General features: G+C 38.8%; 99 protein-coding genes and 1 riboswitch (2 of these 100 cut by a window edge). Of the genes, 78 read left to right on the top strand and 21 right to left on the bottom strand.

What is annotated here, in order from left to right; translation table 11 throughout:
- The 3 genes from PQ456_RS09355 to PQ456_RS09365 form a co-directional block, all read left to right on the top strand.
- Positions 1 to 270 carry the final stretch of a carbohydrate ABC transporter permease gene (locus PQ456_RS09355; RefSeq protein ID WP_273615864.1) on the top strand. It extends 636 nt beyond the left edge of the window, so the window shows 270 of its 906 coding nt (coding positions 637-906); its start codon lies off the left edge, out of view; it ends in the stop codon at positions 268 to 270.
- 51 nt (positions 271 to 321) lie between these two features.
- Positions 322 to 1,146 carry a carbohydrate ABC transporter permease gene (locus tag PQ456_RS09360; protein WP_273615865.1) on the top strand — a complete coding sequence of 275 codons (825 nt, stop codon included), beginning with the start codon at positions 322 to 324 and terminating at the stop codon, positions 1,144 to 1,146.
- Between the two features lie 108 nt (positions 1,147 to 1,254).
- A complete protein-coding gene (locus tag PQ456_RS09365) occupies positions 1,255 to 3,663 on the top strand; it encodes a glycoside hydrolase family 94 protein (RefSeq protein ID WP_273615866.1) in 2,409 nt (802 codons plus the stop codon).
- 170 nt (positions 3,664 to 3,833) lie between these two features.
- Here the strand turns inward: PQ456_RS09365 and PQ456_RS09370 are convergent, their stop codons facing one another.
- A complete protein-coding gene (locus tag PQ456_RS09370) occupies positions 3,834 to 4,781 on the bottom strand; it encodes a metallopeptidase domain-containing protein (RefSeq protein WP_273615867.1) in 948 nt (315 codons plus the stop codon).
- Positions 4,782 to 4,957: 176 nt separating this feature from the next.
- Here PQ456_RS09370 and PQ456_RS09375 point away from each other — a divergent pair, with 176 nt between their 5' ends.
- The 6 genes from PQ456_RS09375 to PQ456_RS09400 all read left to right on the top strand — a co-directional run bounded on the left by PQ456_RS09375 (position 4,958) and on the right by PQ456_RS09400 (position 12,983).
- Positions 4,958 to 5,407: a GNAT family N-acetyltransferase gene (locus PQ456_RS09375; protein ID WP_273615868.1), complete on the top strand. Its 450-nt coding sequence runs from the start codon at positions 4,958 to 4,960 to the stop codon at positions 5,405 to 5,407.
- Positions 5,408 to 5,902: 495 nt separating this feature from the next.
- Entirely contained in the window at positions 5,903 to 8,800 is a 2,898-nt protein-coding gene (locus PQ456_RS09380; RefSeq protein ID WP_273615869.1) for a 2-oxoglutarate dehydrogenase E1 component, read from the top strand.
- Positions 8,797 to 10,092 carry a 2-oxoglutarate dehydrogenase complex dihydrolipoyllysine-residue succinyltransferase gene (odhB, locus tag PQ456_RS09385; RefSeq protein ID WP_273615870.1) on the top strand — a complete coding sequence of 432 codons (1,296 nt, stop codon included), beginning with the start codon at positions 8,797 to 8,799 and terminating at the stop codon, positions 10,090 to 10,092. The genes PQ456_RS09380 and odhB overlap by 4 nt, the downstream gene beginning before the upstream one ends.
- 139 nt (positions 10,093 to 10,231) lie before the next feature.
- Positions 10,232 to 10,561: a low molecular weight protein tyrosine phosphatase family protein gene (locus PQ456_RS09390; protein WP_273615871.1), complete on the top strand. Its 330-nt coding sequence runs from the start codon at positions 10,232 to 10,234 to the stop codon at positions 10,559 to 10,561.
- A 278-nt stretch (positions 10,562 to 10,839) separates the two neighbouring features.
- Entirely contained in the window at positions 10,840 to 12,258 is a 1,419-nt protein-coding gene (locus tag PQ456_RS09395) for a sugar porter family MFS transporter (protein WP_273615872.1), read from the top strand.
- A gap of 320 nt (positions 12,259 to 12,578) precedes the next feature.
- Positions 12,579 to 12,983: a hypothetical protein gene (locus PQ456_RS09400; protein WP_273615873.1), complete on the top strand. Its 405-nt coding sequence runs from the start codon at positions 12,579 to 12,581 to the stop codon at positions 12,981 to 12,983.
- 112 nt (positions 12,984 to 13,095) lie between these two features.
- Here PQ456_RS09400 and PQ456_RS09405 read toward each other — a convergent pair whose 3' ends face one another.
- The gene (locus PQ456_RS09405) at positions 13,096 to 13,581 is read right to left on the bottom strand and encodes a CYTH domain-containing protein (RefSeq protein WP_273615874.1); all 486 of its coding nucleotides are present in this window, start codon (positions 13,579 to 13,581) and stop codon (positions 13,096 to 13,098) included.
- 134 nt (positions 13,582 to 13,715) lie between these two features.
- Between PQ456_RS09405 and PQ456_RS09410 the strand changes: the two genes are divergently transcribed.
- The 3 genes from PQ456_RS09410 (at position 13,716) to PQ456_RS09420 (ending at position 15,476) form a co-directional block, all read left to right on the top strand.
- On the top strand, positions 13,716 to 14,174 hold the full coding sequence (locus tag PQ456_RS09410; RefSeq protein WP_273615875.1) for a DIP1984 family protein: 459 nt from the start codon (positions 13,716 to 13,718) through the stop codon (positions 14,172 to 14,174).
- A gap of 426 nt (positions 14,175 to 14,600) precedes the next feature.
- The gene (locus PQ456_RS09415) at positions 14,601 to 15,155 is read left to right on the top strand and encodes a nitroreductase family protein (protein ID WP_273615876.1); all 555 of its coding nucleotides are present in this window, start codon (positions 14,601 to 14,603) and stop codon (positions 15,153 to 15,155) included.
- Between the two features lie 15 nt (positions 15,156 to 15,170).
- The gene (locus PQ456_RS09420) at positions 15,171 to 15,476 is read left to right on the top strand and encodes an NIPSNAP family protein (protein ID WP_273615877.1); all 306 of its coding nucleotides are present in this window, start codon (positions 15,171 to 15,173) and stop codon (positions 15,474 to 15,476) included.
- Between the two features lie 85 nt (positions 15,477 to 15,561).
- Here PQ456_RS09420 and metE read toward each other — a convergent pair whose 3' ends face one another.
- Entirely contained in the window at positions 15,562 to 17,862 is a 2,301-nt protein-coding gene (gene metE / locus PQ456_RS09425) for a 5-methyltetrahydropteroyltriglutamate--homocysteine S-methyltransferase (protein ID WP_273615878.1), read from the bottom strand.
- A gap of 205 nt (positions 17,863 to 18,067) precedes the next feature.
- Here metE and PQ456_RS09430 point away from each other — a divergent pair, with 205 nt between their 5' ends.
- Genes PQ456_RS09430 through PQ456_RS09440 form a run of 3 tightly spaced genes read left to right on the top strand, consistent with a single transcriptional unit; the run spans position 18,068 to position 19,971 of the window.
- Positions 18,068 to 18,664: a hypothetical protein gene (locus PQ456_RS09430; RefSeq protein ID WP_273615879.1), complete on the top strand. Its 597-nt coding sequence runs from the start codon at positions 18,068 to 18,070 to the stop codon at positions 18,662 to 18,664.
- Between the two features lie 12 nt (positions 18,665 to 18,676).
- Positions 18,677 to 19,561 (top strand): NAD-dependent epimerase/dehydratase family protein, encoded by an 885-nt coding sequence (locus PQ456_RS09435; protein WP_273615880.1) that lies wholly within the window; start codon positions 18,677 to 18,679, stop codon positions 19,559 to 19,561.
- Positions 19,562 to 19,602: 41 nt separating this feature from the next.
- Complete coding sequence (locus PQ456_RS09440; protein ID WP_273615881.1) at positions 19,603 to 19,971, top strand: hypothetical protein; 369 nt, start codon at positions 19,603 to 19,605, stop codon at positions 19,969 to 19,971.
- 2 nt (positions 19,972 to 19,973) lie between these two features.
- Here PQ456_RS09440 and PQ456_RS09445 read toward each other — a convergent pair whose 3' ends face one another.
- The gene (locus PQ456_RS09445; RefSeq protein WP_273615882.1) at positions 19,974 to 21,197 is read right to left on the bottom strand and encodes an MDR family MFS transporter; all 1,224 of its coding nucleotides are present in this window, start codon (positions 21,195 to 21,197) and stop codon (positions 19,974 to 19,976) included.
- A 149-nt stretch (positions 21,198 to 21,346) separates the two neighbouring features.
- Between PQ456_RS09445 and PQ456_RS09450 the strand changes: the two genes are divergently transcribed.
- The 3 genes from PQ456_RS09450 (at position 21,347) to PQ456_RS09460 (ending at position 24,408) form a co-directional block, all read left to right on the top strand.
- Positions 21,347 to 22,159 (top strand): class I SAM-dependent methyltransferase, encoded by an 813-nt coding sequence (locus PQ456_RS09450; protein ID WP_273615883.1) that lies wholly within the window; start codon positions 21,347 to 21,349, stop codon positions 22,157 to 22,159.
- Between the two features lie 354 nt (positions 22,160 to 22,513).
- The gene (locus PQ456_RS09455) at positions 22,514 to 23,986 is read left to right on the top strand and encodes an aldehyde dehydrogenase family protein (RefSeq protein ID WP_273615884.1); all 1,473 of its coding nucleotides are present in this window, start codon (positions 22,514 to 22,516) and stop codon (positions 23,984 to 23,986) included.
- 278 nt (positions 23,987 to 24,264) lie between these two features.
- On the top strand, positions 24,265 to 24,408 hold the full coding sequence (locus PQ456_RS09460) for a hypothetical protein (RefSeq protein ID WP_273615885.1): 144 nt from the start codon (positions 24,265 to 24,267) through the stop codon (positions 24,406 to 24,408).
- Between the two features lie 169 nt (positions 24,409 to 24,577).
- On the opposite strand, the gene PQ456_RS09465 is transcribed toward PQ456_RS09460, so the two are convergent.
- A complete protein-coding gene (locus tag PQ456_RS09465; RefSeq protein ID WP_204824452.1) occupies positions 24,578 to 24,931 on the bottom strand; it encodes a winged helix-turn-helix transcriptional regulator in 354 nt (117 codons plus the stop codon).
- Positions 24,932 to 25,289: 358 nt separating this feature from the next.
- A complete protein-coding gene (locus PQ456_RS09470) occupies positions 25,290 to 25,529 on the bottom strand; it encodes a hypothetical protein (RefSeq protein WP_204824451.1) in 240 nt (79 codons plus the stop codon).
- A 388-nt stretch (positions 25,530 to 25,917) separates the two neighbouring features.
- Here PQ456_RS09470 and PQ456_RS09475 point away from each other — a divergent pair, with 388 nt between their 5' ends.
- The 20 genes from PQ456_RS09475 to PQ456_RS09570 all read left to right on the top strand — a co-directional run bounded on the left by PQ456_RS09475 (position 25,918) and on the right by PQ456_RS09570 (position 50,206).
- Positions 25,918 to 26,751 (top strand): hypothetical protein, encoded by an 834-nt coding sequence (locus PQ456_RS09475; protein WP_273615886.1) that lies wholly within the window; start codon positions 25,918 to 25,920, stop codon positions 26,749 to 26,751.
- A gap of 176 nt (positions 26,752 to 26,927) precedes the next feature.
- Positions 26,928 to 27,734, top strand: a complete 807-nt coding sequence (locus PQ456_RS09480) for an SDR family oxidoreductase (RefSeq protein ID WP_273616290.1) — start codon at positions 26,928 to 26,930, stop codon at positions 27,732 to 27,734.
- Positions 27,735 to 27,905: 171 nt separating this feature from the next.
- Entirely contained in the window at positions 27,906 to 28,271 is a 366-nt protein-coding gene (locus PQ456_RS09485) for a DnaJ family domain-containing protein (protein WP_273615887.1), read from the top strand.
- Positions 28,272 to 28,453: 182 nt separating this feature from the next.
- Positions 28,454 to 31,000: an ATP-dependent helicase HrpB gene (gene hrpB / locus PQ456_RS09490; RefSeq protein WP_273615888.1), complete on the top strand. Its 2,547-nt coding sequence runs from the start codon at positions 28,454 to 28,456 to the stop codon at positions 30,998 to 31,000.
- A 146-nt stretch (positions 31,001 to 31,146) separates the two neighbouring features.
- Positions 31,147 to 31,809 (top strand): general stress protein, encoded by a 663-nt coding sequence (locus tag PQ456_RS09495; RefSeq protein WP_273615889.1) that lies wholly within the window; start codon positions 31,147 to 31,149, stop codon positions 31,807 to 31,809.
- 231 nt (positions 31,810 to 32,040) lie between these two features.
- A complete protein-coding gene (locus tag PQ456_RS09500) occupies positions 32,041 to 32,250 on the top strand; it encodes a hypothetical protein (RefSeq protein WP_204824447.1) in 210 nt (69 codons plus the stop codon).
- A gap of 45 nt (positions 32,251 to 32,295) precedes the next feature.
- Positions 32,296 to 33,456: an acyltransferase gene (locus PQ456_RS09505; protein ID WP_273615890.1), complete on the top strand. Its 1,161-nt coding sequence runs from the start codon at positions 32,296 to 32,298 to the stop codon at positions 33,454 to 33,456.
- A 270-nt stretch (positions 33,457 to 33,726) separates the two neighbouring features.
- Positions 33,727 to 34,305: a TetR/AcrR family transcriptional regulator gene (locus tag PQ456_RS09510; RefSeq protein WP_273615891.1), complete on the top strand. Its 579-nt coding sequence runs from the start codon at positions 33,727 to 33,729 to the stop codon at positions 34,303 to 34,305.
- 13 nt (positions 34,306 to 34,318) lie between these two features.
- Positions 34,319 to 37,495: a bifunctional cytochrome P450/NADPH--P450 reductase gene (locus PQ456_RS09515; protein ID WP_273615892.1), complete on the top strand. Its 3,177-nt coding sequence runs from the start codon at positions 34,319 to 34,321 to the stop codon at positions 37,493 to 37,495.
- 654 nt (positions 37,496 to 38,149) lie between these two features.
- Positions 38,150 to 38,512, top strand: a complete 363-nt coding sequence (locus PQ456_RS09520) for a replication termination protein (protein ID WP_069325894.1) — start codon at positions 38,150 to 38,152, stop codon at positions 38,510 to 38,512.
- 93 nt (positions 38,513 to 38,605) lie between these two features.
- Complete coding sequence (locus tag PQ456_RS09525) at positions 38,606 to 39,613, top strand: Gfo/Idh/MocA family protein (protein WP_204824443.1); 1,008 nt, start codon at positions 38,606 to 38,608, stop codon at positions 39,611 to 39,613.
- Positions 39,614 to 39,709: 96 nt separating this feature from the next.
- Entirely contained in the window at positions 39,710 to 40,711 is a 1,002-nt protein-coding gene (locus tag PQ456_RS09530; RefSeq protein ID WP_273615893.1) for an aldose 1-epimerase, read from the top strand.
- A 213-nt stretch (positions 40,712 to 40,924) separates the two neighbouring features.
- Positions 40,925 to 42,283 carry an alkaline phosphatase gene (locus PQ456_RS09535; RefSeq protein ID WP_273615894.1) on the top strand — a complete coding sequence of 453 codons (1,359 nt, stop codon included), beginning with the start codon at positions 40,925 to 40,927 and terminating at the stop codon, positions 42,281 to 42,283.
- Positions 42,284 to 42,554: 271 nt separating this feature from the next.
- The gene (locus tag PQ456_RS09540; protein ID WP_273615895.1) at positions 42,555 to 43,259 is read left to right on the top strand and encodes a metal ABC transporter ATP-binding protein; all 705 of its coding nucleotides are present in this window, start codon (positions 42,555 to 42,557) and stop codon (positions 43,257 to 43,259) included.
- Complete coding sequence (locus PQ456_RS09545) at positions 43,205 to 44,125, top strand: metal ABC transporter permease (RefSeq protein WP_273615896.1); 921 nt, start codon at positions 43,205 to 43,207, stop codon at positions 44,123 to 44,125. Before PQ456_RS09540 ends, PQ456_RS09545 begins: the two co-directional genes overlap by 55 nt.
- A 60-nt stretch (positions 44,126 to 44,185) precedes the next feature.
- On the top strand, positions 44,186 to 45,199 hold the full coding sequence (locus tag PQ456_RS09550) for a metal ABC transporter substrate-binding protein (protein WP_273615897.1): 1,014 nt from the start codon (positions 44,186 to 44,188) through the stop codon (positions 45,197 to 45,199).
- Between the two features lie 325 nt (positions 45,200 to 45,524).
- A complete protein-coding gene (locus tag PQ456_RS09555) occupies positions 45,525 to 46,451 on the top strand; it encodes a TetR/AcrR family transcriptional regulator (protein WP_273615898.1) in 927 nt (308 codons plus the stop codon).
- Entirely contained in the window at positions 46,426 to 47,904 is a 1,479-nt protein-coding gene (locus PQ456_RS09560) for an MDR family MFS transporter (protein WP_273615899.1), read from the top strand. Before PQ456_RS09555 ends, PQ456_RS09560 begins: the two co-directional genes overlap by 26 nt.
- Before the next feature lie 182 nt (positions 47,905 to 48,086).
- Positions 48,087 to 49,247, top strand: a complete 1,161-nt coding sequence (locus PQ456_RS09565; RefSeq protein WP_273615900.1) for an NADH-dependent flavin oxidoreductase — start codon at positions 48,087 to 48,089, stop codon at positions 49,245 to 49,247.
- A gap of 149 nt (positions 49,248 to 49,396) precedes the next feature.
- Positions 49,397 to 50,206, top strand: coding sequence for a histidinol-phosphatase HisJ family protein (locus tag PQ456_RS09570; protein WP_273615901.1), 810 nt, complete (start codon positions 49,397 to 49,399; stop codon positions 50,204 to 50,206).
- Positions 50,207 to 50,445: 239 nt separating this feature from the next.
- On the opposite strand, the gene PQ456_RS09575 is transcribed toward PQ456_RS09570, so the two are convergent.
- Positions 50,446 to 52,092 carry an esterase/lipase family protein gene (locus PQ456_RS09575; RefSeq protein WP_273615902.1) on the bottom strand — a complete coding sequence of 549 codons (1,647 nt, stop codon included), beginning with the start codon at positions 52,090 to 52,092 and terminating at the stop codon, positions 50,446 to 50,448.
- Between the two features lie 445 nt (positions 52,093 to 52,537).
- Here PQ456_RS09575 and PQ456_RS09580 point away from each other — a divergent pair, with 445 nt between their 5' ends.
- Both PQ456_RS09580 and PQ456_RS09585 read left to right on the top strand, forming a co-directional pair.
- A complete protein-coding gene (locus PQ456_RS09580; RefSeq protein WP_273615903.1) occupies positions 52,538 to 53,752 on the top strand; it encodes an MFS transporter in 1,215 nt (404 codons plus the stop codon).
- 18 nt (positions 53,753 to 53,770) lie between these two features.
- A complete protein-coding gene (locus PQ456_RS09585) occupies positions 53,771 to 54,217 on the top strand; it encodes a nuclear transport factor 2 family protein (RefSeq protein WP_273615904.1) in 447 nt (148 codons plus the stop codon).
- A gap of 230 nt (positions 54,218 to 54,447) precedes the next feature.
- Here the strand turns inward: PQ456_RS09585 and PQ456_RS09590 are convergent, their stop codons facing one another.
- Entirely contained in the window at positions 54,448 to 55,185 is a 738-nt protein-coding gene (locus PQ456_RS09590) for an AAA family ATPase (RefSeq protein WP_273615905.1), read from the bottom strand.
- A gap of 770 nt (positions 55,186 to 55,955) precedes the next feature.
- On the opposite strand from PQ456_RS09590, the gene PQ456_RS09595 reads away from it, so the two are divergent.
- The 4 genes from PQ456_RS09595 to PQ456_RS09610 all read left to right on the top strand — a co-directional run bounded on the left by PQ456_RS09595 (position 55,956) and on the right by PQ456_RS09610 (position 62,156).
- A complete protein-coding gene (locus PQ456_RS09595; RefSeq protein WP_273615906.1) occupies positions 55,956 to 57,554 on the top strand; it encodes a catalase in 1,599 nt (532 codons plus the stop codon).
- A 224-nt stretch (positions 57,555 to 57,778) separates the two neighbouring features.
- Positions 57,779 to 57,934 (top strand): hypothetical protein, encoded by a 156-nt coding sequence (locus PQ456_RS09600; RefSeq protein WP_273615907.1) that lies wholly within the window; start codon positions 57,779 to 57,781, stop codon positions 57,932 to 57,934.
- Positions 57,935 to 58,188: 254 nt separating this feature from the next.
- Complete coding sequence (locus PQ456_RS09605; RefSeq protein ID WP_273615908.1) at positions 58,189 to 59,238, top strand: pectinesterase family protein; 1,050 nt, start codon at positions 58,189 to 58,191, stop codon at positions 59,236 to 59,238.
- A 254-nt stretch (positions 59,239 to 59,492) separates the two neighbouring features.
- Positions 59,493 to 62,156: a cation-translocating P-type ATPase gene (locus PQ456_RS09610; RefSeq protein ID WP_273615909.1), complete on the top strand. Its 2,664-nt coding sequence runs from the start codon at positions 59,493 to 59,495 to the stop codon at positions 62,154 to 62,156.
- A gap of 193 nt (positions 62,157 to 62,349) precedes the next feature.
- On the opposite strand, the gene PQ456_RS09615 is transcribed toward PQ456_RS09610, so the two are convergent.
- A complete protein-coding gene (locus PQ456_RS09615; RefSeq protein WP_204824426.1) occupies positions 62,350 to 62,511 on the bottom strand; it encodes a hypothetical protein in 162 nt (53 codons plus the stop codon).
- Between the two features lie 182 nt (positions 62,512 to 62,693).
- Between PQ456_RS09615 and PQ456_RS09620 the strand changes: the two genes are divergently transcribed.
- The 11 genes from PQ456_RS09620 (at position 62,694) to PQ456_RS09670 (ending at position 76,637) form a co-directional block, all read left to right on the top strand.
- Entirely contained in the window at positions 62,694 to 63,854 is a 1,161-nt protein-coding gene (locus PQ456_RS09620; RefSeq protein WP_273615910.1) for a Gfo/Idh/MocA family protein, read from the top strand.
- Positions 63,855 to 63,905: 51 nt separating this feature from the next.
- A complete protein-coding gene (locus PQ456_RS09625; RefSeq protein WP_273615911.1) occupies positions 63,906 to 64,850 on the top strand; it encodes an oxidoreductase in 945 nt (314 codons plus the stop codon).
- Positions 64,851 to 64,889: 39 nt separating this feature from the next.
- On the top strand, positions 64,890 to 65,612 hold the full coding sequence (locus PQ456_RS09630) for a ThuA domain-containing protein (protein WP_273615912.1): 723 nt from the start codon (positions 64,890 to 64,892) through the stop codon (positions 65,610 to 65,612).
- Positions 65,613 to 65,972: 360 nt separating this feature from the next.
- Positions 65,973 to 68,042, top strand: a complete 2,070-nt coding sequence (locus PQ456_RS09635) for a bifunctional aldolase/short-chain dehydrogenase (RefSeq protein WP_273615913.1) — start codon at positions 65,973 to 65,975, stop codon at positions 68,040 to 68,042.
- Between the two features lie 653 nt (positions 68,043 to 68,695).
- Positions 68,696 to 69,910, top strand: a complete 1,215-nt coding sequence (gene rhaI, locus PQ456_RS09640; protein WP_420540650.1) for an L-rhamnose isomerase — start codon at positions 68,696 to 68,698, stop codon at positions 69,908 to 69,910.
- The gene (rhaB, locus tag PQ456_RS09645; RefSeq protein ID WP_273615915.1) at positions 69,907 to 71,382 is read left to right on the top strand and encodes a rhamnulokinase; all 1,476 of its coding nucleotides are present in this window, start codon (positions 69,907 to 69,909) and stop codon (positions 71,380 to 71,382) included. Before rhaI ends, rhaB begins: the two co-directional genes overlap by 4 nt.
- Positions 71,383 to 71,402: 20 nt before the next feature.
- Positions 71,403 to 72,161 carry a DeoR/GlpR family DNA-binding transcription regulator gene (locus tag PQ456_RS09650; protein WP_273615916.1) on the top strand — a complete coding sequence of 253 codons (759 nt, stop codon included), beginning with the start codon at positions 71,403 to 71,405 and terminating at the stop codon, positions 72,159 to 72,161.
- Between the two features lie 239 nt (positions 72,162 to 72,400).
- A complete protein-coding gene (locus tag PQ456_RS09655) occupies positions 72,401 to 73,129 on the top strand; it encodes a (Fe-S)-binding protein (protein ID WP_273615917.1) in 729 nt (242 codons plus the stop codon).
- On the top strand, positions 73,126 to 74,664 hold the full coding sequence (locus PQ456_RS09660; protein ID WP_273615918.1) for a LutB/LldF family L-lactate oxidation iron-sulfur protein: 1,539 nt from the start codon (positions 73,126 to 73,128) through the stop codon (positions 74,662 to 74,664). The genes PQ456_RS09655 and PQ456_RS09660 overlap by 4 nt, the downstream gene beginning before the upstream one ends.
- A complete protein-coding gene (locus PQ456_RS09665; RefSeq protein ID WP_273615919.1) occupies positions 74,654 to 75,487 on the top strand; it encodes a LutC/YkgG family protein in 834 nt (277 codons plus the stop codon). The genes PQ456_RS09660 and PQ456_RS09665 overlap by 11 nt, the downstream gene beginning before the upstream one ends.
- A 391-nt stretch (positions 75,488 to 75,878) precedes the next feature.
- Positions 75,879 to 76,637: an SDR family oxidoreductase gene (locus PQ456_RS09670; RefSeq protein ID WP_273615920.1), complete on the top strand. Its 759-nt coding sequence runs from the start codon at positions 75,879 to 75,881 to the stop codon at positions 76,635 to 76,637.
- 81 nt (positions 76,638 to 76,718) lie between these two features.
- On the opposite strand, the gene PQ456_RS09675 is transcribed toward PQ456_RS09670, so the two are convergent.
- Entirely contained in the window at positions 76,719 to 77,921 is a 1,203-nt protein-coding gene (locus PQ456_RS09675; RefSeq protein ID WP_273615921.1) for an MFS transporter, read from the bottom strand.
- A gap of 182 nt (positions 77,922 to 78,103) precedes the next feature.
- Here PQ456_RS09675 and PQ456_RS09680 point away from each other — a divergent pair, with 182 nt between their 5' ends.
- A complete protein-coding gene (locus tag PQ456_RS09680) occupies positions 78,104 to 78,688 on the top strand; it encodes a TetR/AcrR family transcriptional regulator (RefSeq protein WP_273615922.1) in 585 nt (194 codons plus the stop codon).
- Between the two features lie 128 nt (positions 78,689 to 78,816).
- On the opposite strand, the gene PQ456_RS09685 is transcribed toward PQ456_RS09680, so the two are convergent.
- From PQ456_RS09685 to nikA, 6 genes are all read right to left on the bottom strand, one after another.
- A complete protein-coding gene (locus PQ456_RS09685; protein WP_420540651.1) occupies positions 78,817 to 79,830 on the bottom strand; it encodes an LCP family protein in 1,014 nt (337 codons plus the stop codon).
- Between the two features lie 310 nt (positions 79,831 to 80,140).
- A complete protein-coding gene (locus tag PQ456_RS09690; protein ID WP_273615924.1) occupies positions 80,141 to 80,929 on the bottom strand; it encodes an ABC transporter ATP-binding protein in 789 nt (262 codons plus the stop codon).
- Entirely contained in the window at positions 80,929 to 81,732 is an 804-nt protein-coding gene (locus tag PQ456_RS09695) for an ABC transporter ATP-binding protein (RefSeq protein ID WP_273615925.1), read from the bottom strand. Before PQ456_RS09695 ends, PQ456_RS09690 begins: the two co-directional genes overlap by 1 nt.
- Positions 81,733 to 81,735: 3 nt before the next feature.
- Positions 81,736 to 82,587, bottom strand: coding sequence for a nickel transporter permease (nikC, locus tag PQ456_RS09700; protein WP_273615926.1), 852 nt, complete (start codon positions 82,585 to 82,587; stop codon positions 81,736 to 81,738).
- Positions 82,587 to 83,537 carry a nickel ABC transporter permease gene (gene nikB / locus PQ456_RS09705; RefSeq protein ID WP_273615927.1) on the bottom strand — a complete coding sequence of 317 codons (951 nt, stop codon included), beginning with the start codon at positions 83,535 to 83,537 and terminating at the stop codon, positions 82,587 to 82,589. Before nikB ends, nikC begins: the two co-directional genes overlap by 1 nt.
- 2 nt (positions 83,538 to 83,539) lie before the next feature.
- Positions 83,540 to 85,075 (bottom strand): nickel ABC transporter substrate-binding protein, encoded by a 1,536-nt coding sequence (gene nikA, locus PQ456_RS09710; protein WP_273615928.1) that lies wholly within the window; start codon positions 85,073 to 85,075, stop codon positions 83,540 to 83,542.
- 279 nt (positions 85,076 to 85,354) lie between these two features.
- Here nikA and PQ456_RS09715 point away from each other — a divergent pair, with 279 nt between their 5' ends.
- On the top strand, positions 85,355 to 86,560 hold the full coding sequence (locus PQ456_RS09715) for a GTP-binding protein (protein ID WP_420540667.1): 1,206 nt from the start codon (positions 85,355 to 85,357) through the stop codon (positions 86,558 to 86,560).
- Between the two features lie 174 nt (positions 86,561 to 86,734).
- Entirely contained in the window at positions 86,735 to 87,004 is a 270-nt protein-coding gene (rpsN, locus tag PQ456_RS09720) for a 30S ribosomal protein S14 (protein ID WP_273615930.1), read from the top strand.
- A 926-nt stretch (positions 87,005 to 87,930) separates the two neighbouring features.
- On the opposite strand, the gene PQ456_RS09725 is transcribed toward rpsN, so the two are convergent.
- Entirely contained in the window at positions 87,931 to 89,025 is a 1,095-nt protein-coding gene (locus PQ456_RS09725) for a HEPN domain-containing protein (protein ID WP_273615931.1), read from the bottom strand.
- 333 nt (positions 89,026 to 89,358) lie between these two features.
- On the opposite strand from PQ456_RS09725, the gene PQ456_RS09730 reads away from it, so the two are divergent.
- From PQ456_RS09730 to PQ456_RS09745, 4 genes are read left to right on the top strand one after another with little or no spacing between them, the layout of a single operon-like run.
- The gene (locus PQ456_RS09730; protein ID WP_273615932.1) at positions 89,359 to 89,586 is read left to right on the top strand and encodes a hypothetical protein; all 228 of its coding nucleotides are present in this window, start codon (positions 89,359 to 89,361) and stop codon (positions 89,584 to 89,586) included.
- A gap of 47 nt (positions 89,587 to 89,633) precedes the next feature.
- A complete protein-coding gene (locus tag PQ456_RS09735) occupies positions 89,634 to 89,948 on the top strand; it encodes a hypothetical protein (RefSeq protein WP_273615933.1) in 315 nt (104 codons plus the stop codon).
- 54 nt (positions 89,949 to 90,002) lie between these two features.
- A complete protein-coding gene (locus tag PQ456_RS09740; protein ID WP_273615934.1) occupies positions 90,003 to 90,500 on the top strand; it encodes a hypothetical protein in 498 nt (165 codons plus the stop codon).
- Between the two features lie 57 nt (positions 90,501 to 90,557).
- Positions 90,558 to 90,899, top strand: coding sequence for an Imm41 family immunity protein (locus PQ456_RS09745; protein WP_273615935.1), 342 nt, complete (start codon positions 90,558 to 90,560; stop codon positions 90,897 to 90,899).
- Positions 90,900 to 90,940: 41 nt separating this feature from the next.
- Here PQ456_RS09745 and PQ456_RS09750 read toward each other — a convergent pair whose 3' ends face one another.
- The gene (locus PQ456_RS09750; RefSeq protein WP_273615936.1) at positions 90,941 to 91,546 is read right to left on the bottom strand and encodes a hypothetical protein; all 606 of its coding nucleotides are present in this window, start codon (positions 91,544 to 91,546) and stop codon (positions 90,941 to 90,943) included.
- Positions 91,547 to 91,578: 32 nt separating this feature from the next.
- Positions 91,579 to 91,938, bottom strand: a complete 360-nt coding sequence (locus PQ456_RS09755; RefSeq protein WP_273615937.1) for a hypothetical protein — start codon at positions 91,936 to 91,938, stop codon at positions 91,579 to 91,581.
- Positions 91,939 to 92,113: 175 nt separating this feature from the next.
- On the opposite strand from PQ456_RS09755, the gene PQ456_RS09760 reads away from it, so the two are divergent.
- The 3 genes from PQ456_RS09760 to PQ456_RS09770 all read left to right on the top strand — a co-directional run bounded on the left by PQ456_RS09760 (position 92,114) and on the right by PQ456_RS09770 (position 94,880).
- Entirely contained in the window at positions 92,114 to 92,875 is a 762-nt protein-coding gene (locus PQ456_RS09760) for a class I SAM-dependent methyltransferase (protein WP_273615938.1), read from the top strand.
- A 123-nt stretch (positions 92,876 to 92,998) separates the two neighbouring features.
- Positions 92,999 to 93,862 carry a CHAD domain-containing protein gene (locus PQ456_RS09765; RefSeq protein WP_273615939.1) on the top strand — a complete coding sequence of 288 codons (864 nt, stop codon included), beginning with the start codon at positions 92,999 to 93,001 and terminating at the stop codon, positions 93,860 to 93,862.
- 166 nt (positions 93,863 to 94,028) lie between these two features.
- Positions 94,029 to 94,880 (top strand): PPK2 family polyphosphate kinase, encoded by an 852-nt coding sequence (locus PQ456_RS09770; protein WP_273615940.1) that lies wholly within the window; start codon positions 94,029 to 94,031, stop codon positions 94,878 to 94,880.
- A 178-nt stretch (positions 94,881 to 95,058) separates the two neighbouring features.
- Here PQ456_RS09770 and PQ456_RS09775 read toward each other — a convergent pair whose 3' ends face one another.
- Complete coding sequence (locus PQ456_RS09775) at positions 95,059 to 96,552, bottom strand: glycoside hydrolase family 30 protein (protein ID WP_273615941.1); 1,494 nt, start codon at positions 96,550 to 96,552, stop codon at positions 95,059 to 95,061.
- Positions 96,553 to 96,868: 316 nt separating this feature from the next.
- The gene (gene ymzB, locus PQ456_RS09780; RefSeq protein WP_204824395.1) at positions 96,869 to 97,210 is read right to left on the bottom strand and encodes a protein YmzB; all 342 of its coding nucleotides are present in this window, start codon (positions 97,208 to 97,210) and stop codon (positions 96,869 to 96,871) included.
- A 326-nt stretch (positions 97,211 to 97,536) separates the two neighbouring features.
- Between ymzB and PQ456_RS09785 the strand changes: the two genes are divergently transcribed.
- The 13 genes from PQ456_RS09785 to yqeK form a co-directional block, all read left to right on the top strand.
- Positions 97,537 to 97,893: a hypothetical protein gene (locus PQ456_RS09785; RefSeq protein ID WP_273615942.1), complete on the top strand. Its 357-nt coding sequence runs from the start codon at positions 97,537 to 97,539 to the stop codon at positions 97,891 to 97,893.
- A 127-nt stretch (positions 97,894 to 98,020) separates the two neighbouring features.
- Positions 98,021 to 98,608, top strand: coding sequence for an MSMEG_1061 family FMN-dependent PPOX-type flavoprotein (locus tag PQ456_RS09790; RefSeq protein WP_273616291.1), 588 nt, complete (start codon positions 98,021 to 98,023; stop codon positions 98,606 to 98,608).
- A gap of 400 nt (positions 98,609 to 99,008) precedes the next feature.
- The gene (locus PQ456_RS09795) at positions 99,009 to 100,220 is read left to right on the top strand and encodes an S-layer homology domain-containing protein (protein ID WP_273615943.1); all 1,212 of its coding nucleotides are present in this window, start codon (positions 99,009 to 99,011) and stop codon (positions 100,218 to 100,220) included.
- Between the two features lie 15 nt (positions 100,221 to 100,235).
- A complete protein-coding gene (locus PQ456_RS09800) occupies positions 100,236 to 103,739 on the top strand; it encodes a DUF5704 domain-containing protein (protein WP_273615944.1) in 3,504 nt (1,167 codons plus the stop codon).
- 357 nt (positions 103,740 to 104,096) lie between these two features.
- A riboswitch (purine riboswitch) is annotated at positions 104,097 to 104,196 on the top strand.
- Positions 104,197 to 104,259: 63 nt separating this feature from the next.
- A complete protein-coding gene (locus tag PQ456_RS09805; protein WP_273615945.1) occupies positions 104,260 to 105,723 on the top strand; it encodes an NAD(P)/FAD-dependent oxidoreductase in 1,464 nt (487 codons plus the stop codon).
- A 422-nt stretch (positions 105,724 to 106,145) separates the two neighbouring features.
- Entirely contained in the window at positions 106,146 to 106,964 is an 819-nt protein-coding gene (pxpB, locus tag PQ456_RS09810) for a 5-oxoprolinase subunit PxpB (RefSeq protein ID WP_273615946.1), read from the top strand.
- Positions 106,964 to 107,968, top strand: a complete 1,005-nt coding sequence (locus tag PQ456_RS09815; RefSeq protein ID WP_273615947.1) for a 5-oxoprolinase subunit C family protein — start codon at positions 106,964 to 106,966, stop codon at positions 107,966 to 107,968. Before pxpB ends, PQ456_RS09815 begins: the two co-directional genes overlap by 1 nt.
- Positions 107,969 to 108,047: 79 nt before the next feature.
- Entirely contained in the window at positions 108,048 to 108,818 is a 771-nt protein-coding gene (locus PQ456_RS09820) for a LamB/YcsF family protein (RefSeq protein ID WP_273615948.1), read from the top strand.
- Positions 108,819 to 108,885: 67 nt separating this feature from the next.
- Positions 108,886 to 109,887: a TRM11 family SAM-dependent methyltransferase gene (locus tag PQ456_RS09825; protein WP_273615949.1), complete on the top strand. Its 1,002-nt coding sequence runs from the start codon at positions 108,886 to 108,888 to the stop codon at positions 109,885 to 109,887.
- Between the two features lie 121 nt (positions 109,888 to 110,008).
- On the top strand, positions 110,009 to 111,703 hold the full coding sequence (locus tag PQ456_RS09830; protein WP_273615950.1) for a M3 family oligoendopeptidase: 1,695 nt from the start codon (positions 110,009 to 110,011) through the stop codon (positions 111,701 to 111,703).
- Positions 111,704 to 111,883: 180 nt separating this feature from the next.
- A complete protein-coding gene (locus tag PQ456_RS09835; protein WP_273615951.1) occupies positions 111,884 to 112,738 on the top strand; it encodes an HAD family hydrolase in 855 nt (284 codons plus the stop codon).
- A gap of 128 nt (positions 112,739 to 112,866) precedes the next feature.
- Positions 112,867 to 114,633, top strand: coding sequence for a glycoside hydrolase family 2 protein (locus PQ456_RS09840; protein ID WP_273615952.1), 1,767 nt, complete (start codon positions 112,867 to 112,869; stop codon positions 114,631 to 114,633).
- Positions 114,634 to 114,641: 8 nt separating this feature from the next.
- Positions 114,642 to 115,343, top strand: the 5' portion of a protein-coding gene (gene yqeK, locus PQ456_RS09845; RefSeq protein ID WP_273615953.1) for a bis(5'-nucleosyl)-tetraphosphatase (symmetrical) YqeK. The gene runs 459 nt beyond the window's last position; the window shows 702 of its 1,161 coding nt (coding positions 1-702); the start codon lies at positions 114,642 to 114,644; its stop codon lies beyond the right edge, outside the window.

Here is a 115,343-nt window from a genome sequence, read left to right on the forward strand (position 1 = left end):
ACGGTTCCTTTACTAAGCTTTGCTACTTTTTTCGTATCGATTACAACACTAATCGGCTGGATTCAATTTTTTGAAGAGCCGCTTGTTATGACCAAAGGTGGTCCAATCAACAGTACGATGTCTATGGCATTGTTTATCTACAATACAGGGTTCCAACGCAATAACTTTGGTTATGCAGCAGCAGGCTCTATTGTTCTATTTGCCATCATTATTCTTGTAACTATGATCCAGTTTAAAGTACGTAAAAAAGACAGCGATGTAGAATACTAAGTTCTGTAGATCAATGTAAACACAGAACAAAGTATGAAGGGAGGTTCCAAAATGGATATTCAAGTCAAACCGATGTATAAAACAGTCATTATTGCGCTTCTACTTATTGGTAGTATAGCGATGTGTATCCCTTTTGTATGGATGATTCTTGCATCCTTCAAACCAGAAAGTGAAGTAGTTGCATTAACGCCGAAGTTCTGGCCTCAACAAGCTACGATTGAGAACTATGTACGTCTATTTACAGAAATGAGATTTGCGACCTATTTGTGGAACACATTAGTTATCGTATTTTTCTCTTTTATCGGTCTATTTTTAAATGCGGCAGCAGGATATGCGTTTGCCAAATTTGAATTCCCGGGTCGTAATGTTCTGTACTATCTTGTACTAGGAACAATGATGATTCCTTCTCAAGTAACAATGATTCCAGTGTATCTATTGCTGAATCAAATGAATTTGACCAATACAATGGCAGGTATTGTTTTACCAGGTATGGTTAATGCGTTTGGTATTTTCTTATTCCGTCAATTTATGACGACCATTCCTGCTGACTTGATCGAAGCAGCACGATTAGATGGAGCAAGTGAGTTACGTACCTTTTTCCAATTGGTTATTCCAATTGCGAAGCCAATCTTTGCGGTACAAGGGATTTTGACTTTTATCGGCGGTTGGAACAGTTTCCTATGGCCGTTGATTATTGCCAATGATGAAAATCTATACACATTGTCTGTTGGATTATCATTGTTGAAAGGGCAATACGGTGGTGACTTTGCAATTCAGATGGCAGGTGCTTCATTCATGGTAGTACCAATCGTTATTCTGTTTATCTTTATGCAGCGTCATATTATCGAAGGATACACTATTTCAGGTATGAAGTAATTTCATACCTGAGTGCACAACACAGTCATGCAGTAGCACTAGAGACAAGTCGTTCTACGAGAACGTATTTTGGATAGAATATAAGTTTACTTTTTGGAGGGATATTGAATGTCAACGATACAAAATCAAACACAGCAAACAGGACTTTTCCAAAATGAATATGGTTATTTTACAGAAAATGGTCGTGAATATGTAATTACAAATCCACGTACACCACGTCCATGGAGTAATATTATCAGTAATGGCGATTACTCCTTTATGGTATCGCAAGCAGGTGGCGGTTGTTCATGGCGTGGAAATGCAGGTCAGAACCGGATCACTCGTCTTTTCCAAGATGTAATCAAAGATTCATGGGGTAAATTTATTTATCTACGTGATCGCAATTCAGGCAAATTCTGGTCAGCAGGCTGGAAACCGGTTATGGCTGAATATGAATTTTATGAAGTGCGTCATGGTATCGGTTATAGTGTATTTACGCAACAAGTGGATGGAATTCGCAGTGAATTGACTGTATTTGTGGCTCCAGATGCACCGCTTGAAATTATGCAATTGAAAGTAACCAATAACAGCACAACAGCACGCGAACTGGATGCAACGACTTATTTTGAATGGGCTCCAGGTTTTGCACCGGATGAACATCGTGAATTCCACAAAATCTTTATGAATTCTGAATATAAACAAGATCTGAACGCGATTCAGCTTGAAAAATACTTATGGAGCTTCCCGGATGAGAAAGGACGCAGTAACAATGTAAGCTGGCCTTACACAGCGTTCCATGCGGCAAGTGAAACACCATCTTCATTTGATGCAGACAAAGAATCATTTGTAGGTATGTATGGTGAAGAATCTCGTCCACAAGCGATGATTGACAAAGAACTAGCAGGAAATAGTGGACGCTTTGGAGATGCTACTGCTTCTCTACGTGTCGCTATTAATCTAGAAGCAGGAGCTTCACATACAGTTGTATTCACTATTGGTGCAGCAGAGCAAGAAAAAGAAGATGCAGATGCATTGATCCAGAAATACACTACTGTTGAAGCAGCAGAACGTACTCTTCAAGATGTACATGCATTCTGGAGTGAATTGATCGATGTGGAAGAAATTCATACACCTGATCCAGCAATGAATATTATGACGAACGTATGGTTGAAATACCAATCGATCTCTTGTCGTCTATGGGGTAAAACAGCATACTATCAAACAAGCGCAGGTTATGGATATCGTGACCAATTGCAAGATTCTCAAATCTTCTTAACAAGCAAACCAGAATTGATGCGCAAACAAATTCTTATGCATGCTTCCCAACAATTCCAAGAAGGCGATGTACTTCACTGGTGGTTCACGATTCGTGGTGGCGGTCCTCGTACTCGTTGTTCTGATGACTTGCTATGGCTTCCGTTCATCATGGACGCCTATCTGAAAGAAACACAAGATTACGATATCCTGGATGAAGTCACTCCATTCTTAGATGGTGGCGAAGCTACAGTGTATGAACATTGTAAATTAGCGATCGAGAAAACATTCTTGCGCTTTAGCCCGCGCGGTGTTCCATTGATGGGTGAGCATGACTGGAATGATGGTCTAAGTGCGATCGGTTACGAGTGGAGAGGTGAAAGCTTCTGGGTAGGTGAGTTCTTGTACCTTATTCTAGGTAACTTTGCACCAGTAGCTGCCAAACGTGGCGATCAAGTTTTTGCAGATAAAATGATTGAAGTACAAGGTAGCTTAAAAGCAGCACTGAACAAATATGGTTGGGATGGCGAATGGTATCTACAAGCAACCAACGATGATGGATTAAAAGTCGGTTCAAAAGAAAACGAAGAAGGTCAAATCTTCTTGAATCCACAAATGTGGGCTGTTATTTCTGGAGTAGCTGATCAAGAACGTGGACAACAAGCAATGGATAGCGTAAGTAAGCATCTATTACGTGACCATGGTGCGTTGCTTCTATATCCTGCTTATACCAAAGTCCGTCGTGATATTGGTTATATTACACGCTATGCTCCAGGTCTACGTGAAAATGGTGGTGTCTACACGCATGCTGCTACATGGGCAGTATGGGCATATACATTGATCGGTCAACCAGAAAAAGCATACGAAGCATACAGCAAAATCTGTCCTCCTAACCGTTCTGACGATCCAAATGGTTATGTAGGCGAGCCGTATGTAACACCTGGTAACTCTGATGGCCCAATCTCACCTAACTATGGTCGTGGTGGTTGGACTTGGTATACAGGTTCTTCTCAATGGTTACAACGCATGGCAACCAACTGGATTCTAGGTGTACGTGCTGAAAATGAAGGATTGTTGGTAGATCCAAGTATTCCGAAAGATTGGAAAGAGTTCACTTATCGTCGTGCATTCCGCGGAGCTACGTATAATCTACATGTAGATAATGCAGCAGGTGTGGCTCGTGGTATTAAAGAAATCAAAGTTGATGGTAAAGTGATTGAAGGCAATATCTTACCAGACTTCCGTGATGGCAAAGAGCACGAAGTGAAAGTGATTATGGGTTAATCTATTCATTACATCTGATCTGAATAGATCGCTGTAACAGTATTCGATATAACCTACTAATGAAATACTAAGCAAACTATAAATAGCTCTATCTATTCATCATGCTAACTTAGAACAAGTGGCAGTATTGGATAGATTAGAGCTATTTTATATTATTTGTTCACACTAGATCATTGAGATGAAGTGATTGGAAAGCGAGTGGTATCTTTGCGAAGCTGACTCCATGTATATCGTAATAACCATGCATCCCAGTTAGTAATTGTTATCGAACTGCCTACCCACATCAATGTTTTATCTGGGAATCCGCCGGGTGGACGATCTTGTGGTTCATAAAAGTCAGGGAAACCAAAGCCATGACCAAGTTCATGTTCCATAATCTCATCTTGATCTGCTTTTAAAATGTTTAAAATATAATCATCAGCCATCCGTTGTCCCCAGTCTCCACCAGCACCTCCACCAAAGCTGGTTGTTGCCCATAGATACATATCGAATCGTTTATCTAAACCACCTGGATACATATATTGTGGTTCTTCAAAATGTTCAAAACGAGATAAGCTTGTAGGAGCAATTGGTAATTTAGCTGGAATAGTAGGTACTGTTTTATTTAATTCGTCTATAATATAATCGGTATAAACTATTTCATTAGCTTGTTTATTTAAAATGAGTGCAGGATTTGTGCAAGCCCAGCCGACCACTTTGACTTTAATCGAAGAATAAGGCCAATTTTCATAACCTACCAATAAATCGTTCCAATGATTAACCTGTCGACTTAACATACTTTCGATTTGTTGGCGTTGTTTTAAAGTTACACTTTTGTCAGATTGCCAGCGTACTACATAATTTAAAGTTCCTTTACCTGCAAAGATCTGATCAAAAATAAGATTTTTACGAAGCGTGGATCCTTCTTTAACCATCCGATTTTTCCAGACCCATTCAATCGAAGATTTGTAACGGTCAGGCATATTTTTTAATGTAGTCTTAACGATAGAGGCTGAATGAGTAACAGTCGGTTTCTTTTTGACTGGAGTAGCGTAAAGAGAATGGGGTGAACATGCAAATAGTGAAGCACAAACTGTAATAGAAGTAGATAAAAGTAAAGCTTTACTCCATACACTCATTTTATTGCCTCCTGCTAGAAAGATATAATTAAAAATGTTTATTGTACAAATAAAACATTCTACTTTATTATTATCGAAATTATTGTTTTAAATTTTAATCAAATATAAAATCTTGATATCGATTACTAAAGAGTATTTCGCAAAAATTCAAAGGATGATACAAAAGGAGAACAATAATGACCTGGTATATCAAAAGATTTGACGAATTAACATCGTTAGAAATGTATCGTATTTTACAAGAACGAACGGCTATCTTCGTTGTAGAGCAGAACTGTCCTTATCAAGAAGTCGATGGCAAAGATCTAGCTAGCTATCATTTATATAAAGAGGAAAATGGAGAGATTGTAGCCTACTCCAGACTTCTTCCAGCAGGTATCGCTTATACAGAAGCTTCGATCGGCAGAGTGATTGTTAAGCGTGAATATCGTGGCAAAGGATTAGCACAAGAGTTATTTCGCAAAAGTGTCGAATTTATTCAGAACGAATTAAAAGAAGATAAAATCAAAATTCAAGCACAACATTATCTGGAGAAATTCTATAATAGTTATGGATTTGAACCGATCTCAGACGTATATTTGGAAGATGATATTCCTCATATTGATATGATGCGTATCACAACAACATAACTACCAATCACTCAAAAAGTGAACAAAAAAAGAAGGATATGTGAAGCAGTGGTGACACTTTTTCATCTATCCTTTTTGGCTTGAAATCAATCTTAGGAAGATTTGGGTAAAAATAGTAAGCATTTAAATTGGAAATTCATACCTATGTATTGTAGAATGGGAAGAGTAAAGAGTAATTTAGTACGAATGAGGGGGCATGCACTGCTCAGTATTCAACTAGAATATGCAGAATGATATATACAAAATGCGATATATCTATTCTCAAAATCTCTGTTTTCCTGTATTTGGATTAAAAATGGCCGTAAAAGGGCTAAAAAACCTGAATAACTCTTTATGTGCAGCGAGAGAAAACGTTTTCTTGAAAAAAAGACGTTTTACTCGTTCATAGTCTAATTTTAGGCTATTTTGTGATCTATCATATAGAGGTATAATTAAATATGTTGCAATTCCGTCACAAATATATTCACAAAAAATTCAAGACGGAGGGAATCCTCGATGACTATCGACGAATCAAACCAACCATGGCTGTGGGAATCGTATTACGGACCCAATTTGGGGTATGTACAAGAACAATATGAACTGTACAAACAAGATCCGAATTCTGTAGATGAAGGATACCGTGAACTTTTTGAACGTTATGGAGAGCCTGTTGCTCCTGTTACCGTATCATCTGGTCAATCAGTGGTAAGTAGTACAGAAACACCAGCTAAAGTAGACACTAATCTGTTGAAGAAAGCGGTTGCAGCCGAACGTTTAGTATGGAATATCCGTACATACGGGCATCTGGCAGCGGATATTGATCCGCTTGGACTAAGTACAGCGACTGATGTTCGCTTACTCGATCCAGAGCAATACGGACTGGGACAACGTGACCTCGCACAACTACCAGCATCTTTGATCTGGGAAAATGCACCTCCAGAAGCAAAAGACGGATGGGAAGCTATCCAAATTTTGCGTAAGAAGTATACAGGTTCACTGGCTTATGAATTTGCACATGTACATGATGAAAAAGAACGGAACTGGCTTAACCGTCAGGTAGAAACAGGTTCATCTACACTTTCATTAGATGATGAAGAACGTATTGAGTTATTCAAGCGTCTGGTAGAAGTAGAACAATTTGAAGAATTTTTGCATCGTACATTTATTGGACAAAAACGCTTTTCTATTGAAGGTAACGATGTCCTTGTACCGATGCTAGATTCGATTGTACGTATTGCTGCACGCAGTGGAGCAAGACACGTACTTATGGGAATGGCGCATCGTGGTCGTCTGAATGTACTGGCTCATGTTCTTGGTAAGCCTTACAGTAAGATCTTCTCCGAGTTCCATCATTCACCGAACAAAGATACAATGCCTTCTGAAGGCTCGATGGGTGTTACTTTTGGTTGGACAGGTGATGTGAAGTACCATTTAGGTGCACACCGTTCTGTAACTCCAGAAGGACAAAGCTTTGAAACCCGTCTGACACTGGCAAATAATCCAAGTCACTTGGAATATGTTAATCCGGTGGTTGAAGGATTTACACGTGCTGCACAGGATGATCGTACAGATAAAGGTTATCCACGCCAGGACCCTGACAAAGCAGCAGCAATCATCATGCATGGTGATGCCGCATTTGCAGGTGAAGGTATTGTTGCAGAGACGCTTAATTTTAATCAGCTAACAGGTTACCAAAATGGCGGTACAATTCATATTATTGTTAATAACCGTCTAGGCTTCACTACAGACAGCGGAGATTCACGTTCTACTCATTATGCAAGTGACCTTGCTAAAGGATATGAAATTCCTATTATCCATGTGAACGCAGATGATCCAGAAGCTTGTCTACGTGCTGTAGCAATGGCGACTGAATATCGTAATCTATTTAAAAAAGATTTCTTGATTGATCTTATTGGATATCGTCGTTATGGTCATAATGAAACGGACGATCCTGAGACAACTCAACCTATCATGTATAGCAAAGTGAAAAATCACCTTCGTGTGGCTTCACTTTACGGTAACAAACTGGCACAACAAGGCGTAGTTGATGACAAACGTTATGAACAGTTCAAAACAGAAATCCAAGATCATCTCAAATCGATCTACGAAGAAGTGAAAACAGATCATACGGAAGATTCAAATGCACCGGTAAATCGTCTCGATACAGATAGCAAAGCACCTGAAGCTTCTACAGGAGTCTCTGCAAGCCTGCTACAGACAATTAACGAAGGATTGCTGAAATGGCCGGAGAACTTTAATGTGTATCCTAAATTACAGCGTATTCTAGAACGCCGCGCGACTGCACTAAACGCTGAAGGCAAAGTGGATTGGGGACATGCTGAAACACTGGCATTTGCTTCGATCTTAGCAGATGGCAAGCCTATTCGTATTACCGGACAAGATGTAGAACGTGCTACATTTGCTCATCGTAATTTGGTATTACATGATGCTCAGACAGGTGAACCTTTCTGCCCGTTACATCGTTTACCAGAAGCGAAAGCATCATTTGCTATTCATAATAGTCCATTGTCTGAAGCTTCAGTACTTGGATTTGAATATGGATACAATGTATATGCACCGGAGACATTAGTGATCTGGGAAGCGCAATATGGCGATTTCACCAATGCAGCGCAAGTTATTATTGACCAGTTTATCTCGGCTGGACGTAGTAAATGGACACAAAAATCCAGTCTTGTGATGTTGTTGCCACATGGTCATGAAGGTATGGGTCCTGAGCATTCCAGTGCTCGTCCAGAACGCTTCTTGCAATTGGCAGCAGAAGATAACTTTACAGTGGCTAACCTGACTTCTGCATCACAATACTTCCACCTACTTCGCCGTCAGGCACGTAGCACTCAGGAAGAATCTGTGCGTCCATTAGTCGTTATGGCACCGAAAAGCTTGATTCGTAATCCACGTGTGGCTTCCTCACCTGAGGAATTCAACGAAGGAACATTCCAACCGATACTGCAACAAAAAGGGTTGGGCGATAAAAAGAATGCTGTAGAACGCGTGATTCTTTGTACGGGTAAAGTAGCGATCGATCTAGAAGAAGCTTTGGATAAAAACAAAGAAGAAGACTACTCTTGGTTACATGTGATTCGTGTAGAACAACTGTATCCATTCCCGAAAGAAGAGATCAATGCAGTCCTTGCAGAATTCACTAACTTACAAGAAATTATCTGGCTACAAGAAGAACCGCAAAACATGGGATACTGGAGATATACCGATGCACGCTTGCGCGATCTAGCACAAGAAGGTGTAGCTGTAAGTTATATCGGTCGTCCAGAACGTTCTAGCCCTGCTAGTGGTTATCAACATATTCACGCCATCGAACAACAACGTATACTAGGATTAGCACTCAAACAAAATTCTTTACAGAACAACATATCCCTGGGAGGTAGTCGGCTGTGAGTGAAATTAAAGTACCCGAAATGGGCGAGTCTATAACCGAAGGAACGGTATCAAAATGGGTTGTGAAAGAAGGAGACACTGTCAGTCAAGGTGATGTACTACTTGAACTTGAGACAGATAAAGTCAACTTGGAGATCAGCGCTGAAGAAGACGGAGTTGTAGAGTCAATCACCAAGCAAGAAGGTGAAACGGTACAAGTCGGTGAATCTGTAGGTGTGATCGGTGCTGGAAGTGGAAGTAGCAAACCTGCTGCTTCTGAATCCAAGCCAGCTCCAGAATCCAAGCCTGAAAGCAAATCAGATGATGTAGTCACAATCAACTATCCAGCTAAAGGTTCTGAACCGGTTGCTGAAAAAACAACAGATAAATCCACTAATGCTGTAACGAGCAAACCAGATAATGGAGATGCTATCGGTACACCGGCTGCTCGCAAGTTAGCTCGTGAGCGTGGAATCGATCTAGGATCTGTACAAAGCAATGATCCGATCGGCAGAGTGAATCCAGACGATGTACGCAAACATGGTGACAAACCAGCACCAGCGAAGTCTGAAAGTACTCCTGCTAAAAAACCTGTTGAAAATAACCCTGCTAAGCCAGCAGATCGTCAACCGATGTCACGTCGTCGTCGTACGATTGCTAATCGTTTGGTAGAAGCTCAACACAATGCTGCAATGTTAACAACATTTAATGAAGTGGATATGACAGCGATCTTAGACGTTCGTAAACGTCGTAAAGATGCTTTTAAAGAAAAATATGATGTAGGTTTAGGATTTATGTCTTTCTTCACCAAAGCAGTTGTAGGGGCTCTTAAAAAATTCCCTATGGTCAACGCTGAGATCGATGGCGATGATGTAATTGTGAAGAAATTCTATGATATCGGTATTGCGGTATCCGCTAAAGAAGGTCTTGTGGTTCCTGTTGTTCGTGATGCAGACCGTCTAGGTTTTGCACAAATCGAAAAAGAGATCGCCACATTAGCTTCCAAAGCACGTTCTAACACATTAGGATTGTCTGAGCTGCAAGGCGGTACATTTACAATCACTAATGGTGGTGTATTTGGTTCCTTGCTATCCACGCCTATCTTGAACGCACCGCAAGTAGCGATTCTGGGTATGCACAAAATCCAGCTTCGTCCGGTAGCGATTGATGCAGAACGTATGGAAAATCGTCCGATGATGTATATTGCATTGTCTTACGATCACCGTATTATTGATGGTAGCGAAGCAGTAAGCTTCCTTGTAAAAGTAAAAGAATTGCTTGAAGATCCAGAAACATTGTTGATCGAAGGCTAATTTATAAGTAAATCAAAGGAGCTTCCAGAAGGTTGGAAGCTCCTTTTTGATGTTTTATTTATCATCTGTTCAGTATAATAAGGTGAGCTGTGAGAAAGAACAGGATATCTAACTGTTCAAATAGGAGGAAAAAAAGCAAATGAACAAATTGTTATTTATTTGTAGTCGTAATCAATGGCGTAGCTTAACGGCTGAAAAAATATTTGAACATCTGGAAGGATATCAAGTACGCTCAGCAGGCACAGAAGAAAATGCACGCATCAAAGTAACCGCAGGTCATATCGGTTGGGCAGATATTATTTTTGTAATGGAAAAAAAGCATAAACGTAAAATCCAATCTAAATTCAATGAAGAACTAATAGGTAAAACGATCATTTGTTTGAATATTTCAGACGACTATAGATTTATGGATGAAGAATTGATCGGATTACTAGAATCCAGTGTTAGCGAATATATTGAGATTACATAATCTATAACGGAGTACATATAAAAATAAATTCACTCTCTATATGTCATTGCTTTCATTCAATCTTGTTATTCAATATGTATGCTTTTGGGTATATTGATTACAGGTTGAAAGTAAATGCGTTTTTTCTGAAACTAAAGTACGTTTAGTCATTGCTAGAATCAATCGAGTACACATCTTGATTTTTCGAAAAGTGTGTCAAACGATAGACTCAATATTTGCAAGTACATAGACAGAACAAGTTGCAATGACGCTTTAGGAATCAATAGGGAGAGATGATGATGGAAAAGGGAGCAAGTCAAAAAGCTTTTTTACGCAAAATAATTTTAATATCTACATTAGGTGGATTGCTATTTGGTTATGATACAGGGGTAATCAATGGAGCTTTACCATTTATGTCAGCTGCACTAGGATTAAATTCGTTTACAGAAGGATTAGTGGCTAGTATTCTTTTATTTGGTGCAGCATTCGGAGCTATTGCAGGAGGACGACTTTCAGATTATTTAGGACGTAAGCAAAATATTATTTATTTAGCTGTTTTGTTTTTCGTTGCTACAGTGGGGTCGACACTCGCTCCTAACGTAACTGTTATGGTGATTTGCCGCTTCTTACTAGGGCTTGCTGTAGGTGGTGCTTCAGTAACAGTACCCTCTTATCTAGCAGAAATGTCTCCTGCTAACAAACGTGGCGGTATCGTTACACGTAATGAGCTAATGATTGTCAGCGGACAATTGCTTGCATTTATCTTTAATGCGATTCTAGGTATAACAATGGGCGATAATACCCATGTATGGCGTTACATGTTAGCAATTGCTTCGATTCCAGCGATTTTCTTATTTTTTGGAATGCTACGTGTTCCTGAAAGTCCACGCTGGTTAGTTGCAAAAGGTAAAAATGAGCGTGCATTAAAAGCACTTCGCAAAATTCGTACAGAAGAACAAGCAAAAATTGAAGTAGAAGAAATCAAAGCTTCATTTGATGCAGAAGAAAGTACAGAAAAAGCAGGATTTAAAGATCTTGCTGTACCGTGGATACGTCGTCTGATGTTTATTGGATTGGGTATCGCAGTCGTTCAACAGATTACCGGTGTCAATTCAATTATTTACTACGGAACTGAAATTTTAAAAGATGCTGGTTTTGAAACAAAAGCAGCATTGATTAGTAATATTGCTAATGGTGTCATCTCTGTAGCAGCAACATTTTTGGGAATGTGGTTGCTAGGTAAAATTGGTCGTCGACCTATGCTTAGAACAGGTTTGATCGGTACAACATGTGTATTATTGTTGATCGCGATTTTCTCAACAGTACTGGAAGGTTCACCTGCTTTGCCTTATGTGATCTTATCCTTAACTGTTACATTCCTTGCTTTCCAACAAGGAGCGATCTCTCCGGTAACGTGGTTGATGTTATCTGAGATATTCCCTTTACAATTACGTGGATTTGGAATGGGTGTTACCGTATTCTGCTTATGGATTGTTAACTTCTTAGTCGGATTAACATTCCCTGTATTGATGGCAGGTATTGGACTATCGGCGACGTTCTACTTATTCGCTGCTTTGGGATTACTGGCGATCACATTTGTACAAAAGTATTTACCAGAAACCAAAGGCTTTACATTAGAAGAATTGGAAGAAAAATTCCGCAATTATGGTAAAAAGAAACCTAAAAAAGCTAAAGTTAAACCAGCTCCTGCTAAATAATATAATTATTATCTAACGTTACAGAGAAGCGACTTCGTGAGGATAGAATGATCCTGGGAAGTCGCTTTTTAGTATAAAAATCACTTTTTATACAGAAGTCTTATTTACATATATGCAAGTAGATATTGGTTTAAAAGTAGCTTTTTGCTTTGTATATCGCTTATCGTTACAATTGAGATAGAGTATAACTTCTATACATAACTTATCGTCAAAGATTTATTTTAACAGGAATGGTGGACTGATCTGGTTGGGTATACGTTAGGTAGTGGGAAAGTATCATTTGCAGATAGTATGATTTTGAAGTTCAGGAGGAGAAAAGGATGGATCACAAGAGGGTAACAGAGCAACTTTTGCATGAGTTAGAAGGAGAGAAAGGTAGTTTTATTTTGCGGTTACGTGTAGACTTGGAATGGGATCATGCACATATAGCGCAAGTATTACGAACGATGGTTACATACATAACTGCTTTGGAATCGAATATTTCTTTGGAGCGTCATATCGCACGTGGATTTTGGTTTTTTACGAATTTTGTAAAAGATTGGTCTTCTCATGAATCATTTCGCGCTAAAAATCCTTATCCTGAAACCTATTATCAATCAGTCTATGAATTGATCTTTTTATTAACCGATTGGTATTTTTCAGGCGAATGTCCATTTGTCGAACAAGAAGCATTTGAGCAAGAGATAGCTCGCTTGGATACTTTATTACAAGCAGAGGAATCATAAGCAAATAGCGCATCATCTACAGTCCACGTTCACTGACACAATGCGCTATTTTGAATGATTGATTATTAATAGACGCTACATATTGTAGACGATATCAATGATACATTGTATATTACTTGGATGCTGATTGAATATCTTCCCATAGTACACTGTTCACATACTGGCTTTGTCCGGTAACATCTTCACCAAACCAATCAGGCTTTTGAAAATGTTCTACATCCGTTTCTTCTGCAAATTCAATCTCAATTGTGATTAGATCAGGTTGGACAGTGTTATGATAAATATCAAGATCAAATTGATCATCATTCCATTTTACTTTTTTACGTGTTTTTATCAATGGAATCACATCTAACTTGCTGATCAATTGCTCATAAATACCAGCACCGATATCAAATTCTGTTTCTTCTCGAACCAGACCTTTACCAGCTTTGTGCGTCATTGTGAATTGTTCTTGACCATCAATCACTAATTTACGTACACGTAGTGTCTCTGATTCACTGGTAGCCAGATAAGTCTGATGAATCTCTTGGGTCTGTATAATATCCAAATCTGCTGGATAGGTATGTAATACGTATTTTTTTTCGATTTCTTTGCCCATGATAAGCCCTCCTGAATAACTATTTTCTTTATTTTAGCATATTGCACAAGGTTTATTGATACAGTGTTTGGTTATACCTATAATGATAGGGACATTTACGGAATAATGAAAAATAGGTAATGGAGGTGAAAGGAATGAAATTAGCAGAAGCATTAATATTACGTTCTGATGTGCAAAAAAGAATCGAACAGATGAAAGTACGTCTGAGCCGAAGTGCCAAAGTCCAAGAAGGTGAAAAACCTCCTGAACGTCCTAATGAATTGTTGAAAGAAATGGGACATTTATTGACCGAATTGAATGTACTGATCAAACGTATTAATCGCACCAATTCACAAGTGATTTTTGAAAATGAAATGACATTAGCAGATGCTCTAGCCGATCGAGATACATTAGGCTTACGCCGAAATATATTGAATGATCTTATGCATACTGCGAGTATCAAGCAAGATCGTTATACAAAGTCTGAAGTTCGATTTCTGGCGACAGTCAATATTGGAACACTGCAAGAAGAGATGGATAATCTTGCTAAAACCTATCGCCAACTGGATACACGTATCCAAGAGTTGAACTGGAAAACAGAATTAGTCGATTAACCATTAAAAAATATAAACTTACAAGTTGGTAGTCTATTATCTATTGAGGCGAGCATACAAACCGCCAACTGGTTTAAGTTGGACGCTGGGTAGGAATTAGGGGCAATTTCTGAAGGTTCGAGTCCTTTAATAATAAATTAGCCTTGTATTGTTACATGAGTACAACTCACATATTATTGTTACTACCACATGCTGATCATAGATATAGGCGAGGGCGGGTTCGGGGATTTGTAAGATGAACTTCATTTTTACATAGCTATTCACATTCTCTATACGTTATGAAGAAGATACTTCTTAGTCTGAGAAGTATTTTCTTTTTTTATTATGCAATAGGAATATTAAAATCTTAAAATTAGAGATTTCTTTCCACTTCGTGTACAATAAACAAGAGACTGAGAATGATTATCATAGAGGAGGAAGTTATAGATGAGTATTTCAGAAAGTATTCGTAATCGTCGTTCGATCGGTAAAGTGAAGCAGGATGCTATTCCGCGTGAAAGTATTGAGCGTATTTTGGAAGCAGGAATTTGGGCGCCGAATCATCGTTTAACTGAACCGTGGAAATTTTTCGTCTTAGAAGGTAACGGACGTAACAAGTTAGCAGAAGCACTTGCTAGTGTAGCAGGTAATGGTGAAGTAACAGAAGAAAGTCTTTCTTCTGCACGTAAAAAGGTAGAACGCGCACCTCTAATTATCGCTGTAGCGGTAGAACCTGCTGATAATCCTAAAATTATCGAGCTTGAAGAGTATGGTGCAGTATTTGCAGCGATTCAAAATATGTTGCTGGAAATTCATGAGTTGGGACTGGGCGCAGTATGGAGAAGTGGCGAACCTTGTTACCATGAATTGATGGGCAAAGCATTTGATCTAAGCGAAAAAGGTAAAATGTTAGGCTTCCTTTATATCGGTGTACCTGAAAATAACGACCAACAAAGCAAACGTACTCCTTTTGCTGAAAAAACAGTTTGGATTAGTGAGTAAACTAGGAGGAACACGATGATTACATGCTATCTCAAATATGTGATAGATCCTTATCAAGTAAACGAATTTGAACAGTATGCTAAGATGTGGATACCGCTAGTTCACAAATTAGGTGGGACGCATCATGGTTATTTTCTTCCACATGAAGGTGCGAATAACATCGCCTATGCTTTGTTTTCTTTTCCAAGCCTTGCTGATTACGAAGAATATCGTCAGAAGATGATGGTAGATGAAGAATGCCAGCAAGCGTTTGAATTTGCCAATCAGAACAAATGTATTATTAGTTACGAACGTAGCTTTATGCGTCCTGTGTTTGAATAAGTAGGATATGTATAAATCAAAAGCCTTTCACGATCAAGAGCATCTGTCGGAATATGCTCTAGTCATGAAAGGCTTTTATGTGCAATTAAAGCTTGCTTGCGCTCACTTCTTGTCCTAATTTGTGACGGATATCGTCTGCCGCTTCAACCATTAATTGAAGAGCAGCTACCGTTTCAGGATGAGCACGTGTTTTCAATCCGCAGTCTGGATTGATCCAGAATAATTTAGGATCAAGTACACGTAGAGCACGTTCGATCAACTGTACCATTTCTTCTTTGGCAGGCACACGAGGACTATGGATATCATAGACACCCAGACCAATACCTTTATCATAGCCATGCACTTCAAAAGAAGAAATCAATTCGCCATGACTACGTGAAGTCTCAATAGAGATAACATCTGCATCCATATCTTTGATAGCATCAATAATATCATGGAATTCCGAATAGCACATATGAGTATGAATTTGGGTCGTTTCTTGTACAGCCGCTGTAGATAGACGGAATGAGCCTACTGCCCAATCAAGGTATTCCTGCCATTTGTTGCGTTTAAGAGGCAATCCTTCACGTAGAGCAGGTTCATCGACCTGAATCATTTCAATACCTGCCGCTTCAAGCGCCAGAATCTCATCCGAGATAGCGCGTGCAATCTGATAAGATACTTTGCTACGTGGAATATCATCCCGTACAAAAGACCAGTTCAGAATAGTAACCGGGCCTGTTAGCATTCCTTTAACAGGTTTGCTGGTTAGAGATTGAGCATATTTGGTTTCTGTCACCGTCATTGGTTTCACAAAATGAACATTACCGTAGATCACAGGAGGTTTGACGCAACGAGAACCATACGATTGAACCCAACCAAAGCGTGTAAATGTAAATCCATCTAACTGCTCTCCGAAAAACTCAACCATATCAGTACGTTCAAATTCACCATGTACCAATACATCCAAATTCAATTCTTCTTGAATCGAAATCCAGTCTTGAATCTGTTCTTCGATAAAACGGTTATAATCTGCTGGAGATAATTCGCCTTTGCGCCATAGTTGACGAGCACGACGTACTTCTACAGTTTGCGGGAAGCTACCAATTGTAGTCGTCGGCAATAATGGTAATTTCCATTTGTCTGCATGAATAACTTGACGCTGTGCAAAAGGAACATTACGTGTAGCCGAACCTTCATTTTGCTGTAGATGTTCTTCTTGCGGAGCGCGCCATGACGAATTGGCAATGCGTTCAACGGCTTCACGACTGCGATCTAATGCTTCTTGTACAGCAGGAGCACCGATATTAGCTGCTTTGGTTAATAGCGCAAGTTCTTCTAATTTCTGATCGGCAAAAGCAAGAGCGTCTTTAATAATTGGATCAAGAGACGTTTCACTATTAGTTGTCACAGGTACATGTTGTAGACTGCAAGACGGCTGAATAAGCAAGCGATCCGCAGGTACCGTTTGAGAGATCGTTTGAATCAATTGAATTTTATCTTCTAATTTGGAGCGCCAGATGTTACGTCCATCGACCAGACCTACACCTAGAATTTTGTCTTCAGGGAAGCCCCAATCATCCAGATTATTCAGATTCTGCTCTAATCCATGTACAAAATCCAAGCCAATTCCTTGAACAGGGAGATCGATTAATTTACCAAAATCATCTACACCTTCAAAATAAGTCTGTACCAGCAAATTCACATCAGGAGCCGCCTGATTGAATTGAGTGTAAATCTCTTGCACCCATTGCCATTCTTCAGCAGATACTTCCAGTGCTAGTGAAGGCTCATCTATTTGAACCCAGCGTACACCTGCTTTGTTCAATCCTTGCAATATCTCTACATATAAAGGAGCTAACTGATCTAACCATTGCTTTAATTCAGAAGCTTCATATCCTTTAGAAAGTTTGAGGAACGTATACGGGCCGATCAATACCGGCTTGGTCTCAATACCTAATTCTGTTTTGGCTTCTAAATATAATCGCAATGGACGGTTTTCTGTTAATTGCGGTGTAATTCCACCCAGTTCAGGTACGATATAATGGTAATTGGTATTGAACCATTTGGTCATTTCACCTGCGGTTGCTTGATCTGTACCCCGAGCAATCGCAAAGTATTGTTGTAAGGATACTTCGCCACCTGTATAACCAAAGCGTTCAGGTACTAATCCGAAAGTAACAGCCGTATCTAAGACGTGATCATAATATGAAAAGTCGCCTACAGGAATTAGATCGATACCAGCTTTGCTTTGTTTGCTTAGATGAGCAAGGCGCAATTCTTTCATCGTTTGTAAAAAGTCAGCTTCCGAAGATTTGTTACTCCAGAATGCTTCTAGCGCTTTTTTCCATTCACGTTGTTCACCAAGACGCGGATAACCAATATTGCTACTGAGTACTTTTGGCATTATTATTCCCCCTGAAAGTTGATTGTTTAGTACAATCATCATAGCGTATTCTGGCAGGATATGGTTATACGTTTTGCCTATATCCTATCATGATTCCACGCTATAGCTAGATTTGCCTTTTTGGTAACAAAGTCATTTGATGGTAAGATAGAAAGGAAAGAAACAGTATACATAGTTAAAGGCAAGGAATAAAAAGGGGGACAACATGAGTATTTTGTATTTGTTTTGGGCTTTTGTAGGTCAAGCTATATTAGGAATAGTGATTACAGGATTGAACAGATTAGGATTAGCCGCAATTTGGTTAGATTATTTCCCGACTGTCATTGTAAGCATTTTGTATTTTATTGGATTTATGAAATTAGAAAAAGTAAATCCGCAATTCGCCAAAGGTAAACCATTTGCGATAGCTGCGGCTGTACTTGCCGTTATTCAAATCTTTTTACCTGATCAAGCCAATGTATTACCTTTACCGTGGTGGTTAACTATCGTATCGTTGTTAGTCATTATTGCTGATTTGTTTATTATTTATACGGTATGTAAAGGAATAGGGCAGATGGCAGAAGCGCAGAACTTGCCAGATTTCAAAAAAGTATCTTATCAGCGCTGGATTATCTATGTATGCAATCAAATTTTAGCGTTAGCTGTATTAGCGATCAGTGCATTTGTATCATCTACAACTACAGGAAGTATGGTGACGTTAGCTGGATTGCTAGGAGTGATCTATGTTGTTTTTGGTCTACTTGTTTATATTTTAATGGCTACATTCATCTGGAAAGCGCACCAACTACTAGATATAAAATAGGAGGAATGAAGAATGACTAACGTATTGGTATTAGGTGGAACACGATTTTTCGGCAAAAAACTGGTGGAATTATTACTGAAAGAAAATATCCAAGTTACCTTGCTGACTCGTGGTCAGACTGAAGATGAATTTGGTGATCGGGTTCAACGACTAGTTGTTGATCGCGAAGATGCTGTCGCTTTGGAAAAAGCGATCGGAGATCAGCAGTATGATGTGGTCTACGATAATATTTGTTTTACACCGCAGCAAGCACGTGAAGCTGTAGCGATTTTCCAACATAAAGCAAAGCGTTATATTCTAACGTCGAGCTTATCCGTCTATGATTTTGGGCAAGCGGTATTGCATGAACCGGATGTCGATACCCATCATTATATAATTGATGAAGATCCAGAAGCGAAGCTGAGTTATGGAGAAGGCAAGCGTCAAGCGGAAGCTGTATTTTTTCAACAAGCCGATTTTCCAGTAGCGGCGGTACGATTCCCTATTGTGTTAGGGCCGAATGATTATACTAAGCGGCTCCATTTTCATGTAGAACGTGTGTTAAATAATGAAGTAATAGGCATTTCGAATATCGAAGCGCAGATGAACTTTATTCATGAGCAAGAAGCCGCAGAATTTTTGTTCTGGTTAGGAATTTCATCTGATCTAACAGGCCCTGTAAATGCACGTTCTGATGGAGAAGTCAGCTTGCGTGAATTTATCAAATGGGTAGAGCAGGGAACTGGTCAACAGGCTATCTTACAGAGCGAGACAGATGAAAAAGCACAATCTCCTTTTGGTGTTCCTGATTCGTGGATTATGGATACATCCAAAGCGAAGCAAGCTGGATTTACATTCTATGTATTGTCAAAATGGATGCCTGAATTGATTAAGTATATTGCTTCAGCAACTAAATAACAGCATTAATAAAAGAAGTAACGGAAGAATGGAGTACGGCGATGGTAACTGATATTTTTATAGGAGATATTCCTTTGGTGGATGGAGTTATACAGCAAGTGATACTTTTACCGGAACAGGTGAAAATATATTTTCAGACAGAACAAGGGATTTCGATTATATTTTCGTTAGAACAAGTAGCGGCTGTATGGGATCGTCGCTCCGCCGGACAAGAAATAGGCGGAATGCGAACCGTTCCCTGGTCACGTACAGAAGCTCCGATACGTGATTATCTGTTAGCTCAAGTAGAGCAAGGTGAATTAAGCGAAGAATGGTTAAGTAGTCTTTCCATGTATTCGTTTGTTAGTAGCTGGGGTGATCATTCTATTCTAGATATTGTAGCTAGTGAGATACGTACTCAGCGCCAATGAGATCAATGCTTATGAGATAGATTCATACGCCGATAAGCACCAATAAGAAATGGCAAACCAAGTGCACAGGTCAATGCTAGCGGTACAAATATTTGCATACTATGTTGTGCGCCTCTAACATCAAGTAGAAAACCTCCAAGTATAGGGGCGCACACATTACCTAAATTGTTAAAGCCAATCGTTCCAAAGTACGTTCCTTTCCATTCCGGCTTCGCTATTCGATCAATTAACATATCCATCATTGTAAATAACAAGACTTCCCCTATTGTGAAAATAACAGTAATGATCATAAATGCTAGACCTGTACTGGCAAGCCCATACAATAGTAAGCTCGTAGCTACAAAGATATTACCGATAATCAATGAGACTACAGGAGCAAAGCGTGAAGCCCATTTGACCAAAGGATATTGTACTACCAGTACTGTGATCGCATTCAGTGTTAACATATATGCAAACCATGTAGCACCATCGTGCAGATCAGGAACCAATGCTAAATATTGCGGTAACGTTGAATTGAGATGACCATAACCGAGTACACAGAATGTTGTTCCAATCAATATGTATAAAAAGATTCGATCTTGAGAAATAACTCGTAATGCTTTTTTCAAAGTAATTCGTTGTTCTGTCGTAGAGGTAGATTCAATATGTATAGGATGTTTACCAAATTGAAACATAAGAACAACAGTATAAAGTACATAGATACAGCCAGCCATTATAAAAGCACTGCTTGATCCATTGGTACTAAACCATAAACCTAACAATGGGCCAAAAACAACACCAACATTAATCGCTGTATAACGCATATTAAAAATTAACAATTTTTGTTCTTGAGGTGTAACTTCAGATAATAACGCACGCGAAGTCGGTTCAAATAAAGAGCGGCATAGTCCATTTAAAGTATTGACTACAAAAAACATCCAGATTTGATTCGAAGCAGCAAAAGCGAAAAATACAATACTCCAACCAGCTATCGACAAAATCATAACCTTTTTGCGACCAATACGGTCTGAAATATAACCTCCGTAAAAGCTAGCAAATACGCCTACTAAAGAACTCACAGCTACAGTAATTCCTGTTTGGGTAGGTGAAGCTCCTAGCGATTGAGTCAGATAAATTGATAAAAAAGGAATACTCATCGAAGTCGCCATTCGTCCAAAAAGTGTGCCTACAATGATCGTCCATGCCAAAGGATGGATACCACGCAATTGTAAAAAAGACGTTCTCATCGTTCCAAATCACTCCTTTACTCTACATCGTACAAAAAAATATTTTCTCACCGTTATAAAAAGCTGTCAAGATCGCTTACTAACTTATACTTATCATTTCCTATTTATTGTCATATAATGGGATGAAATAGATAAAGGAGGTCTTGAAAATGTCGGAACAAGTAGCTAAGTTTTATCAGTTATATGATGAAGATTCACGATTTGAGCGTCCATCTCGAGCGGTAGAGTATATTACGACTATACATATTGTAGATACATGGTTATCCCAGTTACCTCCAGTATCGTCTATTTTAGATAGTGGAGCAGGAAGTGGAGCATATGCGATTCATTATGCAAAACAAGGACATCAAGTAAAAGCGATCGATATTACCCCTAAGCATATACAACAGATTCAAGCCAAATCGTTACCACTAGAACTTAATTATTCTTTACAAGCTGAAATTGGAAATGCTACTACATTATCTACAATAGCTACTGAATCGCTGGATATGGTACTTTGTCTAGGGCCGTATTACCATCTTACTTCTGCTGAGGATCGAGCATCTTGTCTATCTGAAAGTATGCGTGTATTGCGTCCAGGAGGCATATTGATTGTTGCTTATATTAATAAATATTCGATTGTGCCTATGTTAGCTGTCAAAGAGCAAGGTTATTTACGTTCTTCTGTGATTGACAAAGTATTGCAAGAAGGTGTGTTTTACGATGGAGCAGAAGACAGCTTTTGGACAGACTTGTATGTAACATCACCTGAACAAATGGAGCAGGATATACTAGCCGCCAATGCTCAGATTGTTGACCATGCTGGCGCAGACGGAGTCACTCATACGATAGACGGTTCTATAGATCATCTTGAAGAAAGTATGTATCAGACATGGTTAGATTATCATCTCCGTACTTGTCGAGAACGTAGCATATTAGGCTTGAGCACACATGGAATTATTGTAGGACGCAAATCAAAATAGATTAATTTAAAAATAAAATAATATATCTGTAAAGCTAGCTATCTCAAGGGATACTAGCTTTTTTATATACCAATAATGATATATGAATTATCAATACATGTTTGCTTATCTATAGACAAGGGTAAAGAATACGAGAAGCTGTTGTAACAATAGTAATATACTAACTAATTGTTATGATTTAGCTTTTAGTATTTATTTTTAGCATCCAGTTAGAATTTGGATGTGTAGCAGTTTTTATAAATACAAATAAATTCTTTTATAAATTTTCTAACCTGAATTAAACAACAAATACTATTCAAAAATGTATGTTAATGGATTAATAACGATATAACGTACACCAAGGAGGATATTACAATGACATTAGTACAATCGAAATACGCACATTGGAATAAACAATTTATCGCTGGAGAATGGGTAGAAGGTTCTTCAGATAAAATGATGCAAAATAAAAATCCTTATACAGGAGAAATATTAGTAGAGTGGCGTTCATCGGATGAGAATGATCTGGATAAATCGTACAAAACTGCACAAACAGAAGGTAAAAAGTGGTCTAAAATGCCACTTGCTGCTCGTGCTAAAGTAATGCGTGAAGCGATGATGCAAATGAATGAGCGTAAAGAAGAAATTGTAGACTTGCTTATCGCTGAATCAGGCAGTACACGTGTCAAAGCAGAACGTGAATGGATGACAACAGTACGCATTTTGGAAGAATCTTCTTCATTCCCATATCGTATCAAAGGGGAACTGATTGGTTCTGATATTCCAGGTAAAGAAAATCGTGTTGTTCGTGAAGCAAAAGGTGTTATTGGTGTCATCGGGCCCTGGAATTTCCCGTTACATTTATGTATGCGTTCTGTAGCACCTGCATTAGCAGTAGGTAACGGTGTTGTAATTAAGCCAGCTTCTGATACACCGATTACAGCAGGATTACTCATTGCTGATATTTTTGAAAAAGCAGGCTTGCCTAAAGGAGTACTCAGTGTTGTAAGTGGTAGCGGTAGCGAAATTGGAGACGCTTTTGTTAAGCATCCGATCCCTAAACTAATTTCCTTTACAGGTTCTACCGAAGTAGGACGCGGTATTGGTAAATTAGCAGGTGAACATCTGAAAGATGTCGCTTTAGAACTTGGTGGAGACAATGCGATGATCGTATTGGATGATGCTGATATCGATAAAGCTGTAGAAGCAGCAGTCTACGGAAAGTTTTTCCATCAAGGACAAATCTGTATGGCACTGAATCGTATCGTTATTGATAATGCTATCTACGATACATTTGTAGAGAAATTCACCAATACAGTAAAAGGTCTAAAATTCGGCGATCCTGCTGATGCCAAAACATTAGTAGGCCCATTGATTCATGAAAAAGAAGTAGACCGTCTACTTGAAGTTATCGAAAATGCGCAAAAAGAAGGCGCAACATTGTTATACGGTGGTAAAAGTAAAGGGAGTGTACTTGAACCAACTGTTCTGAGTGAAGTATCTCCAGAAAATTCAGCAGCACAACATGAATTATTCGGTCCGGTTGCTTTACTGATTCGTGCGAAAGACGAAGCAGATGCGATTCGCATAGTAAATAGCAGTGAATACGGATTAAGTGGTTCTGTATTTACATCGAACTTGGAGCGTGGTTATCGTGTGGCTCAAGAAGTAGAAAGTGGTATGATTCATGTAAATGATCAACCTGTAAACGATGAAGCACATGTTATGTTCGGGGGCGAGAAATCTTCTGGTCTAGGACGCTTTGGTGGAGAATGGGCTATTGAGAAATTTACTCGTACACGCTGGATCAGTATTCAGCACGAATACCGCGAATTTCCTAATATTTAATAAAAAGCGATAATATTTATTATTTTTTTATATAAAATTAAAAAAATCGTATGATATAAGCCAAGCTGCTTTATGATTCCTTAGGGATCGTAAAGCAGTTTTTTTGTACAAAGATATGTTAAAGAATAGATATATTTTATTCAAAAAAAATGATAATCGTAGTTTGAAAAATAGGAAATGCGGTTATTAATTCTTACCGGAAGATTTACCATAATCTTATTATAGCTTCTGTCATTGGTAACGATGCTTCTGGTGAATTGAGAAGGAGTTGAGCAGGCATGTCAATAGATCGTTTTATACTCCGTAAATTAAACCGTGAAGCCGATGAGCATACTCGTACCAATTTACTACGCTTATTTGTTATTCGTATTCGGAGTGCAGAAAAGCAAGAAGCAGGCAGAAATAAACAGTATATCAGCTAACATGATTTTATATGATGTGTAATACTAATCTTTTATTGTAAAGAGTTCTTTTATGTTAAATAGATAATCATTGAGATTTGATGATGCATATAGTATAAAATGACAGTTCACAAAAAAACATCCGTTCTCCTTAAAGGGAGCGGATGTTTTTTATAGTTATCATGGTTGTTTATTTAGCTGTTTGAGCATACTCGGCTTCTAAAACCATTGCTTCTGGTTCTACCCATGATTGAGACCAATCCTGAATACCGCGTATCACAGATTCTAATGCCAATCCTTTTTGAGTTAATTCATATTCAATTCGTACCGGCGTCTCAGGGTATACATGGCGGACAACCATTCCTTCATGCTCTAGATCCTTCAGGCGTTCGGACAAAAGACGACCGCTTACCGGGAGTGATGATTGAATAGAGCAAAAGCGTTGAGGACCACCCATCAGTTGATAAATAATTAAGCCATTCCAACGTTTACTTAAAATCTGCATCCCCTTTTCGAATCGAGGACAAAGCATTGATGTATCCATCTATATCACCTCTTTTAATAAACCTATTATATCACATAATATACATTTGATACAGACTATCACTTCAGTAATTTAATAACTTTAAAGATATTTCTTTTTAAATTACACTAGATTACTTAAAGTTAATTGGGGAACAATTGATTATCAGGCATTTTTGTTGAAAACTATAAAATTGTATGCAAAAAATCGATAACGCCTATAGAACATAATCTGTTCATAAGTATTACCGATTTGATGATAGACAAGTACGTCATTTATGTAAGTAGAGAGTAGCATCAGACAGAAAGGGCCGTACGGAGTCTTCCCGTTGTTAGGCCCATCGTAATGTCTATAAAGAAGTAGGAAAAGCACTTACATTTTAGTATAAAGATAAAGCTAGAGTGTCACTTTCACGATAAGTATGCAAAATCGCTTCAGAACCTACAACTTCAATACTAATAACAGTATCTAGACACGTTTTAATCATTTTTTTACCATTTACAATTTTGTGTTCAATCGTTCTGCGTAATAGTCTTAACAGCTTGGACATTGGTTGTGTATTCTCGGCGTTAAAGTAAACCGGAACCATCTTGTTCTCTAAAAGAATTGTCGTTTTCACTATTAATCACCTCGTTTATTGTTATAAGTAATTTGATTTCAAAAGTTGATATGTGTTAGCCTTTCGACTAACTTGACTTTATTGTAATCACCTTTCCTTAAAGAAAACTTAAAATTACATGATTTTCACCTAAAACCTGAGCATTAATTTTAAAGTGAGACACATAATGTTCATGAAGCTACATTAAAATCTACATACCATATTACTTATAATAATCATATATGGGTAAAAATGGAATATATTTCGTGAAACAATTGACAAAATTAAGCCTATAGTGCTACATTGGAATAGGTACTAAGAACCTGTATTGTATAATTTACTACATCATTGCCCTTTATATAGTTACAAAAGCTCACATGTCAGTATTGAAGGGAGAAGATGGACCTACATGTTAACTTTGAACTCTTCCAAAGAAACTATGATAACGTTGACAGACAAAGAACTGTTCTTTTTAGGCAATGTGCTTGGATTTGATCAGATCATGGGAATGGATAATCCGTTACAAGATAGTACAGTCGAAGAATTGGCTGATATATGGAAGCAAGCAAGTACATCTCTTGTACAAAAAGGATGTTTAACGATAGATAATCAAAATGAAATATCGCTTCACCCGCCAGATGCTTATTTACAAGGGAAATTCGTAGGCACTTACAAGCGTGGCTGTTGTATCCGTTACTTTTATGCTACAGATACGACTAATAAAGTTCGTGAAGGAAATAGCTATTTTACTCATGAGACAGTAGTCGATATTAAGCAAGCTTCTGCTTTGCCGGGAAGTTACACTTTAACAGAACTCGGAAGTCTGAACAAAGCATGTACATTATTGTTACGACGAATGAAACTAAGTAATAATGCTATTGGAGAAATGCCTGCTTTAACTTTTTCCAAACATTGGTTTGATCAGTATTTTCATCATGGAGAACATATTCATTTAGAGAAGATTACAACAGAATTGACGCAAATGACAGGTGATTCAGAAGGTTCACGTATTTTTGCCAAAGTGTTGCATAACTATAGTTTGCGTGCTGAAATTCAATTTTCTCAATGGGAAGAAGATAATTGGCAACGTCAAGGAGCGGTATTGTTAGCCGATCAGAATACAAATTGGATCGTTCGAATGAGTAATCAAGATGATGAAGATTGGGTAATTGCTGTTCCTGTAGATAAAAAGCAATTACGACGTATGTTACTTGATTGGGTGCAACAACCTGATCCTTCTTAAATTAAAAATCGACAATATAAAACCGAGCAGAATTGTGCTGTTCGGTTTTATATTGTCGATTTTGCTAAATAAATAAAAAAAAGTGATTCCATCCCTGTCTATATTGGGTAAATTGTTGAAGCACACGGTAGAATGCCTGTGTATACATATTTTATTCAAAAGGGGTGGAGCAAATGATGGAATCTACAATCAATATACATCGCTTTGCAGGAAAAACAGCGTTGGTTACCGGAGCAGGTTCTGGCATTGGTAAAGCGACGGCTCTTAAATTCGTAGCTGAAGGAGCGAATGTGATCTTATGTGATCTATCGCTTGAACGTATACGTGAAACAGAAGCAGAAGCAAATGCGATTCGTCCTGATGCAGCATTGGCTTTTGAGATGGATATTGCAAATGAAGAACAGGTAAAACATGCTATTCAAACAGGAGCCGAGCATTTTACCGGTCTGGATATTGTTTTCGCTAATGCAGGTATTAACGGAGTTCTTGCCCCAATAGATGAAATTAAATTTGAAGATTGGCAGCGTACAATCAATACGAATTTGGGTGGTACTTTCCTTACCATCAAGTATGCGCTTCCTTTCTTAAAAGAGCATGGTGGCGGAAGTATTGTGATCACCAGTTCGATTAATGGTAACACGACATTTGCAAGCTTCGGTATGTCAGCATACAGTACTTCCAAAGCAGGGCAAGTTGCTTTTGCCAAAATGGCAGCTCTTGAACTGGCTAAATTTAAAGTACGTGTCAATGTAATCTGTCCGGGAGCGATCTCTACAAATATCGATCAAAGTACAGAAGTAAATGAGCTGGTACGAAATATAGCGATTCCTATCGAATTCCCACATGGTCGTCAACCGCTAGCTGGACAATCCGGTTCAGCAGATAATGTAGCAGATCTGGTCACATTCTTATCTTCTCCAGAAGCGGCTCATATTACAGGAGCACAGATTACGATTGATGGAGCCGAATCTCTATTGTGTTAATCTATTGCTGACTATCTAATTATAAAGATCAAATGATGGTATCATATCAAGAAGCTCTGTTATAGGAGCTTCTTTTGTTATATTATCATGTCATTCTATCGATCGCTGTGAATTAAATAGGTATAACGAAGATGATATATACAAACATTATAACAAAGAGGTGACTATCCTATGTTATCGTGGTTAGCAGAACAGAAAATCAATGAAGCTATACAACAAGGAGAATTTGATGATCTGGAAGGTAAAGGAAAACCGTTAGCACTGGAAGATTTATCTCATGTGCCTGAAGAATTAAGAGCGGCTTATAAAGTTATGAAAAATGCAGGTATTATTCCAGAGGAGTTACAATTGCGACAAGAGATGTTGACGTTAACCGATCTGATTGCAGCTTGTGAACATGCAGGTGAACGACAAGCGTTACATCGCAAATTGGATGAAAAAACGTTACGTTTACAACTGATTACTAGCCAGCGTGGATTACAAGAAAATGCTTCTTATCACCGCTATGAGAATCAAATTCGTAAGCGATTAACTTAACATCATCCTAGATATCTAAATAGAAATGATCAATCATATATCTACTATTTTAATGCTATTATCTTCATGATAGAACTGACTTGAATAGAAGAGTTTAAATCATTTTGTGCTAACCATCATTTTGATAAAAGTAGAACAAATAGTGCTTATATCGTCAGGCGCTTATAGAAAGGAATTATGTTTTGACTGAATTATTGAATTTGCCTGTAGATGCGTTGATTCCTGATTTGAAAATATACTTAGAGCAACAAGGAGTAGCCGTAGTCACAGCAGAACCCGGAGCAGGGAAAACGACTCGTATTCCTATCGCTTTATTACATGAACCGTGGTTACAAGGAAAGCGGATCATCATGTTAGAACCGCGGCGGGTAGCCGCTATTTCTGCGGCACGTTTTATGGCAGCTTCCTTAGAAGAGCAAGTAGGCGAAACGGTAGGTTATCGGGTAGCGCTGGATAGCAAAGTAAGTCAGAATACAGTGATCGAAGTCGTTACTGAAGGGATTTTGACAGCGATGTTGCAGCATGATCCTTCATTAGAACAAATTGGTTTGATTATTTTTGATGAATTTCATGAGCGGAATCTGCATGCTGATCTAGGGCTTGCTCTAACGATAGAGAGCAGGTCTATTTTGCGTGAAGATTTAAGAGTGATAGTGATGTCAGCTACAATGGATCCTAAGCCTGTAGCTCATTTATTAGGAGATGCTCCTATACTGTCTAGTGCAGGTCGAACTTATCCTGTGCATACGTATTATGTACAGGGTGAATCGATTTTTAAAATGTATCAACGTCCTTATTCCGATTGGGCGAAAAAAGTAGCTAATACTATCCAAGAAGCATTACAACAACATGAAGGTGATATTTTAGTCTTTTTGCCTGGTATACGTGAGATTCGAGCTGTACAGCGAGAATGTAGATCATCTATCGACTCGATCAATAATTCTACCGAATTGCTGATTCTGCATGGTGGTATGACTTCATCCGAGCAAGATCAAGTGATTATTCCTTCTGCAAAAAAGATGCGTAAAGTAGTATTAGCTACTTCATTGGCTGAATCAAGTATTACAATTACAGGGATTCGGATTGTAATTGATAGTGGTCTAACCCGTATTCCTGTCTTTTCCGCTCGTACAGGGATGGAGCATCTAGCTACAGAACGTGTATCACAAGATAGTGCAGATCAGCGTAGAGGTAGAGCAGGGCGCACAGAAGCAGGTATATGTTATCGACTGTGGAGTGAAGAAGAACAATCTTATTTAGCAACTACTCGTTCACCAGAGATTGTCCAAAGTGATCTAACATCTATGGCTTTGCATATTGCTGTCTGGGGAACTGATATAAAAGAATTAAGCTGGTTGGATCAGCCACCGCAAGCTGCTTATGAGCAAGCTTGTCAGTTGCTTATTGATTTGGAAGCATTAGACGAGCAGAAAGGCATTACAGCGCATGGACGCGAATTGTCAAAACTACGTGTACATCCCCGTCTCGCTCATATGATTGTACATGCTATTCCTTTAGGCATGGTTCAACAAGCTTGTGATCTTGCGGCATTGTTGCAAGAACGTGATCTGTTATCTTCTCATGAAGCAGGTGCAGATATGGAGCATCGGGTACAGGCTCTTCAGGGTCATTCTTCTTATCAAGTAGATCCTAGAGCTATTCAGCGTATCAAAGAATGGAGTCGGCGTTTTGAACAACAGTCACGTCTGATTCAAGGGTATAATACTCCTAGCTCAATTGATCCTGATCTTTCCACATCCAATACAGGGATGTTGTTATCGTTAGCTTATCCTGATCGTATCGCCAAAAATCGTGGTAATGGTACATTTCTATTACGTATAGGGCGTGGGGCTTCATTTGCTTCTTCTGCACATCGTTCTGACTATCTGACAACAGCTTCTTATATTGTAGCAGCACAATTAGATGATACAGGAACAGATAGTGTGATTCGACTAGCGGCTGAAGTGAGTGAATCACAACTTCGTCGAATACATGCCAATCATATTCAATCTGTACACCAAGTTGATTATGATGAAGAACGTGAATCAATATCTGCACGAATCGATACTTATCTAGGCGCAATCTTATTGCAATCGGTATCTGATCCTAAGCCTTCCGCTGAACAGATTCAATTAGCTATAATACATGCGATTCGTTATAAAGGTCTGGATAGCTTGAACTGGACCAAAGCTGCCATACAATGGAGAGAACGGATTTCTTTTATGCATCAGCTTGATCCTGATTATCCTGCAATGGATGATAGCACTTTATTAGCAGAAATGGATGAATGGTTACTTCCTTATATAGAAGGAATCCGTCGCTTTAATGAACTAAAAAAATTAAATCTAACAGAATTATTGCTACATCGCTTATCCTGGGAACAACGACAAGCCATAGATAGACTAGCGCCGACACATATCGAAGTGCCTAGCGGATCACGTATTGCTGTGAACTATACTGATCCAAAGCGCCCGTTTATCGCTGTTAGATTACAGGAGCTATTTGGATGTATGACTACACCGATGATTGGTCATCATATTCCTTTGACGATACATTTATTATCTCCAGCAGGACGACCGGTACAGGTTACTAATGATTTGATCAGCTTTTGGCAACATGCTTATTTTGAGATTAAAAAAGACTTAAAAGGTAGATATCCCAAACATTATTGGCCAGATAATCCGTTAACAGCGGAACCTACACATCGTGTGAAACCTCGCCAATCTTAAATGCTAAGTGTCTAACTACAAAAATATTGATTTGTCAATACATTTTTTCTGATCCCGATTGAAGGTATCTAAGGACGGGTAATAACTTCACAGACAACCTTATAATAGTAAGTTAAAGAAGGTTCATACTCGGGAGGTAATTACAAATGGATAAGAAAATTGTAGGTGTATTTAATACAGAACAAGAAGCTTCCAATTCGATTGAACAATTAAAAAGTCAGGGCTTTTCTTCAGAAGAAATCTCTGTTATTACTAAAGATCGCGAAGAGTTACGCAATATTACAGAAGAAACAGATACCAAAGCACCTGAAGGCGTAGCAACAGGAGCAACAACAGGTGGCGTGCTTGGAGGAACAGCAGGATTGTTAGCAGGTCTTGGAGCATTAGCGATTCCTGGTATCGGCCCAATTCTAGCAGCAGGTCCAATTGCAGCAACGATTACTGGTGCCGCTGTTGGAGCAGGCGCAGGCGGTCTTTTAGGTGGTTTGATCGGTATGGGTATTCCAGAAGATGAAGCTACAGAGTACCAAGATTATGTAAATAACGGTAAAATTCTTGTGTTAGTAGAAGATGACGATCGTTATGATAATGTATACGGTGTATTCCGTAATAACCGTACATTGAATGAAACACGTTACCGTGCAAAAGAAACGAGTACAACTACTCAAGCGCAACCTGAGACACGTACTACCGAAGATCCTAATGCATCCAAAGTGCACAAAGGTGTCGATAAAGATAGCCTAAATGATGATAGTCAGGGATCAGACAACAAATTAACTTCGTATTCTAATGGCGGTTACGGCGTATAATCGATAATAAATTATCTAAATAGATAGACAGCAGAGAAGCTTATCTTTGGTCAAATTATTGACTGGAGGTAAGCTTTTCGTCATTATTCTACTGGATTCGCTAATGAATTTCCCAAAAAAATGTGCATTAGGTTATAAATGCCCTGTTAGATTATCGTTAGAAGAGGTATACTGACAGTGAAAGGGTATGTATTATGTTCCCTTTACTATATGAATGAGGAGGTTATAATCATGGACGTACAGGATAAACTGACTCAGCCTACATCTGGTTCTGCAAAGGACAAAAAGAGAAATCGTCGTAAATGGATCAACAAATTACGCAACGAACTTCGTCTTCCAGGTGCACCGTCACCATCACCCAAAAATGAATCACAGCGTATGCCAACACCAACAATGTCTAATACAGCAAGCTGGGGTTGTGGGTCACGATTGACTTCATAAGACAGACTTATGAAGAAGTATTGAATATTCCTTCAGGAGTACATTATGACAAAAAAACCTAGATTAAGAGAAATCGAGATTCTGCGTGGTATGGCTTTTGCCGCTGTCGTGCTTCAGCATTCGATTGCTCATTTTTCTGTAGTCCCAGAATTGAAAATGGAGGATGGGGCTCGGCTTACTCTTTTGCTATTAGCGGCCAAATTTGCAGTACCGGCCTTTATTTTCATCACAGGGCTGGTGCTTTTTTATAACTATGAAGGCAAAATCAATTATGTATCGTTTGTACGTAAACGGTTTAAAGATATTATTGTGCCTTATCTGTTATGGTCTGTTATCTATTCGTTTATGGTAGGCATTTATAACCATCCCTTCTGGGAATCGATAACTACAATGATTCGCTTTTGGCTTACTGGCAAATCAAGTTACCATTTATGGTATATTGTGATGATTATTCCGATGTATTTATTGTTTCCACCTTTACGTATAGCTGTCAGAAAAATAGTGAAATGGGTCAATGGTCAACGAAAACGTGCATGGTTACTGATCATCGGATTGATTGCTGGATATGAGCTTATTTTATTCGCAAGACCTTTGATTACGGATACCGCAACATCGTTGCATATTCCAGTAATTAGTGCCTATTTTACAACCTATGCTGATCGTAATGTGATCTATTATTTATTTTATTTTCTATTAGGTGCCTTGGCTGGATTACATATAAATGTGTTCCTGGATATCCTAAAACGGGTTAAATTTCCTGTGATAGTGATATGCGGGTTGTTTGCGGTGTATTATACAGGGCTCGTTTTAGGGCATTTTCCTCCAGAAGCTCCATTTGGTAGACGTTTTATAGCATTAACATTATTACAACCAGCGATGGGATTGTTTTTGATTGCTTTTCTAGCGTTGATCTATATTGTAGCTTTGAGTATTCAATCTAATGGTGGTACGTATCATCGACAATTATGGATCACATTGAGTCGTTACTCATATGGTGGTTATTTAGCTCATGCTTTAATGTTGAGAATCAGTTATATCATTGAAGAATCATTATTAGCAGGAATGAATATTACGATTAGAATGTTATTGGTATGGATTATTACACTTGTGTTATCGGTACTGGTAACCTATATGATCTCGCATATTCCTTATGGACACTGGTTAACAGGGATGTCGTTACGTAAAAAGAGTGAAGTTAAAATATAATCATAAAAAAAGCAGACATCGGTCTACAATCGATGTTTGCTTTTTTCTGTATATCTAATATAGGATATACGCCAAAACGTAGATTTTTCAAGGGTTTAGATCACCAAAGTTGAAACTGATAGTTGATCCAGTTTATAGTATAAACACGGAATGAATATTCATTCCGCTCTTATTAAGGTAATAATTAAGACAGGGATTATGTAAAAATATGATGATGAATTTTAAAAAGTATAGAACATGCATATAACGAATACGGAAGGGGTGAAGTCAATGGAAGCTACATTAAACAAACAAGATTTAATTTTATCGGCGGCTCTTTCTTTATTTGCTGATCGTGGATTTGATGGCACCACAGTGCCTATGATTGCAGAAGCTGCCAAAGTTGGAGCAGGGACGATTTATCGTTATTTTGAAAATAAAGAAGCGCTGGTGAATACACTGTTCGAGCAAGGTACATTGGCATTAACAGAAGCTACCGTAGGTCAATTGTATCAAGAAGGCGACGATGTTCGAACACAGTTCAGGCATTTTTTTTATGGAATGGTTACCTTTGCCAAGCAAGATATTAACGGACTGCACTTTCTGGTTACTCATGCACAGGGATGGTATTTAACTCTAGAAAATAAACAATTATTTGAACAGTTACAAAAAGGATTATATGCCTTTTGTGATTATGGAATCGAACAAAAAATGATTCGTTCTATGTCATCACCTGTATTAATAGCAATTGTATTTGGAGCTTTCAAAGAATTGTATAATGCCGTTCGTCTAGGAGGCGTCGTATTATCCGCAGAATTGATAGAGCAAGTGGAAGAATGTTGTTGGAACGCTATTGAATATAAGAAATAAGGAGGAATCATTAATGACAACCTATACTGATATTCCGCAACCGAAAAAAGAAGGTTCACTTGGCAATTTACACTTACTTGATGCAGAGACACCGTTACAGTCTATTATCAAATTATCTTATGAATACGGACCGATTTTTCGTATGGAATTGCCAGGAAGAGAACAGATTTATCTTTCCGGCCATCGGTTAGTACAAGAAGCTTGTGACGAATCTCGATTTGATAAAAATATATGGACTCCGCTTCAAAATGTGCGTCCATTCACAGGAGATGGATTATTCACAAGCTGGACACATGAACCTAATTGGAAAAAAGCTCATCACATCTTACTTCCTAGCTTTAGTCAACGGGCTATGCAAGGATATCAGAACATGATGGTAGATATTGCGACTCAACTGGTACAGAAATGGGCGCGTTTGAATCCTAATGAAAGTGTCAACGTTCCTGAAGATATGACTCGATTGACACTGGATACGATTGGATTATGTGGATTCAATTATCGCTTTAATAGCTTTTACCGCGATCAACCTCATCCTTTCATTGTAAGTATGAGCCGTGCTCTTGAAGAAGCGATGGGTCAATTGCAAAATGTAGACAGTCAAGATAACTTAACGATAGATCGTAAGCAACAGCACAAGGAAGATATTGAACACATGTTTGCTACCGTAGATCAAATGATTGCAGAGCGTCGTGCAGGAATAACAGAAGGTACAGACGATCTGCTATCTCATATGCTTAATGGTAAAGATCCAGAGACAGGTGAAACATTAGACGATGAAAATATTCGTTATCAAATGATCACTTTTCTGATTGCCGGGCATGAGACAACAAGCGGACTGTTATCGTTTGCTATTTACTATTTGCTCAAAAATAAAGATAAATTGCAAAAAGCATATGAAGAAGTAGATCGCATACTCGTTGATCCAGTGCCGTCGTATAAACAAGTGCGACAATTGGATTATGTGCGTATGATTTTGAATGAAGCTTTGCGTCTATGGCCAACAGCACCTGCATTTTCTCTATATGCTAAAGAAGATACGGTATTAGGTGGTCAATATCATTTGAATAAAGGCGATGCAGTCAGTGTATTGATTCCTAAGTTACACCGTGATACAGAAGCATGGGGCGAAGATGTAGAAGAATTCCGTCCTGAACGTTTTGAAGATGATAGTCAAGTACCTCATCATGCCTACAAACCGTTTGGAAATGGACAACGTGCATGTATCGGGCAACAATTTGCTATGCATGAAGCTACTATGGTACTGGGTATGGTATTGAAGCATTTTGAATTAATAGATCATACTGATTACCAGCTCAAAATCAAAGAATCTTTAACACTCAAGCCAGAACATTTCACCATGCAAGTCAAAGTACGTAAAAGTCCGACAGCTGTGGCAGTTATGGAAAAAGCCAAACCAGAACAAGAAAAAGCTCAAAAAATCGAAGCCGATCCTCAATTAGCAGGTCATCATACACCACTACTGGTCTTATACGGTTCTAATCTAGGTACCGCAGAAGGCATAGCACGTGAATTAGCAGAAACCGGTCATTATCTAGGGTTCCGTAGTGAAGTGGCTACACTGGATAATTACGCAGCCAAACTTCCAACTGAAGGCGCGGTGCTGATCGTCTCTGCTTCGTATAATGGTAATCCACCGGATAATGCGAAGTACTTTGTAGATTGGTTGCAAGAAGCAGAAGCAGGCGAATTACAAGGTGTGAAATATGCAGTGTTTGGCTGTGGAGATCATAACTGGGCAAGTACGTATCAGAAAATCCCGCATTTGATTGATCAACGATTGGCTGAACTTGGAGCAGGGCGTATCTATGAAGCAGGTGAAGGCGATGCCAGTGATGATTTTGAAAAGCAATTAGATGATTGGAAAGAGAAGCTATGGCCGCAATTGATGGGTGCTTTTGACTTGAATTATAGCGGTGGAGAAAAGAAAGAGCATAGCAATCTATCCGTCAGTTTTGTAAGTGGGATGGTAGGTACACCGCTTGCAGAGACATATGATGCTTTTCATTCGGAAATTCTAGAAAATCGTGAACTACAGTATCATGATAGTGGGCGCAGTACACGCCATATAGAACTGTCTTTACCTGCTGAAGCAACGTATCATGAAGGCGATCATCTAGGAATATTACCGCAGAATCCAGCCAGTCTGATCAAGCGAGTAACAGAACGTTTTCATTTGAAATTATCAGATCATTTATTGCTAAAAGGCAGTGGACGCAGTGCAGCTCACTTACCGTTAGAACGTCCTGTAAGCTTACCGGACTTGCTAGGACACAGCGTAGAATTACAAGATGCAGCCACACGCGCACAGATTCGAGAAGTTGCTGCTTATACCGTATGTCCTCCACATCGCAAAGAATTAGAAGCTTTATTAGATGAAGAAACCTATAAAACAGAAGTGCTTGCTAAGCGAATTACGATGTTAGATTTGATTGAAAAGTATGAAGCTTGCGAAATTCCATTTGATCGTTTCTTAGAATTGTTACCACCACTCAAACCACGTTACTATTCAATCTCTAGTTCACCCAAAGCGTATCCTGATCGAATTAGTATTACAGTCAGTGTAGTACGCGGGGTAGCACGTAGTGGTCAGGGAGAATACCGTGGTATCGCTTCTAATTACCTTGCCGAGCAATCGATCGGATCATCTGTTGTGATGTTTATTCGTAGACCACAATCAGGATTCCAATTACCGGACGATCCAGCTACACCTATTATTATGGTAGGACCTGGAACAGGTATCGCTCCTTTCCGCGGCTTTTTGCAAGCAAGAGAAGCGTTACAACAAGAAGGTAATACACTCGGTCAAGCTCACTTGTACTTTGGTTGCCGTCATCCCGAACATGACTTTTTGTATCGAGAAGAGTTAGAACAATATGCAAGTGAGGGCATTGTCACATTGCATACTGCATTTTCTCGTGAAAAAGAAGAAGTGAAAGTATATGTTCAACATCAAATGAAAAAAGATAGTCATTTATTAATCGAACTGATCGATCAAGGTGCTCATTTCTATATCTGTGGGGATGGAACCAAAATGGCTCCTGATGTAGAACAGACATTATGTGAAGCTTATCAAGAAGTGCATAAAGTGAATCAAGAACAATCTGTCCAATGGCTAGACCAATTACTAAGTAAAGGTCAATATGCCAAAGATGTATGGACAGGAATCTAAAAAAGAGTATTATCATCCTTTGTAAATCACACCTTCAATATTCATATCAGCTTATTCTTAGACAAGTTGAAGTGAATAATTGAAGGTGTTTTTTCATTTTTTATGTGGGGTGTTCAATCAACGATATATCATGATTAAACATATAGATTTTACAAATATAATTTCAGACTATAAGATTATTTAAATATATGAAAAATTCATAATAATTAACTGATAACATATCTGAGCAAATAGAAGACATTGATAATAGTTCTATCATTACATAACGAAAAATAGGAAGAAACAGGATAAGAACGATTGAAAATAGGCGGAAATAAACAGGAAGAAGAATAGAATAGCAAAACGTGAAATAGTACTCCAATAACCATTTTTATAATTATTTCAACATATGAAAAATTCATAATAGGAAAATCAAAAATCTCGTATCAACCGCGACAGCTAAAATCACAAAATCATCAAAGACACAAATCACAAATATATGACTATCCATTCTGCTTGTATTACAGTTGTTATTGACTTTACTTATGTCATTACAGACTGCTTAACTTTTCAAACCAGTGAAAATTTCATATAATAGAACATGGACAGATGTTCTGATGGGTTAACCCTTTGGATAACGGGTCACATACCAGTATGCAGAAGGGGGACGAGGAAATGGCATTTATGATCGCACAACGAGCCTTTATCAAATTATATCTAATTTCTATGGTTGAAGAACATCATGGGTATGGATATGAGATGCTAGAAGAGATGAAAGCACGATTTGAGTCGTTTGGTTATTCTCCTCCACAGAGCGAAATTTATCGGGCCTTGCACGAATTGGTGCATGATGGTGTGCTTTACCGAACCAAGCAATTGAAAGGGAATGATCCCAAAGTAGATTTTCAAGAGATTGTTATCTATCACTTTACCGATGATGGACATGAGAAAGCGAATCTCTACAAAAAACAAGTTAAAGTGGATCTCGATCGTTGTATTGGTATGCTCACCAAAGCCGCCACAGACAATTATAAATAAAGTCCTAAAAGGATTGATCTGCAAGAAACGAAGCAACCTCCTTGCCGGAAAGTTAAAATCATTTAATTTAAAACGAAGGGAAGGAATACAATCATGACTGAACGTAAATTAAAGTGGGGCATTATGAGCACCGCCGGGATTGCTGTAAGCGCCGTCATCCCTTCTATTCATGAATCACTACGTAATGAGACACTCGCTATCGCAAGTCGCTCTCTAGAACTGGCGCAAGTGGTTGCAGAGCAATGTAATATTCCAAGAGCATATGGTAGTTATGAAGAATTATTAGCAGATCCTGATATTGATGCAGTCTATATCCCATTGCCGAACCATTTGCACAAAGAATGGACGATCAAGTCTGCCGAAGCCGGCAAGCATGTATTATGCGAAAAGCCTGCGGCACTAGATGCACAGGAAGCGGCTGAAATGGTAGATGTCTGTCGCAAGTCAGGCGTGCTATTTGCTGAAGGATTTATGTATCGTTATCATCCCAAGCATGCACGTGTGCGGGATATTATTGAATCAGGCGAAATAGGAACAATTCGTTCGATGCATGGACGATTCACATCTAACAATGCTGAAGATATTGATAATGTGCGCTATCGTCGTGAAATGGGTGGCGGTTCGTTATACGATCTGGGTGTCTATCCCGTATCTGCTGCGCGTATGTACTTTGGATCAGAACCTGTCGCAGTAACGGTTCAAGGTTTCTTTTCTGCCAAGCATGATCATGTCGATATGATGGCTTCCGGTCTGATTGAATTTCCCGGATCAGCGGCGTTAACATTTGAATGTGGAATGTGGGCGTACCCTAGCTGTGCTCTAGAAATTGTAGGTACCAAAGGACGGATCAAATTACCTTATGCTTTTGGACGCAATGATAGCGAAGGCGAGCCTCAAGTGATGATCTATACCGATGAAGGTAAACGCGAAGAAAATGTACAGGTAGCGAATCATTTCGCTCTTCAAGTCGATGCGTTCGCGGCGGCTGTCATCGATGGCACACCATTGCCTTACAGCCCTGAAGATGCTATTCGCAATACAAAAGTAATCGCGGCATGCCTAGAATCTGCTAAACGCGGAGAAAAAATCCGTTTGGTTTAGCGTTTGGAAGTATAAACGCGAATTCTTCTAATGAAAAAGTGATTTTCGCCAAGCAAACTATCTTACATCTTACAATAAGAAAAGGGGAATTTGTTCATGTCTAATCTTACCAGCGCTTCTGAACAATCGTATCAAGGAGAACCTGCTATTGTATTGACGTATGCTAAGCAAGAAGCGATTGTATTACCAGAGATTGGAGCCAATCTTATTGCTTATCGTGATCATGAAAAAGGATATCGCTTTTTGCGTGAACCCAAAGAAAATGAGATGGATGCTTTTCGTGCGAATCCAGGGGTAAATGGGATTCCCGTTCTTTTCCCGCCGAATCGCTATGAAGATGGAACATTTACATGGAATGGCAAAACATATACTTTCCCGATCAATGAAGTAGAAACACATAATCATTTGCATGGATTTTTGCATACCATTCCTTGGAATGTGGATGTGTACGAAGCTAATGAACAATCCAGTTCTGTATTGCTGAGTGTAAGTGTAGATGAACACCATGAAGTATACAAATATTTCCCACATCAATTTACAGTGAAGTTGAAATATACATTGTCTGTCGATGGATTGTTGCAACAAATACAAATCCGTAATGACGGCGCAGAAGATATGCCAGTGATGCTTGCTTTCCATACCGCGTTAAATGCTCCTTTTGCGACAGATAGTTCGTCAGAAGATATGTCATTTAAAGCGACTATTGGTAAGCGTTATCAGATGACAGAGCGTATGTTACCAACTGGCGAATTCCAACCATTGTCAGCATGGGAAGAACAGTTCCAGACAGATGGCGCGAATCCTTCTGGGGAAGAAGCAGACAATCACTATACAGCTGTACCTCAGCGTGGACGTAACTTTACCGAAATTACAGATACACGTCTGGGTGTAACATTAGTCTATGATGTAGGAACAGCATATAAGCACTGGATGATCTGGAACAATATTGCGTGTGGTGAATTTATCTGCCCTGAGCCACAGACTAATCTGGTGAATGCACCTAATGTAGATCTACCTGATGATGAAAAAGGATTATACCGTCTACAACAAGGTGAAATCTGGGAAGAAAGTTCTCGTTTGTATACTATTCAGAAGTAACAGATATAGAAGTGTTGTGTTAAGTGAACTTGAACATAATATCAAAAACGCTATCGATAGATTGATAGCGTTTTTTTATGCTTTTTTACAGCGTTTTATAAATTTACATTGCGTTGATATTAGTGAGGTTTAGAATTCACAAATGATCGGTATATTGAATATGGTTGTTGATACATATATTTTCTAATTGATAAAAAAGGGGATTTGTACAAAATGAAACAAACGATGAAAAAAATGATTACGATTGCGGCGCTTGCTGGAATCACATTGACAGGTGGAGTATCGCAGACTGCACTTGCTCAGGATGATGGCATGACCGCTTTGAATCAACCGGCTAAAGTAAAAAATGTTATTTTCTTAATTGGTGATGGTATGGGGCCTTCTTATATGACTGCTTACCGTTACTTTAAAGATAACCCTGCAACAAAAACAGTTGAAAAAACAGCTTTTGATGCTTATCTTGTAGGGGCACAGACTACATATCCTGAAGATGATGCAGAAAATATTACCGATTCGGCTTCAGCTGCAACAGCAATGTCAGGCGGAGTCAAAACATACAATGCTGCAATCGCAGTAGATAACGACAAATCCAACGTCAAAACGGTGTTGGAACAAGCGAAAGAAAACGGTAAGTCTACCGGGCTTGTAGCAACTTCGGAGATCACGCATGCGACTCCAGCGGCTTTTGGTGCTCATGATCCGAGTCGTAAAAATATGGCTGGAATCGCTGATGATTATTTTGATGAAATGATCAATGGTAAGCATAAAGTTGATGTACTGCTAGGTGGAGGAAAAGACTATTTTGTACGTAAAGACCGTAATCTAACGGAAGAGTTCAAAAAAGCGGGCTATTCTTATGTAACAGATCGCAATGGCTTGTTGAACAATAATACCACTCAATTGCTAGGATTGTTCGCTCCAGGTGGATTGGACAAAGCGATTGATCGCACGAACAAAACACCTTCATTAGAAGAAATGACCAATGCAGCGATCAAACGTCTGGATCAAAATGATAAAGGGTTCTTCTTAATGGTAGAAGGCAGTCAGATCGACTGGGCAGGTCATGATAATGATGTGGTTGGCGCAATGAGCGAAATGGGCGATTTCGAAAAAGCGTACAAAGCAGCAATCGACTTTGCTAAAAAAGATGGTGAAACATTAGTCGTAGCAACAGCAGATCACTCTACAGGCGGAATGACATTAGGTGCTGGTGGCGAATATAATTTTAAAGTAGAATCGTTAAAAGCAGCTAAACGTACACCTGACTTTATGGCGAATGAAATCGCGAAAGGTGCCAATGTAAAAAGCACACTAAGAAAATATATCTCTATCCCGTTAACAGCAGCAGAGATTCAATCTGTACAAAAAGCAGCTGTGAAAAAAGATGTAACTACTATCGATAATGCGATCGAGAAGATTTTTGATACGCGTTCCTTTACAGGCTGGACAACAGGCGGACATACAGGTGAAGATGTTCCTGTATATGCTTTTGGACCACAAAAAGAAAGATTTGCTGGCTTAATCGATAATACAGATAACGCTAAAATTATCTTTTCTTTATTAAAACAATAATCATTGAACATGAATACATGAATGAACAAGCTCTCTTCTTACCTTGCAGACGTAATAGTCGAAGGTAGGGACAGGGCTTGTTTTTTTGCTTTTGATAGATCATGTTGAAGTAATTTAGATATCTAAATGAAGTAAATGAAACGAAAAATTCTAAATCGTAATTATTTTGTTTAAATAGGTTGACAAGAGGAATAGCATAGGAGTAAAGTTATTCAGGTGGTATTCGTAAAAATTACGATAAGAACGGAAACAATGAAAGGAGCGCTATATCTTGTTATTAGCTTCGATGCAAGACGTTATCTTTGGATATGATCGTGAACCGGTAGTTAATCGATTATCGATGGAAATATATAGTAATGAATTTTTGGCGTTAAGCGGCCCCAATGGTGCTGCCAAAACCACTTCACTCAAATTATTGTTAGGCATATTAAAACCCTGGAGTGGACAAGTACAGATTAAGCGCAATGAAAAAGGATCCAAACCTGTAATCGGTTATGTACCTCAGCAGGTATCTTCATTTAATAGTGGATTTCCTAGTACAGTCTATGAACTGGTTCGTTCCGGTTGTCATATGAATCTAGGATTATTTCGACGCTTTGGCCCTCAGCAAGCTCAATTGGTTCAATCATCACTAGAAGCGGTAGGCATGTGGGAATTGCGTGATCGTAAAATAGGAGAATTATCTGGCGGACAAAAGCAACGTGTCTGTATCGCTCGTGCACTCGCTCAAGAACCCGATGTTTTGATTCTGGATGAACCGACAACAGGGATGGATCTCGAAAGCCGTAAAGGATTTTATGAATTGATGCGTCATCATGTGCAAAAACATGGACGTACTGTAGTGATGGTAACACACGGATTAGAAGAAGCAGAGCCGTATTTGGATCGTATTATTCGTTTGGAGAGAGAGGAGGGTGGAGGATGGGCATGTTTGACTACGAGTTCATGCAGCGCGCGTTTTGGGCCGGAGGAATGATTGCTGTTATCGCTCCACTGCTCGGCGTTTACCTTGTTTTACGCAGACAGGTATTAATGGCTGATACGCTTTCTCACGTATCTTTGGCAGGCGTAGCGATAGGTGCTGTACTTGGTTTCAACCCATCAATTGGTGGATTTATTATCGCTTTATTAGGCTCATTGATTATCGAACGATTAAGACGTAATTTTCGTGGATATGGAGAAGTATCTGTTGCTGTGATTATGACAGGTGGTCTAGCACTGGCATTGGTATTAATGAGTATGAGCTCATCGTTAACCCGTAGCTTTAGTTCTTATCTCTTTGGTTCGATTGTAGCCGTCAGCACCACGCAACTATGGATTATAGGCACTGTCTTTGCACTTGTTATTATTTACTGGGTGAGTATGAGACGTCCATTATATAACCTAACATTTGATGAAGAAACTGCACAGATCGGTGGTACTCATGTACGCTGGTTATCACAGACATTTGCTGTATTAACAGGAATGACCGTAGCAGCAGCGATGCCGATTGTAGGCGTGTTGTTAGTATCTGCTTTGATGGCTTTACCGGCTGCTCTAGCGCTTCGATTTGCCAAAGGATTTACATCTGCACTTATTATTGCTGTAGCGATTGGTCTGATCGGCATGTTCGGAGGATTAACGACTTCGTATTATGTGAATACCCCTCCAGGTGCTACAGTAGCGCTATTACTGCTTACGTTCTTATTAGTAGGTATGGGGATTCAACGTATCTATTATCGCTTGAATCGTAACAACAGTGATGGATATACACCTGATATTGATAGTCGCCGATTCTGGCAACGGCAAAATCGTAGTGAGCAAAATAGCAAAGTGAAAACACAAGTGTTGAATAAACGATAAATCCTATCAACACATATCATATATAAATAAAGAGGAATCAGGAAAGGTGAGTGATTACACATGAATATGAAAAAAAAGAGTTGGATCAAACTTCCTTTAATCGCTTTGTTAAGTATGAGTACGTTGCTGGCAGCTTGTGGTAATAATTCCGATTCAGCATCATCAACAGCAGGTACGAGTAGTTCTACCGCAAGTGGAGATAAGTTACATATCGTGACTAGCTTTTATCCAATGCAAGAATTCACTTCCAAAGTTGCCGGTGATCTAGCCGATGTACAGGTGTTAGTTCCTGCAGGTACAGAACCTCATGATTGGGAACCTACTGCTCAAGATATCGCTAAAATGACCGATGCTGATATGCTCGTATATAACGGTGGTGGCGTAGAGTCATGGATCGATCAAGTGAAAGATACATTAGGAGACAGTGGTCCCAAATTAGTCGATGCAAGTAACGGGATTCAACTGATGGCAAGTACAGAAGAAGAACATGAAGGCGAAGAAGCAGGTCATGAAGAAGAACACGCTACTGAAGAAGGTCATGATCATGGAGAATTTGATCCGCATGTGTGGTTGTCTCCTATCCAGGCACAGACTGAAGTACGTAATATCGAAACCGCTTTGACTGCACTGGATCCTAACCATGCAGCCGATTATAAAAAGAATGCAGATGCGTATATTGCAGAACTGCAAAAGTTAGATGCTGAATACAAAGCAGGTCTATCTAACGTAAAACGCAAAGACTTTATTACGCAACATGCTGCTTTTGCTTATTTGGCTCATGATTACGGTCTGACTCAAGTACCGATTGCAGGTCTATCCCCTGAACAAGAACCATCCGCTGAAGCAATGGCCAAAATCGTAGATTTTGCTAAACAAAATAATGTAAAAACGATTTTCTTTGAAACATTGGTTTCTTCTAATGTAGCCAAAACAATTGCAGATGAAGTCGGTGCCAAAACGGCTGTACTGAATCCATTAGAAGGCTTAACAAGTGAAGAAACGTCTGCTGGTGAAAATTACATCTCAGTCATGCGTACTAACTTAGCAGCGCTTGAAAAAGCTTTAAATGAATAATAACGTATGTATACGTTAATGTTTGCGTTGCGTTTATCATTATATATCTAATCTTAAAGACAGTTTCTCTATCGTATATAGAGGCTGTCTTTTTTGTTATACATAGAGATGTGTAAGGCGTTATCAAAAATATCGATCAGATGGTGAAAGAAAATTTTATGAACAATTTTACATATTTTATTGGTTGCAAAGATTGACTTCATTCGTAACGGGGTATAAAATAGTAAGTATAAGAACTACAGAGTTTCGTGAGTACTATAAAGTTTTTAGGCGTTTCAATAGAGAGAAAATGTGTGAAAGTATAGTGCAGAAGAGGTTATGAATTATGGTAGAAGAACGTAAACGTTTGATTCTTGTAGCAGGAGGGCAGTTGTTTGCAGAAAAAGGTTATTTCTCAACAACTGTGCAGGATATAGCAGAACAGTGCAATATGTCCAAAGCCTCGATCTATAAGTTATTTGAATCGAAAGAAGACATTTTGTTGCAGATTGTGAAGCAGATGCATGAAGAGATTTTATTAGCAGCGAATCGATTACATTTTGAAGATCATGTATCACCCAAAGAACAATTTACACAGAAACTCGTAGTACAATTTCAAGAATTTGTGTTAAAGCATGAGTTTTTCTTAGTGTTGAATCAGACTATGCCCCTAGAGTTAAGCACACAAATTCGCACAGCGATGTTGCAGTTCAAGCGCACTATGTTGAACTGGCAAAAAGAAGCGATCCTTCAGGCTTTTGGAAACAAAGTAGAGCCGATTGTGTGGGATTTAGCCTTGTGTATGCAAGGAATTGTGAAAGAATTTATGTTTTTATTACGTTGGAACAACAACACTGTTTTTGAGCTGTCTGCTTTATCTGATTTTGTTGTTGAAAGTCTGGAAGCTATGATCCAAAAACATAGTCACAGTGTGCCTTTAGTTACCGAGCAAATGGCGCAACAATTCGATTTGTCTGTTCCAGATGTTAGACAGAAATATTTTGGCGAAAGTGAATGGCGTAAAGTGATGAGAGAACTGAATCTGGCGATTCATCAGCGTTCGCCTGAATCTAATCGTCCTGATCTGATTGCCGCCACCGAACGATTAAACACAGAACGCAAAAAGGTTATACCACAAACATTTATGATGGAAGCATTAATCGCATATTTACAGAAGAGAGAAGAGCTTCAACAGGAAGTAGCTCAACTACAACATGTATATCGTGCAACATGGGAGGAAAAGAAAGATGGAGAATATCTCAACACAGAATAAGCCGAAATTAAACGTTACGCTTATTGTCGCTATTATGCTAGCAGGTGCTTTTGTAGCCATACTGAATCAGACGCTACTGGTCACTGCATTACCGCATATTATGGCTGATCTGAATATTGATGCAACAGCAGCCCAATGGTTAACAACGATTTTTATGTTAGTCAACGGAATTATGATTCCAATTACAGCGTATTTGATTGATAAATTTTCAACACGGGCGCTTTTTATTACGTCTGTAGGATTATTTGCATTAGGAACATTGATCGCAGCGATTTCACCTAACTTTGGAACATTGTTAGTAGGTCGTGTCGTACAGGCAGCAGGAGCAGGTATTATTATGCCGCTGATGCAAACTGTATTTTTAGTTATTTTTCCAAAAGAAAAACGTGGTGCCGCAATGGGTATGATCGGGTTAGTCATTTCATTTGCCCCGGCTATCGGACCTACATTGTCGGGTTGGATCGTAGATTCTTACTCATGGCGTACACTGTTCTACATTATTTTACCTATCGCAGTGATCGACCTTGTGATTGCTGTATTTGCTCTCAAAAATGTAAGTGAACTTCGTAATCCTAAGCTAGATATGACTTCAGTAACGTTATCGACACTTGGATTCGGTGGTCTATTGTACGGATTCAGTAGTGCTTCCAAAGGCTGGAGTGATCCAATTGTTATTATTAGTATTTTAATAGGTGCAATCAGTTTGTATTTATTTGTAACTCGTCAATTCAAATTAAAAGAACCATTGTTAGAATTCCGCGTATTTAAAGATCGTGTATTTACTGTCTCGATGATTATTACAGTAATCGTATTTACCGCGATGATCGGTGCATCAACATTGATGCCTTTATATATTCAAAATGCGCGTCATATGTCGGCATTACATTCAGGATTAATTGTGTTACCTGGTGCGATCTTAATGGGAATTATGTCGCCGATAACAGGACGTATTTTTGATAAATACGGTGCAAAAGTAATCAGTACGATCGGTCTGGTGTTAATGGCGGGTGGAACGATTCCATTTGCGTTCTTAACGTCTACCACTTCGATTACTTATATTACGATTATGTTTACATTGCGCATGTTCGGGATGTCGATGGTATTGATGCCTGTGACAACAGCAGGTCTGAACCAATTGCCTACACATCTGTTATCTCACGCATCAGCGATGAATAATACATTACGTCAAGTTGGTGGCTCAATCGGAACAGCCGTATTGATTACAATTTTGACAAATGCTAGTTCTTCATCTGCTCTATTAGGAAATTCTACTGAAAATGCTTTGATTCATGGTACCAATATGGCATTCTTAGTGGCTTCGGGCTTATCGGTGTTAGCATTAATTTTAATTTTCTTCTTAAAAGAACCACCACATAAACGTACAGCTTCACAAGAAGAAAAAGCATCATCGTCTCAAATGAGCAACAAACGAAAAGCTGTTTCTCAATCATAAAATAGCTTGTAATACAGATAGACAAAATACCTATTGTTCACATTCATTGTAGGGTGACAATAGGTATTTTAATATACTTAATTATTTTTAGTATATTACTTGCATAAAATTGAATTGGTTACTATAATATATATAGTCACATTAAATAATATGAACGATAAAGAGAACAGGAGAGATATCCTTTGAATACAAAATACAAATCTTTATTTGAACCTTTCCAACTGAATGACGGTATCGAATTAAAAAATCGTATTGTCCTTGCTCCTATGACACATTTTTCTTCTAATACAGATGCTACTGTATCTGATGCAGAACTTGAATATTATGCACGCCGTACAGCAGGTGTAGGCTTGGCTGTAACAGCGGTTGCTTATGTAACCAAAGGCGGTATCGGTTTCCAAAATCAATTCGGCGCAACAGGTGCTGAATTTACAGAAGGTCTACGCAAACTAGCGACAACGTTGAAATCTAACGGTGCCAAAGCTGTTTTGCAAATCTTCCATGCTGGTCGTCTAAGTCCTCCTGATCTAGTGAATGGCGATGTAGCGGCTCCAAGTGCTATTCCAACAGATCGTACGAATGATGGTACAGAAGCTCCAGCTCCTCGTGAATTGTCAGCTCAAGAAATCGATGATATTATCGTTGATTTTGGTAAAGCAACTGCAAATGCAATTGAAGCTGGATTTGACGGTGTAGAGATTCATGGTGCTAACGGATACTTGGTGCAACAATTCTTTTCCCCACATGCGAACCGTCGTGAAGACAAATGGGGCGGAAGCTTAGAAAAACGTCTGACTTTCCCATTAGCTGTGGTAGACGAAGTACAACGCGCAGTCAAAGAACATGCTAAAGGACCTTTTATCGTAGGTTACCGTTTCTCTCCAGAAGAACCAGAAACACCTGGTATCACAATGGCGGATACATTGACATTGATCGATGCGCTAGCTGAGAAAAACTTGAGCTACTTGCATGTATCTCTTATGGAATATGCTTCTACTCCACGTCGTGGTGTCGATGACAAACGCTCCCGTCTTGAAATTATTCAAGAACGTGTAGGCGCTAAAGTTCCTGTGATCGGTGTAGGTGCTGTTAATACACCTGACGATGCATTGAACGTATTGAATACTGGTGTACCATTGGTAGCACTTGGACGCGAATTGATCGTAGATCCAGACTGGGTAGAAAAAGTAGAATCCGGTCGTGAGTCAGAAATCGATTATTCATTAACCAAGCATGATCAAGATCGTCTGGTCGTTCCAGATCCATTGTGGAACTCTATCATGTCTATGACTGGTTGGTTCCCGGTGAAAGATGCAGAAGAATCAAGCACATTAACGAAATAAGCATGCAATATACAGACTGTTCTTTTTCTGCTACGGTAGAAGAAGGGCAGTCTTTTTATAATGTAAAACGAATATATATTCTGAATAGATAGCTGTTATTGGCTTGAATAGAAGTCATATAGAATTGTAAAGAAAGAAGGAAAATAGCAATGATCTATGATTATCATGTTCATACGAATCATTCGTTTGATTCACGCGCTGTGATGAGTGACGTATGTGCAGAAGCAGTGGAGCGTGGACTGCAAGAGATTTGTTTTACAGAACATTATGCGGTCAATCCTGTATTGCCTACGTACGGGCATTTAGACTTTACACAGTATTTGGCAGAGATTGAAAGGTGTAAACAGCAATATGAAGGGAAATTAATCATCAAAGCAGGCATTGAATTGTGTGAACCTCATTATATGCAGACGCAATACGAAGAAGCATTGGCGCATCAACCGCTCGATTTTATTCTCGGATCTGTACATAATATGAACGAACGCAAGCTAAGACTTTTCCTTGCTCAAGAAGGTATCGATCATTATGAATTGTATTTTAGAGAAGTATTACACATGGTACAGCATGCTGATATTGATATAATTGCTCATCTAGATTTATTGAAAAGGTACGCAGTAGGTAATATCGGAAATTATAAGCTGAGTGATTATGAAGACGTTATCGAAGCGATATTGCAGACTGCGATCACACGTCATATCGGTATCGAAATCAATACGTCTGGCTGGCGTGGTGGAGCAGGAGAGCCTTTTCCTTCCAGAGAAGTATTGCAGTTATATTGTCAAATGGGTGGAGAATTGCTAACGATCGGTTCTGATTCACATTTTGTAGAACATACAGGAGCAGAGATTAGTGATGCTATACAACTGGCAAAAGAATGTGGATTCAAGGCTATATATACGTATAACCAAAGACAACCACAAGCTGTTGCACTAGATAAATACTATTTTGATAAGAAATAGATTCAAAGCAACAGGGTGGATAAGATCGTCTTAACAGGTGTCTATCAAGCCATTCACTGATAGTTCAATACATGTCAGTAGATATATAAAATAAGAAAAAAGTTCAAGATAGAAAAAAAGCTCAAGATAGAGACTAACTTTTCTCTATCTTGAGCTTATACGTATTCTCTGTAACTTATCTGATCTCTAGATATAGTCAAATGACTGATCAAGTACGCAATTTGGTGTCAGATATAATGTTAATTGCTATACGTATTGCCTTGCTCATCTACATAGACAGACTTCACTAATGTACGACGATAAGGATAACCTGCTTCTGTATAGCCATCAATATCGGTTGTCACCACATAAATAGACGGTGCATTGGTAACAGGCGTGGTTACCGATTCTGAAGTAGCCATCGAGCGATTACTACGTTCTGTAGGAGGAGCAAGCTTGCTACCGTCTGGATGGTAATAATTCACTGTATAGTTCAGGTGAGTACGTTGTTGATCCAGACCTTCTGTATTTACATTCATACGTAGTTGGTTGTTAGAAAGATTTGTTTTCAATTCGGCTTGCTCTGCACCCGGTGTATAGACGGCTGTCATTAGATAAGCGCCTTTCGTTGCACTGGTTGCTTGTACTTTCCATTCTCCTGCTTCAGGTTGTGGTAAAGTAACTAGCTGGTGATAAGCCCCATGGAAAAATTCATCGTCTGGAGTAGATTGTAATTTGACTTTTTGCAGTTTACCACTTGGGGAGAGCAGTTCTAAATGTGTTAATGGTTGATCGCTGATCCAATCAAGCGAGATTTGATTTACCTTATTTTCGACAGTTAAGATTTCATTGGCTGTGCCGGAATGTTGACCTCCACGAATATAATATTGTCCATGACCTTCTTCCGAAGTAGCACTATTAGTATTGGTCGAAGGAGAAGATTGAGCCATATAATTAACAGATGCAGGGGTGTCTTGTATATCTGAGTCTACGTTATACGTGTCTTTGGTTACCGCAGAAGGAGCATGTAGACTAGCAACAGCAGCAGGCACCGTACCTAGATAAGATTTAAATAGATCAAAAGTAAAAGAGCCTGTACGAACGGTCTTATGATTCCATGCGCCAGACTGAATCAATGTAGCACCTGGCAATAGAGCGCTCTCTGTAGTCACAACACCATCATTACTACCGAACAATGATAAGTAAGACCCACCGAATGTATAAGAAGCTTTACCAGAGCCAGACCATTTGTTACCGCTCATTGTGTAAAAAGGCACTTTATTAACATCAGGATCTTTTGCCATTTCAGAGCGGAAATAATCCATATAGGATGTCTGAAGGGAGCTAGTTCCCGGACTTTGCGATCCTACAAGATCTGCTAACCATCCTGCCCAGCTGCTATACGCTAGATCGGCTAATTGTGAGCCATGATGGGGTGTACTGAGTGTAATGACGCGAGAAACATAAGGGTAAGCATTATAACGCACTAACGCAGATTGGGTATCTACTCCACCTTTACTGTGAGCCACGATAACTAATTTTTTGCCAAAATATTTGCTGATTTCTTGAATTTTGCTCGCAAGTAATTCTCCGTCTTTCCACATGTCTTCCGGTGTGCCTGTAATATCATACATATTGATAAAAGCAGTCTCATATCCATTTTTGTATGCGTACTCATACATATCGTTATCTTCATACCAGACATTCGCTTTACTGGTCAGACCATGTACAAATAAAATAGCAGGTTTGTTGGGAGAAACATTGGCAGGAGTCTGTCCTGTTGCCCATGCACCCGGCGAAGGTGCTACCACAGGATTAATGGGAGCCATCCATGCTTGTTGTGGCAAAGCAGTTAATCCAAGAATCATTGTAAAAGATACCCCTAAAAGCGTGCGCTTGATGTTCATTATATTCCTCCTGTAATGTGGTCTGGATAATAAGTATTATCCTCAGAAAGATTTTAATTTTGAAATATTAGAAGCGATACTTATTTATGTATAAAATGGTTTTACAAATCTAGTCTTTTTATTGGAAAATTAATACATAATCGATCATCTGATTATATAGATATGCTTATTATTAATAAAAATTTAAAATTTTTATAGCTGAAATGAAAAGATGAGAGGTATATTTTTAGAAATGTGGTTATAATAGAATTCGTGAACATGCCATATTCACTTTGGACGATAGCAAAGAGGTCATCTGTTGTTAGCGATCTCTACTATAACGGTACTATTAGCAATAGAACTGTTGCTATACACGTCCATATCGTTCATTTTCGATGAGCGGATATTGAGTTTGGTAAAGTATGTAACAAAAAGTACAAGCGCAGAGAAAGAAGGGGCAAAGTGCATGAATAAGTTAGAAATGTTGCAAAATCCAAAGCAACGTAAGTTGCTGGTCAGTGCTGGATTTAGCTGGATGTTTGATGCGATGGAAGTGGGAATGATCTCATTTATCGCAGCAGCACTTGCAAAAGATTGGAATCTTGCACCACAACAAATTGGTTATCTAACTAGTATCAACTCGGTAGGGATGGCAGTAGGTGCGGCAACTGCTGGATATCTGGCAGATCGTTATGGACGTAAATCGATTTTGCTATGGACATTACTCATATTCTCTATTGCTAGTGGATTGTCTGCGTTAGCAACAGGATTTGGAATGTTGTTAGTGTTACGGTTTATCGCAGGTTTTGGTCTGGGTGGGGAACTTCCTGTTGCTTCTACACTGGTCTCTGAATCCGTATCTGTACAAGATCGTGGACGTGCAGTTGTATTACTGGAAAGTTTCTGGGCATTCGGGTGGATTATTTCAGCGGTTGTTGCGTACTTTGTTATTGCCCAATATGGATGGCAATGGGGCTTTATTATAGGAGCTGTTCCTGCGCTATATGCATTATATTTACGCCGGGCCATCGAAGATTCGCCGAAGTTTGTGAAAAATGGAGCAGGCAGACGTGCTTCGTTTGTGAAAGGATTAGCAGATATTTGGAGCAGTGAACATCGCCGTACAACGATTATGGCGTGGATATTGTGGTTTACGGTTGTTTTTTCTTATTATGGTATGTTCTTATGGTTACCTTCTGTGATGGGATTGAAAGGTTTTACTTTGATCAAAAGTTTTGAGTATGTGTTAATTATGACGTTAGCGCAGTTGCCAGGATACTTTACAGCTGCTTATTTTATTGAGAAATTCGGTCGGAAATTTGTATTGATCGTATATCTTATTTTGACAGCGGTTAGTGCAATTTGGTTTGGATTTGCTACCACGACAGCATCGTTATTAATGGCAGGAATTTGTTTGTCCTTCTTTAATCTAGGGGCATGGGGCGGATTATATGCGTATACTCCTGAATTGTATCCAACCAAAGTACGCTCAACAGGTGTAGGTATGGCGGCGGCATTTGGACGTATAGGTGGAGTTATCGCTCCATTTCTGGTAGGGATGCTGGTAGGTAAAGGGGTAGCGATTAGTACGATTTTCACTATCTTTTTTGTTACGATTCTTATCGGAGTAGCCGCAGTTGCTTTTCTAGGGAAAGAGACTAAGGGGTTAGAACTGGACTGATAAAGTGGAGGCCAAGCCATGAAATATTCATTTATGACTGATATCGAAGTGTTACTCGCTTATGAAAGTATTCGTAATACCAAGTCCCGGTACTGTCGTCTTATTGATATGAAGCAGTGGGATGAATTAGGCAGTGTATTTGCTCCTAATGCAGTAGCTGATTTCAGCACAGAAGGCAATCCGATTCCTTTGTTAGAGGGCAGGGATATCATTGTAAAAGTATTCAAAGACCTCGTTCATCCTGCGGAAACGGTACATCAGGTACATAGTGCCGAAATTGAATTGATTTCTGCAACCGAAGCAAAAGTGATCTCGCCGATGGAGGATTACGTCACTTTTCCAGAAGGAAGTGAACATCTATCATTTCACGGGTATGGTTATTACTATGAGACGTTTGTAGCGATAGATGGTCAATGGTATATTCAACATACACGATTGGAACGGTTGAAATTTGATGTGATTTAGTGCTAGATAAGTAAGCTCACCATAATGGTATTGCTCTTATCATCACGAAAATAAAAAGCCTTTATAGTTGAGTGGTAGCTATAAAGGCTTTTTGGTTTGCAGTTTTTATGAAATGAGTAGTTGATCTGATAGAAGTAAACTGACTATTTGCATAAATCATTGTTAATATGTTCGTTAGATAGAATATCGTCGTTTGCATTCTATAAAATAAACTACCAATAACTATAATTCTAGTCGTTATCGTTAAACAGCTCATCTAGAATTCTTTTTGGATTTTCCAGAAATCGTCTGGTGATCTGGTAATGATCGGTATCCTGATAGTCTACCGATTGTAACCGATCTTGATCAAAGCTAATAATCTCAGCATTAGGGTAGCCGAGTAAGATCGGAGAATGGGTAGCGATAATGAATTGTGATCGTGGCGAGAGGTCTTTGATGATCCGCATTAAAGAGAGTTGTCTGGCAGGAGATAGAGCGGCTTCGGGCTCATCTAGCAGGTATATCGATTGTTCACGTGATTTGGTGAACTTTTGCGTAAATAATGATAAAAACGATTCTCCATGAGATTGATGATGAAGTGACTTGCCACCGTAATTGTTATATCCAGTTGGACATATTTTCTCTGTTTCATCAATATGATTAGCAAAGTTATAAAAAGATTCTGCACGCATAAAAAAACCATTTGTTAATTTGGGAAGCCATGACAGACGTAAATAGTCACCCAAAGCAGACTGAGATTGATCGACTTCATAACTGTTATTACGCGAACCACTTGCTGTATGAAATCCACATTGATAAGCAATTCCTTCTAACAACGTCGATTTACCCGATCCATTTTCACCAACAAAGAATGTAACTGGATGTTCCAGATAAAGCTGATCCATATGCCGAATAAAAGGAAGCGAAAATGGATAGCTATCGAAATCTTCAATTTTGTCTTTCAATAACGTAATCTTTCGAAGAGACATGACAAAGAACTCCTTTTTGAGATACCTATCTTTGTGATACCTACGAATCGTTGACATAAATAAAAGTGCAGCAACTCATGAGCATCTATAAGCCATCATCAGGTACTACACTTCTAAGACGTACAAAGAGTTAGTTTTGAAACGAAAAATAGCGATCTGATATAGCCATTATTACAGAAAGTCCGCTAAAATCTGATCTTGATCTAGTGGAGACAATGGGGTTTCCTGTTGCTGAGTATGTATAATTACTTTTAATTCACGATGTAAATAAATCGAAAATTGATCCGTAGATCAGGCGCACTCCTTAAACGCTTAATACGATAAGCGCTAACCGTTCTTATTCAAAAATAATATTTGCAAAATCATCTTACTTTACAACATAAAAAAATCAGGAAACAGGTGTCCCTAATAAAACATCCATTTGCGAAAGTAGAAGGAAGGGGCACCATAGCCTGATTGTTTCTATATATTTTCTATTATGAGGAAGTCCAAAATGAAAAGCAAACGTTACCAACTTCATCATATCTTCATTCACATTTCAGACATAAATTTAAAAATAGTACACTATTTGTACAAAAAATGTTTTATAATGTGCTCAGGCAGGTAAAAAAAGGTAATACTTTGATTCTCTTTATTCATGATTGTATGTTGTATTGATGTACATTCTATTGAAGGAGATTAGAGTAGAAGCAATTGTACAATTTGCACCTGTGTATTATTGTTCATTTGGAATACAGCAAGTTCATACTTTCTCGAAAGGCGGACTATCCATGGCAGACGATAATCAGAAGCACCCGCAAGCAAGTGAACACGATGAAGAATTGACGTTAACGAATCGTCAGGGACATCCGGTCACTGACAATCAGAATGTAAGAACAGTAGGTAATCGAGGTCCGATTACTCTGGAGAATTACAACTTTTTAGAAAAAATCTCTCACTTTGATCGGGAGCGTATTCCAGAGCGTGTCGTGCATGCTCGTGGTGCTGGAGCACATGGTGTGTTCGAAGCATATGGAACGGCTGGCGATGAGCCTATTTCCAAGTATACACGTGCTAAGCTTTTTCAAGAAAAAGGAAAGCAAACGCCTGTTTTTGTACGTTTTTCTACAGTTGTGCATGGTAATCATTCACCGGAAACTTTACGTGATCCGCGTGGATTTGCGACTAAATTCTATACCGAAGATGGGAACTGGGATTTGGTTGGTAACAACTTAAAAATATTTTTTATTCGTGATCCTTTGAAATTCCCTGATATGGTTCATGCATTTAAGCCTGATCCAATCACAAATGTGCAAGATATGGAACGCTTTTTCGATTTTCTGGCAAATAGTCCGGAGTCTACACATATGGCAACATTCCTCTTTTCACCATGGGGGATTCCTGCCAACTACCGGCAAATGCAAGGTTCCGGTGTGAATACGTATAAATGGGTAAACAAAGATGGAGAAGCAGTGTTGATTAAGTATCACTGGGAACCGTTGGAGCAAGGTATTCAGAATTTGAAGCAAGAACAAGCGAATCAAGTGCAAGGGTTAGACTTTAATCATGCGACCGTTGATTTGTATGATGCAATTGATCGTGGCGAATATCCAGAGTGGGAATTATGTGTACAGATTATGAGTGATGATTATCATCCTGAATTGGATTTTGATCCATTGGATCCGACCAAATTATGGCCGGAAGATCAATTCCCATTTCTTCCAGTAGGTAAAATGACGCTCAACCGTAATCCAGTAGACTACTTTACAGAAGTAGAACAAGTGGCTTTCGGTACAGGTGTACTGGTTGATGGATTGGACTTCTCGGATGATAAGTTGTTGCAAGGTCGCACATTCTCGTATTCAGATACTCAGCGTCATCGGGTAGGAGCGAACTATCAACAATTGCCAATTAATGCGCCGAAGTCTAATGTAGCCACTAACCAATCGGGTGGACAAATGCGTTATGCACCGGATGCGGCACCGAAGCAGAATCCTCATGTCAATTATGAGCCTTCTTCTCTAGGTGGTCTTAAAGAATCTCCCAAAGCAGGTGCTGATCATGAACCGCATTATTATGATGTAAATCTAATGCGTCAGAAGCTAGATCGTCCTAACGATTTTGCACAAGCTGGTCAGACTTATCGTGACTTTGAAGATTGGGAACGCGATGAATTAGTAGCAAATATCGCCGCTAATCTGTTTGAATGCTCTGATGTGATCAGTGATAAATTTATCGCTAATTTACAACAAGCAGACACAGAGTATGCACAGCGTGTAACAGATGAATTAGCTAAACTCAAAGCTGATCCTTCTAAAAAACCAAGACATCGTGCTCATAAATCCGCTAATTTAGCAGAAGAAAAAGGAAATGACGCGAAGCCGTATTAATAGGGTCGTCATTATCACCTTTGCTCTGTAATTAAATGATTAATACAAAGTCTTATAGAAGCTCTCTATTGTGTTCGCTGATCATAGCGATGCGATAGAGAGTTTTATTTTGCCATAAATAGAGCCTGATAGATGCACAGATTGTCAGCTAATCGTTTAATCTATGATGAAAACGGTTTAATGATAAGAAAGACGATATACATATAGCAAAGGCGGAGAAAACAATGAAAATTATTATTACACGTGAAGAAGCAGTCCAAAAAGGAATCTGGGACAAAGTAATGCAGATGTTTGGAGTCGATCAAGACGATGATACGTATGCAAATGAACAGTTTATTTTGACTGAAGAACAGGCGAAAGAATTGCAATTGATCGCATAAGTACGAATATAATCATCGTAAATACAGGACAAAGGGAAGCGTTATACCAATAAACATTTCAACAAAAAGATCACTCTTTTCACTAAGAGTGGTCTTTTTTATTGGGTAGTATCTCTGTATGTTTATATTTCCAAAATAGGATACAAAAGGTAATATAAACCCGTACCAATAATATTTAAAAATATATTCATTTTAGTGATTTATGTAAGCGTTATCTTTTTCTGAGGAAATTATTTTATACAAGGAGTGATTGGATGAAAACATGGACAGTGCTAGGAACAACAGCGATTGTTACTGCGTTATCTTTATCTATGGTAGGAACTACTTCTGCGGATACAAATCATATTTCTTCTGCACCTACTAATTCTCTCACATCATCAAGTGCTACAGAATTGGCTACAGCTACAGCGTCTATACCGTCAGGCGCCATAGTGGTCGATCTGAAAGGCTCAGGTCAATACAAAAGTGTACAAGCGGCGATCAATTCGATTCCAGCTAACAATACTCAACAGAAAATTATTTATATCAAAAATGGAACGTATACAGAGAAATTAACAATCACTCAGCCCCATATTACATTACAAGGTGAAAGTGCAACAGGCACGATACTTAGCTACAATGCAACCAATGCTAGTAGTGGAAGTACAACGAATAGCGCAAGTACGACTGTCAAAGGCGATTATTTTCAAGCCAAAACGATTACGTTCCGCAACAATGCAGGTATGAATGCAGGGCAAGCTGTCGCTTTCTATAATAATGCAGATAAAGCGATCTATACCGATGTACGCTTTCTAGGGTATCAAGATACTTTATATACACCGGGTACAGGCAGACAGTATTTCAAAAATTGTTATATTGAAGGAACCGTTGATTTTATTTTCGGATCAGCGACAGCTGTGTTTGATCAATGTCAGATTCATAGTCTGGGTGCAGGTTATATAACTGCCGCTTCTACAGGAGCAGACACGAAATATGGCTATGTATTTCTAAATAGTCGTCTGACCAGTAGTGGAACGGCTAATCAATCGGTGTATCTGGGTAGACCATGGCGTCCTTATTCAGCAGTGACGTATATCAATACAGATATGGGAGCACATATTCAACCTACAGGCTGGGATAACTGGCGTGATCCAGCGAATGAATCGACCGCTCGTTATTATGAATATGCAAGCAAAGGTGCAGGAGCTAACAACAATGCACGCGTGAAATGGGCAAAATTTTTAAACGATGATCAAGCCAAAGTCATTACTATTCAAAGTGTACTTGCTGGAAATGACCAGTGGAATCCTACACAAGCGAATTAATACATCATTTTGCTTATATTCTCAATATACTTTTATATACACATCATTATTGAAAAAGCAGATCTTCCTTTTGTCATCGGCAGAAGTGGTAGATGTGCTTTTTTGATCTGTCACTAAAACGTCATATGAAATACAGGTAATCCGTAGCACTTTTTGGGTAAAAAAAGTACATAAAACCGTTGTTATACGTTATTAAAACATCTACATATCAACATTGCCATAACAAAAATACTACAATGAATAGGAGTGGTGGAATGGAATATTATCGTCAAGAAGCCGATCAAGTGCTACAGGATGTCGATAGTTCTACGCAAGGGTTATCTGGGCAAGAGGCTGAGAAGCGTATAGAAGCAGAAGGATATAATGAACTGAAAGGTAAAAAGAAAACACCGACATGGAAATTATTTTTAGAAAATTTTAAAGATCCGATGGTTATCGTATTATTAGTCGCTGTTACTGTACAACTGGTATTAGGGCAGTGGGTAGAATCGATTATTATTTTCTTTGTGTTAATACTGAACGCTATTATCAGTGTAGTACAGACGCGCAAAGCAGAAAGTTCTATAGATGCACTGAGGCAAATGTCTGCGCCTGAAGCCAAAGTAATTCGAGATGGTAAAAAGCAAAGTGTAGCAGCCAGAGAATTAGTTTGTGGAGATATTGTGTTACTGGAAGCTGGAGATTATGTACCGGCAGATGGACGATTACTAGAATCAGGCAGTCTCAAAGTCGATGAAGGTATGCTGACTGGAGAATCAGAAGCTGTAGACAAACATATTGATGTGATCGGTGCCGATGCACCTATTGGTGATCGCCGTAATATGGTTTTTAGCGGTTCACTTGTCGTCTATGGGCGAGGTACAGTAGTGATTACAGGAACAGCATTGAATACCGAAATAGGTAAAATCGCTGGACTGATCGAAAGTGCAGAAGCCAAGCAGACTCCTTTACAACGGAAGCTTGAAAGTTTTAGCAAAAAGTTAGGCATTTTTATTTTATTATTATGTATTGTGATCTTTGGCGTAGAAGCAGGACGGATCTGGTTTGCTAATGAAGTGGTAGATATGACAGCAGCAATCTTAAATGCATTAATGTTCGCGGTGGCTGTAGCGGTAGCCGCTATTCCAGAAGCATTATCTTCGATTGTCACGATTGTATTATCCGTAGGAACAAATAAAATGGCAAAACAGCATGCTATTATTCGCAAATTACCTGCTGTAGAATCGTTAGGTTCGACCAGTGTAATCTGTACAGACAAAACAGGGACGTTAACACAAAATAAAATGACAGTTGTCGATTACTTTTTGCCAGATGGAAGTACTGACGATTTCCCTGATGATCCAGAACAATGGTCAGAAGGAGAACGCCGATTACTGCATATTGCAGTATTATGTAATGACTCTAATATCAATGATGAAGGCAAAGAATTAGGTGACCCTACCGAAGTAGCATTGATCGCTTTTAGTAATAAAAAGAATAAAAACTACAATGAGATTCGTGAACAATTTCCACGTGAAGGAGAAATTCCTTTTGATTCTGATCGCAAATTGATGTCTACAATTCATACTTTTGATGATCAAAAAGCGATGTTAACCAAAGGTGGGCCAGACGTATTGATCGGTCGATGTACACAAGTATTTGTAGGGGATGAAGTTGTTCCGCTGACCGATGAAATTCGCAAGCGGATGCAGACTGCGAATGAAGACTTTTCCAATCGTGCATTACGTGTACTGGCTTATGGATATAAGATTATACCGAATGAGCAGACTGAAGTTGGTATAGATGATGAACAGGAACTGATTCTGGTAGGATTGAGCGCTATGATCGATCCACCTCGTGAAGAAGTTGCCGGTTCGATTGCCGAATCCAAAAAGGCAGGTATTCGTACCGTTATGATTACCGGTGATCACAAAACAACAGCGCAAGCGATTGGCAGAGATATTGGTCTTATGGACGATCAGGATATTGCTGTTACCGGTCAAGAACTGGATCAAATGTCTGAACAGGAGCTAGACAATCAATTAGAAAAAATCGCTGTCTATGCGCGTGTCTCTCCTGAAAATAAAATTAGAATCGTTCGTGCATGGCAGAAAAAAGGTAAAATTACAGCCATGACTGGTGATGGTGTAAATGATGCACCAGCACTCAAGCAAGCAGATATCGGAGTTGCGATGGGTAGTGGAACAGACGTAGCCAAAGACTCGGCAGCAATGATACTGACAGATGATAACTTTGTATCTATAGTTAATGCGGTCGGTGTAGGTAGAACCGTATTTGATAATATCAAAAAAGCGATAGCCTATCTATTTGCAGGCAATTTAGGCGCTATTATTGCTATTTTATTTGCATTACTGATGGATTGGATCAATCCGTTTACAGCGATTCAATTGCTTTTTATTAACCTAGCGAATGATTCTTTACCAGCTATTGCATTAGGAATGGAAAAGGCAGAACCTGACGTGATGAGTCGGAAGCCACGAGATATCAATGAAGGTATTTTTGCAGGTGGAACGATGCAGGCTGTTATTACACGCGGTGCGCTGATCGGTATTGCAGTGATTTTGTCGCAGTATATCGGCTTACAACATTCGCCGGAAATGAGTGTTGCTATGGCATTTACAACATTGATTTTAGCGAGAACATTCCAGACTTTTGCTGCACGTTCTAATGTACAGACAGCATTTGGAGTAGGAATATTTAGCAACAAATATGTATTGGGAGCAGTAGCTCTATGTCTGTGTCTATATGGAGTCACATTACTTCCAGGCGTACGCGATATATTCTCTATTCCTGTAGAGTTTGGTGTACAGCAATGGGCTGTAGCTACAGGGCTTGCACTAGGAGCGGTATTGTTAATGGAAGTAGCTAAATGGATACGTACTAGAGTAACGATGAAGCAACAAGTAACTTCGTCCTAAACGTTAGAAATTACATTTCAAATGTAAAATAACAGATAAAAAACAGCCTGTGATCGAAGCAGATAAATGCTTGATCACAGGCTGTATGTTGTAATAGTAGAGTAGATCTATATTTACTAATGATACTCTATAAAATCAAAATAGGATTGACTCTACCATATTCGATTTAGATTAAAAAGAGTTCTGACAAAGATTACTCTTTCTCAGTTTTATCGTCATCTCCAGCTGCTTTTGGAGAAGGTTTGGCTGTCCATTCATCGGCTTGCGGTTCGATATTGGAGCCATCCTCTTTTCTCTTTTTCTCCATCAGTGTATCTTCTGAATGAGTTTCGGGTTGTTTGTTTTCTTCTGTCATGGTTAACTCCTCCTCGAAATGAAATCAGTATAGTGTTCCTTTTTATATATACCCGTTATCGCTTCGGACAAACATTGTTTTGGATTGGATTGTGATCGACTATGGATTCTGCCATAATAAAATTAGATGAATTATTGATATTCTTATTTATGAAAGCGTTATATTTCTAAGGAGGAGATCAGATGAAAGATATACATATTGGTATGATTGGGTATAAATTTATGGGGAAAGCGCATAGTAATGCTTATCGCAGTCTGCCGATGTTTTTTCCACAAGCGACCAAGCCTCATATGTCTGTAATCTGTGGTCGGGATTCCAAGCAAGTAGAGCAAGCAGCAGAGCAACTTGGTTGGGCAGAGCATGTCACAGACTGGCAAGACTTAATCGCTCGTCCTAATATCGATCTGATTGATATTAATGCACCTAGTAATATGCACAAAGAAATTGCGTTAGCAGCAGTACAAGCGGGTAAACATATCTTTTGTGAGAAGCCGTTAGCATTATCTCTTGCCGATTCGCGCGAAATGTTAGCAGCGGCGAAGCAAGCAGGCATTGTGCATATGATCGGGTTTAATTATCGCTTCTCCCCGGCAGTACGTTTAGCGAAAAAGCTAGTCGATAGTGGACGGCTGGGCAAGATTCATCATTTTCGCGCCTGGTTCTTACAAGATTGGTTGCTTGATCCCCATTTCCCTTTAGTCTGGCGTCTACAAAAAGAAATTGCTGGCTCCGGGTCGCATGGTGATCTGGGTGCTCATTTAATAGATCTTGCTCATTATTTAGTAGGCGATATGAAAGAAGTAATCGGTATGAGTGAGACTTTTATCAAGCAGCGACCGCTAGCTACTGAAATGACAGGGTTAAGTGCAAAAGGAAATCAAGATGGCCCGCAAGGTGAAGTGACTGTTGATGATGCTACGTTATTTATGAGTCGATTTGTAAATGGAGCTTTAGGAAGTTTTGAAGCGACTCGATTTGCAGCAGGGCATCGTTCGACCAATTCATTTGAAATCAATGGAAGTCTGGGAAGTGTAAAATTTGATTTTGAACGGATGAATGAATTGGAAGTTTATTTCACCTCTGATGAAGCAGATACACAGGGATTCCGCCGGGTAGTAGCGACAGATGCTGTACATGATTATATGGATGCATGGTGGCCACCCGGACATACGATTGGATTTGAACATACGTTTATTCATGAAATGTTAGAACTGATGAATGCTATTACAGAAGAACGACAAGCTTCACCGAATTTTGAAGATGGGGTGAAATGTCAGGCGGTATTAGAAGCGGTTGAGCGTTCGATAGAAGAACGTCGCTGGATCGATATCGCCGATATGTAACGCAATGTCAGTCAAGTAACAAAAGATAGCGATATAAAGGAGGGACATTCAATGACTACACACTGGGATGAATCACAAGTGCCAGACATGCAAGGCAAAACAATCGTGATTACAGGCGCAAATAGTGGTATCGGTTATGAAGCCGCTACTATACTGGCTGGTCGGGGCGCAGAGATTGTGATGGCTGTACGCAATTATGAAAAAGGTCAAAAAGCACTTCAAGCGATTCAGAATGTTCATCCAAGCGCCAAATTACAATTGATGCGTCTAGATCTGAGCGAGTTAGCGAGTATTCGTCATTTTGCAGAAGAGTTCAGACAAAATCATCATCAATTATCGATTTTGATCAATAATGCAGGTGTGATGATGCCTCCTTATAGCCGTACACAGGATGGATTTGAATTGCAATTTGGTAGCAATCATTTAGGGCATTTTGCATTGACTGGCTTATTATTACCTCAATTGTTAGCTACACCTCATGCTCGTATTGTGACGTTAAGTAGTATAGCGGCGTATGCAGGCAAGATTGATTTTGATAATTTGGATGGTAGCAAAGGTTATCGTTCTTTCAAATTTTATAGTCAAAGCAAGCTTGCAAATATGTTATTTGCTCGCGAATTACAGTTGCGTCTAGCCCAGAATCAAGTCGATACGATTAGTGTTGCTTGCCATCCCGGATTCACGCATACTAATCTGGCTTCACGCGGTTCAGGCAAGCCAGTCAGTGGCATATTTGGACTGTTATCTCGTTCATTTGGACAAAAAGCTTTGATGGGCGCATTGCCTACATTGTATGCGGCAACCTCTCCAACTATTCATGGCGGAGAATATGTAGGACCGGATGGCAAAGGTGGACGTAAAGGATACCCCAAATTAGATGATCATATTGATAAGCTGTATCAAGCGGATATTTCTCAGCGATTATGGACAATATCTGAATCGTTAACAGGCGTTCAGTATGAATGGAAGCAACCTGAATTTGCAACACTGTCTTAATTTTGGCACGATCCATTAGACGACTAAGGAGTGTTAAAGATGAGAAAAGCATTGATTGTATGGGGTGGCTGGGATGGACATGAGCCAGAACAAGTCTCCCGAATATTCGCAGATGTGCTACAGGAAGCCTCATTTGAGGTAGAGCTTGCTAATGATCTAGAAGCATTTAGAGACGCAGATAAATTACTTGGACTTGATCTCATTGTACCGGTATGGACAATGGATGATATTGAACAAGAATTAGTGGATCATGTCTCTGCTGCGGTACAACAAGGTACAGGGCTTGCTGGTTGTCATGGAGGAATGTGCGATGCTTTTCGTAAAAATGTCGATTGGCAGTTCATGACAGGTGGTCAATGGGTTGCTCATCCGGGAAATGATGGAGTAGAATATACCGTTAATATCAAATCAAGTTCCAGTCCGCTTGTCGAAGGGATTGCCGATTTTCAAGTGACATCAGAGCAATATTATCTGCATATTGATCCTGCAGTAGAAGTGTTAGCGACAACTACATTTCCAATCGTAGACGGGCCACATCGACTTAACGGTCAGGTACAGATGCCTGTGGCTTGGACCAAACGATGGGGTGTAGGAAGAGTATATTACAATTCGCTCGGTCATCATGCGGATATTGTAGGTATGCCGCCTGTCAAAGAAATGATGCGTCGTGGATTACTATGGGTAGCAGATGGCAAAACAAAAGCAAATGCAGACACCAATACTACAGGTCAATTGTATTCAGGTATGGCAGATAGTCAGTAAACGCTGTAGTAATATGCAAGGAAGCATTATTAATCAATAAAATAGATGTACCAAATTTATAATAATATTATGAAGCCATTGTAGAAGGTGCTTGATCAGCATATTACTCTATTTATGTTAAGAGCAATAACTGACGCACATACAATGGCTTTTTATCTGCAAATCGATTATAAAGGAATCTTTATTATATTGGTTTATTTTCTGTAATATTTTGAGTAAGCGTTAACAAAATGAATTTAAAATCCGTTTATTTTTGTTTTATAACTTTTCAAACGTATTCAAAGATGATATACTCCTATCAAAGCAAAACAAACATATTCAAATCATTATCCAAACTTTATAAATCAATGGAGGAATATCATGATACCGAATCAGTGGAACACACAGCAGGTTGCAGACATAAAAGAAGGTGTAGATCAACTGGTGTATCGCTCTAACCTGATTGGCTCAGATCGTCGTGTATGTAACTGGGGTGGCGGAAATACCTCTAGTAAAGAAATCACTACCGATTTTCGAGGTCGTGAGATTGAAGTGATGTATGTAAAAGGTAGCGGTTCTGATCTGGCATCGATGGAAGCCAAGCATTTTACAGGATTACGACTTGATGATATTCGTCCATTATTTGAAAAAGAAGAGATGCCTGATGATGAAATGGTTGCTTATCTTGCGAATTGTATGATTGATGCCAAAGCACCTCGTCCATCGATTGAGACATTACTGCATGCCTTTTTACCATTTAAACATGTGGATCATACCCATCCTGATTCGATTATTAGTCTGTGTTGTGCAGATAATGGTCGAGAAATTGCTAAAGAAATTTTTGGAGATACGTTTGTATGGGTTCCTTATATTCGTCCGGGCTTCACATTATCTAAAATGATCGCTCAAGGCGTACTGGATCATCCAAATGCTGAACTGGTATTGATGGAAAAGCATGGTCTGGTCACATGGGGAGAAACACAGGAAGAATGTTATGCCAAAACAATCGAAATGATTAACAAAGCAGCTCTATATATCGAGCAAAAAGCATCAGAACAACCTTTATTTGGCGGCGAAAAAGTGCAGTCGCTTGAGAGCAATACACGTCATGAACTGGTAGCTCACATTATGCCAGCAGTTCGCGGAGCAGTCAGTGACAGTAAACGCATGATTTTAACTTTTGATGATGCAGAAGATGTACTTTCTTTTGTAAACGCCAACGATTCTCACTCTTTATCTCAAGTAGGAGCAGCTTGTCCCGATCATCTTGTACATACCAAAATGACACCACTATTTATTGATTGGACACCAAGCGCTGAGGACAGTGAAGGACTCAAACAAGCTGTTATCCAAGGAATTGACGATTACAAAAAGAAATACCAAGCTTATTTTGAACAGAATGCACATGAAGGCGATGTGATGTTTGAAGCCGCTCCGCGTGTTATCTTAATTCCAGGAATCGGCATGATCAATACTGGCAAAAGTCATGCAATGTCTTTGGTAAGTGGAGCACTCTATCATCGTGCGATTGCAGTAATGCGTGGAGCCACTTCACTTGGACAATTTGTGTCCCTAAGTGAATCAGAATCATATAATGTAGAGTACTGGCCTTTGGAATTGTACAAATTATCACTTGCTCCTGCGGAAACAGAGTTCTCACGTCAGATTGCTTTGATTACAGGTGGAGCAGGAGGAATCGGCAGTGAAACGGCTCGTCGCCTTGTAAGCGAAGGCGCGCATGTAGTATTGGCAGACTTGAACTTAGAAGGTGCGCAAAAAGTAGCCGATGAAATCAATCAACAATACGGACCACATCGTGCTTTAGCAGTACAAATGGACGTAACAAGCGAAGAGCAAGTGTCACAAGCCTATGCTCAGACAGCAATCCATTACGGTGGAATCGATATTATTGTGAACAACGCAGGGCTTGCCACTTCTAGTAAATTTGAAGAGACAACGCTTAAAGAATGGAATCTGAATATGAATGTATTGGGCACAGGTTATTTCTTAGTTGCCCGCGAAGCATTCAAAATAATGAAAGAACAAGCACTAGGCGGAAGCATGGTATTTATTGGTTCCAAAAATTCGATCTATGCAGGAAAAAGTGTAACTGCTTATAGCTCTGCCAAAGCATTGGAAGCTCATCTTGCCCGCTGTATCGCCGCAGAAGGTGGAGAATACGGTATTCGTGTCAATACGATATTGCCAGATGCTATTTTACAAGGATCAGCCATCTGGAATTCCAACTGGCGCAATGAACGTGCTGCCGCATACGGCATCGAACCCGATCAATTAGAAGAACATTACCGCAAACGCACCACATTGCTCGTCAATATTTATCCAAAAGATATCGCCGAAGGCATCGCATTCTTTGCTTCATCCAAAGCCGAAAAAACAACCGGCTGTATGCTAACCATCGACGGCGGCGTCCCAGCCGCATTTACCCGATAATCTTTGTTAGAAAGAAATAGAAGATACTAAACAAAAGCAATAAAAATTACAATACAAAATACAAAACAAATCACAACTATCAATAAACTCATTTCTATTATTCAACAATAGGTATAATATGGAAATCATAAATCATCTATATCATAAGAATTCTTTACTCACACTTATTATCATCATTGCATCCCGATCATAATGATTAAAAAATAGCCAAAATCAAAATCAAAATCAAACTCAAACTCAAAATCAAGATCAAGATCAAAAAAACAAAAAACAAAAATATAAAATTAATCAGATAATCATTCCAATGATTAAATGAACATCCTATGCTAAAAAAGTACTCCAAACACTCTAGATGATCTCCCAATAAAGTAACATTAGCTACCCGAAAACCTAACCTTTAAAATCTTCACTTGATAGGTATCTCACCTCTCGGAGCGGAGGGAATACAATAGTTCTGAAAGAGCTAAAAGCTTTCGCAGAAAGCTACTTCGAAAGCATAAACCGCGCTCGCCTTTGAAGCCATATCCCTACCGCAAAGCGGAAATCAAAGGGATATGACTTCAACAGCGACGACAAGAACAATTGTATTCCCATAGCGGTCCCCCCCCCCACCATAGATACCTACCCATAAAATTGCCAAAGGAGCACAAATGATGAATGCCTACACCTTATTTGAAGCACAGCAACAGTCCCGCGGAATCGACCTGACCACTGTCCGTTCAAGATTGAAAGCGCTACAAATCGAAACCCCTTCATGGGGATATGGAGATTCAGGAACTCGTTTCAAAGTATTTCAAAAAGTCGGTGTGCCTCGGACGCCGTTTGAAAAATTAGAAGATGCGGCTCAAGTGCACAAAGTAACAGGTGCTTGTTCATCCGTTGCCATTCATATTCCATGGGATAAGGTAGATGATTACAGCAAGTTACGAAGTCATGCAGAAAGTCTGGGAATTACGATCGGAGCAATCAATCCGAATCTGTTTCAAGATGAAGATTATATGCTAGGTAGCGTGACTCATGCAGATCCTGCTGTCCGTAACAAAGCTATTGCTCATCTAAAAGAGTGTGTCGATATCGCCAAAGAAACCAAATCGAGAGATTTCAGCCTTTGGTTCGCAGATGGAACGAATTATCCCGGTCAGGGCAGTATTCGTCAACGGAAACACTGGATGCTAGAAGGATTACAAGAAATGTACAAAGTGCTAGATCCTCATATGCGGATGCTGATTGAATACAAATGTTTTGAACCGGCTTTTTATCATACGGATATAGCCGATTGGGGCATGGCGTACAATTTATCGCTCAAATTAGGAGAGCAAGCACAAGTATTAGTGGATACCGGTCATCATTTACCCGGAGCCAATGTCGAACATATTGTATCGTATCTGATTGATGAAGGTCGCTTGGGAGGATTTCATTTTAACAGTTATAAATATGCAGATGATGATCTGGTTGTCGGTACCATGAATCCGTATGAGCTGTTTTTAATCTTTTATCAGATTCTGGATGCACTGGATAGTCAGGAACAGAAATTAGTCGATACCGTTAATAACATGCTCTATATGATTGACCAATCGCATAATATTGAATCCAAAATTCCTGCCATGATTCGCTCGGTGATGAATGTACAGACTCAATATGCCAAAGCGCTGTTGATCGATCATCAAGAAGTTGCCGAAGCACAACGTAAAGGCGATGTGCTTGGAGCAGAAGATGCGGTACGTAAAGCATTTGAATTTGACGTCACTCCATTGTTACATTCGATTCGCGAAGAGATAGGTGTTCCTGTTGATCCGATGAAAGCATATATGGCTGATCATTACGGTCAATCGATTCTAGCGAGAGGCAAAGGTGGTGCAAGCTGGTGAGTATCCTTGCTTATGATCTAGGAGCAGGCAGTGGACGAGCGATTATTGGCAGACTGACCGATAACCGGATCGTGACACAAGAAATTCATCGTTTTGCTAATGAACCGGTCAAAGTAGGCGATCGTCTACACTGGGATATTTTGCGTCTATATCATGAAATTCAGCAAGGATTGATGATTGCCAAGCAAGAGCATATGTTGCCAGATAGTATTGGCATCGATTCATGGGCTGTCGATTATGGATTGATCGGGCGACATGGAGAATTATTAGGCAATCCCTATCATTACCGAGATTGGCATACGCATGGAGTGATGGAGAAAGTACAGGAACATCTATCTCAGAGTGCTATTTTCCAGACGACAGGGATTCAATTTCTTTCTTTTAATACGATCTATCAGTTAGCATCATTACGTCAGAGTGATTCACCTTTACTGAGTGAAGCCGAGCGCTTTTTGATGATTCCTGATTTATTACGTTATTTTCTAACTGGTGAAATGATCAATGAATTTACGAATGCGACAACAACCCAACTTTTTAATGCTAGACAGGGGGATTGGGATCGCAAATTGTTATCCAGTATCGGTATTCCAGCTTCATGGTTCAGCACACCAGTTCAACCTGGAGCATCGGCAGGACGCTTACGCTCATCATTGATGGTTGATCTAGGCATCCCGTCGATCCCTGTGACGGCTGTAGCCGAGCATGATACCGCTTCTGCTGTAGTAGCTGTACCTGCTGTATCGAAAGATTTTGCTTACTTGAGTTGTGGCACATGGTCGCTGATGGGTACAGAAGTCAGTGAACCTGTGATTACAGAACAAGCGATGCAATGGAATTTTACTAATGAAGGCGGCGCTTACGGCACCTATCGTTTGCTCAAAAATATTATGGGATTATGGATTTTCCAAGAAGTGAAGCGAGAAGCCGAGCGAGAAGGACATCACTATTCATTTGAACAATGGATTCATGATGCAGAGCAAGCTCCAGCTTTTGCCGCTCTTATCGATCCAGATGATGTATTGTTTCTTCATGCAGGTGATATGCGTTCACGGATTCGGCAGTATTGTCGCCAGACGGGTCAGCAACCACCAGATACGTATGGAGCGATTACACGCTGTATTTTTGAAAGTCTAGCTTTGAAATATCGCTATGTGCTGGAACTTACCGAGCAATTATCAGGTAACACTTTTGAAGGATTGCATATGGTAGGTGGCGGTATCCAAAATAAACTGTTATGCCAGTGGTCAGCGAATGCAATCGGTCGTCCGGTATGGGCGGGGCCTGCGGAGGGAAGCGCAATTGGCAATTTAGCGGTACAATGGATAGCACAGGGGACATTCAAAAACATGCAGGAAGCAAGAACAGTGATCCGTCATTCTTTTCCTATCGAAATCTATGAACCGGAGCAGGTACAAGCTTGGGAAGAAGCGTACGGGCAATTTCTGCGATTGATTACAGTGTCTACCCAATAACGATACGGAGTGTGGCTGATATGTTGGTGGCAGAACGATACGATATGATTGTAAGACTGGTCAATGAAAAAGGAAGTATGCGTGTAACAGAACTCAGTGAGCAGTGTCAGGTGACCGAAGAAACGATTCGGCGTGATCTGGATCGACTGGAACGTCAAGGATTACTACGTCGCTCCCATGGTGGCGCAGTCAGTGTCAAAGATGAACAACCGGAGACCCCATTTTCAGAACGTGAGATCACATATGCAGAAGAAAAGCGGCGTATCGCTAGAGAAGCGATTAAGCTTATTCAACCGCAAGATCGCATTATACTGGATGCCAGTACAACAGCATGGTATATGGCAGAAAGCCTACCAGATATTCCATTAACGGTACTGACCAATTCGATTCGTGTGGCGACTCAACTTAGCAATAAAGAAAAGATAGATGTCATTTCGACAGGTGGATTGTTATTGTCACGTTCATTGTCTTTTGTCGGGCCGTTAGCTGAGCGTTCACTGGATACGTATTATGTAGATAAAGTATTTCTGTCCTGCAAAGGGATTCATGTTGAACGTGGCATTAGCGAGTCTAATGAAATGCAAGGACGAGTGAAGCAGAAAATGGTTGGTATGGCGGATAAAGTGATTTTGCTTGCGGATGCAAGTAAATTCGGTGTACAAGCATTCACCCATGTGATGGATCTTAGTGAAGTGCACGAATTGATCACAGACCGTCGTCTATCTACTGCTGTCATCGACCAATTCAAAGAACAATCGATCAATGTTACGGTAGTTTGATACAGCTAATATTATACAAACGGAATTAGCCTGGGATGAGGCAGTAAAAATACACGATTGTCTGTTGTCTAATAAAATGACGTTATTGATATCGAAAATATAGCATGGATACAAACAAAGATATGAATAACAACAAGATACAAGTATAGGTAGCAATAGCGCATAGATATGTAAATAACAGATGGCAGTCGTAGACGATATGGCTGTCATCTTATTTATAAATGAAAGAGGTGTGCAGATTGAAAGTATCGTTATTTATTACTTGTCTGAGTGATGCAATCTATCCCAAAGTCGGTGAAGCGATGGTACGTCTATTGGCTGCACATGGTATCCAGCTTGATTTCCCTCCAGTGCAGACTTGTTGCGGTCAGCCTTCTTACAATAGTGGATATTGGGATGAGACGAGAACAGCAGCACGCACGATTTTGAAAGCGTTTGAATCTAGCGACTTTGTCGTATCTCCATCCGGTTCTTGTACGTATATGATCCATCATTATCCTGAATTATTCAAAGACGAACCTGAATATCTAGCATTAGCCCATGAGCTAGAAAGCAAAACATATGAATTTACACAATTTCTAGTCAAAGTATTAGGAATTACCGATATCGGAGCAGCTTTTCCTCACAAAGTTACGTATCATCCGTCCTGTCATGGTAGCCGCCTACTCGGGATCAAAGACGAACCGATTGCATTGTTACATCAGGTACAAGGATTAGAGTTAGTGCCGTTACCTTTTGCGGAAGATTGCTGTGGATTTGGAGGGACATTTGCTGTGAAGATGGCAGATATCTCAGGTGCTATGGTGACAGAGAAAGTCGATCATATCAAAGAAACAGAAGCTGAAGTATTGGTCGGTCTTGATATGGCATGTCTGATGAATATAGCAGGCAATCTTAGGCATCGTGGTGAACATGTGCGAGTGATGCACCTCGCAGAACTTCTATATGAAGGAGTGAATATACGATGAATCCAGCATCTTCGACACGTGGAACAGTGAAAGAACGGGCAGATATCGCGCTGAATGATGATTTTCTACGCAATGCCGTTCGTTTTACAACCGATCGTCTACGTAGTGGTAAAAAAGTAGCATCTACCGAACATGGTAACTGGGAAGAGTGGCGTGAGCGAGGTAGACAGATTCGTCTGCATACGATTGCTCATCTGGATTATTATCTGAATCTATTTGTAGAAAATGCTCGTAGTCATGGAGTCCATGTCCATTTCGCAGATAATGCAGTAGAAGCTACCGACATTGTTATGACCATTGCCAAGCATAAAGAAGCGCAGTCTGTGATCAAATCCAAATCGATGGTATCCGAAGAAGTGCATATTAACCGCGCGCTTGAATTGTCCGGGATCGAAGCGATTGAAAGTGATCTAGGAGAGTACATTATTCAATTAGCCGGTGAAGGGCCTTCGCATATCGTTATTCCAGCTATTCACAAAAATCGTTATCAGATTGCAGAATTATTATCTGAAGATGCCGGGGAAACATTAGAACCGGATACTACGATTCTAGCAGGGTATGTACGGCGCAAACTACGGCAGAAATTTTTAGAAGCCGATATTGGAATGACCGGATGTAACTTTGCGATTGCAGAGACCGGTTCTATGGTGTTATTTGAAAATGAAGGCAATGCTCGGATGGTGACGACGGTTCCCAAGACACAAATTACTTTGATGGGTATGGAGCGGATCGTACCTTCATGGGCGGATCTTGAAGTGATGGCTACACTTCTGCCCCGTTCAGCTACAGGACAGCGCTTAACGATGTATATGTCTGGAATCAGTGGCCCGAAGCGGACAGCAGATGCCGATGGACCGGAAGAAATGCATATTATTATTGTAGATAATGGTCGCTCTCAGCAATTGGGTGATCCTGAATTTCAAGAATTGCTAAATTGCATTCGCTGTGGGGCTTGTCTGAATGTTTGTCCTGTATATCGTCAGATCGGTGGTCACTCTTATGGTGGAACATATAGTGGGCCGATCGGAGCAGTCTTAACACCTGCACTTAACAAAAATGTTGCAGAGTGGGACGATATCGCCAGTGCATCCAGTCTATGTGGTGCTTGTTATGAAGCTTGCCCTGTCAAAATTCCGCTCCATGATATGCTTGTCTCATTACGACGACGCAAAGTGGAACGGGGTCATGGCGATAAGCTTGAAGCACTTGGCATGAAAGGGTTCGCAACTCTTATGGCGAATTCCAAACGGTTCGCTATGGCAATGAGACTCGGTAAAATCGCTCAAAAACCGTTAGTGCATAACAAAGGCATTACACTCAAATTAGGCCCTTTAAAAGGATGGAATACGTACAGAGTAGCACCCACATTAGCCGATCATTCTTTCCGCGATCAATGGAAAGAACTATCGACAGACACTGCACGTCAACCGAAAATAATAGAACCTGCTGTACAGAAGCGGATGGAACAGGTACTTGCAGATCGTCAAAATGGCAAGCATACAAGTCGAACAGGAGGGGTATCGCATGACCAATAAAGATACATCACATACTCCTTCTTCTAGTAAGCCACCAGTAGTTATACCCAATCCTGTGAGTTCTCATCTTACATCTGATCCTGCACAACCTATATCACCACAAGCAGATTGGCTTAACGAATTAGAACAAAAGTCCAAATCCAAACAGCAGACGTTTATGAATCATATTGCTGATCGTTTACAGCGTCCACGCATTCAAGAAGCACCCTCACATCCTTTTCGCGGTGCACCGGATTTCTGGCATGATTTCAACTGGGATGAAGCTGAAAAGATCGAAAAATTCACCAAGCATTTTACCGAAGTAGGTGGCAATGTCTTACAGATGAAGTCGTTGGAAGAAGCAGGCACTTTTATTGCAGACCAGAGTCATCTGCTCAAAGCCCGTTATATTGTTCGCCAGCAATTACCGGAAATGCAAGCATTAACACTGGAACAACGCTTACCGAATGTGCAGATTTCAGCATGGAATAGCCATCCAGAAGAAGCATGGAAAGCACGAGCCGCCGAAGCTGATATTGGGGTTGTATTCGCAGATGGAGCCGCCGCTTATACAGGCACAGTTATGGTCACATCTTCTGAATTACAAGGTCGATCAGTGAGTTTATTACCGACAGTCTGTATAATCCTACTCCCTATAGATCGACTGCATACACGGTTAGGTGAACTATTACTACCATGGGATACGAAAGGCAGAGAACATCTACCCGCGGGTATTCATTTTATCTCAGGCCCAAGCCGTTCTTCGGATATTGAAAATGAACTAACGATCGGTGTACATGGCCCGGGTATTGTGTATACGTTGTTGATTGAATCTATCGACTAACGAATCGCTGATAACTAGATATGTATATAAAAAGTACTGATTACAGTTATTTGTAGTCAGTATTTTTTATATAGCAAAGATAAACTGATAAACTCCCATCAGTACAAATAACACCAAAATACATAATAGAACTATCCAAAACATCTTCCATTTTTGACGGTGAGATCGATTGTGCTGTTTCATTATTGGCATCTCCTTTAGTCATTTTAAATAGATCATTTGGCGTAAAATGCGAAGATATTAAATCACTAAGTATAAGGGCTTGACGGTATCACTCCATCCCAATAATAGCTTATTTTTGAACGGTTTTATCCTATTTAAGCTATCGTTTGTGTAAAAATGGGTATATGAATAGAAGTCCTATTTTTATAAATAGATGGAGGGGTATACGATGAAAATGTCAGGAAATACAATATTAATTACAGGTGGAGCTTCAGGAATTGGCTTGGCTTTTGCCAAACGATTTATGGCACTGGGCAATACTGTTATTATTTGCGGAAGACGTAAAGAGTGGTTGGAAGATGTGCAAAAACAATACCCGGCATTACATACGATCGTAACCGATATCGCTGAAGAAGCTCATCGTGTTGGACTGGCAGATCGTGTGCTAACCGAGTTCCCAAAATTAAATATGATTATGAACAATGCAGGCATACAGCGTAATTTTTCAATGCAAGATACGCAAATTAGTTGGTCAGCTCATCGTCAAGAATTAGCGATCAATTTGGATGCACCGATTCATTTGACGACATTATTTTTACCTCATCTTCGCCAGCAGACAAATGCGGCTATTATCAATGTCACTTCAGGGCTTTCATTCTCGCCTAAGGCGTCTGCACCAATCTACTGCGCAACCAAAGCAGCGCTACATTCGTTTACCTTATCGTTGCGTCAACAATTATTAGGTTCACCGATCGATGTAGTCGAGATTATACCACCTGGCGTAAATACCGATCTCGGTGGAGTAGGATTACATGATTGGGGTGTGCCTGTAGACGAATTTGCAGATAGTATTATGGAGCGAATTGAAGCAGGTGAAGTGGAAGTAGGTTACGGTAGCTCAGAGAAATCCCGTCTGGCTTCACGAGCTGAATTGGATGAAATATTTCAAAATATGAATGGTCAAAAAGCTTCTCCGCAGATATTATAAGTAATACTTTATTGCCTATTGTATATCTAAATATAGTCTATCCATAGATACATCCCCAATAGAATGCCGGTTAATCACAGGTTACGTAAAAGACTTGTGGTTAGCCGGGTTTTTTAGCGTTACCAACCAGAATAGTAGAGCGATAATACTTACTCCAGCCCCAAGATAACATACTCCGCTCCAACCTGCATAACTATACATCATCGTCGAAGCCATCGAACCGATTGCACTACCGATAGAGTAAAAAATCATATAACTGGCGGTTAAGCGACCACGTGCTTCTGGCATAATAGTGAAAAGCATACTCTGATTGGTCACATGAACAGCTTGTACCGCTAGATCCAATAATACAATCCCTAAAATCAACCAATACAACGAGTGCCCTATCCAAGACAAAGGAATCCATGACAGCAGTAACAATACAAGCGCTATACCTGTTGTCCATTGTGCTTTTCCCTGATCTGCTAATTTGCCCGCTCGTACTGCTCCGAGTGTGCCAGCAATCCCTGCTAATCCAAATGCTCCAATCGCTGTATGTGTAAGTGAAAATGAAGGCTCACTTAACGGCAATACTATCGAAGTCCATAACATACTAAACGCAATAAAGATCAACATCGCGAGTACACCCCGTATTTGTAAAAGGCGCTGTTGTTTATACAATTTCAGCACAGAAAAAAGTAACTGAGGATAAGATAACGAGGATTTCACTTGACGGTCGGTCGGCAATATGTTGAATAAGATGATAGTCATACCACTCATAAGAAAAGCAGATACCAGATAGACAGACCTCCAACCTGCTAGATCAGTCAACCATCCTGCCAGCGAACGGGCAAATAAAATTCCGATCACAATTCCACTGGTGACGATACCTACGATCTGTCCACGTTCTATAGGCTTAGCAAGAGAAGAAGCATAAGCAACGAGTGTCTGAGTGACTACTGCCAACAATCCTACCATAGCTAATCCTCCGAACAAGATGTATACCGTTGGAGACAAGCCTACAACGACAAGGGCAATCACAGACAATGCCATATGTCCAATAATTAACGGTCTTCGTGGTATCAGATCTCCTAGAGGCACAAGTAGAAATAGACCTACTGCATAACAGAGTTGAGTGACTGTGATCACGATACCGATCAATGAATGAGTAATACCAAATGCTACAGCTAACGAGTCCAATAAAGGTTGCGCATAATAAATATTGGCAACAGCTAACCCACAAGTAATAGCAAATAAAAAAGCGATAGAGCGAGTAAATGGTCTATGTACAGTCTGTTGCTTCATGGATCAATCATTCCTTTGTAGTCATTATTTCATTAAATACCGATTGGTACAAAATGATTCGCAAGAAATATACCTTTAGTACAAAGAGTTTGTCAATAGAAAATCATTGTCTTTGACATTAAGAATAATAATCTGTAAAATTATATTGTACTGATGAGTACAGAAAGGTGTGTAAAATTCTAATGGTACGTAAGCGCGAATTTAACGAAGAACAAGCGTTGGATGCGGCAATGCAATTATTTTGGGCAAATGGATTTGAAGCGACCTCTCTGACAGATCTAACAACAGGAATGGGCATACAGCGTCCTAGTCTATATGCTACTTTTGGCGATAAGCGAGAACTATTTGAATCTTCTTTGCGCAAATACAATCAATGGCATGCGGTATCTGTTCGTCAGCAGTTGCAGGGTCATGTATCGGTACAAGAGGCATTTCGTGCTTTTTTTGAGCAGATTGCTGAGGAAGCTTATGGAGAGAATCCAAGTAGAGGATGTTTTTGTATTAATACAATGGTAGAGCTAGCCACCCATGATGAGAAGATCGAAATTTTAACGCGCGAACATCAGATGTATTTGACGGTTATTTTTCAGGAACGCTTAGAAGAGGGAGTACAAGCAGGACAACTACCAAAAAGCATCCATACCAAGTCACTGGCACAGACGCTAATCGTATCGTTAATAGGGCTTACGGTAATGTTAAAATCACGACCAGAACGTTCTTTTATCCAACATTCGATCACAGGCATTTTGTCTTTATTAAATGATTAATTTCTATACACATGAGATATATGAACTACAAATATTATGACTTATGCGTATATAAGCAGAACAACTATCCAAAGTGTCCATATTGATTCACTGGCATAGATGTTAATTGTATCTGTTGTATCTGAACTTCAATTATCGTTGCTCTCAGATAATTGTTCCTGCACATATTCGTGCAACTTGCGATTATCTACGCCGATTACTGAAGCACCTTTAACTTTGATTTCTTGCAGTAAATGATTCGGAGGAATCTGCAATTTTTCGGTTTTATCGAGATTGATATCTAAGCCGAGTGAAGATAGTTTAATCATATCAGTCAGCGAAAGATTAGTATGCAGATAAGGTGCAATCGAACTCAAAATACTAGGTAATTTGACAATCGAAGTCGAGCTTTGCAATTCTGCTGCTAGAGCAGTTAAAAACTTACGTTGACGCTCTGTACGGGTAAAGTCTGATGTAGCATCATGACGAAAGCGTACATATTGAAGCGCATGCGTTCCATCCAAATGCTGTAATCCTTTGGTCAAATGAATATCATATCGGTGCTGATCACCGCCATCGGTATAATTCATATCTTTCTCTACATCGATCTCAACACCACCAATTTTATCGACCAACGTTTTAAATCCTTCAAAGTCGATCGTTACATAATAATCGATCGGAATCCCCAGTAGATTACTTACCGTTTCTTTGGCAAGTTCTACACCACCATACGAATATGCCGCATTCAATCGACTGCTTCCATGACCCGGAATATCTACATACGTATCTCGTAAAATAGACATGATATAAGCTTTTTTGGTCACAGGATCAATCGTGGCAACCATCATCGAATCCGAGCGTCCATTACTATCTGCATCCCGGGTATCTGTACCCATCAATAAAATATATACAGGTTCTTTACCATCCCATTTGGGAATGGATACAGGAGTAGCTTGCTCTTGATCAGTAGCAGGCGAATGATAAGTATCATCTGCAATCGAAATCGTATGAGCAAACTGGTAAATCGAATATGTATAATATCCAACTGTACTTACACCTACAATAAGACAAATGCTTACAATCCATTTCCATTTCTGTAGTATCTTTTTTAGCAAATGACCAACCTCACTTATTGTTATAGTTCTAATATCTTTATAAATCATATGGATGTATGAACAATTTGTCAACTTTTGAGAGTTTTAACCGTATAAATAGATAACATATAACTAAAAAACTATCGAAAAGATAACTTTATATACATAATGATTACGATATGAAAAATAAAGAACCTTTTCAAAAGTAGAGAAAGATATCTACTGTCAAAAAGGCTTTCATAAGATAGAGCTACAAAGTCACAAGAATAGTAAATTTCAAACTTGTAAAAAAGTATCTATTCAAAGTATATGTTCAACGTAATCTGCTCAAAAAATAGTAAAAAGTACTTGCTAAACCTAAGCACAGCAATAGGTAATTTTACGCTAAAAATACATCCAGTAAAGAAGCTGTATATTCATGTCGCTCGTCATGGTACAGATCATTTGCAGCAAATTGATCGACAATCTGTCCATGACGCATGACCACAATACGGTCGCTCATCTGGTATACTGCCGCTAGATCATGCGAAATAAATAAGTAGGATAGATGTAGAGATTGTTGCAGTTCTTGTAGCAACTTCAATACAGCCGCCTGGCTAGTAACATCCAGACTTGCTGTAGGCTCATCCAATAAAATCAGATCAGGTTCAGTACTGATCGCTCGTGCTATCGTTACACGCTGTTTTTGTCCACCGCTTAATTCATGTGGATAAGCAGATAACAATGTTGCCGGCAAATGAACCTGTTCTAACAATTGAGTCGCGATCTGTTGTCGATTGTAGTGATCAGACGAGATAAACGAAGGACGTAATGCTGGCTGTAGATCAAGCGGCTCCATTAAGGAGTCGATAATAGCAAGCTTCGGATTGAGTGCGGCTGTCGGATGTTGAAATACAGCTCCAATACGTTGACGGGCTTGACGCAAAGCAGATCCTTTTAGCGAATGATACGGTTGTTCTCGAAATGCAATCGTCCCTTGATCTAGCGATTCCAAGCGCAATAGACAGCGGGCCAGTGTACTTTTACCACTGCCGCTTTCACCAACAATCCCTACACATTCTCCTTTACGGATCGTCAATGATACATCAGACAGTGCAGGATGATTGTGATCGTTGTACGTTTTGGTTAGATGCTCTGCTGTTAAAATAGTGGGCAATAGAGTAGTCATTATATGTTCACCTGCTTATTTTGTAACTCTAGACGATAGCGAGAAGGTAACTTGGGAATCGACGATAACAGTTGAATCGTATACGGATGTGTAGGATGGAAAAAGATACTATGACTTTTCCCAGATTCTACAACTCGACCTGACTTCATAATCAGCAATGTATCTGCTGTACGCTGTACTTGACGTAGATCATGCGTAATCCACAAAATAGCAATACCTGTTTCTTGCTGTATACGCTGAATCAACGTAATGATAGAGCGAGAAGTTAAACTATCTAGCGCTGTAGTGGGTTCATCAGCAATCAATACTTTAGGTGATAAAAGTAATGCTGTAGCAATCGCAGCACGTTGTAACTGTCCGCCACTTAATTCAAACGGGTAGCTATGATAGACTTGCTTGGCAGGTAATTCTACTTGTTCTAATCGTTCTATACAAATAGAGTGACGCTGTTGACGGGACAAGGAAGTATGAGCACGTATCATTTCATCCATTTGCTTGCCAACTGTAATAAATGGAGTGAATGCCCCCTGATAATCTTGAAATACATAAGCAATATCACGTCCTCGAATCAACCGAAGTTCAGATTCTGGCAAATGCAATAATTGCTTACCTGCTAACTCAATACTGCCATGAGCATGAAGATCCGCTGATAGCAATCCGCCTATCGCTAGACTGGTTAATGTTTTTCCGCTTCCACTTTCACCGGCAAGAGCTAACCATTCTCCACGTTCTAGCTGAAGATCAAGCGGATGGACAAGGGTATGTGATTGATGATGAACAGTCAATCCTTGTATAGCTAACATAGGTTACACTCCTTTGCGCGATAGAATCGAAGAAACAGAACGTTTGGATAATACGGGTTGAACATGAACATCATACCGATCACGTAAAATATCACCCCAGCTATTAGTCAGTAGAACAGTGATCACAATACATAATCCCGGGAAAATCATAAGATGCGGAGCAGTCTGAAAATACGTTCTTCCTTCGCTTAACATCGCTCCCCATTCAGGGCTAGGTGGCTGTGGCCCAAGACCGATATACGATAGCGAAGCGATCATCAAAATAATTTTACCGATATCAAGCGTAGCCAATACGAGAAGATTACCAATCGTATGAGGCAAAATATGCTTTATGACTAATGTCCACGGCTTCATCCCGCTGATTTCCGCAAGATGGACATAATCTTTTTGTCGTTGTTCCAGTACAATACTTCGTACTAACCTTGCATAACTGACCCATTTGACTGCTGTAATCGCAAAGATCAAGTTCACTAATCCAGGCCCGAGTAATCCACTTAAAATCAGAGCAAAAATATAATCAGGTAATGTCATAAATGCATCTATTATTTTTTTGAATCCTTTATCGAACCAGCCGCCGATATAACCGGATAACAATCCAAACGGAACACCGATAAGAAGCGATACGAACATAATCGTTAGACTGATCCCTACCGTTGTCCGAGCACCTTCCATAATACGAGATAACAGATCTCTTCCAAGATGATCGGTTCCTAACCAGTGCAGTGCACTAGGAGTCTGAAGCCGATCACTCATTTGAATATGATAGGGGTTATAAGGTGTCCAGACTAGAGCAAGAATCAGGAATAAAAGGAATAGACTCAAGAAGAGATAACGTAGTCCTATTCTTAAATTCATCATGAAGTCGCTCCTTTTTTCCGCTGACCGATAGCAATCGCTGGATTGATATAACGATACGACCATTCGACAGCCATATTCAGTAATACGATAAAAATACTCATAAATAGCATATAGCCTTGAATAATCGGATAATCCCGCGCTGTAATCGCATCGACAATCCATTTACCCAGACCAGGATAAGCAAACAGAACTTCGATCATGACTGTTCCTCCAAGTAGACTACCGATACTTTCACTAAAAACAGTTAATAGCGGTATTAGACTATGACGCATGAGATGAAAAGTGAAAATACGCTTTTTGCCAATTCCTCTAGCCCGAGCAGAACGAATAAATTCTTGATGACTACTTTCCAAAATGCTAGCTCGCACCAATCGTACATATACCGCAGACATAGCGATACCAAGTGTAATAGATGGCAGAATAAGATGTTGCCATGAACCTTCTCCCATAGAAGGCAGTATTCTAAGCTTTACTGCAAATAGATCGATTAATAATAGACCTAACCAAAAGCTTGGAATCGAAGAACCGATTAGAGCAAAAATGCGACTAATATGATCAGTCCATCGACCCCGGTATAAAGCAGATAGAATCCCGAGTGGTAGCGAAATGATCATCATAACTAATAGCGAAGTACCTGTCAGCATAAGTGTATACGGAATTTTTTCGATAAATTCACTAAATACAGGTCGTGCAGTCATATACGAATGACCTAGATCTAATGAAAATAGATTTTGAAGCCAGTACCCATATTGAACAAACACAGACTGATCTAATCCCAATTGTGCTCGCATCTGCTGAATCTGCTCATTGGTTACAGCTACATCATCTACCCGCAACATACTACGTACCGGATCGCCGGGTACAAGCTTGAGCAGGCAAAAGCTGATAAACGATAAAATGAACAGAAACAGCAATAATCCTGTTATTTTTTGTATCAACATACGCATAATTAATTCACATCCAGATCTTTCGTTAACATGTAATATTCGCTTTTGCTTGTAACCCAGCCACTCACATTTTTTTGATGAGCAACAAAATTATTCGGATGAATAATGTACGAATTTAGCAAGTTGCGGTCAATCATTTCGACAGCTTGTTGAGCAATATGGTTACGTTGATCACTATCTACCGTTTGATTCAATTGTTGGATTAATGTATTTAATTGAGCATCTTTCACTTGTCCGTAATTTAGTCCGCCTGTTGGGGTATAGACCGAATTGAGCAGGTAACTTGCATCACCGCGTGGTGCTGTAATAAAGCTATAGATCGCCATATCCCAATCTTTATTTTCTGCTAAATACTCATCCGCATTATCCACTTGTTGAATCTCTAGCTTAATTCCTAATTGAGCAGCATTAGCTTGCAATAACTGTGCAATCAAAGGCAACTCAGCACGTGATTGATAAGTGATCAGTTTGAACGTTAGCGGTGTTCCATTATCCGTCACTATACCATTGCTTACTGTATATCCAGCTTGAGCGAATAAGGTACGTGCACGCTGTATATCAAATGGCTTGTCTGTGTATGGGGGAGAGAATGGTGAATCTGTCAAAAAAGGCCCTTTGGCTACAGAAGCTTGACCTGACATGACAGCATCTACAATCTCTTGACGATTCAAAAGGGAATCGATGGCTTGACGTACAGGTAATTTTGCCAGATGTGTATGATTCATATTGTAAATTAATTGATGAGCACGTAAGCCGGGAACCGATTCGATCACTAGATTAGGATCGGTTTGTAATTGAGATAGACTTTCTACAGGAAAACGATAGACCACATCGGCGTTCCCTGATTGTAGAGCCAGCAGACGAGCATTAGCATCTTCATTAAATGAGAATGTTGCTTCATCTAACTTCACCTGTCCATCCCAGTAGGTAGGATTACGCTTCACATCGACTTCTATGCCCGGCTTAAATTGAGCCAGTACAAAAGGACCTGTACCACTGGGTGTACCTGCATCTACAGCCGTATCTATAATACCGGTATTCGGATGTACCAGTTCTGAAGGGAATTGAGGAAGAGGGGTATCCGTCACAATCTGTAACGTTTGCCCTTTAGCAGTTATCTTCTCGATATGTAGAGCATTACGAATCGCAGGATTGGTTTGAATCACACGTTCGAGAGAATCTTTAACTGCTTGTGCATCAACAGACGTACCACTATGGAAAGTGACATCAGGACGAATCTGGAATGTCCAGTGTTGTCCATCTTTACTTTCCCAAGAAGTGGCTAGCCATGGTTGTAATTGTTGCTGATCATCGACTTTAACCAGTGTTTCACTAATTCCTGCGCGCGAAGCGGTATAGTTCACATCAGTATGTGGATCAATCGTATTGCTTTGAACATTAAATAGAAGTGTTAGCCTTTTGGGAGTTGCTTCACTAGTTGTAGAAGATGACGATGGCGAAGTACAACCGCTTAATACTAGAACAATTATCAATAATGAGATCGGATAACGTAATGTGCGAGCAAAAGATAATAACAAGAAAAATCCCCCTTATATATAGTCAGTCTGTACATACTATGCTTACTCCTGTTGATTTCTTACAACGTAAATGAAATACATTATCAACAGGTCAACCTCTTAAATAATAATCGTTACGATTACGATTGTAAACTAAAAATTGATATACATCATCAACGTATGACCGTATTTTCATATCATTGATATTTTGAAAATCATTTGACAAATCAGAAATAAGAGGAGTACAGTGTATTCATAGAATTAATAGTAATAATTACGATTAAAGAAGTGGAGGAATCAATCATGACGATGATCGAACAATCTTCTAAGATTCCCGTAACCGTATTAAGTGGTTATCTAGGCGCAGGGAAAACGACATTGCTTAATCATGTGTTAAACAATCGCGAAGGCTTGAAAGTAGCGGTTATTGTAAACGACTTGAGTGATGTAAATATTGATGCAGACCTTATTCGTGATGGCGGAGGATTATCGCGAACTGATGAGAAATTAGTCGAAATGTCTAATGGTTGTATCTGTTGTACATTACGCGAAGACTTGCTGGTCGAAGTAGAACGGCTTGCTCGTGATGGACGTTATGATTATTTATTAATCGAATCGACAGGGATTGGCGAACCGGTTCCTGTCGCTCAGACATTTAGCTATATTGATGAAGAACAGGGAATCGATCTGACGCAGTTTACCCGTCTGGATACGATGGTCACTGTGGTGGATGCTCAAGGCTTCTGGCACGATTATTATTCGCGTGAATCTCTTGCAGATCGTGGACAAGCCGCAGGCGAAGACGATACACGCCGTATTGTGCATTTATTGATCGAACAAGTTGAATTTTGCGATGTATTGATTTTGAATAAATGCGATCTGATTGAACCTGATGAATTAGAACGATTAGAAACAGCACTACGAGGACTGCAACCGAATGCCAAAATCATCCGTTCCACTTATGGCAAAGTAGATCCACAGGAGATATTGAATACAGGGCGATTTGATTTCGAACAAGCGAGTCAATCGGCAGGCTGGATACAGGAAATGATGAAAGAAGAGCATACACCAGAGACAGAAGAGTATGGAATCAGTTCTTTTGTATATAAACGCAAAGTTCCTTTTCATCCAGAGCGCTTGTTGCAATGGATTACACAATGGCCACAAGAAGTAGTACGTGCGAAAGGGATTCTCTGGTTAGCTACACGTAATCGGACAGCGATCTCGTTCAGTCAAGCAGGCAGTTCCAAGCAATTATCGCCGGCTGGCTTATGGATGGCTGCTCTGACGGAGGAAGAACGACAATATCATCTGGGAGAAAATTATCCATTACCTACAGATTGGGATGAGGTGTGGGGCGATCGGGTAACCAAGCTTGTACTGATAGGAATACATCTGGATCGTGCGCAGATTGAACAGTCTTTGGATCAGACTTTACTGACTGAAGAAGAAATGAACTCCAATTGGAAAAAGTTCAAAGATCCTTTTCCACAATTAGGTCAATAAGCAGGTCGATAAGGTAGTAATATCGTTATTTTTTTAGTGTCATAGATTAATTTTAGAATCGACACTAAATATATAGCACCATATCAACAAGAGAATAATCATGTGCTACAAAATGAATAAATTGTTTTGTAAATAAACAATAAATATTACGAATAACAAAGGAGTTATTACACTATGGCTAAAAAATCAAAAGTCGTTCGTCAACAACAACGTGAACAAATGGTTGCTAAATATGCAGATTTGCGTCGTGAACTAAAAGCAAAAGGAGACTATGAAGCATTGCAAAAATTACCACGCAATTCTTCACCAACCCGACTCAAAAGTCGTTGCCAGATCACAGGAAGACCAAGAGGATATTTACAAAAGTACAAAGTATCCCGTATCGTATTTCGCGAGTTAGCACACAAAGGTCAGATTCCCGGGGTACAAAAAGCAAGCTGGTAAAAGTAGAATAGAATTTTATTTAGTAGATTGAATGAAACTGAATATGATTTTTTGATGATTAAAGAACGTTACTATTAACATTTATGTTTATAGAAATTAAAAGTAAAAAGGCATCATTTTCTACTAATAAAATGTAGAGGATGATGTTTTTTGTAGTAAGGATTTCTTTTATTGGTTTTGCTAAGGTATTAGGTGGAAGGAATTGAACCAGAGAGAGAAGTTACATGATAAAATTTATTGAAATAAATACATAAGTAAAAGAGAGAATAGTTGTACAGGTTTTATTATTTCGGCAATAGGCTCATCTGATCGCACAGTGAATACTGATTTTGAGTATATCATTTTACATATTAATATATTGTGAACATTAGTATCAATTGTAGTATTAGTTATAGCTTGCATTTTTACATATAGTGGGTACAAAGAATATTTGTATAATCAAGTAGAAAGGAGCATGAACTATGACTATCCAGTCGGCAATCAATGTGATCAAAAATTATGAGAAACGAATCATTAAATGTTTGCTATATGGATTTGTATTTGGGATATAGTATTCCGTATTTACCGATCAACGTATAGTCTCGGAATCAACAACTCAAGCCATGTATATAAACATAACTTTACCTTGGTCAGACTATTCCTATCTCTTATTATCTACCTGTTTAAAATGGAGTTTATTTTTTGCTGTGGTTTATATCGTGTGGTGCATTTTTAAATATAGAGTGTTGGATTCTAAGGTTTCTAATAAAGATTATTAAAAAAGTTACGTATATAGAAATTATTTTCAAAAGCATATTAGAACAGGATTTATTTTCTAGTACATTAAATGAGATTATGTTTAACATGTTGCTTGCATATATTTGAGATTTAATAAATTGTATATCTTTTAATCAATAACTCTAATTAAACTTATGAAATTATTTGCTTTAATTTTTTAAATCATTTATATAGACCGTAATCTCATTTTCGCTTTCTAAATTTAAAATTTCAGAATGTTTCTCCTTTATACAAACAAATAAACTTCGACAAATACAATCTATATCTGCTGAAAGTTGAATTATAAAATCAACTTGATTATCTCTAAAAGACATTTTTGAACCATGAACATACTTTGACCTAATTCCATAGGCACTTTTAACTCTTTCTATAACCCAAGAGTTTTCTCTTTGACTTTTACTTATTAATAAAGCTGTTCTAGTTCTTAGATTTTCAGAAATTTTACTATTACTTCTTGAGAGGAGTATTTCAAGAAATAAAATGTAAAATACGATTTTAAGAGTTGGTTCAGATTGTGATCGAACAAAGGCAATAAATTGAATACTTCTTGTGATTCGATCATAATTATTGTAAGGATCAAATGTATAGTAATGAAAGACTTTTGAGTTTTGTTCAGTATTAATAATTTGTCCAGCGATAGGAGGCGTAGTAGGGTTAGGTTGAAGAAGTTCTTTTAATATACCCAAAGGATCCATTCCATTTTCTATCTCACTTCTTAAACGCGCATTACGAGGCGATTCATTTAAAATATATTTATAAAAAAATTCAATAGCTTGTTTAAGTTCTATTTGAGAAAAATCAGTTGTATTACTTGAACTTCGAGAAGTTGTGAAATTAATTGCTTTAACATTTGGTAGTAGTAATTCTTTCTCATTGCTGTATAAATATGAATGGCTTAAATTAATAGCATTATCTTTTATTATCCAAGTACAAAAAAGAAATAGTTGAATTAAACGACAATCGTATTCTAACTCACTATCTAAATCATACGAATTTTCTGTCTCTAAATCTTTTATAAGACATACATTATTTATTAAGTTTTTAAAATTTATCTGACCAATCATAACAGAAAAAGTATAGTCAATAGAATCTTGAAGCTCGTTTTCTCCACTTAAAAGATATCCCATTTTATCTTCTGTTAATACTGAGCCAGCTTTAATAGTGTAATCATTCCAAAAATTAATATCTTGAACTTCTGGTATTATTTTCAATCCTTTAAATCCATGTATTACCTTATAGATCATATTAATCCTCCTAAATTAAAAAATATTATATAACTAATTTGAAATAGTTCGTTTACTCTATATAATAAATTAACTATGTGTGTTGTAAAACTTATAGTTTTAGTTTGCTAATTTAGCAATTTCTTTCTACATATTTACAACTGCTAAAACTTTACTTTGACGATTTAGCAAATCTATTTTTTTGATATGTAAAACATGTTAATGTTAATTTAAAGTGTAGCAAAGGTAACGATTTTCGTTGCCTTTTTATTTTATACGAATCTCTAATTATTTAGTAATGTTATGTGAAATAAATTTCTTTATACAACAAAACCACCAAAGGAGCACTCAAACATGTGGATCAGAAGCCAAGACCGTACAACATTTATTGATGCAACTGTCCTAACGTTAGAACTAGAAACTGCTGATCATAAATTTGTAATCTCTGCTTATGCTGGTAACGGGTCTGTTGAATCTGCGTTTACAGTGGGTGAATATGATCAAGAACATCAAGCACAGGATGTACTGCAACGTTTTGCAGTTCATTTACAGACAGGAATGACAGGTGCTTTTCAGGTATAATATAGATTGGCTGAGGTATTGTGATCAACCACTAGAAGGAGGATATGATGAAATTATTTGAGAAACTACAAAAGAAAGTAACTGTGAATGACTATACATTCCACTGCGTGATCGACCAGACACCTTCTATACCTATAGTTAGTGTCAAAATCTATTCTTCCAAAACGTCTCATGTTGAATTTCTTTTTAGTTGGAAAAGAATGTATGATGTTAATCCAAATCGTCCTGTGGTCTGTGCGCGTCTGATTCAGTATGCTATTGATCAGGGATGGGATTATCAAGAAGAGAAGCAAGTTAGAATCTTTGAGAAAAGTGATGATGTAAGTGATCTGTTACAGTTAGAGAAGCTGGATTATACATAACATATTAATCCGCAATAGAGTAAATTCTGTTTATCTTTTGTTACAGGAGGGCGTATGCATACTGAAGATCAGTTTATTAAAAAGTATCATTCTTTGAATGAACAAGAACAGCTCGATTTTTTAAAAGGTTTTGACCAGACATTAGATCAAGTATTAGCTCATTTCTTTCTTTTAATAGCGACAGATACCAATACTGATGATGATATCCGAATAGAAGCAGTTTCCATTTTAGGGTTGTACAAAGGCGATTACGATGATACAGATATCAAAGAAAAGCTTATGACTATTATAAATGCTGATGATACAGAAGATGATAGTCTAATCGTGAGTTGTATCAATACCTTGTCACTACTAACAGTAGATGCCCAAGAGATCGAGTGGGCTTTAACTATGATCCAAAGTGATAATTATAGTTTATTCCAAAGTGCAGCGTTTGCTTTATTAGCTCAACACAAAAATCATCCTAAAGTGATAGAAGCGCTCAAAAGTTTAGTGAATGATAAAAATTATGGAACATCTGCACAACGAGAATTGGCAGAAATAGAAACATAAAAATGATTTAATACTGCCAAAATGTAAAAGAAGTACAGACGTTGGAGGAATAGAATAATGGATGAGGCAAGAATAATTATTGAGCAAAATGTGAAAGGAAGCGAAGGAAGTTTTATTCATGATCTTCATGAACGGAATATTTTTAATATGTCTGCATTTAAAGCTTATGTTGATGCGATCACTCAATTGACTCAGCAGACGCAAGATGACCAAATGATCGAACGTGCTCTTATGGATCAGGTGTTTTTTACATACAGTTATATACTTAAAAGTGTGATCTGGCATCTGGATATGAACGATCATTCATCGATAGAGAATGTAAGCGATGAACAACTGACTGAAATGATCGAACGTTTGGAAACTGTAGTTAGAAAATTCATCCAAGGAAATGCAAAATAAGAGCCAATCATAGTTGGCTCTTATTTCTATGGTAGCATGTATTATTCAATTGCACGATGAAGCATAGGCAACTTTACCAAGACATACTGCTTTTCTAACATTTCAAACCCTTGTTGTGCCACATCATATGTATTTAAATCTATGATCCGATCCAACTTGATATTGCGTGGCTCGTCTTCTTCGCCTGACCAACATGTATACAGTTCAAAATCTTCTGCATCGCCTCGATATTCTTCCATTAGTTTAAATAATTCACGACAACATTTCAGCGAAGCACGATAAGCATCTAAATCCTCATACTGATCTGGATCAGCTTCAATATTAAAGTCGCCTGATTCGGGAGAGATCATGTATATACATGGATGGTGAAAATGTTTTTGCAGTACGCCAGCCCAGCGTGGAATTTCTTGAATGAAAATACCCGCGGCATCTTCTTGCGTCTTATAAATCATGACATCTCGATCAGCAAATGTAGAAAAGTCCACAATATCTGTTAGCGGAACCATACCATCCGCTCGTTGCTTTTCTTGATTGGCAAGATACTCTGGTGAAGTGATCCAATCGCTATACGGAAAGGTGTGAAATATACCTCCTCGCTCTCCTAAGGGAAGCTCATAACTTGATGCAATATAATAGAACCGACTCATTCAATCTTCCTTTCTATCATACGTTTCTTATTTTACTGTTGTAATGTCATTTCTTCTATTTGGTTATTCCATTCAATAGTTAGCTTTATAGGCTTGGAAAATGGATCAGAAGTTTTAGGATTAGTCGAAATAGTAGTATTAAAAGGCAAGGAAGGAGCCGAATCTGTCCCACTTACACTTATAGCATCACTGACCAATTTAAATTTGAAATCATTGATTGAATCTTCTTTACCTATGTATTGAATCGTAGTTTGAACCATTTCTGTATTTTCTTGAGGCGGTATTTCAGTAACTTTAACACTCCAGTTTTTCGTGTTTCCAGAGACCTCTTGGTAATTAGAGCAACCGCTTATTAATATAGCTATTACTAAAATGATCATACATAATTTCATATAAATCTCCTTAGTTTGAATTTGCTATGGTTGTATATTGTATTTTATTTCATGCATCCTAACATTAACCTCACAAATTAACATAGCATACATAGAATCGGCTCCTCCAATCTTCCTTTCTTAGCTATTTATCAACTATACTGTATATATTACCAATAAAAAGGAGTAATACAAAATGATACAAGATGCAATATTTTGGAACTATGTCAAAGATGCTGAGCAAGAATTCAGTGGATGGGATTTCTCATGGGTTACTGAAAATGGAAGAATGAAAGTACAGCCACTATCTTGGAATTTTGAACAGATGATCGTACCGCACATTAAGAAGTCTCAATCGATGTTAGATATGGGTACTGGTGGTGGAGAATTTTTATCAAGTTTGCAACCGTTTCCACCGTCAATCTATGCCACAGAAGCTTATGCTCCTAATGTGCCGATTGCTAGAAATCGCTTAGAACCGTTAGGTGTACAAGTTGTACAGATTGATAACGATAATGATCTACCATTTGCTGATCAACAGTTCGATCTTATTACGAATCAGCATGAAGCGTATAGTCCAAGTGAAGTAAGACGTTTGTTACAAAAAGATGGATGGTTGATGACTCAGCAAGTAGGTGGATTGAATGATCAGCAGATTAATCAACATTTACATAAGCCCTTGAATCAAGAATTTATAGATTGGAATCTAGCAACAGCAGTCTCACAACTCGAACAGAATCATTTTGAAATAGTCTATCAAAAAGAAGAGTTTCCAAGTGAACGATTTTACGATATTGGAGCATTGTTATACTATCTCAAAGCTATTCCATGGCAAATTCCAAACTTTCAACTCGAAGAACATATGGACGATCTATATGCTATTCATTTATTAATTCAAAAGCAAGGTTACTTTGAAGTGAAACAACATCGCTTTGTGATCCATGCACAGGCTAAATAGCTTAGTGAACTCCAATCCTCTATAATGAAAGAGTATCGTCTTTATATGACTCAGTACGGTTAGAATGTGTTAAATAGTATACAACCTGTAATTATAACGCTTCATCCCACTGGAGGAATATCAATGACCAATATTCAAACGATAGGCTTGGCGAAAAGCAAAACAACGCAGTGGCAGACTGTATTAGAAGATCATTATGATAAATTTTTGAGTTATGGTCAGAAAGCAGTTAAAGATTTTAATGATGAAGATGTGCATCAAGCCCGGGTCAATTGTCGTAAGCTGATGACCTTGTTGCGTATTTTGGATGCTTCGGATCAAGCAGGACTGATTCCGTTATTGAAAAAATCGCAAAAAGCACTTGGCAAAGTAAGAGACGCTGATGTGATGATTGATGCTTTTAAAGAAAGAAAAGAAGATGCCAAAGCAGATAATCATAAAGAAGAAGCTGATCTGCTCAAAGCTGTGATCAAAGCTCACAAACAAGAACGTAAAGCATATCGCACCAAGCTTGCCAAAAAGTTACCCAAACTACAAGGCAAAATACTTAAAAAGAAATGGAAAACACTTATAGAAGAACATCTGGAATCGCTGGCAGCTCAAGCTGATGTGAATCGCATTATGCGCGAACTTGAGATCGCTTATGAACAACAGAAGCGTACTTACCGCCAGACCGCCAAAACAGAAGGCATTGATTCAGTCGAAGCTTTACATGAATTGCACCAATTACGGATCGCTGCCAAAGAGATTCGGTATACCGCTTCGGCTGCTGAATTTGCGCTCAGTTCCAAGTTCCGTGATTCGGAAGAAGTATACAAAAATATTCAAACTCAATTAGGTCACATCAACGATAAGCGAGTATGGGTAGAGACATTAGAAGATTATAATCCCAAAAAGCTTAAAGTTAACGAAGAAGTCTGGAATGCATTTATAGAGCAATTACAGCAGGAACTGAATGAAGCTGTACATGAACAACAATCATCATAATAGATGTATTTGTATAAATGAGTGAAGATATACCTGTGTTGAATCTTTAAGATACCTGTACTTTGTATAATATTAGTTAAAACGTCATTTTGAATAGCATTGCTTTTGGCTGAATAGATTCGGGTATATATAGAAGAAACGTTTTTTTATTAAAGGAGCGATAGATATGTCCAAGCGATCATCGAACTGGGTACTTGCTACAGGAGATAAGATTGATCTGAAAAAGATTGATCCTAAAAACACAGGCGAGTACAAATCCAAAGAAGATACCGAAAAAGAAACCAAAGAACTGATGAAACGATTTGAGAAGCTACAAGACAAGCTATTCTCAAGTAAAAAGAAATCGCTTCTGTTTATTTTTCAAGGCATGGATTGCAGTGGGAAAGACGGCGTAATTAATAAAGTATTTTCTATTTCTCATCCACAAGGTGTGCAGACGCATAGCTTCAAAACACCGACTCGCGAAGAAATGGATCATGATTTCCTCTGGCGTGCTCACAAATTAGTATCAGGCGTTGGCTATATTACAGCGTTTAACCGTTCTTATTATGAAGATGTGTTGATTACGCGTGTGCATAAGATGATTTCAGATAAAAAAGCACAACAGCGCTTTAAACAAATACGACACTTTGAAGAAATGTTAGAAGATAATGGCGTTAAAGTGGTCAAAATCTTTTTGCATATTTCCAAAGAGTTTCAATTGGAAAAATTAATTGCACGTATCGAAAATCCGAAAAAGAACTGGAAATTCGATGAAAGTGATCTGTTAGAACGCAAGTCATGGGATACGTATCAAGCGTATTATGAAGACGTATTTGCACATGCAGCAACCAAAGATCATCCGTGGCATATCGTGTCTGCTGATAATCGCTGGTATCGTGATCTAGCAGTATTACAAATAGTAGTGCGTACATTGGAAGATTTGGATTTATCGTATCCTGATCCGAATCCGAAGTTACAAGATCACTTGCCGGACATGTATGCAGAGCGTGAAAAATTATTAAAAGATAAAAAGTAAGCCTATTTATAGTGGAATAAGCTATTTTTTAATACCATAACGAAATCGATAAGCTATGCAAATTCTATAGCATAAGAGAAAAAGCTCTGCCATTTCTACCATACCTATACCAACATAGGAATGAAGAAAGGGACAGAGCTTTTATTTTTTTATATTCTAGATATAGAGAGCATATTTATTACCATTTCAATGTAACAACCGATTTACCCGGAACAGTGTAGTTAGTAGATTGACCATTCCATTGAACTTTTACTGTTTTAGTAGCTGTTTGAGAATTATACAATACAACTACTTTAGTACCATCTGGATTTTTAAAAGCTACATTTTGAATATCATTGGATGAATTGGTATCAATACGTGTAGCACCGGTCACTACAAATTTACTGAAATGTCCTAACAGGTAATATTGTTTGTTATACGTCACTTTATCTTCTGGATTACTGTTGCTGTTATCCGAGTTCTGGATCGTAACCATACCTTTGTTGGTATTGTTATCTCCGATCACACTAGGACCATCTTTTTGATCTAGCGCAGCATTCCACAAAATAATCGATTTGGACCAATTACGAGTAATTCCGATAAATTCATTGATCATATTATCGAATCCTTGAGTTGTTCCATCGACTTTATCATTCCAATCGCCAAATCCACCTTCAGTGAACCAGATGTCTTTATCTGGATGTGCATTATGCATTGAAGTCATAGCCGTATAATCGCCACCATAATGATGGAAAGCACTACCGGCTACAGCGCTAGATTTGCCACTATTTTTAAGCCCTGTAATGACTGTATTCGGATAAGACCAGTTATCATAGTTGTGGTCATAAGTGATCACTTTTGTATTTAGACCCGCATTTTTAATTGCAGGGCTGAGGTAATCACCGATCATGCCAATCTGATCTTGCTCATTCATATTCATACCTGGATAACGTCCTGGCTCAAATAACGGTTCATTTTGCGGAGTTACCGCATAGATAGGAATACCTTGCGCCTGATAACTTTGAATAAATTTCACAAAATAATTAGCATAGGTTGGATAGTATTGCGCTTGTAATTTACCTGTACCGTTTTTATCATTGGTTGTATATTTCATCCATGCTGGAGCACTCCATGGAGAAGCGATGATTTTAAGATTAGGATTTTTGGCAAGTGCTTGTTTGGTCATAGGTATGATATAAGGAAGATCACGTGCAATCGAGAATTGGCTGAGCGAAGTATCTCCAGCCGTATCATCGTAAGTATACGTACTCCATGCAAAGTCGCTAGCACCCATCGTCTGACGTAACATGCTCATTCCTATACCTGTATTTCCAAACAGTCGTTCCATTACCTCAGCACGTTTGCCACTACTTAACTTATAATTCATTAACCATGTCGATGAATCTGTCAAAGAAACACCAAAGCCATCCATCTTCTGATACGTTTTGCCTTCATTTACATTGATCGTATAATCGGCATTTCCTGTAGTGCTACTGAAGTTGATATTAGCTTTTTTGGTAAGACGAGCGTTTGGACTGAGTCCTACAGCAGGTTCCGAATTAGGATCAGCAGTCGTTAACCAGACTTCTACCGATTCATTAGCTGCATACGTCTGCGCAGGTAACGAGATCAATGGTGTAATCATCAACGAGCTTAACAAAACAAGATTAAGGCTTTTTTTGAACATAGACATGAACATATACACCCTCTTCGTATTTTTTTGTAAGCGTTTACTAATATTCGGATTGATATTAGCAAAATAAACCTTTTTTTACAAATGTTTTAGGTCGGTTATATCACAAATCGTAGAAACGCACAGAGGATGAATAGAATTGCCTATACAATTGAAAATAAAAAAGACGACAAAAAACCTCTTCATGATCAAAAGAATAAGAAAGTTCTTATATCGATTGATACAAAAGAGGTTTTTTACTAAGCACATATATTGTAGTGATATTCTTCAAAATATCTTTATATATAGCATTCTATCTTAACGAAGATATAGACACTTATTTAGCAGTTAATGCATATTGTGCACGTTCTGTATTTAATTTAACATGAGTATCGTCTATATGATCGATTCGTAGATCGTGTAGTGCAATTTCATACGTATTTTGTGGCAAAGGCACATTGTCGCCATCTGCATTAGATGTAGAGCCTTCTCCATGTAAGATCAGAGAGCTTTCTACATAATCATCAATAGCATTGTCCTCGCTACGAATATCGACTTCAGTCACTGTGAAATGAACTTCATCTGTATCGTCAAGTTCATGCTTTTCAATAATGATAGTGCGTGTAAGATGATTGTTCAACCAATCAGATAGTGTTTGTACATCTTTTTCGTGTTCCATTATTCATCATCCTTTTGTATTAGAAATAGTATTATGAAGCAAATGAAGTGTTGTAATGCTTTACTTACCCTTTCTCAAGGGGATGGAATCTGGTGATATTTATTTCTGCAAATGCACGAATAGGCAATCAAGTGGGTCTTTTACCATATTTACACATGAAGCAGAATAAGAGATACTTTTTTTAGTCAGTCTTTTTGTAAAAGAATACATTAATGTACAACGTATAAATATAGTATTCACATTATGATTCAACAACCTGATAACAGAGTAAATTAGAGAAAGAGATTACGCTCTGGATAGATAGCTATCCGGGTAGGAGGTTAATCATGAACAATAAGTCTAATCAGGTATTTGATGAAGATATATACACAATGGTTGAGAAACATATCATGTATTGGAATCCTATGAATTTGATTGAATGGTGCTTACCCGATGAATACTCGATTGAAGTTGATCATATTGTCAAAATCCTTCCTTATATGAAGTCTGCCGATGAATTAGGGAATCAAGTGTATTGTATTATGCAAAAATATTTCGGAAGTTATTTCAAACGTTCTTCTGAAGAATGTTATCAAATCGCAGATCGAATCTACAAAAATTTAGAACATATAAACAGCTTAAACACGTCTTTTGTCTCTTTTAATTTATACTTTAACTCTTTTCGAGGGATGCGTAGAGATTGAATATAGATCGATGTAGAAAATAAGAGATCGGCAGAGAAGATAGACACGTATACTGTAGCTTGTTATGATAAACCCAACTGAGAAGTATAGGAGGGCGAATATGAAACAGACTACAGATACAACAGCAATGAACATAGAACAATCTGAACAATACATTACATCTATTGAAGAATTGAGAGCATTTACTGGTGTTCCTCATGAACATATTGTCAAAAAGACCGTTGCGTCTATTGATCCGCATATTGCATACTACTTATCATTATCTTCGTTATTTTTCTTATCTACTTCAGATCACCAGGGCAGATGTGATGTGTCTCCACGCGGGGATGAACAAGGATTTGTCAAAGTGTTAGACGATCAACGGCTTATTTTTCCAGAGCGTCATGGTAATCGACGTGCAGATTCATTGTTAAATATATTAGAGAATCCCAAAGTCGGTATGATCTTTCTAATTCCGGGTATGAATGAAGTATTACGGGTGAACGGTCATGCTCGTATTACCAAAGACAGTGGATTACTGGAACAGATGAATTGGACAGGCAAAACGATGGGACTTGGTATTATCGTAGAGGTAGAAGAGTGTTTTATCCATTGTCCGCGTGCACTCAAAACAGGTAATGCGTGGCAACCAGAAGCATGGGTCGATCAGGAACAACATCCTTCGACCAAAGATATGTTTATCGCTCATTTGAAAATGAATGGGATTGTGTTATAGAAAATATTGAGCAGACTATGCGAAATAGAAGAAGAAGAAAACGATCAGAGTTTACTCTTTTTTCGATCAGAAGAGGACAAATAGGTTTACAGCTTACTTATTCTATGGTATTCTTGCGGAAATGAAAACTATGTCTTAATACCTATATTCTCGCGAAGCACGCGGATTATTCCTTTTATCGGGAGTAGTCCGCTTTTTTTTGTATTCTTATCTTATTTTCAAAATAGATGCTAACTAAATAAGTACTTGGAAGAATCCTATTTATCCCATATAATGATGCAAGTGGTACATGAAGTAGGCGTAAATACCTAGATGTGTAATATTATGAAAAATCTTAGATGTGTAACTGCCTTTGAGTACGTATAAACCATTATCTTACATAATAGAGGAGTATTTTAAAATGAAAAAAATAATCAGTTCGTTATTTGCAGTAGCTACCCTTTCAGTCATGTTAAGCCCGTTGATGCAGACTACCAATGCTACTACATTCAAAGATGTATCATCATCTCACTGGGCAAAAGCAGCTATTGATGAAGCTGTATCAAAAGGATACTTTAAAGGATATGCAGATGGAACATTCAAGCCCGGTGCTCAAGTAACACGCGCTGAATTTGCTGTTTTGTTAGATCGTGTCTCTTCGAATGAGAAAGCTGAAGGCAAAGGTACTTTTACAGATCTTACAGGCAACTGGAGTGAGAAAGAAGTGAATGAAGCGATAGCGAAAGGATTTTTGACTCCTTCGGATTATCCAAACGGCTTCAAGCCAGCCACACCACTTACACGTAAAGAAATGGCAAAATGGATGTCATCTGGTCTCGCAACATCTAGCGCAGATTACAAGCAAGCCCTAAATGATACAGCAAATACTGTTGTACCTGTAGCAGAATATTTCAAAAAAACTATGAATCCAAGCGAATATCCGTATGTCTCCCTAATGATCGGCACAGGTCTAATGTCTGGATATGCAGATGGAACTTTCGGAGCTGGCAAAACCACCACACGTGCAGAAGCAGCAGTAATTTTAGTACGCTTAGCAAATGTACAAAAGCAATCGGCAGATTCATTTGTAGGCTTGAAAGAGTTAAGAGCGGTAGGGACGACAGGAACGAATATGGAAGTGATCACACCATTTAGTAGTGGAGTGACTTCTTTTAAAAATGTTCAAGGGAAAAAAATGAAATTCCGTAATGGAGCAGGTTACTCAAGTTTGAATTATTTGATATTTGTAGATAGCCGGGATTGGAACAACAAAAAAGGTATCTATGCACCTGTATTTTTAGGGAAAGAAGATAAAAAGTATAACTATAATAATGTCTATACATTATTTGAGAATCAAACTATTTACCCTACAGCTAATGATTTCGGACTATCTCATTATATGAATAGTAGTCTAAGTAAAATTGCAGTAGGCTCAGCTATACAAAATACTTTACCTAATAAATATGGATATGCAACTTTACCAGTATTTGAGACAAAAGAGGTATTCAAGAAATATATTAATGATAATAATGGCGCAAATTTATGGGTAGCTAATAATATTTTAATATCGAGTCCGGATGCTTCTTATATAACAACAGATGGATCAAGGTTTATTGTGTTAGATAACAAATAATTAAAGGCGGTTAATATGAAACCAGTATTTATATTATTTTTTGTTGTAATTGTATTTTTTTCTGCTCAAAATATAATATATTCGGCAGAAGAAACAAATTATCCAAATAATATTGAATTAGTACCAGAACAACCAGCGAAGCTTCAAACATTAAAGATACCCTTAAAAGGAGCATCTACACCGCTACCTAAAGTTGTCTGGACACAAACAGACGATTATAAATGGACTGCTTCGAGAAATGAAGGTATGGACAACTATAAAGTAGAAGGAAAAGGAACCGGAAGAAATGCTCGTCCTGTTCCTACAGAAGTAACAGATAAGATTACTGTTGAAAAATATCCACCAGAGGATATGCATGATACACTTGGACAAGTTTATAATCAGAAGTATATTTCTGATTTAGGTTTCGAAACTATAGATGAAGTTCCAATTAATAGTTATGAGTTAAAAAGTCTAAAGTACAAAAAAGGTGATATTTTTGCAGTTATTTCTACTGAAACTGGTTATGATTATGTTAATAATGAAATTGGAGTATTTGCAAAACGCACAGATGATACAGAAAAACTGTGGGTAGCATACTATACTCCTTTAAATATCAATTACACCGGACATGTCATCGAAAAGAAAGAAATTCAAGTCAAATCAGATGCGACTTTACAGATTGATGATACGGAACAATTGACTGCTGAAGTGCGTACCAAAGCTTACAATGAACAAGAATTTACAGATAACTGGATTGATGTAACACATCGAGATCAGACGAAATGGGAGTCGTCTGATCCTGCGATTGCAAGTGTAGATCCTGCTACCGGAGAAGTCACCGCCCATGCTACAGGAACAGCGCAGATTACAGCATATTGGACAAAAGATCCTTGGACTCTTAAAGATAGTGCTACTATCACTGTGGGTGCAGCCGAAGAGCCACCGACAACAGGTCCTTCAGCAATATGTACGGTTCCTCAAGCAGGTCAGCAATTAACTGGCAAATACATGGATCCGATGGTATCCGCGATGATCAAAGCTGATCGACGAGGAAGCGAAATGTTCGATGTTGCTCAGGGGATTCCTACTTCAGAAAGTTTATATGGTAATGTATTTGCACTGAATTATCTTTCTCAACATACCTTTACAGAATATACAGGCGAATGTACATATCGAATATCGGTTAAGCGAACGTACAAATTAAAATGGGATCATGGAGAGAAGAAAGATACCAAAAACGTCAATTACTCATTTAATATTCAGCGACCTTATTCATTTTGGAAAATAGATCAATTGGGAGTATACGGAATTAAGCAAACTACGCTGAACAACTATGGTTTTGCAGATAATAAGATTATTATTTCTCCTAACAACTATGTAACGCCTTATTATTCAGCGTTAACGACTGGCAATTACTATGCTCCTGAGAACCCTGGTAACCAGAATGGCGGTACCAAAAATATAACGAAAAGCGGCAGTGGTCGTCCTACAATTCCAGATGAAAGCAGTGATATGAAGAAAAAGGCAGAAAATGCTGTAGATGATGTAGAGGTCGAAAATGACTTTTTGAAATTTAATAATGAAGTGATTATGGATAGTACACGAACGATCGAAAAAGGGCCAACACCTAAAGCAATGCCTGCACCTACTATGATTGGGAAAGATATATTATATAGCTCCAACCATATGATACCCAAAACCAAAACAAATCTAAAAAACGCACCAAGTACCGGAACAATCGAATATGATGTGCTACCCGGTCATATTAAAGGAGGAGCTAATCAGACGTTCCCGATCAATGGTATCAATCCGGTTACAGTGCATACACCTGTCGTCAATTATTCATTGGTATCTGATGATCAGAAGCATAATCAGAAAACAGTACCTGATATTTATCGTTCAGCCCTTATTTTGGATCGCCCTTTTTCTGTGCGTATTCCAACCACTGGACAACATACAAATTATCCAGGTTACGGTTATCGAGATTATGCAAAATATGTACGTACTAAGCAGGTTCAATTTCCTTTTGATGTCTACAACAAAGAGCAGACTACATTTATTCCCAAACATACATGGATCGATGTACCTGTTAATCAATTAGACACGACATTCTTTTTACCTGTCTGGGTGGATGAGGGGAAATATGATGTTTTATTCCGAACGATTGCAGAAAATGCCCCTTCATCTTTTACTGTCCAACATCATGCTAACATCACTCTAGATAACCATGTAGCTGTTGAAAGTATAGCTGTAGAAGTGATAGGGCGGGTGTATGATTTTCATATTACAGATATTGCAGATTATGACTGGCAGATCGTATTTCGTCCATGGCAAAATCTAGCTGTACCGCAAGAAACTTCGTATTGGGTAGGAGATAAAGGGATCGATGGAGAACCGCGCGGAAATACAGCGCCTTATGTATTGCCTGTACGTCAGGGAAGTCATCCTTTTTATCGAAATTTAGCTGTTAAAACAGGATATCATTTCAAATTTGATCTCAAAACGAAAGGTAATATGTTCGGCGAAGCAGATGGTATTCGAATTACACCAACATTTCGCTATGTTCCGCGTCAAGGAGGGACTTCTTTTCCTGTAGATCTATATTATTCAACAGATACAGACAATTTGATTCGAATGGGATCACCACAAGATACGGTACAACGCTATACTATTTTGAATGATACAACTCGCCATGTGGCTGAAGAAGAATTAAAAAATACAGCATTATATATGTATGATCTTCTCTTACAAGAGCAAGCCATATCGCCTTCATCGAGCAAAGGTAACAAAGCTCAATCAAGTACAGTTTCTCCTTCATTTTGGACTATCGTCTGGGAACGTGCCGCTTCTTCAATCTGGCAAAACCTGACCGGATTATCTTGGGAAATTGTAGCATCGAAGCGTGATCTATCGTCTTCTACTACGATCACTATTCCGACAAGTGCAGAAGAAGCGATAACGATGTTTGCAGAAAATAGTCGTAAGCGCAAAGTGAATATCGGCAATTTCACACATTTATTATTGACTCAGCCATTACGAACATTGATCGGGCCACAACAACATTTACCTGAAGGGAACAATACTATGCGTTCTTTAGCAGCTGTACAGAAATGGTATGGAGAATATAGTTTGCCTTCAGATGTATATGTAGTTAAACAAGGAACTGCTTTGCAAGAAATGGTAGGTTCCACGAATACCAATCGTCAACCATCGGCTGAAAAAAATGAGGATTCTAGTAAGCAGAATCATCCAGCTAGCAGCAGTGCTAAAGGATTAGATGAACATTCATCAGTCTTTTTAAAAGATGGTTATATTATTGTGAATTTTGATATCGAAACGATCCAAAAAGGAGATACCGATCATCCTCATCTTCAATACATTCATGCACCTTTAATGAATCAATGGCAACTTGAAGGATTCCAACAACAGTTCAATGATCCGTGGGGATTTCAATTCCAATTACAAGATGGAGATGTAATTTTCTATCATGCTAATAAAGGCAGTCGAGATGACTTCCAATCTTCAGTCACACATTAGCAGGTATTAATCATTTATAAAGTATGATTAGGAATAACTAAGAAATAGAACGAAAGATTATAGAAATAACAAACGACAATGTTCGCTAATTTATGGTTATTAAGATCAAAAAGAAGAATTAAGGAATGAAAAATCTTATTTATACGAACTATTATTAAAATAAGTGCTTGACCGTTCGCTTATTTTTCTGTAAGATACCACTGTAGCCTATTGAGAGTGATATGCGCTACAGTGGTATTTTAATGTATAAATGTTATAAATTGCTTGCTATGTTTAGTAATCATTTTACATTATGAATATTATGGCAAAGTAAAATGTCTTACTTTGTTCGATAACTTGTTCATTATGATTTTAATTATTAGTTATATCTTATATATTCGTATATCCCCGAAAATAAGGTTTGGGGGTTTCTACAAGGGACCATAAATTCCTGACTACGAATAGTGTGCTTTGGCATATCTATTCAACAGTCAGGAATTTTTGTGCTTTGACCCCATATTATTCATCTTAGGAGGACATTATGAACCATTATGATTGTATTGTTGTAGGCGCAGGACCAGCAGGAATTTTTGCATGTTATGAATTGACTCGTCAAGCACCAGATTGGAAAGTATTGTTGATCGACAAAGGGCATGATATTCATCGCCGTAGTTGTCCAATCATGGAAGAGAAGATTCAATTGTGCCCGCCATCGGCTGGTAAAAAAGATTATGCTGGTTGTCTACCCGCTTGCTCAGTAACCGCAGGTTTTGGTGGTGCAGGTGCTTATAGCGATGGCAAATTCAATATCACTACTGAATTTGGAGGTTGGTTAACCGATTACCTTTCTCCTTCGAAAGTGATGGAATTGATTCGTTATGTGGATGATATCAATCTAGAACATGGAGCCACTCCTAATATTACTGATCCTACAACAGATACGATTCGTGATATCGAGCAACGTGGATATGCATCCGGTTTGAAATTGCTACGTGCTGAAGTTCGCCATTTGGGCACAGAACAGAACTTAGAGATTTTGAAATCCATTTATAGCTATCTGACTTCACGAATCGATATGGTGTTCAAAGCAGAAGTGGAAGATATTATCACGACCAAGATAGAAGGCAAGCACCAGATTACAGGAATCATGACCAAAAAAGGTGAAACATATGAAGCTCCTATGGTGATGATTGCGCCCGGACGTGATGGTTCAGCGTGGTTAACTGAAATTTTGAAAAAGCGTCGTCTGAAAATGTACAACAATCAGGTGGATGTAGGTGTACGTGTAGAGACATCTGATGTGGTGATGCGCCAGATCAATGAACATTTATATGAAGGTAAATTTATTTTTAATACATCGGTAGGGACAAGAGTAAGAACATTCTGTAGTAATCCATCCGGTCATGTTGTAGTCGAGAACCATAGTGGTGTTATGGCAGCCAATGGTCACTCTTTCAAAGATCCAGTGTTGGGATCTAGCAATACGAATTTTGCTTTGCTAGTATCACATAAATTTACAGAGCCGTTTGATAAGCCTAATGAATATGCTCGTGAAATCTGTCGTCGTGCTAATGATCTTTCTAGTGGTGGAGTGATTGTACAAAAATACGGTGATATTCTTCGTGGTCGTCGTTCGACAAGAGAACGAATTAATGAAGGATTCTTAGAACCTACACTTAAAGAAGCTGTTCCGGGTGATCTGGGATTGGTATTGCCTTACAACACAATGAAAAGCTTGATCGAAATGGTCGAAGCGCTGGAAGGTGTAACACCAGGGATCGCTTCTGAACATACATTGTTTTACGGTGTAGAAGCGAAGTTCTATTCTGCACGTCCCAAGTTAGATGAAAATTTAGAAACTGAAATTGATGGATTATATTGCGGTGGAGACGGAGCAGGCGTGACACGTGGTCTAGCACAAGCAGGTGCAGCAGGAGTATGGATTGCTCGTAATATGGTTACCAAAGCAGGAACAACTACGAAAGTGCCAGCTACTGTTGTATAACATCCAAAGCAAATCGTAATGATAAAAACAACAAAATAAAATATGTAGAAATAAGTAAAGATCAGATCCCTTTGATATGAAGTGGATTTGATCTTTTTGCATGATATCGATTTTGATAGTACATCGCCTCTATGTCTGTTATATCTATGATGTATACATGTATTGTTAGAACTCATCGGTTATATCCATGATGTATACGTGTATTGTTGGAACTCACCGATTATATCTATGATGTATACATGTAATATTAAAACTCACTAGTTATATAAATGTCTGCTTTTTCCTTGAGCGTCTATGATTATGTCATTCCTTATTTGCTCTATCTACAAGGAACATGGTTCAATAGAATTAATCCATGTAAAGTATAATTATAGTTAGATTTATACAGATCAATCTATACATAGAAAGGAGTATACAACCTTATGACATGGGTAATGGAACCGCTAGGAGATTCAGCAGTAGTGATCGAATTTGGAACCACTATTGATAAGTCTATTTTAGAAAAAGTAACAGTAGCTGTTGCTGTCATAGAGCAACATCCATTTGACGGTTATATAGAGTGTATTCCTTCTTTTACTACAGTAACGGTGTTTTACGATCTGGATCAGATTAATTTGCATGATCTATACTCATGGACAGAACAGCAGAATGCTGATAAGGAAGTGTCTGTTTTTGATTATGTATGTTTTCTAATTCGGCAATCGTTGGTATCGATCATATTACCGTCAGAGGATAATATACAATCAACTTCTAGCGCTGAATCACAATATCGCAATCACGTTATTCAACCTGTGCATAAAGTAACAGATATTCCTGTATGTTATGGCAATGAATATGGACCTGATCTGGAATATGTAGCTACTTATCATCATCTTTCGGTCGAAGAAGTGATCGCTATTCATTGTAGTTATGAATATTTGATTTATGCGATAGGATTTGCGCCTGGATTTCCTTATATGGGTGGAATGTCGACAAAGATTGCTACTCCTCGTAAAGCAACACCTCGATTAGTGATTCCGGCAGGTTCGGTCGGTATTGCGGGTACGCAGACAGGCATTTATCCATTAGCAACACCGGGTGGATGGCAATTGATTGGTAGAACACCATTGACTCTTTTTCGACCGAATCAGCATCCACCTGTTTTGTTAGCAAGTGGGATGTCTATTCGTTTTCACGCGATTGATGAGGAAGAATATCACTATTTACAGCAACTCCATCCTTTAGCAGAAGAGGGGATATGATGACTATTTTGATTCACAAACCAGGACTGCTCTGTACGATTCAAGATCGTGGTCGAAAAAAGTATGGGAAATATGGAATAAGTATCAGTGGAGCAATAGATACATTTGCACATCAAGTTGCGAATCGCTTAGTAGGCAATAACGAAGATCAGGCAACATTAGAGATTACGTTATCAGGATGGGTGGGCGAATTTCAAAGTGATCAATGGATAGCGATTACAGGCGGTGATCTTGGTGCACAGATCGATGGAAAAGAAGTTCCTATGTGGCGTCCGGTATGGGTGCGTCAGGGAAGTATACTTGTATTCAAACGTGTTGTTAACGGGTGTCGTGCTTATCTGGCAGTAAGTGGTGGTCTGGCTATAGATAAAGTGATGGAAAGCAGGAGTACGTATTTGCGTGCAGGTATAGGAGGGTTAGAAGGAAAAGGGCTAAAAAAGAACGATAGTATTCATATCCAAAAAAGTAATCTTCGACCCCCATCTTCTGCTGATCTATCTACAGATCCTTTTTATTCTTTTCACTGGTCTGTAGCCTATTCGGTACTGCCTCATTACTCTCAATCTCCTGTCATACGGATCATTTCAGGTAGACAATGGGATGATTTTACCAAACAAAGTCAACGATTGCTTTGTGAAAGTGAATATCAGATCACACCACAATCTGATCGAATGGGTTATCGTTTGCAAGGCGCTACATTACAATTACATCAACCGCATGAATATATATCTGAAGCAGTGGTGGATGGGACAATTCAAGTACCTGTCGATGGACAACCTATTGTGTTGATGGCAGATCGCCAGACATTAGGGGGTTATCCCAAAATCGCACATGTTATTACAGTAGATCTACCTGTGCTGGCTCAATTGGCACCGGGTTCATCGATCCGCTTTGATCGGATTACGTTGGCAGAAGCCCAATCGTTATCTATACATAAGCGTCATCAACTACAATTACTGTATCGAACGATAGATGAAGCGCTACGTCCGTTGACGATTGGATAAGTAGTAAGTGATAGCATATGCTTCAATCAGGAAAAGTATAAACAAGTACAAAGTCATTCGTGATGAAAAGGAGAACCGTATGCATACGATAGATATCAATTGTGATATGGGAGAAAGCTATGGTGCGTATATGATAGGAGCAGATGAACAACTATTTCCATACATTACATCTGCAAATATCGCTTGCGGATTACATGCAGGTGATCCGGGCGTAATGCGTCAATCTGTGCAATCTGCTTTGAAATATGGAGTGAAAATTGGAGCACATCCTGGATTACCTGATATACAAGGATTCGGACGGCGGAAGATGGATATTTCAGCAACAGAAGCATATGATCTGATTACTTATCAGATTGGAGCATTAGCGGCTTTTGTACAGCAAGAAGGTGGAGTATTACATCATGTCAAACCGCATGGTGCTTTGTATAATATGGCTGCACAATCACAAAGTCTAGCAGAAGCGATAGCACAGGCTATATATCGTTTCGATCCCAAGTTGATTTTATATGGACTAGCAGGGAGCGCATTGATTGATGCAGGCAAGCACATAGGATTAACAGTAGTGAATGAAGTATTTGCGGATCGTACGTATGGCGATGATGGTCAGCTTACATCCAGAAGTGATCCACTTGCCTTGATTACAGATACAGAGCAAGCGGTACGTCAAGTCATCCATATGATCCAACAGCATAGCGTTATATCGACCAATGGAAATTCTATTCCACTTATAGCAGATAGTGTCTGTATCCATGGAGATGGTCAACATGCTGTAGATTTTGTGAAAGAGTTGAAATCAAGATTAGAAGCCGAGCATATTCGTATTCAACCTGTTATGCAGATCAAATCATGATTAGATAATCATTGATATAGAAATGCTATATATTGAAGTAAGGTTTGATAGAAAAGGGGTCAAGACGTTGTGTAAACAATCTATATCTTTGTATCTAAGTGAGGACGATTCTACGATAGAGTCACCTCTTCATTATATTTATACGTATGCTTGTCATGAAGATGAAGTCGAATTATGTGATCTAGAATTGCACTCATTATTAGGTCATTCACCACAGACCCGTTATATCAAAAGCGATATAGCGATAGCACCGAATCGAAGTCCTTTTATTCATTATCGTATTGCAACGCAGTATGAAGCGTCTACACTAGAACAATTGGAACGTATCGTTCAATCGATTGAATTAGAAGATCAGACTTTTAAATTAATATGTATTGCTGCTGAACAGCTATTCACTTATGAAGAAAAGCGTCTGTTAGAACGTCGTATCGGTATGAATATTAAAGGAACAGCTCATATGAAACAGCCGCAAATTTTATTGGGATTAACATTTGCTGATCAACGATGGATTGTTGGAGAATGTATAGCTTCTGAACCGATCTGGCTTCACCATAATGATAAGCCCAGACATTATTCAACTGCACTTAGTACAAGAGTAGCTAGAGCAGTAGCCAATATTGCTGTGCCACAACCACAAGGGATGACAATGATTGATCCTTGTTGTGGTATCGGAACTGTTCTGATCGAAGCATTATCGATGGGAATCCAGATTGTAGGATATGATCTTAATCCTTTGGCCGTACAAGGAGCAAGAGAAAATCTAATACATTATGAGATGCCAGATATTGTGAAGATTGCTGATATGCGAGCATTGGAAGGACGATACGATGCATTGGTTTTGGATTTGCCTTATAATCTGTGCTCTGTTCTAAGTCAGCAGACAAGATTAGAGATGCTTGCTAGCGCCAAACGACTGGGCGAACGTATTCTTATTCTAGCGACAGAACCTATTCAAGAATCAATCGCAGAAGTAGGTCTGCAAATACTAGAAGTCTGTCATATTCGTAAAGGAAAATTTGTACGCTATCTATTTATTTGTCAATCTTATCAAGCGGATATGAGACTATAGATGCAATTTTTACTATTTATTCGACCATTGGATAAAAAAACTGTAAATTGTGTGTGAAATTTAGTAACATGTAAACAACCGGTGTGTTCCGGGAACTTACATATAGAGAGGATGTCTACCGATGAAATTTAGTGAATTTCCTTATGAACGCCCGAATTTGGACGCTGTCAAAGTTACTTTTGATGAGTTGTTGAGTCAATTTGTGAATGCGGCAACGTTTGCAGAACAAGATGTAGCAATGTCTGAAATTAACAAGTTGTTCAATACGTATTCTACTCAAGCTCAACTTGTCTATATTCGCCACTCCATTAATACAAATGATGAATTCTACAAAACAGAGCAAGATTATATGGATGAGATCGATCCTCTGTTCCAAGAATACATAGATACGTATTATAAAGCGCTGGTTACTTCTGCATTCCGCACTGAATTAGAGCAAAAATGGGGTAGTCATTTATTTGCATTAGCTGAAATGAAACTCAAAACATTCCATCCTGACATTATTGCTGATCTGCAACAGGAAAATAAATTAACAACTGCTTATGCTCAATTGATTGCTTCTGCAAAAATTCCATTTGAAGGCGAAGAACGTACTCTTTCTCAGTTAGCACCTTTTAGCCTTTCTAAAGATCGCGATATGAGACAACGTGCTGGAGAAGCTCGTTATGGATTCCTTGCTGAACAAGGCGAAGAATTGGATCGCATCTATGATGAACTGGTGAAGATTCGTACGACTATTGCTCATAAATTGGGCTACAAAACATTTACTGCATTAGGATATGCTCGTATGGGACGTACAGATTATGGCCCTGAACAAGTTGCTAATTTCCGCAAACAGGTTCAGGAATATATTGTTCCAGCAGCAGCGCGTCTCAAAGAACGCCAACGTCAACGTCTTGGGTTGGATCGTTTGACGTATTTCGATCAAGATTATTCATTCCCAACCGGTAATCCTACACCTAAAGGCGACCCTGACTTTATTATCCAAAATGGTGCACAAATGTATAAAGAATTGTCACCAGAGATCAATGAGTTCTATGAATTTATGATGGAACATGAATTGATGGATCTATTAAGTAAAAAAGGTAAAATGGGTGGCGGTTATTGTACATTTATCAATGATCACCAAAGTCCATTTATTTTTGCCAACTTTAATGGAACATCCGGTGATATTGATGTACTAACTCATGAAGTAGGGCATGCTTTCCAAGTGTATGAAAGTCGTCATTTTGAAGTACCTGAATACACATGGCCTACATCAGAAGCAGCCGAAATTCATTCCATGAGCATGGAGTTCTTTACATGGCCGTGGATGGAATTGTTCTTCAAAGAAGATACAGAGAAATATAAATTCGATCATTTATCAAGTGGACTTATCTTTATTCCTTATGGAGTGGCTGTCGATGAATTCCAACACATCATCTATGAAAATCCAGAATTCACTCCTGCAGAACGCAAAGCAGCTTGGAAATCGGTAGAAGAGAAGTATTTACCATTCTGGGATCAAAGCGATAATCTATATCTACAAAGTGGAGCATACTGGCAAAAACAAGCTCATATCTATGAGTCTCCGTTCTACTATATCGATTATACGCTTGCACAAATCTGTGCTTTCCAATTTTGGAAGCGGATGAATGAAGATCAGAAGCCTGCATGGGCAGACTATCTGCAATTATGTCGTGCTGGCGGAAGCAAGCCATTTACAGAGCTTGTCAAAGTGGGCGGATTAAACTCTCCATTTGAAGACGGCTGTGTTGCTTCTGTGATCGGTAATATTGAAGATTGGTTGAACAGTGTAGACGATAAGAAACTGTAAAAAATATTTTAACCAAGCAATAAGATTCATATATACGTGAGTGTGGAAAAGGCTGACTGTGATCTTAGATCATGGTCAGCCTTTTTGGTCATTTAACAAACTGAAGGTACAAAACGATATCATGGCTAACACTTTGCTTGTAATATTAATAACGTACTTTACAAATGAAGGAGGCTAACGATGTCTATGGATGAGTCTGTGCGTATGCCTATTCGTTGGATCGTTTCTGATCTGGACGGCACTTTACTGGATACACACCAACATATTTCTCCTTATATGCAACAGCGTATTCACACTTTTATAACGAATGGTGGACACTTTACACTAGCTACAGGCAGATCGTTAATCAGTGTTCAACCTTTTATAGAGTTATTACATCTAACTGATCCTATTATTCTGTACAATGGAGCCAAAATATATGATCCTTTGCAAGCTTGCTTTCTAGAAGAAAAATTTGTCTCGTTAGCTCATGTACAATGGATATTTAATCATTATTACAATATACGTCAACCGTTTGATCTCGATTTGCTTCTTTTTTATCAAGAACAGATTTATTGCACACGTATTACTCCCAAAATACAACGGTGGATCGATAAAGAACAAGTTGAAGTACAAGTCGTTACGTTAGCTTCTTTGGAACAAGTAGCATCCCAGATCACCAAAATGATGTTGCTTGGCGAACCGGAATCGTTAACCCTTTTTCAGCAACAGATCGAATTATTAAATACAGTGAAATCCGAACATGATATTTTAGAAATATTGCCTTTTGGGACAAGTAAAGGAACAGCATTGCAACAATTGATCACCATGACAGGCGGTCACCATGATGAGTTTTTAACGGTAGGCGATCATCTTAATGATATTGAAATGATTCAGTTAACACGTCATGGTGTAGCGATGCAAAATGCTCATCCAGAGCTTAAACACGTAGCCAATTGGATCACTGCCAAAACGAATAACGAAGATGCATTGATTGAAGTGATAGATTATGTAGAACAGAGTTGGATCACACAATATAATCCAGTGATCGGATAAAATAGTAAGCAAACCTACCTTTGACCACATGTGAAAGGGTACAGGTTTGCTTCTTTTTTTGTAGTTGTTTCTGTATTTTTGTTATGCTAAGCTAATCTACATTCTAATACATAAAAGGAGAAGATATGATGGATCGACTGTTTCAAAATCATCGTATTCGGACTAGAGAATCATTAGAAGGTGTATGGGATTTTGATAAATTGAGAGCGTTATCATTCGATGAGATATCTGAAAATATAGATTATTCCTATAAAGTTGCTGTACCTGGTTGTTGGGAGATGCATCCTCAATTACTGACTTATCGTGGACAAGGCATTTATCGCCGTTCTATCTATATTCACCATCCATCACATGTTAGATTGCTATTTAAAGGAGTAAGTCATACCGCCAAAGTCTTTTGGGATGGTCAACAGGTAGCCGAGCATTATAATGCCTATACTGCATTTGATACTATGATTACAAATGTTCAGCAAGGGTATCATGAATTGTGTGTAGCAGTGGATAATTCGTTTGGTCAACATTCTGCTTTGCATATTCCTAATGATTATTATACGTATGGTGGTATTATTCGGCCATTGATAATGGAAATAATTCCGCTACAGAGTTGTTCGATTCAATCGGTTCAATTTACTCCGGTTAAAGAAGACTGGACGAAAAATGAGCAAGGACATTGGCAAGCGAAAGTACGGATAGCTTTACAATCTCATGCAGATCATACGATCAAAGGGCATATCCAATTTGGATTATCACCTCTTCAGCAAGCGACGAGCTGGGAGCAAGAAGTGTCAGAGATTACGATAGAAGCTGGACAATATTTTGAATTTTTGCACACGTTTACATTTTCGGATATACAATCATGGTGTCCTGATCATCCTTATCTGTATGAATGGCAGACTTTCTGGTATCAGCATGAATCATCTTCTGTAGAACTTGTAGACGATTGGATTGAACGTGTAGGGTTTCGTACTATTCAGACTCACGAAGAAAAGTTGTTATTAAATAATGAACCAATCGTGTTGAAAGGATTCAATCGACATGAGGATCATCCTATGGTTGGTGCTTCTTTTCCTATAGCACTGATGGTGCAAGATCTAGACTTGATGATCCATACAGGTGCAAATGCTGTACGTACCAGTCATTATCCAAATGATGAACGTTTTCTAGATTTATGTGATGAATATGGGATATTAGTATGGGAAGAAAATCATGCTCGTGGATTAAGTATAGAAAATATGCGTCATCCGCAATTTATAGAGCAGTGTGAACAGGTTAATCGGGAAATGGTTTATCAACATTATAATCATCCATCGATTATTATATGGGCTATTCTAAATGAATGTGCAAGCGATCTAGAAGAAGGTCGAATTCATTATCAACGCCAATTGGAGCAGATTCGCAATTTGGATAATAGTCGACCTCTTAGCTTTGCTTCCCATCATCGAGAAAATGAAATCTGTTTTGATCTAGCAGATATTGTATCATTTAATCTCTATCCAGGTTGGTATGGTGATGAAGATCCGGCGGAATTATGCGATCTAGCACGTGGATGGGCAGATCAAGCAGGCGGAAAAGGTAAACCGATGATAATGAGTGAATTTGGAGCAGATGGATTTTATGGATATCGGTCGTCTACACGTGTCAAAGGTACAGAAGAACGGCAAGCAGATATTATTGAAAGTAATTTGACAGCGTATACTCAGCGAGAATATATATCTGGGATGTTTATTTGGCAATTCTGTGATTGCCGTGTGACAGAAGAAGGTATCTGGCCGATGATACGGGCACGAACACAAAATAATAAAGGAATTGTAGATGCTTATCGTCGCCCCAAACTTGCATATGAAGTGGTAACACGATATTTTAAAGGAAGCGATGAAGCTTTGAATGGAGAGTGAACACCACAATGAATGATATAGCCAAGCACCTGTTGCAACAGTATTTAGAACCCTATGATCCAGCACAATCTATTCCCGCTTATATAGAAAATACATTTCGTAAACATCACCATCAAGATACATGGCAACATAGCTTAAAAGTAGCAGAACAAGCTGTTATACTGTCAGAACGGTATGGAGCTGATCCGCATATTGCTCAATATGCAGGTTATCTACATGATCTAAGTACATTATTTACAGATCAGCAGAAGTATGAACTAGCTCAACAATTAGGCATACAAATACTTAAGGAAGAACAACAAGTTCCTTATGTGTTGCATCAGAAGTTATCTAGCTGGTTAGCATCAGCATGGTTTGGCTTGGATCATCCAGATCTGCTAAGTGCGATTAAATGCCATACTACTCTTTATCCAGAGCTGGGATTGATGGATAAAATTCTTTTTGTCGCTGATAAATGTTCATGGGCATCAGAACATTCCGCTCCCTTTATTCATCAGATGAAAAGTGCATCCGAGTATTCATTAGATGAGGCTATCATTGTCTATTTGAATTATGTGTGGCAACAGCGTGATCAGATGGTGATCCATCCATGGCTTGAAGCGACCAAAGCTATATTTGATATGGAGCAGACCAAGCAGTTACTACGTACATTGCCAGCACTTTCTCAAGATATTCAATGGGGACCGGTTACAGCTAAATTTCAACCGATA

The organism is Paenibacillus kyungheensis, from assembly GCF_028606985.1.
Lineage (GTDB): Bacteria > Bacillota > Bacilli > Paenibacillales > Paenibacillaceae > Saccharibacillus > Saccharibacillus kyungheensis.

Bases quoted from the DNA above. Each gene is read 5' to 3' on its own strand.
- PQ456_RS09360 (WP_273615865.1), top strand. From the start codon at position 322: ATGGATATTCAAGTCAAACCGATGTATAAAACAGTCATTATTGCGCTT.
- PQ456_RS09365 (WP_273615866.1), top strand. From the start codon at position 1,255: ATGTCAACGATACAAAATCAAACACAGCAAACAGGACTTTTCCAAAAT.
- PQ456_RS09370 (WP_273615867.1), bottom strand. From the start codon at position 4,781: ATGAGTGTATGGAGTAAAGCTTTACTTTTATCTACTTCTATTACAGTT.
- PQ456_RS09375 (WP_273615868.1), top strand. From the start codon at position 4,958: ATGACCTGGTATATCAAAAGATTTGACGAATTAACATCGTTAGAAATG.
- PQ456_RS09380 (WP_273615869.1), top strand. From the start codon at position 5,903: ATGACTATCGACGAATCAAACCAACCATGGCTGTGGGAATCGTATTAC.
- PQ456_RS09390 (WP_273615871.1), top strand. From the start codon at position 10,232: ATGAACAAATTGTTATTTATTTGTAGTCGTAATCAATGGCGTAGCTTA.
- PQ456_RS09395 (WP_273615872.1), top strand. From the start codon at position 10,840: ATGGAAAAGGGAGCAAGTCAAAAAGCTTTTTTACGCAAAATAATTTTA.
- PQ456_RS09400 (WP_273615873.1), top strand. From the start codon at position 12,579: ATGGATCACAAGAGGGTAACAGAGCAACTTTTGCATGAGTTAGAAGGA.
- PQ456_RS09405 (WP_273615874.1), bottom strand. From the start codon at position 13,581: ATGGGCAAAGAAATCGAAAAAAAATACGTATTACATACCTATCCAGCA.
- PQ456_RS09410 (WP_273615875.1), top strand. From the start codon at position 13,716: ATGAAATTAGCAGAAGCATTAATATTACGTTCTGATGTGCAAAAAAGA.
- PQ456_RS09415 (WP_273615876.1), top strand. From the start codon at position 14,601: ATGAGTATTTCAGAAAGTATTCGTAATCGTCGTTCGATCGGTAAAGTG.
- PQ456_RS09420 (WP_273615877.1), top strand. From the start codon at position 15,171: ATGATTACATGCTATCTCAAATATGTGATAGATCCTTATCAAGTAAAC.
- metE (WP_273615878.1), bottom strand. From the start codon at position 17,862: ATGCCAAAAGTACTCAGTAGCAATATTGGTTATCCGCGTCTTGGTGAA.
- PQ456_RS09430 (WP_273615879.1), top strand. From the start codon at position 18,068: ATGAGTATTTTGTATTTGTTTTGGGCTTTTGTAGGTCAAGCTATATTA.
- PQ456_RS09435 (WP_273615880.1), top strand. From the start codon at position 18,677: ATGACTAACGTATTGGTATTAGGTGGAACACGATTTTTCGGCAAAAAA.
- PQ456_RS09440 (WP_273615881.1), top strand. From the start codon at position 19,603: ATGGTAACTGATATTTTTATAGGAGATATTCCTTTGGTGGATGGAGTT.
- PQ456_RS09445 (WP_273615882.1), bottom strand. From the start codon at position 21,197: ATGAGAACGTCTTTTTTACAATTGCGTGGTATCCATCCTTTGGCATGG.
- PQ456_RS09450 (WP_273615883.1), top strand. From the start codon at position 21,347: ATGTCGGAACAAGTAGCTAAGTTTTATCAGTTATATGATGAAGATTCA.
- PQ456_RS09455 (WP_273615884.1), top strand. From the start codon at position 22,514: ATGACATTAGTACAATCGAAATACGCACATTGGAATAAACAATTTATC.
- PQ456_RS09460 (WP_273615885.1), top strand. From the start codon at position 24,265: ATGTCAATAGATCGTTTTATACTCCGTAAATTAAACCGTGAAGCCGAT.
- PQ456_RS09465 (WP_204824452.1), bottom strand. From the start codon at position 24,931: ATGGATACATCAATGCTTTGTCCTCGATTCGAAAAGGGGATGCAGATT.
- PQ456_RS09475 (WP_273615886.1), top strand. From the start codon at position 25,918: ATGTTAACTTTGAACTCTTCCAAAGAAACTATGATAACGTTGACAGAC.
- PQ456_RS09480 (WP_273616290.1), top strand. From the start codon at position 26,928: ATGGAATCTACAATCAATATACATCGCTTTGCAGGAAAAACAGCGTTG.
- PQ456_RS09485 (WP_273615887.1), top strand. From the start codon at position 27,906: ATGTTATCGTGGTTAGCAGAACAGAAAATCAATGAAGCTATACAACAA.
- PQ456_RS09495 (WP_273615889.1), top strand. From the start codon at position 31,147: ATGGATAAGAAAATTGTAGGTGTATTTAATACAGAACAAGAAGCTTCC.
- PQ456_RS09500 (WP_204824447.1), top strand. From the start codon at position 32,041: ATGGACGTACAGGATAAACTGACTCAGCCTACATCTGGTTCTGCAAAG.
- PQ456_RS09505 (WP_273615890.1), top strand. From the start codon at position 32,296: ATGACAAAAAAACCTAGATTAAGAGAAATCGAGATTCTGCGTGGTATG.
- PQ456_RS09510 (WP_273615891.1), top strand. From the start codon at position 33,727: ATGGAAGCTACATTAAACAAACAAGATTTAATTTTATCGGCGGCTCTT.
- PQ456_RS09515 (WP_273615892.1), top strand. From the start codon at position 34,319: ATGACAACCTATACTGATATTCCGCAACCGAAAAAAGAAGGTTCACTT.
- PQ456_RS09520 (WP_069325894.1), top strand. From the start codon at position 38,150: ATGGCATTTATGATCGCACAACGAGCCTTTATCAAATTATATCTAATT.
- PQ456_RS09525 (WP_204824443.1), top strand. From the start codon at position 38,606: ATGACTGAACGTAAATTAAAGTGGGGCATTATGAGCACCGCCGGGATT.
- PQ456_RS09530 (WP_273615893.1), top strand. From the start codon at position 39,710: ATGTCTAATCTTACCAGCGCTTCTGAACAATCGTATCAAGGAGAACCT.
- PQ456_RS09535 (WP_273615894.1), top strand. From the start codon at position 40,925: ATGAAACAAACGATGAAAAAAATGATTACGATTGCGGCGCTTGCTGGA.
- PQ456_RS09545 (WP_273615896.1), top strand. From the start codon at position 43,205: ATGGGCATGTTTGACTACGAGTTCATGCAGCGCGCGTTTTGGGCCGGA.
- PQ456_RS09550 (WP_273615897.1), top strand. From the start codon at position 44,186: ATGAATATGAAAAAAAAGAGTTGGATCAAACTTCCTTTAATCGCTTTG.
- PQ456_RS09555 (WP_273615898.1), top strand. From the start codon at position 45,525: ATGGTAGAAGAACGTAAACGTTTGATTCTTGTAGCAGGAGGGCAGTTG.
- PQ456_RS09560 (WP_273615899.1), top strand. From the start codon at position 46,426: ATGGAGAATATCTCAACACAGAATAAGCCGAAATTAAACGTTACGCTT.
- PQ456_RS09570 (WP_273615901.1), top strand. From the start codon at position 49,397: ATGATCTATGATTATCATGTTCATACGAATCATTCGTTTGATTCACGC.
- PQ456_RS09575 (WP_273615902.1), bottom strand. From the start codon at position 52,092: ATGAACATCAAGCGCACGCTTTTAGGGGTATCTTTTACAATGATTCTT.
- PQ456_RS09580 (WP_273615903.1), top strand. From the start codon at position 52,538: ATGAATAAGTTAGAAATGTTGCAAAATCCAAAGCAACGTAAGTTGCTG.
- PQ456_RS09585 (WP_273615904.1), top strand. From the start codon at position 53,771: ATGAAATATTCATTTATGACTGATATCGAAGTGTTACTCGCTTATGAA.
- PQ456_RS09590 (WP_273615905.1), bottom strand. From the start codon at position 55,185: ATGTCTCTTCGAAAGATTACGTTATTGAAAGACAAAATTGAAGATTTC.
- PQ456_RS09595 (WP_273615906.1), top strand. From the start codon at position 55,956: ATGGCAGACGATAATCAGAAGCACCCGCAAGCAAGTGAACACGATGAA.
- PQ456_RS09600 (WP_273615907.1), top strand. From the start codon at position 57,779: ATGAAAATTATTATTACACGTGAAGAAGCAGTCCAAAAAGGAATCTGG.
- PQ456_RS09605 (WP_273615908.1), top strand. From the start codon at position 58,189: ATGAAAACATGGACAGTGCTAGGAACAACAGCGATTGTTACTGCGTTA.
- PQ456_RS09610 (WP_273615909.1), top strand. From the start codon at position 59,493: ATGGAATATTATCGTCAAGAAGCCGATCAAGTGCTACAGGATGTCGAT.
- PQ456_RS09615 (WP_204824426.1), bottom strand. From the start codon at position 62,511: ATGACAGAAGAAAACAAACAACCCGAAACTCATTCAGAAGATACACTG.
- PQ456_RS09620 (WP_273615910.1), top strand. From the start codon at position 62,694: ATGAAAGATATACATATTGGTATGATTGGGTATAAATTTATGGGGAAA.
- PQ456_RS09625 (WP_273615911.1), top strand. From the start codon at position 63,906: ATGACTACACACTGGGATGAATCACAAGTGCCAGACATGCAAGGCAAA.
- PQ456_RS09630 (WP_273615912.1), top strand. From the start codon at position 64,890: ATGAGAAAAGCATTGATTGTATGGGGTGGCTGGGATGGACATGAGCCA.
- PQ456_RS09635 (WP_273615913.1), top strand. From the start codon at position 65,973: ATGATACCGAATCAGTGGAACACACAGCAGGTTGCAGACATAAAAGAA.
- rhaI (WP_420540650.1), top strand. From the start codon at position 68,696: ATGAATGCCTACACCTTATTTGAAGCACAGCAACAGTCCCGCGGAATC.
- PQ456_RS09650 (WP_273615916.1), top strand. From the start codon at position 71,403: ATGTTGGTGGCAGAACGATACGATATGATTGTAAGACTGGTCAATGAA.
- PQ456_RS09660 (WP_273615918.1), top strand. From the start codon at position 73,126: ATGAATCCAGCATCTTCGACACGTGGAACAGTGAAAGAACGGGCAGAT.
- PQ456_RS09665 (WP_273615919.1), top strand. From the start codon at position 74,654: ATGACCAATAAAGATACATCACATACTCCTTCTTCTAGTAAGCCACCA.
- PQ456_RS09670 (WP_273615920.1), top strand. From the start codon at position 75,879: ATGAAAATGTCAGGAAATACAATATTAATTACAGGTGGAGCTTCAGGA.
- PQ456_RS09675 (WP_273615921.1), bottom strand. From the start codon at position 77,921: ATGAAGCAACAGACTGTACATAGACCATTTACTCGCTCTATCGCTTTT.
- PQ456_RS09680 (WP_273615922.1), top strand. From the start codon at position 78,104: ATGGTACGTAAGCGCGAATTTAACGAAGAACAAGCGTTGGATGCGGCA.
- PQ456_RS09685 (WP_420540651.1), bottom strand. From the start codon at position 79,830: ATGATTTATAAAGATATTAGAACTATAACAATAAGTGAGGTTGGTCAT.
- PQ456_RS09690 (WP_273615924.1), bottom strand. From the start codon at position 80,929: ATGACTACTCTATTGCCCACTATTTTAACAGCAGAGCATCTAACCAAA.
- PQ456_RS09695 (WP_273615925.1), bottom strand. From the start codon at position 81,732: ATGTTAGCTATACAAGGATTGACTGTTCATCATCAATCACATACCCTT.
- nikC (WP_273615926.1), bottom strand. From the start codon at position 82,587: ATGAATTTAAGAATAGGACTACGTTATCTCTTCTTGAGTCTATTCCTT.
- nikB (WP_273615927.1), bottom strand. From the start codon at position 83,537: ATGCGTATGTTGATACAAAAAATAACAGGATTATTGCTGTTTCTGTTC.
- rpsN (WP_273615930.1), top strand. From the start codon at position 86,735: ATGGCTAAAAAATCAAAAGTCGTTCGTCAACAACAACGTGAACAAATG.
- PQ456_RS09725 (WP_273615931.1), bottom strand. From the start codon at position 89,025: ATGATCTATAAGGTAATACATGGATTTAAAGGATTGAAAATAATACCA.
- PQ456_RS09730 (WP_273615932.1), top strand. From the start codon at position 89,359: ATGTGGATCAGAAGCCAAGACCGTACAACATTTATTGATGCAACTGTC.
- PQ456_RS09735 (WP_273615933.1), top strand. From the start codon at position 89,634: ATGAAATTATTTGAGAAACTACAAAAGAAAGTAACTGTGAATGACTAT.
- PQ456_RS09740 (WP_273615934.1), top strand. From the start codon at position 90,003: ATGCATACTGAAGATCAGTTTATTAAAAAGTATCATTCTTTGAATGAA.
- PQ456_RS09745 (WP_273615935.1), top strand. From the start codon at position 90,558: ATGGATGAGGCAAGAATAATTATTGAGCAAAATGTGAAAGGAAGCGAA.
- PQ456_RS09750 (WP_273615936.1), bottom strand. From the start codon at position 91,546: ATGAGTCGGTTCTATTATATTGCATCAAGTTATGAGCTTCCCTTAGGA.
- PQ456_RS09755 (WP_273615937.1), bottom strand. From the start codon at position 91,938: ATGAAATTATGTATGATCATTTTAGTAATAGCTATATTAATAAGCGGT.
- PQ456_RS09760 (WP_273615938.1), top strand. From the start codon at position 92,114: ATGATACAAGATGCAATATTTTGGAACTATGTCAAAGATGCTGAGCAA.
- PQ456_RS09765 (WP_273615939.1), top strand. From the start codon at position 92,999: ATGACCAATATTCAAACGATAGGCTTGGCGAAAAGCAAAACAACGCAG.
- PQ456_RS09770 (WP_273615940.1), top strand. From the start codon at position 94,029: ATGTCCAAGCGATCATCGAACTGGGTACTTGCTACAGGAGATAAGATT.
- PQ456_RS09775 (WP_273615941.1), bottom strand. From the start codon at position 96,552: ATGTCTATGTTCAAAAAAAGCCTTAATCTTGTTTTGTTAAGCTCGTTG.
- ymzB (WP_204824395.1), bottom strand. From the start codon at position 97,210: ATGGAACACGAAAAAGATGTACAAACACTATCTGATTGGTTGAACAAT.
- PQ456_RS09785 (WP_273615942.1), top strand. From the start codon at position 97,537: ATGAACAATAAGTCTAATCAGGTATTTGATGAAGATATATACACAATG.
- PQ456_RS09790 (WP_273616291.1), top strand. From the start codon at position 98,021: ATGAACATAGAACAATCTGAACAATACATTACATCTATTGAAGAATTG.
- PQ456_RS09795 (WP_273615943.1), top strand. From the start codon at position 99,009: ATGAAAAAAATAATCAGTTCGTTATTTGCAGTAGCTACCCTTTCAGTC.
- PQ456_RS09800 (WP_273615944.1), top strand. From the start codon at position 100,236: ATGAAACCAGTATTTATATTATTTTTTGTTGTAATTGTATTTTTTTCT.
- PQ456_RS09805 (WP_273615945.1), top strand. From the start codon at position 104,260: ATGAACCATTATGATTGTATTGTTGTAGGCGCAGGACCAGCAGGAATT.
- pxpB (WP_273615946.1), top strand. From the start codon at position 106,146: ATGACATGGGTAATGGAACCGCTAGGAGATTCAGCAGTAGTGATCGAA.
- PQ456_RS09815 (WP_273615947.1), top strand. From the start codon at position 106,964: ATGACTATTTTGATTCACAAACCAGGACTGCTCTGTACGATTCAAGAT.
- PQ456_RS09820 (WP_273615948.1), top strand. From the start codon at position 108,048: ATGCATACGATAGATATCAATTGTGATATGGGAGAAAGCTATGGTGCG.
- PQ456_RS09830 (WP_273615950.1), top strand. From the start codon at position 110,009: ATGAAATTTAGTGAATTTCCTTATGAACGCCCGAATTTGGACGCTGTC.
- PQ456_RS09835 (WP_273615951.1), top strand. From the start codon at position 111,884: ATGTCTATGGATGAGTCTGTGCGTATGCCTATTCGTTGGATCGTTTCT.
- PQ456_RS09840 (WP_273615952.1), top strand. From the start codon at position 112,867: ATGGATCGACTGTTTCAAAATCATCGTATTCGGACTAGAGAATCATTA.